The 115343-nt window shown below is 34.5% G+C and carries 94 protein-coding genes, 11 pseudogenes and 1 other annotated feature (2 of these 106 only partly in view); of the genes and pseudogenes, 41 read left to right on the top strand and 64 right to left on the bottom strand.

Annotated elements, in window-relative coordinates; translation table 11 throughout:
* A protein-coding gene (locus ACX5JI_RS07735) for a hypothetical protein (protein ID WP_459500517.1) crosses the window boundary here: on the top strand, window positions 1-536 show its final stretch. The gene continues 757 nt to the left of window position 1, outside the view; 536 of the gene's 1293 nt are visible here — the last part of the coding sequence; the start codon falls outside the window, past its left edge; it ends in the stop codon at window positions 534-536.
* An 86-nt stretch (window positions 537-622) separates the two neighbouring features.
* On the opposite strand, the pseudogene ACX5JI_RS07730 reads toward ACX5JI_RS07735, so the two are convergent.
* From ACX5JI_RS07730 to ACX5JI_RS07720, 3 genes and pseudogenes are all read right to left on the bottom strand, one after another.
* Window positions 623-934: pseudogene (locus ACX5JI_RS07730) on the bottom strand (transposase); the annotation flags it as partial.
* A 97-nt stretch (window positions 935-1031) separates the two neighbouring features.
* Complete coding sequence (locus ACX5JI_RS07725; RefSeq protein WP_459501052.1) at window positions 1032-2132, bottom strand: ISL3 family transposase; 1101 nt, start codon at window positions 2130-2132, stop codon at window positions 1032-1034.
* Window positions 2119-2589 (bottom strand): transposase family protein, encoded by a 471-nt coding sequence (locus ACX5JI_RS07720; RefSeq protein ID WP_459500516.1) that lies wholly within the window; start codon window positions 2587-2589, stop codon window positions 2119-2121. Before ACX5JI_RS07720 ends, ACX5JI_RS07725 begins: the two co-directional genes overlap by 14 nt.
* A gap of 229 nt (window positions 2590-2818) precedes the next feature.
* Between ACX5JI_RS07720 and ACX5JI_RS07715 the strand changes: the two genes are divergently transcribed.
* Window positions 2819-4090: a protein NO VEIN domain-containing protein gene (locus ACX5JI_RS07715; RefSeq protein ID WP_459500515.1), complete on the top strand. Its 1272-nt coding sequence runs from the start codon at window positions 2819-2821 to the stop codon at window positions 4088-4090.
* 137 nt (window positions 4091-4227) lie between these two features.
* Here the strand turns inward: ACX5JI_RS07715 and ACX5JI_RS07710 are convergent, their stop codons facing one another.
* Both ACX5JI_RS07710 and dcm read right to left on the bottom strand, forming a co-directional pair.
* Window positions 4228-5010, bottom strand: coding sequence for a BglII/BstYI family type II restriction endonuclease (locus tag ACX5JI_RS07710; protein WP_459500514.1), 783 nt, complete (start codon window positions 5008-5010; stop codon window positions 4228-4230).
* A 695-nt stretch (window positions 5011-5705) separates the two neighbouring features.
* Window positions 5706-6989: a DNA (cytosine-5-)-methyltransferase gene (dcm, locus tag ACX5JI_RS07705; RefSeq protein WP_459500513.1), complete on the bottom strand. Its 1284-nt coding sequence runs from the start codon at window positions 6987-6989 to the stop codon at window positions 5706-5708.
* 353 nt (window positions 6990-7342) lie between these two features.
* Here dcm and ACX5JI_RS07700 point away from each other — a divergent pair, with 353 nt between their 5' ends.
* Window positions 7343-8734, top strand: coding sequence for a Sau3AI family type II restriction endonuclease (locus ACX5JI_RS07700; protein WP_459500512.1), 1392 nt, complete (start codon window positions 7343-7345; stop codon window positions 8732-8734).
* A 101-nt stretch (window positions 8735-8835) separates the two neighbouring features.
* Here the strand turns inward: ACX5JI_RS07700 and ACX5JI_RS07695 are convergent, their stop codons facing one another.
* From ACX5JI_RS07695 to ACX5JI_RS07685, 3 genes are all read right to left on the bottom strand, one after another.
* Window positions 8836-9012, bottom strand: a complete 177-nt coding sequence (locus ACX5JI_RS07695) for a hypothetical protein (RefSeq protein WP_459500511.1) — start codon at window positions 9010-9012, stop codon at window positions 8836-8838.
* A gap of 101 nt (window positions 9013-9113) precedes the next feature.
* Window positions 9114-10394, bottom strand: a complete 1281-nt coding sequence (locus ACX5JI_RS07690; RefSeq protein WP_459500510.1) for an McrC family protein — start codon at window positions 10392-10394, stop codon at window positions 9114-9116.
* The gene (locus ACX5JI_RS07685; RefSeq protein WP_459500509.1) at window positions 10394-12643 is read right to left on the bottom strand and encodes an McrB family protein; all 2250 of its coding nucleotides are present in this window, start codon (window positions 12641-12643) and stop codon (window positions 10394-10396) included. The genes ACX5JI_RS07690 and ACX5JI_RS07685 overlap by 1 nt, the downstream gene beginning before the upstream one ends.
* Window positions 12644-12944: 301 nt before the next feature.
* Here ACX5JI_RS07685 and ACX5JI_RS07680 point away from each other — a divergent pair, with 301 nt between their 5' ends.
* Window positions 12945-13427, top strand: coding sequence for a DUF2975 domain-containing protein (locus ACX5JI_RS07680; protein ID WP_459500508.1), 483 nt, complete (start codon window positions 12945-12947; stop codon window positions 13425-13427).
* Between the two features lie 10 nt (window positions 13428-13437).
* Complete coding sequence (locus ACX5JI_RS07675; protein ID WP_459500507.1) at window positions 13438-13653, top strand: helix-turn-helix domain-containing protein; 216 nt, start codon at window positions 13438-13440, stop codon at window positions 13651-13653.
* A gap of 303 nt (window positions 13654-13956) precedes the next feature.
* On the opposite strand, the gene ACX5JI_RS07670 is transcribed toward ACX5JI_RS07675, so the two are convergent.
* Window positions 13957-14742, bottom strand: a complete 786-nt coding sequence (locus tag ACX5JI_RS07670; RefSeq protein ID WP_459500506.1) for a GNAT family N-acetyltransferase — start codon at window positions 14740-14742, stop codon at window positions 13957-13959.
* 251 nt (window positions 14743-14993) lie between these two features.
* On the opposite strand from ACX5JI_RS07670, the gene ACX5JI_RS07665 reads away from it, so the two are divergent.
* The gene (locus tag ACX5JI_RS07665) at window positions 14994-15218 is read left to right on the top strand and encodes a hypothetical protein (RefSeq protein ID WP_459500505.1); all 225 of its coding nucleotides are present in this window, start codon (window positions 14994-14996) and stop codon (window positions 15216-15218) included.
* 260 nt (window positions 15219-15478) lie between these two features.
* Here the strand turns inward: ACX5JI_RS07665 and ACX5JI_RS07660 are convergent, their stop codons facing one another.
* The gene (locus ACX5JI_RS07660; RefSeq protein WP_459500504.1) at window positions 15479-15703 is read right to left on the bottom strand and encodes a hypothetical protein; all 225 of its coding nucleotides are present in this window, start codon (window positions 15701-15703) and stop codon (window positions 15479-15481) included.
* Between the two features lie 48 nt (window positions 15704-15751).
* On the opposite strand from ACX5JI_RS07660, the pseudogene ACX5JI_RS07655 reads away from it, so the two are divergent.
* Window positions 15752-16222 (top strand): annotated as a pseudogene (locus ACX5JI_RS07655) (GrpB family protein); the annotation flags it as partial.
* A gap of 608 nt (window positions 16223-16830) precedes the next feature.
* On the opposite strand, the gene ACX5JI_RS07650 reads toward ACX5JI_RS07655, so the two are convergent.
* Both ACX5JI_RS07650 and ACX5JI_RS07645 read right to left on the bottom strand, forming a co-directional pair.
* The gene (locus tag ACX5JI_RS07650) at window positions 16831-17187 is read right to left on the bottom strand and encodes a DUF2085 domain-containing protein (protein ID WP_459500503.1); all 357 of its coding nucleotides are present in this window, start codon (window positions 17185-17187) and stop codon (window positions 16831-16833) included.
* Window positions 17177-17464 carry a zinc ribbon domain-containing protein gene (locus ACX5JI_RS07645; RefSeq protein WP_459500502.1) on the bottom strand — a complete coding sequence of 96 codons (288 nt, stop codon included), beginning with the start codon at window positions 17462-17464 and terminating at the stop codon, window positions 17177-17179. The genes ACX5JI_RS07650 and ACX5JI_RS07645 overlap by 11 nt, the downstream gene beginning before the upstream one ends.
* 1140 nt (window positions 17465-18604) lie before the next feature.
* Here ACX5JI_RS07645 and ACX5JI_RS07640 point away from each other — a divergent pair.
* Window positions 18605-20042, top strand: a pseudogene (locus ACX5JI_RS07640) (IS4 family transposase).
* A gap of 132 nt (window positions 20043-20174) precedes the next feature.
* Here the strand turns inward: ACX5JI_RS07640 and ACX5JI_RS07635 are convergent.
* Window positions 20175-21158, bottom strand: coding sequence for an alpha-helical endospore appendage domain-containing protein (locus ACX5JI_RS07635; protein ID WP_459500501.1), 984 nt, complete (start codon window positions 21156-21158; stop codon window positions 20175-20177).
* A gap of 607 nt (window positions 21159-21765) precedes the next feature.
* On the opposite strand from ACX5JI_RS07635, the gene ACX5JI_RS07630 reads away from it, so the two are divergent.
* Window positions 21766-22506, top strand: a complete 741-nt coding sequence (locus ACX5JI_RS07630) for an alpha/beta fold hydrolase (RefSeq protein WP_459500500.1) — start codon at window positions 21766-21768, stop codon at window positions 22504-22506.
* A 474-nt stretch (window positions 22507-22980) separates the two neighbouring features.
* On the opposite strand, the pseudogene ACX5JI_RS07625 reads toward ACX5JI_RS07630, so the two are convergent.
* A pseudogene (locus ACX5JI_RS07625) lies at window positions 22981-24171 on the bottom strand (IS4 family transposase); the annotation flags it as partial.
* Between the two features lie 204 nt (window positions 24172-24375).
* Between ACX5JI_RS07625 and ACX5JI_RS07620 the strand changes: the two are divergent.
* The 4 genes from ACX5JI_RS07620 (at window position 24376) to ACX5JI_RS07605 (ending at window position 28139) form a co-directional block, all read left to right on the top strand.
* Window positions 24376-25545 (top strand): MFS transporter, encoded by a 1170-nt coding sequence (locus ACX5JI_RS07620; protein WP_459500499.1) that lies wholly within the window; start codon window positions 24376-24378, stop codon window positions 25543-25545.
* Between the two features lie 78 nt (window positions 25546-25623).
* Window positions 25624-26538: a phosphotransferase family protein gene (locus ACX5JI_RS07615; RefSeq protein ID WP_098486857.1), complete on the top strand. Its 915-nt coding sequence runs from the start codon at window positions 25624-25626 to the stop codon at window positions 26536-26538.
* Between the two features lie 297 nt (window positions 26539-26835).
* Entirely contained in the window at window positions 26836-27309 is a 474-nt protein-coding gene (locus ACX5JI_RS07610; protein ID WP_459500498.1) for a GbsR/MarR family transcriptional regulator, read from the top strand.
* Window positions 27310-27320: 11 nt separating this feature from the next.
* Window positions 27321-28139, top strand: a complete 819-nt coding sequence (locus tag ACX5JI_RS07605) for an alpha/beta fold hydrolase (RefSeq protein WP_459500497.1) — start codon at window positions 27321-27323, stop codon at window positions 28137-28139.
* Window positions 28140-28555: 416 nt separating this feature from the next.
* Here the strand turns inward: ACX5JI_RS07605 and ACX5JI_RS07600 are convergent, their stop codons facing one another.
* Entirely contained in the window at window positions 28556-29863 is a 1308-nt protein-coding gene (locus ACX5JI_RS07600; protein ID WP_459500496.1) for a condensation domain-containing protein, read from the bottom strand.
* A gap of 506 nt (window positions 29864-30369) precedes the next feature.
* Here ACX5JI_RS07600 and ACX5JI_RS07595 point away from each other — a divergent pair.
* Window positions 30370-30729, top strand: a pseudogene (locus tag ACX5JI_RS07595) (IS4 family transposase); the annotation flags it as partial.
* A gap of 270 nt (window positions 30730-30999) precedes the next feature.
* On the opposite strand, the gene ACX5JI_RS07590 reads toward ACX5JI_RS07595, so the two are convergent.
* Window positions 31000-31344: a hypothetical protein gene (locus tag ACX5JI_RS07590; RefSeq protein WP_459500495.1), complete on the bottom strand. Its 345-nt coding sequence runs from the start codon at window positions 31342-31344 to the stop codon at window positions 31000-31002.
* Between the two features lie 189 nt (window positions 31345-31533).
* Between ACX5JI_RS07590 and ACX5JI_RS07585 the strand changes: the two are divergent.
* Window positions 31534-31722, top strand: a pseudogene (locus tag ACX5JI_RS07585) (Tn3 family transposase); the annotation flags it as partial.
* Between the two features lie 400 nt (window positions 31723-32122).
* Window positions 32123-32379 (top strand) — a binding site (T-box leader).
* 80 nt (window positions 32380-32459) lie between these two features.
* Complete coding sequence (locus ACX5JI_RS07580; protein WP_429671440.1) at window positions 32460-33719, top strand: MFS transporter; 1260 nt, start codon at window positions 32460-32462, stop codon at window positions 33717-33719.
* Window positions 33720-34017: 298 nt separating this feature from the next.
* Here ACX5JI_RS07580 and ACX5JI_RS07575 read toward each other — a convergent pair whose 3' ends face one another.
* A complete protein-coding gene (locus ACX5JI_RS07575) occupies window positions 34018-34557 on the bottom strand; it encodes a hypothetical protein (RefSeq protein WP_342719930.1) in 540 nt (179 codons plus the stop codon).
* Window positions 34558-34898: 341 nt separating this feature from the next.
* Between ACX5JI_RS07575 and ACX5JI_RS07570 the strand changes: the two genes are divergently transcribed.
* Window positions 34899-36329 carry an IS4 family transposase gene (locus tag ACX5JI_RS07570; protein ID WP_459500494.1) on the top strand — a complete coding sequence of 477 codons (1431 nt, stop codon included), beginning with the start codon at window positions 34899-34901 and terminating at the stop codon, window positions 36327-36329.
* A 301-nt stretch (window positions 36330-36630) separates the two neighbouring features.
* Here the strand turns inward: ACX5JI_RS07570 and ACX5JI_RS07565 are convergent, their stop codons facing one another.
* Window positions 36631-38109 (bottom strand): FAD-dependent oxidoreductase, encoded by a 1479-nt coding sequence (locus tag ACX5JI_RS07565; RefSeq protein WP_459500493.1) that lies wholly within the window; start codon window positions 38107-38109, stop codon window positions 36631-36633.
* Window positions 38110-38438: 329 nt separating this feature from the next.
* On the opposite strand from ACX5JI_RS07565, the gene ACX5JI_RS07560 reads away from it, so the two are divergent.
* Both ACX5JI_RS07560 and ACX5JI_RS07555 read left to right on the top strand, forming a co-directional pair.
* Window positions 38439-38894: a DUF5677 domain-containing protein gene (locus ACX5JI_RS07560; RefSeq protein ID WP_459500492.1), complete on the top strand. Its 456-nt coding sequence runs from the start codon at window positions 38439-38441 to the stop codon at window positions 38892-38894.
* Window positions 38836-38970 (top strand): annotated as a pseudogene (locus ACX5JI_RS07555) (IS3 family transposase); the annotation flags it as partial. The gene ACX5JI_RS07560 and the pseudogene ACX5JI_RS07555, both read left to right, overlap by 59 nt.
* Here ACX5JI_RS07555 and ACX5JI_RS07550 read toward each other — a convergent pair.
* Window positions 38963-39121, bottom strand: coding sequence for a hypothetical protein (locus ACX5JI_RS07550; protein WP_459500491.1), 159 nt, complete (start codon window positions 39119-39121; stop codon window positions 38963-38965). The pseudogene ACX5JI_RS07555 and the gene ACX5JI_RS07550 overlap by 8 nt on opposite strands.
* Window positions 39122-39486: 365 nt before the next feature.
* Between ACX5JI_RS07550 and ACX5JI_RS07545 the strand changes: the two genes are divergently transcribed.
* Entirely contained in the window at window positions 39487-39792 is a 306-nt protein-coding gene (locus ACX5JI_RS07545; protein WP_459500490.1) for a MerR family transcriptional regulator, read from the top strand.
* Here the strand turns inward: ACX5JI_RS07545 and ACX5JI_RS07540 are convergent.
* On the bottom strand, window positions 39721-40227 hold the full coding sequence (locus tag ACX5JI_RS07540) for a DUF6241 domain-containing protein (protein ID WP_459500489.1): 507 nt from the start codon (window positions 40225-40227) through the stop codon (window positions 39721-39723). The genes ACX5JI_RS07545 and ACX5JI_RS07540 overlap by 72 nt on opposite strands.
* A gap of 401 nt (window positions 40228-40628) precedes the next feature.
* On the opposite strand from ACX5JI_RS07540, the gene ACX5JI_RS07535 reads away from it, so the two are divergent.
* The 5 genes from ACX5JI_RS07535 (at window position 40629) to ACX5JI_RS07515 (ending at window position 45433) form a co-directional block, all read left to right on the top strand.
* Window positions 40629-41507 carry a DMT family transporter gene (locus tag ACX5JI_RS07535; RefSeq protein ID WP_459500488.1) on the top strand — a complete coding sequence of 293 codons (879 nt, stop codon included), beginning with the start codon at window positions 40629-40631 and terminating at the stop codon, window positions 41505-41507.
* A 62-nt stretch (window positions 41508-41569) separates the two neighbouring features.
* On the top strand, window positions 41570-41899 hold the full coding sequence (locus ACX5JI_RS07530) for a tRNA-binding protein (protein ID WP_459500487.1): 330 nt from the start codon (window positions 41570-41572) through the stop codon (window positions 41897-41899).
* 622 nt (window positions 41900-42521) lie between these two features.
* On the top strand, window positions 42522-43121 hold the full coding sequence (locus tag ACX5JI_RS07525; protein WP_459500486.1) for a DJ-1/PfpI family protein: 600 nt from the start codon (window positions 42522-42524) through the stop codon (window positions 43119-43121).
* 666 nt (window positions 43122-43787) lie between these two features.
* Window positions 43788-44315: a GNAT family N-acetyltransferase gene (locus tag ACX5JI_RS07520; RefSeq protein ID WP_459501051.1), complete on the top strand. Its 528-nt coding sequence runs from the start codon at window positions 43788-43790 to the stop codon at window positions 44313-44315.
* Window positions 44316-44872: 557 nt separating this feature from the next.
* Window positions 44873-45433: an NAD(P)H-dependent oxidoreductase gene (locus ACX5JI_RS07515; RefSeq protein WP_459500485.1), complete on the top strand. Its 561-nt coding sequence runs from the start codon at window positions 44873-44875 to the stop codon at window positions 45431-45433.
* 81 nt (window positions 45434-45514) lie between these two features.
* Here ACX5JI_RS07515 and ACX5JI_RS07510 read toward each other — a convergent pair whose 3' ends face one another.
* From ACX5JI_RS07510 to ACX5JI_RS07490, 5 genes are all read right to left on the bottom strand, one after another.
* The gene (locus ACX5JI_RS07510) at window positions 45515-45898 is read right to left on the bottom strand and encodes a winged helix-turn-helix transcriptional regulator (protein ID WP_459500484.1); all 384 of its coding nucleotides are present in this window, start codon (window positions 45896-45898) and stop codon (window positions 45515-45517) included.
* Window positions 45899-46136: 238 nt separating this feature from the next.
* Window positions 46137-47588 carry an aromatic-L-amino-acid decarboxylase gene (locus tag ACX5JI_RS07505; protein WP_459500483.1) on the bottom strand — a complete coding sequence of 484 codons (1452 nt, stop codon included), beginning with the start codon at window positions 47586-47588 and terminating at the stop codon, window positions 46137-46139.
* 55 nt (window positions 47589-47643) lie between these two features.
* Window positions 47644-54630 carry a non-ribosomal peptide synthetase gene (locus tag ACX5JI_RS07500; protein ID WP_459500482.1) on the bottom strand — a complete coding sequence of 2329 codons (6987 nt, stop codon included), beginning with the start codon at window positions 54628-54630 and terminating at the stop codon, window positions 47644-47646.
* A gap of 32 nt (window positions 54631-54662) precedes the next feature.
* Complete coding sequence (locus ACX5JI_RS07495) at window positions 54663-55640, bottom strand: SagB/ThcOx family dehydrogenase (RefSeq protein ID WP_459500481.1); 978 nt, start codon at window positions 55638-55640, stop codon at window positions 54663-54665.
* Window positions 55641-55683: 43 nt separating this feature from the next.
* The gene (locus tag ACX5JI_RS07490; protein WP_459500480.1) at window positions 55684-56211 is read right to left on the bottom strand and encodes a M23 family metallopeptidase; all 528 of its coding nucleotides are present in this window, start codon (window positions 56209-56211) and stop codon (window positions 55684-55686) included.
* A gap of 689 nt (window positions 56212-56900) precedes the next feature.
* Here ACX5JI_RS07490 and ACX5JI_RS07485 point away from each other — a divergent pair.
* Window positions 56901-57857 carry an alpha/beta hydrolase gene (locus ACX5JI_RS07485; RefSeq protein WP_459500479.1) on the top strand — a complete coding sequence of 319 codons (957 nt, stop codon included), beginning with the start codon at window positions 56901-56903 and terminating at the stop codon, window positions 57855-57857.
* Window positions 57858-58654: 797 nt separating this feature from the next.
* Here the strand turns inward: ACX5JI_RS07485 and ACX5JI_RS07480 are convergent.
* Window positions 58655-58960, bottom strand: coding sequence for a hypothetical protein (locus tag ACX5JI_RS07480; protein WP_459500478.1), 306 nt, complete (start codon window positions 58958-58960; stop codon window positions 58655-58657).
* 89 nt (window positions 58961-59049) lie between these two features.
* A complete protein-coding gene (locus ACX5JI_RS07475) occupies window positions 59050-59322 on the bottom strand; it encodes a hypothetical protein (RefSeq protein ID WP_459500477.1) in 273 nt (90 codons plus the stop codon).
* 328 nt (window positions 59323-59650) lie between these two features.
* Here ACX5JI_RS07475 and ACX5JI_RS07470 point away from each other — a divergent pair, with 328 nt between their 5' ends.
* A complete protein-coding gene (locus ACX5JI_RS07470) occupies window positions 59651-60307 on the top strand; it encodes a DJ-1/PfpI family protein (protein WP_459500476.1) in 657 nt (218 codons plus the stop codon).
* A gap of 473 nt (window positions 60308-60780) precedes the next feature.
* Here ACX5JI_RS07470 and ACX5JI_RS07465 read toward each other — a convergent pair whose 3' ends face one another.
* A complete protein-coding gene (locus ACX5JI_RS07465; RefSeq protein ID WP_459500475.1) occupies window positions 60781-62865 on the bottom strand; it encodes a serine hydrolase domain-containing protein in 2085 nt (694 codons plus the stop codon).
* 93 nt (window positions 62866-62958) lie between these two features.
* Complete coding sequence (locus ACX5JI_RS07460) at window positions 62959-64125, bottom strand: serine hydrolase domain-containing protein (protein WP_459500474.1); 1167 nt, start codon at window positions 64123-64125, stop codon at window positions 62959-62961.
* Between the two features lie 540 nt (window positions 64126-64665).
* On the opposite strand from ACX5JI_RS07460, the gene ACX5JI_RS07455 reads away from it, so the two are divergent.
* Window positions 64666-65085 carry a DUF5065 family protein gene (locus ACX5JI_RS07455; RefSeq protein ID WP_459501050.1) on the top strand — a complete coding sequence of 140 codons (420 nt, stop codon included), beginning with the start codon at window positions 64666-64668 and terminating at the stop codon, window positions 65083-65085.
* A 60-nt stretch (window positions 65086-65145) separates the two neighbouring features.
* On the opposite strand, the gene ACX5JI_RS07450 is transcribed toward ACX5JI_RS07455, so the two are convergent.
* The 4 genes from ACX5JI_RS07450 to ACX5JI_RS07435 all read right to left on the bottom strand — a co-directional run bounded on the left by ACX5JI_RS07450 (window position 65146) and on the right by ACX5JI_RS07435 (window position 67480).
* Complete coding sequence (locus tag ACX5JI_RS07450) at window positions 65146-65475, bottom strand: 6-aminohexanoate hydrolase (RefSeq protein ID WP_459500473.1); 330 nt, start codon at window positions 65473-65475, stop codon at window positions 65146-65148.
* Complete coding sequence (locus tag ACX5JI_RS07445; RefSeq protein ID WP_459500472.1) at window positions 65468-65704, bottom strand: helix-turn-helix transcriptional regulator; 237 nt, start codon at window positions 65702-65704, stop codon at window positions 65468-65470. The genes ACX5JI_RS07450 and ACX5JI_RS07445 overlap by 8 nt, the downstream gene beginning before the upstream one ends.
* Window positions 65705-66257: 553 nt before the next feature.
* Window positions 66258-66626, bottom strand: coding sequence for a DUF4180 domain-containing protein (locus tag ACX5JI_RS07440; protein ID WP_459500471.1), 369 nt, complete (start codon window positions 66624-66626; stop codon window positions 66258-66260).
* A gap of 302 nt (window positions 66627-66928) precedes the next feature.
* Entirely contained in the window at window positions 66929-67480 is a 552-nt protein-coding gene (locus tag ACX5JI_RS07435) for a cysteine hydrolase family protein (RefSeq protein WP_459500470.1), read from the bottom strand.
* Between the two features lie 627 nt (window positions 67481-68107).
* Here ACX5JI_RS07435 and ACX5JI_RS07430 point away from each other — a divergent pair.
* Window positions 68108-68683 (top strand): TetR/AcrR family transcriptional regulator, encoded by a 576-nt coding sequence (locus ACX5JI_RS07430; protein ID WP_459500469.1) that lies wholly within the window; start codon window positions 68108-68110, stop codon window positions 68681-68683.
* A 60-nt stretch (window positions 68684-68743) separates the two neighbouring features.
* Window positions 68744-69964, top strand: coding sequence for an MFS transporter (locus ACX5JI_RS07425; RefSeq protein WP_459500468.1), 1221 nt, complete (start codon window positions 68744-68746; stop codon window positions 69962-69964).
* A gap of 409 nt (window positions 69965-70373) precedes the next feature.
* Here ACX5JI_RS07425 and ACX5JI_RS07420 read toward each other — a convergent pair whose 3' ends face one another.
* From ACX5JI_RS07420 to ACX5JI_RS07355, 14 genes and pseudogenes are all read right to left on the bottom strand, one after another.
* Window positions 70374-70934: a class I SAM-dependent methyltransferase gene (locus ACX5JI_RS07420; RefSeq protein WP_459500467.1), complete on the bottom strand. Its 561-nt coding sequence runs from the start codon at window positions 70932-70934 to the stop codon at window positions 70374-70376.
* A 178-nt stretch (window positions 70935-71112) separates the two neighbouring features.
* On the bottom strand, window positions 71113-71655 hold the full coding sequence (locus tag ACX5JI_RS07415; protein WP_459500466.1) for a hypothetical protein: 543 nt from the start codon (window positions 71653-71655) through the stop codon (window positions 71113-71115).
* 815 nt (window positions 71656-72470) lie between these two features.
* Complete coding sequence (locus ACX5JI_RS07410) at window positions 72471-73424, bottom strand: TRM11 family SAM-dependent methyltransferase (protein ID WP_459500465.1); 954 nt, start codon at window positions 73422-73424, stop codon at window positions 72471-72473.
* Between the two features lie 748 nt (window positions 73425-74172).
* Window positions 74173-74548, bottom strand: a pseudogene (locus ACX5JI_RS07405) (MBL fold metallo-hydrolase); the annotation flags it as partial.
* Window positions 74549-74639: 91 nt separating this feature from the next.
* Complete coding sequence (locus ACX5JI_RS07400; protein ID WP_459500464.1) at window positions 74640-75374, bottom strand: Bax inhibitor-1/YccA family protein; 735 nt, start codon at window positions 75372-75374, stop codon at window positions 74640-74642.
* 39 nt (window positions 75375-75413) lie between these two features.
* On the bottom strand, window positions 75414-76208 hold the full coding sequence (locus tag ACX5JI_RS07395) for an ABC transporter permease (protein WP_459500463.1): 795 nt from the start codon (window positions 76206-76208) through the stop codon (window positions 75414-75416).
* Window positions 76205-76903 carry an ABC transporter ATP-binding protein gene (locus tag ACX5JI_RS07390; protein ID WP_459500462.1) on the bottom strand — a complete coding sequence of 233 codons (699 nt, stop codon included), beginning with the start codon at window positions 76901-76903 and terminating at the stop codon, window positions 76205-76207. Before ACX5JI_RS07390 ends, ACX5JI_RS07395 begins: the two co-directional genes overlap by 4 nt.
* Window positions 76900-77280 carry a GntR family transcriptional regulator gene (locus ACX5JI_RS07385; RefSeq protein ID WP_459500461.1) on the bottom strand — a complete coding sequence of 127 codons (381 nt, stop codon included), beginning with the start codon at window positions 77278-77280 and terminating at the stop codon, window positions 76900-76902. Before ACX5JI_RS07385 ends, ACX5JI_RS07390 begins: the two co-directional genes overlap by 4 nt.
* Window positions 77281-77606: 326 nt before the next feature.
* Window positions 77607-79514 carry a M56 family metallopeptidase gene (locus ACX5JI_RS07380; RefSeq protein ID WP_459500460.1) on the bottom strand — a complete coding sequence of 636 codons (1908 nt, stop codon included), beginning with the start codon at window positions 79512-79514 and terminating at the stop codon, window positions 77607-77609.
* Between the two features lie 2 nt (window positions 79515-79516).
* The gene (locus tag ACX5JI_RS07375) at window positions 79517-79918 is read right to left on the bottom strand and encodes a BlaI/MecI/CopY family transcriptional regulator (RefSeq protein ID WP_459501049.1); all 402 of its coding nucleotides are present in this window, start codon (window positions 79916-79918) and stop codon (window positions 79517-79519) included.
* A gap of 205 nt (window positions 79919-80123) precedes the next feature.
* Window positions 80124-80750: an ABC-2 transporter permease gene (locus ACX5JI_RS07370; RefSeq protein ID WP_459500459.1), complete on the bottom strand. Its 627-nt coding sequence runs from the start codon at window positions 80748-80750 to the stop codon at window positions 80124-80126.
* The gene (locus ACX5JI_RS07365) at window positions 80743-81612 is read right to left on the bottom strand and encodes an ABC transporter ATP-binding protein (RefSeq protein WP_459500458.1); all 870 of its coding nucleotides are present in this window, start codon (window positions 81610-81612) and stop codon (window positions 80743-80745) included. Before ACX5JI_RS07365 ends, ACX5JI_RS07370 begins: the two co-directional genes overlap by 8 nt.
* A gap of 2 nt (window positions 81613-81614) precedes the next feature.
* Window positions 81615-81989 carry a GntR family transcriptional regulator gene (locus ACX5JI_RS07360; RefSeq protein ID WP_459500457.1) on the bottom strand — a complete coding sequence of 125 codons (375 nt, stop codon included), beginning with the start codon at window positions 81987-81989 and terminating at the stop codon, window positions 81615-81617.
* A 492-nt stretch (window positions 81990-82481) separates the two neighbouring features.
* Window positions 82482-82721, bottom strand: coding sequence for a hypothetical protein (locus tag ACX5JI_RS07355; protein ID WP_459500456.1), 240 nt, complete (start codon window positions 82719-82721; stop codon window positions 82482-82484).
* Window positions 82722-83210: 489 nt separating this feature from the next.
* Here ACX5JI_RS07355 and ACX5JI_RS07350 point away from each other — a divergent pair, with 489 nt between their 5' ends.
* Entirely contained in the window at window positions 83211-83804 is a 594-nt protein-coding gene (locus ACX5JI_RS07350) for a TasA family protein (protein WP_459500455.1), read from the top strand.
* A gap of 535 nt (window positions 83805-84339) precedes the next feature.
* Here ACX5JI_RS07350 and ACX5JI_RS07345 read toward each other — a convergent pair.
* Window positions 84340-86043: a M4 family metallopeptidase gene (locus ACX5JI_RS07345; protein WP_459500454.1), complete on the bottom strand. Its 1704-nt coding sequence runs from the start codon at window positions 86041-86043 to the stop codon at window positions 84340-84342.
* A gap of 516 nt (window positions 86044-86559) precedes the next feature.
* On the opposite strand from ACX5JI_RS07345, the gene ACX5JI_RS07340 reads away from it, so the two are divergent.
* The 3 genes from ACX5JI_RS07340 (at window position 86560) to ACX5JI_RS07330 (ending at window position 89858) form a co-directional block, all read left to right on the top strand.
* A complete protein-coding gene (locus ACX5JI_RS07340) occupies window positions 86560-87144 on the top strand; it encodes a CGNR zinc finger domain-containing protein (protein ID WP_459500453.1) in 585 nt (194 codons plus the stop codon).
* A gap of 117 nt (window positions 87145-87261) precedes the next feature.
* A complete protein-coding gene (locus tag ACX5JI_RS07335) occupies window positions 87262-87816 on the top strand; it encodes an HPP family protein (protein ID WP_459500452.1) in 555 nt (184 codons plus the stop codon).
* Between the two features lie 590 nt (window positions 87817-88406).
* Window positions 88407-89858, top strand: a complete 1452-nt coding sequence (locus tag ACX5JI_RS07330; RefSeq protein ID WP_459500451.1) for an MFS transporter — start codon at window positions 88407-88409, stop codon at window positions 89856-89858.
* A 139-nt stretch (window positions 89859-89997) separates the two neighbouring features.
* Here the strand turns inward: ACX5JI_RS07330 and ACX5JI_RS07325 are convergent, their stop codons facing one another.
* The 3 genes from ACX5JI_RS07325 to ACX5JI_RS07315 are packed head-to-tail and all read right to left on the bottom strand — an operon-like array spanning window position 89998 to window position 92570.
* Window positions 89998-90768: an ATP-binding cassette domain-containing protein gene (locus tag ACX5JI_RS07325; RefSeq protein WP_459500450.1), complete on the bottom strand. Its 771-nt coding sequence runs from the start codon at window positions 90766-90768 to the stop codon at window positions 89998-90000.
* A gap of 11 nt (window positions 90769-90779) precedes the next feature.
* The gene (locus ACX5JI_RS07320; protein WP_459500449.1) at window positions 90780-91550 is read right to left on the bottom strand and encodes an ABC transporter permease subunit; all 771 of its coding nucleotides are present in this window, start codon (window positions 91548-91550) and stop codon (window positions 90780-90782) included.
* A 12-nt stretch (window positions 91551-91562) separates the two neighbouring features.
* Window positions 91563-92570, bottom strand: a complete 1008-nt coding sequence (locus ACX5JI_RS07315) for an aliphatic sulfonate ABC transporter substrate-binding protein (protein WP_459500448.1) — start codon at window positions 92568-92570, stop codon at window positions 91563-91565.
* A 263-nt stretch (window positions 92571-92833) separates the two neighbouring features.
* Here ACX5JI_RS07315 and ACX5JI_RS07310 point away from each other — a divergent pair, with 263 nt between their 5' ends.
* The gene (locus ACX5JI_RS07310) at window positions 92834-93031 is read left to right on the top strand and encodes a YflJ family protein (protein WP_459501048.1); all 198 of its coding nucleotides are present in this window, start codon (window positions 92834-92836) and stop codon (window positions 93029-93031) included.
* 609 nt (window positions 93032-93640) lie between these two features.
* On the opposite strand, the gene ACX5JI_RS07305 is transcribed toward ACX5JI_RS07310, so the two are convergent.
* Window positions 93641-94987, bottom strand: a complete 1347-nt coding sequence (locus ACX5JI_RS07305) for a SpaA isopeptide-forming pilin-related protein (protein WP_459500447.1) — start codon at window positions 94985-94987, stop codon at window positions 93641-93643.
* A gap of 773 nt (window positions 94988-95760) precedes the next feature.
* Between ACX5JI_RS07305 and ACX5JI_RS07300 the strand changes: the two genes are divergently transcribed.
* Window positions 95761-96318 (top strand): fascin domain-containing protein, encoded by a 558-nt coding sequence (locus ACX5JI_RS07300; RefSeq protein ID WP_459500446.1) that lies wholly within the window; start codon window positions 95761-95763, stop codon window positions 96316-96318.
* 639 nt (window positions 96319-96957) lie between these two features.
* On the opposite strand, the pseudogene ACX5JI_RS07295 reads toward ACX5JI_RS07300, so the two are convergent.
* The 5 genes and pseudogenes from ACX5JI_RS07295 to ACX5JI_RS07275 all read right to left on the bottom strand — a co-directional run.
* Window positions 96958-97455, bottom strand: a pseudogene (locus tag ACX5JI_RS07295) (family 1 glycosylhydrolase); the annotation flags it as partial.
* 1398 nt (window positions 97456-98853) lie between these two features.
* Window positions 98854-99789, bottom strand: coding sequence for a class A beta-lactamase (gene bla / locus ACX5JI_RS07290; protein ID WP_459500445.1), 936 nt, complete (start codon window positions 99787-99789; stop codon window positions 98854-98856).
* A gap of 222 nt (window positions 99790-100011) precedes the next feature.
* Complete coding sequence (locus tag ACX5JI_RS07285; protein WP_459500444.1) at window positions 100012-101325, bottom strand: D-alanyl-D-alanine carboxypeptidase family protein; 1314 nt, start codon at window positions 101323-101325, stop codon at window positions 100012-100014.
* A 1069-nt stretch (window positions 101326-102394) separates the two neighbouring features.
* Complete coding sequence (locus ACX5JI_RS07280) at window positions 102395-102619, bottom strand: hypothetical protein (protein ID WP_459500443.1); 225 nt, start codon at window positions 102617-102619, stop codon at window positions 102395-102397.
* A 294-nt stretch (window positions 102620-102913) separates the two neighbouring features.
* The gene (locus tag ACX5JI_RS07275; protein WP_459500442.1) at window positions 102914-103165 is read right to left on the bottom strand and encodes a hypothetical protein; all 252 of its coding nucleotides are present in this window, start codon (window positions 103163-103165) and stop codon (window positions 102914-102916) included.
* A 392-nt stretch (window positions 103166-103557) separates the two neighbouring features.
* On the opposite strand from ACX5JI_RS07275, the pseudogene ACX5JI_RS07270 reads away from it, so the two are divergent.
* Window positions 103558-103665: pseudogene (locus ACX5JI_RS07270) on the top strand (small, acid-soluble spore protein, alpha/beta type); the annotation flags it as partial.
* A gap of 491 nt (window positions 103666-104156) precedes the next feature.
* Here the strand turns inward: ACX5JI_RS07270 and ACX5JI_RS07265 are convergent.
* Window positions 104157-105695, bottom strand: a complete 1539-nt coding sequence (locus tag ACX5JI_RS07265; RefSeq protein WP_459500441.1) for a thiol-activated cytolysin family protein — start codon at window positions 105693-105695, stop codon at window positions 104157-104159.
* Between the two features lie 718 nt (window positions 105696-106413).
* On the opposite strand from ACX5JI_RS07265, the gene ACX5JI_RS07260 reads away from it, so the two are divergent.
* Window positions 106414-107277, top strand: coding sequence for a 3-hydroxyacyl-CoA dehydrogenase (locus ACX5JI_RS07260; protein ID WP_459500440.1), 864 nt, complete (start codon window positions 106414-106416; stop codon window positions 107275-107277).
* Between the two features lie 287 nt (window positions 107278-107564).
* Window positions 107565-108869, top strand: a complete 1305-nt coding sequence (locus ACX5JI_RS07255) for a DUF5068 domain-containing protein (RefSeq protein WP_459500439.1) — start codon at window positions 107565-107567, stop codon at window positions 108867-108869.
* 137 nt (window positions 108870-109006) lie between these two features.
* On the opposite strand, the gene ACX5JI_RS07250 is transcribed toward ACX5JI_RS07255, so the two are convergent.
* The gene (locus tag ACX5JI_RS07250; RefSeq protein WP_459500438.1) at window positions 109007-110056 is read right to left on the bottom strand and encodes a M42 family metallopeptidase; all 1050 of its coding nucleotides are present in this window, start codon (window positions 110054-110056) and stop codon (window positions 109007-109009) included.
* A gap of 380 nt (window positions 110057-110436) precedes the next feature.
* Window positions 110437-111204, bottom strand: a complete 768-nt coding sequence (locus ACX5JI_RS07245) for a TSUP family transporter (protein ID WP_459500437.1) — start codon at window positions 111202-111204, stop codon at window positions 110437-110439.
* Between the two features lie 113 nt (window positions 111205-111317).
* On the opposite strand from ACX5JI_RS07245, the gene ACX5JI_RS07240 reads away from it, so the two are divergent.
* Complete coding sequence (locus tag ACX5JI_RS07240; RefSeq protein ID WP_459500436.1) at window positions 111318-112103, top strand: TrmB family transcriptional regulator; 786 nt, start codon at window positions 111318-111320, stop codon at window positions 112101-112103.
* A 266-nt stretch (window positions 112104-112369) separates the two neighbouring features.
* Complete coding sequence (locus ACX5JI_RS07235; RefSeq protein WP_459500435.1) at window positions 112370-112552, top strand: hypothetical protein; 183 nt, start codon at window positions 112370-112372, stop codon at window positions 112550-112552.
* A 48-nt stretch (window positions 112553-112600) separates the two neighbouring features.
* On the opposite strand, the gene ACX5JI_RS07230 is transcribed toward ACX5JI_RS07235, so the two are convergent.
* From ACX5JI_RS07230 to ACX5JI_RS07215, 4 genes and pseudogenes are all read right to left on the bottom strand, one after another.
* Window positions 112601-112927 (bottom strand): nucleoside triphosphate pyrophosphohydrolase, encoded by a 327-nt coding sequence (locus ACX5JI_RS07230; RefSeq protein WP_459500434.1) that lies wholly within the window; start codon window positions 112925-112927, stop codon window positions 112601-112603.
* Between the two features lie 71 nt (window positions 112928-112998).
* A pseudogene (locus ACX5JI_RS07225) lies at window positions 112999-113136 on the bottom strand (IS6 family transposase); the annotation flags it as partial.
* A 60-nt stretch (window positions 113137-113196) separates the two neighbouring features.
* On the bottom strand, window positions 113197-114276 hold the full coding sequence (locus ACX5JI_RS07220; protein WP_459500433.1) for an acyltransferase family protein: 1080 nt from the start codon (window positions 114274-114276) through the stop codon (window positions 113197-113199).
* A 550-nt stretch (window positions 114277-114826) separates the two neighbouring features.
* Window positions 114827-115343 carry the 3' portion of an enoyl-CoA hydratase gene (locus ACX5JI_RS07215; RefSeq protein ID WP_459500432.1) on the bottom strand. Its footprint extends 272 nt past the window's final position, so only the last 517 of its 789 coding nucleotides appear in the window; the start codon falls outside the window, past its right edge; the stop codon is at window positions 114827-114829.

Here is a 115343-nt window from a genome sequence, read left to right as displayed (position 1 = left end):
ATATGGATAGAAAAATAGAAGAAATTAAATACCAAGAGGGTCTGACTACTGTTTCTCTTGAAAAACTAGACCGATTATATCAAAATACATACGAGACATTGCTAGAAAACTCAACGTTAACTATGATGCTCGATAATTTGATTGTTCGTGGTTCAATTAATAGTATGAATCCTTCTATCACAGTTAGAAAAAAGCCCGTTAGAAATATACATGACTTTCAATCCCTTACAAAAGGACAAAAATTAGCTTATTTATCAGACAAGAACAATGTGTTTTCTCAAATCTTTCAGGAATCTCTTGATACAAAATTAAGAAATCCTATTGGTCACAATAACTATTCGTATGACCCCAACTCTCAGTTAATTAAATTTCATTCTAATTATGCAAATCAAGCACCTAAACAGCTATATCTCATTGAGTTTGCTAATAAGTGCTTTCAATCTATCAAGATTAACCTCTTGATTTGGGATATGACCGTACTGATAAGCAAACTCATTAAAGAACGAAATAGAGAGGTTGTCCCAAAAGGTCGCTAAAAATGACCTTTTGTAGACAACCTCTTCCTTTTTCCTTTATATGGATAAGAAAATGATTCATAGGAAAGCAAAACTACTGATTTCTCCTATGACTTTGGATTTTTTCCTTTTAGTTGAGCTGTTGTTACCCATTTCCGTAAATTATGGGCAACACAAATAAGACCCCATCCCAATCTGTTTTTGGAAAGGCCTCGCAAGGAGAAGCGTTGGAAGAAACGATTGTATTTAATATGACCAAATACGAGTTCTACCTCTATTTTTCGTTGACCGTATAATTCTTTCCCCTCTTTTGTACGTAAACGTTCTCGCACTTCTTTTCGCTGTTTTTGATTTTTTACAGAGACGCTGATAGATTTTGTTTCTTTTCCTTTGGCACATGTTTCTTGAAATGGACAGCCCTGTTTTCAGCAGGAAAAAAATGGTTCTTACGTATTTTTGGTAAAATCTCATATAACGTTGTTACCTTATAAACTATTGTTCTTTCAAAATAATAAATCAGAGCTTATATAACATGCGCTTTTGCAATACCGTTAAACTAGCTCGCCCATATAACATTCGTTTAATTGATTTCAAGCGATTTACCTGTCCTTCTAGAACTCCATTACTATATGGAAGAATAAATGCATGTTTAACCGCTTGTAAATCGCTACGTAAATGACGGGCATATTGATAAAAAGGTTGTTCTTTATGTGAAAGTTGTCTTCTTAACCATTGTGAAAATCGTTCATAATCAGATTGTTTTACAATCTCACGATAATCTTGTATGACCTCATAAACTTTTCGGATATTGGGATATTTCTTGAAGCATCGCTCTAAATCCGTTTTTTCTGAAGTATTCAGTTGATCGGGATGAATCCAAAACCATCTAGTAAGTTGTTTTCTAGCTATTTGATATGTAGGGGATTGGTGATTAGAACGTTTCCGTGTGCGTCTTATATCTTCAACAAGTGTACGTATAGCCGAAAAGGTACCGTTATATCCGTCCTTACGGATAAGTTGATCAATCATTTTAAGTGTTTTTCCCTCTTTCTCAAGATGAATAATAGATTCAAGATAACCTTGAGCTGGACTGATACGACAACGATTGGTAGTAGATACGTTATTCATTTTAATGTATTTTTTAATCGTTCTCCAATTTAAATGGTACTCTTTAGTCAGAGAATTTATAGATTTCCCTGAGCGGTGGGATTCCTGGATTTCCTGAATAAGATCCCATTTTCTTTTTTGACGTATAAGTTTTATTTTTTCTGCCTTTGTTAACGCTGTTTCAATCGAAATAGATGGGGTTTCATTCCAAGTAATAGTAGAAGGAACGGCTGACAAAAGGAACGTATCTAAATGTTTCCTAGCATTTTTAATAAAATGCCAGCGATCATATACTTGAAGAATAGAAGAATTAGCATCAGAAATTCCTTGCCGAAAACTTGTAAAACCATCGCGACTTACTACTTGAATATGAGGATGTTGTTTCAACCATTCCGTTAGTATTTCAGGTGAACGATTCGGTAATAGAACTAATGGTCTATGACTACGCAAATCACAAACAAGTGTCCCATACGTATGTCCTTTACGGAAAGCAAAATCATCTACGCCAATGAAAGGGAGACACCTTTGTGTCTATGCTGGTTTTACGAACAATGGATAGTAACACATCATGACTGATTGGAAGGTGTATGGTACGAGCAACTTTCTCTCCAGCTAAGCAACTTGTAGAAAATGCAATTTTCCGTAAAACTTTTTCTGCACGAAGTGTGCGACGTCCGTTGGGAGTTAACCAGTCATAACGTTCTGTAAAAACCTTAATGGAACAACAAGGATTATCACAAAACCACTTGTGTGAAACGAGGAGAAGGATAACAGGTTGGTCTGTAATAGGAAGATCTTGTATAAGACGAGTATAACGACTATGGAGATGAGAAGAAATAGAATGACAAGCTGGACAGTTTGCGGAAGTACGATTATTTTTTACGGTTAAACGAAGGTGCTGGTCCTGTGGAGATACATCTATAAGTTCGAGAAAAGGGTCTGGACTTGACCAAGAGATGTTGTACATCATGGTTCACTCCTTTTCTTTTATTATATCAATGTAGTGCACAAAAGGACAGGTCACCAAAAATACGTAAGAACCACTTTCATTTTGCACTAAACATCCCTATATATTTGATTTCTATCTTACCACCATATCAATTAGTCGTAATTTATACTTGCATTTAAACGTTCAGAATATATTTTTATTTTAAGGTAAATATATTTTTATAGAAAAGATACAGGGGGTATATTGTATGGATTCAGTAAATGAAACCGCTCAAGAAATGACTAACCAACAAATTATGGATATTTTATCTAAATTAACCCAAGGCGATAGACGAGATTCGGAACACATTCGAAATAGTCTTCAAACTCATATTGATGTCATGAATGCTCATTTAATAGGAGGGTTAGAACATAGAGAAATAGATGAAATCACTTTAAATTATCCAGTAGACTCTGATGGGAATGTAATGACAAATGGTTCTATTTCTTCTAGAATTTTATATTGGTTAGGTATCAAAGGTAAGGAAAGTAGAAAATCCATCTTCTTAGGCATCTTTGCAAATAAAAGTTTAGAAGAAATAATCGAAATGTTCAAAAATGCAAGAACAATGTATGGAGAAAAACGGAAAATTAATATGATTATCAATCTATTCCAATTCAGCAAGTTGGCTAATAATCATATAGAATTTAGAGAATTGTTAAGCACGTATGATCAACTTTATATGACGAAGGTTAACAATGTCTTGAAAATAACAGCAAAGGCACGTACTCAAGATCCTTTGCTAAGAGTGTTACTCGAAAACCGTACATTTTTAGAGGAAACAATAGAACTAGAAAATATACCTAATATTTTAAAAGAAATGGCAATGCAAGCTTTACAAATTATTGAAAGCAAACAGATCTCAACCTTTGAAGATGAGGTGCAAGAACTTAATAGAATTTTAGGTAACGCTAAAGTAAACACACCTTTAAATCAATTGGGTACAGTTAATTACAATATATCAATAGAAGATAAAGTTTTGATAGAGATTGAACCACCTTTTTCAAAAAAACAAGAAGGTAATTCACAACAAATAAATAACCAAAGAAGAAATCGCCGTGCGACAAATCGAAACTACGAGAGAGAACAAAAGAGAAATAAAATTGTTGGTGATGCAGCTGAAATAATGGTTTTTAATATTGAAAAAGAAAAACTAGTAGCAGCGAATCGTGTAGACTTGGCTGAACAGGTAGAACATGTTTCAAAAACACAGGGCGATGGTCTTGGATATGACATCAAATCTTTCGAAATAGATGGAACTGAGATTTATATAGAAGTGAAGGGATCTAGTGAAACAGTAAATAAAGGATTTCTTATTTCAGACTCTGAAGTAAGATTTTCAAGAGAATCTACAGAACAATTCTATCTTTATCGTGTATACGATTTAAATAGTAATAAACCTAAATTTTTCAAACTAAAGGGTCCTATAGAAGAACATTTCGATTTAGTACAGACAGAATATTTCGCGAAAATTAAGTAAAATCTCAGAGTCCCTATTTTAAAAATATTACTAAAAATAGGGACTCTCCATAATACAAGTATAATTTTATAATGATTGTGTTATGCATTATTACAAAATTATACTTACCTTATAATAATTCTCACAACAGCTCCTCTTTACTTTATGTCTATACCAATTAACCAAATAGGCATACTTAAAACGCTTTTAAACTCTTCAAATATATTTTTAGTTTTTTCGAAATTTACTGTCCCATTACTTATCGCATTAGCAAGGAGTCCTGTTGCAGTTATATAAATAAACAAATCTACATCTTCATCTCGTTCAATTTGAATTACTTTTAATATATCTCGATAAACTAGACCCCAGTTACCAAATTGAATTTCTCCAAGAATAGTTGGAATTTGTTTTTTTAAATCTATATCAGTACCGATAGGTGTATCGAGTTTCATCTTTTTTGATAATTCATACCAAATCAATCGTTTATCTAGTTCTTTTTCCCATAACTCTTGTCCATCAAAAACAGCTCTTCTACCATAACATAAATTTCTAAAATTAATTAAATTGTATTGATCATCAATGTGAGCAAAATCAAATCCACCCGTTTGTAAAGAATCAAAAAATACACCTTCTTTAAAGGTAACTTCATATTTAAATTTCAACCTGGATGCTTTAAATCTATTTCTAATTCCTTTATTTAGAGGAGTAGTTTCAATTCTTCCCTTATAATAGGAGTTTCTTTTAGTTTCTTTGAACTCATAATAGAACTTTTGTTCAATTACCTTTCCGTTAAGAGCTGACATAATAGCCTCTTTTACATCCGTATAATTCTCTAGAAATAAGTCGCTGTGTCGAAAATGTTCTTCATCAGCTATGTATAATTCACCCGAGGTTCTTTGTTTCCACTGCTCAGCACATTGTTTATCCATTTTCATTTGCATTAGGCAACCTCCGTTCTTTAATTAATTTTGATGAATGTGGTTTGTATTTCTTTAAATATTAGAACAGATATTCTTTCTCTCCATCCCCTTTATACAAGCTTTATACTTAGTTATAAGCCTTGTTTTAATAGTATTAGATGAATTTGTATAGTTTTCTAGGGGAATCCTTTATTTCCACAACTACATTTTGACTCTTTTTATAGCAGGATTGATTATACTAAATGCCAGCTAGTTCAAGAGCTTTGCATATTATATGAACAAAGTTTCTTCTTGAAAATCAATAAATTGATGTAATTCGGCATCTTTTATTAACTTCTTCTAACAAGTAATGAGCAGTACTCTACATGGCTCAACTGTGAAAACATCCTATCTTATATCATCGCTTTCAACATTTTTATATTTGTTGGGTGTCATAAGAATTTTTCTCATTTCACTATTACTCCTTTAGAAAAATAATCCTCTTGGTCGCTAAACCCAAAAGATACGATTATCAATAGCTTTTATTACTGTATAGTATATCATTATATTTAAACACTAAAAATCACATCTGTTCCTCATAACTTCCTCCACTCTTGCATCCAATTTTCAGAAACAAAAATATCCTGATTCTGTATTAATACAGAATCAGGATATTTTTTTAAAAATTCTATCTTGTAAAAAGTACAACTCTCTTTATAAGAAACCATTCTGTATTTTTAAAGTAAACTAAGTTGTACCCAACCATCCTTTTCTTCCTCTTCTTTATTAATTTCTAAAATCCTTTTCCCCATTCGTTCCACCAAATCAACAACAAGAGCATTCCCCATACAAAAATATCGATTTCTTTGTGGCATCCCTGTATTTGTCCAATCCATCGGGAACCCATTTAATAATTCACATTCCACAGGTGTCAAATATCTTAACCTTTTTGTATAAGGATCTTCAATTACATGAGAGCTTCTATTACATGTCCCCTCACTTGTTAGCATTGTACGTCCAGGCTTATCTAAATGATCAGGGAAGGCCATTCCTCCCTCAGAATAGAAATATTTATGTCCTGTCGCTTTCGATACTCGTTCTTCTTTCTTAGGACCTTTTAAGTACTTAAGCTCTTCAAATTCCGTTCGTCCCTTTTTATTAACCTTATCTGTCTTCAAATAATAAGATTCGTCCGCTGGTCCAAATTTATCATATGCTTTCTGAACAACCTGACCTAAAGTCTCAGGATTTTCAGTTACCGGAACTACTTCTTCAGTATATACTTGTCCATCTATCATTACACCAGAATTATAGTATTCAGCTTTAAATGTATCAGAAACCTCTATAATATCGCTTGGCAATTTAAATTTCCCTCTTTTTTTGTTTTCCTCAGGTGCTTCATACACTTTAAAGACTGGAGCAAAAAATCCCTTTTCACACAATATCTCTAACGATTTCATTTCATTTTGGATAGATGCGAAATAAGACTCTTTTAAGTACGCAAAAATAAATACTCTTCGCCTTCTTTGCGAATATCCGTAATCTGCAGCATTAATAACTCTCCATTCAACTGCATATCCAGCATCTTTAAAGCTTGCCAACATAATAGAAAAATCACGACCTCTTTGCTTGGCTGGTGATTTCAATAATCTGTCTACATTCTCTAATAAAACAAACCTCGGTTTTCGAGAATTAACTATTTTCATTATCTCCCAAAAAAGAACACCTTTCTTTCCTTGTATTCCCTTTCCGCTCGACAAAGTGCGTGCTACAGAATAATCCTGACAAGGAAAACCTCCAACTAACAAGTCATGCTCAGGTACCTCTGGCCAAGCTTCAGCTATATCTCTATTTACATGTATTCCTTTATTTTCAAAGCGGGTTGCATAACAGTTAAATGCATGCTGTGCTTTAGTTGAGGGCTCCCACTGGTTCCCCAAAAGAACTTCAAAATTTTCATTTGCTTCAAGTCCTAACCTAAAACCTCCTACTCCCGCAAAAAGTTCTACTACTTTCATCATAAATACACGAACATCCTTTCGGTATTTTATTTACCTATGCTTCATTATAATAAAAAGTAAGGAAAAGATCAACTCCAACATTATATGAATAAAAAATTTTTATAAGTTCCTACTTACTGTTGCATCTATAAACAAACTATACGCCTTGTTTAAAACAGTATAAATGAAACAAAATCTTCTAATCAAATTCATAATACAAGTTATTACTAGAGGAATTCCGTCTTTTTTACCTACTTATATTTTACTTATGCTAATTTACAAACAGTTTTTTATTATATCATATTTTTATATGTAATGTTTTCAGTTCTAAATACAGCTTACGACACAACATTAAACGCGGAAAGGGGTTCATTATGGAATATACTACGACAGAGGAATTAATGTTAAAAGCAAAAGAAGCTGAAGGAAAAACATTCGGGGAGATTGATACAACTGATAGACTTGCAAATAGGAAATCAAAAGGCGGCCTAGGCCAAGTAATTGAAGAAAGTTTTTTTGGATATGAAGTAAATTCAAAAGCCGAGGCGGACTTTGCAAATCTAGGAATTGAACTGAAAGTTACACCATTTAAGCGCAATAAAAACGGAACTTTATCTGCTAAAGAACGTTTAGTGTTAAATATTATCAACTATATAGAAGAAGTTCATACGCATTTTGAAACATCTAGCTTTTGGAAAAAGAACGAAAAATTATTGCTTATGTTTTATGAATGGGTACCAGATATAGATCGTAAAGATTACTATATTACAAAAAGTCTGCTTTTCACATATCCTGAAGCTGATTTAGAAATAATTAAACAAGATTGGGAAACAATCGTAACTAAGATTCGCTCTGGAAAGGCACATGAATTATCAGAAGGTGATACAAACTACTTAGGGGCTTGTACAAAAGGTTCAAATAAGAACTCCCTTCGCCAACAACCTTTTTCCGAAACACCTGCAATGCAACGTGCATTCTCATTAAAACCATCTTACATGACAGCCTTGGTACGTAGATATATTCAAAATGAAGAGCTTATAAGCTTTACAAATGCAAATGAACTAAAAAACAAATCCCTAGAAGAAATTTTAACTTCTAAATTTGCACCATATATAGGATTAACAGATAAAGAAATTGCAGAAAAATTATCCGTAGATTATAAACCTAGTTCAAAAAGCTTTGTCCCATGGTTAGTAAGTTCCCTATTAGGTATTAAAGGAACACGCCTTGATAATATTGAAGAATTTGCAAAAGCAAATATACAATTTAAAACCATCCGTTTAGAGCCAACTGGAAAACCAGAACAAAGCATGTCATTTGAAAATATTGACTTTAACCAGTGGACAAATGAAGCATGGGAAGAAAGTGAGATTCGCGATAGATTTTATCAAACAAAGTTTTTATTTGTCATCTTTGAATTTAAGCAAACAAAAAAAGAAAATCCAAACCGTGAACTTTATTTAAAAGGAATCAAGCTTTGGAACATGCCTACTCCTACAATAGAAAATGAAATAAGACAGTTATGGGAAGAAGTTAACAAAGTAATAAAGGAAGGTATTCAAATTCAATACAAGAAGCGCGGTAATAAAATGGTGGAAACAAATAATTTACCAAAGAGCAAATTTAATGGAGTTGCACACATACGTCCAAAGGGTAAAGATGGATCAGATAAAGTAACATTACCTGACGGGCAGCAAATTACGAAACAATGCTATTGGTTGAATAATACGTATATAGCTGATATTGTTGCTGACACAAGCAAATAAACTACTCATTTGAATCCCCCAGATAATAAACAGGCTCTTATTATCTGGGGGCATTTTTTATTTAATAGAGAACTACCTAAATAAGAGAAATCCACTACCTCTTATTTAAGTATTGGAATATCCGAAACTTCCCTCTTTATAATCTTAGTTAATTCCTTCGCAGCGTGCTCTTTATTATATAGTTCATCTACAAGTAAAGAATGAGTAATCATGCATAAATTAGTTATTAATTCTGTTTTCTCACCAATGATTAATAAACAATCTTCTCGCGTTAACATATAATCACATCCTTTTATGGGATTATCAGAAACACACTACTCTTTTTGATTATAACCAATACCTTAAAATCTAATTCCCAACAAAATCAATTTAAATATCATTAAATCTCAGGAACAACCACCCCACCAAAAATCCCCTCAACATCCTCCAAAGTATGCCCCACCGCATCCAAACGAACCGTCCTAACTTCTATATACTTCTCCGGCGAAGAATTTGGCACCAACCACTTCGGCAATAGCCCTTCTTCTGTATGCGGATATAAAATAATACACCGCTCTGCCGATTCGTAAGATGTGATGTAGGCGTACATTTGATAAATATCGCTTTGTTGGTAGAGTACTCTTCCGTTCATGAGAATGGTTTTCCATTTTGTGTCGATGATGATTTTTGGGATGAAATTTCCTTGTTCGTTTACGGATATGACAAAGTCTGGTTTTAGGAGGATGTTTTCCCTGCCGGAGTTGACGTTCCGTAGTAGACGTTTTTCTGTGTGTTGTGCATCTACTTTGCTTTTGGTAGGGATCATTCGTTTCTTTAATACTTCTCCTATGTATCCTTCGAACAGGTCATTCATTTTGAACAAAAATGAGAATGCAATTTGGTTATGTTGCTTCGTGTTCATGGATAGTGATTTTAAAATAGCAACCGCCAATTGCAAGGCTGTCTCAAAATGCTTATTTTGACGATTGCAGGTGATCGTTTCTAATACGTGATGGGATATATGTTTTTCCTCAACATCTTTCAGTAGTTCAAAGATCGTTAACATTTGTACTTTTATATTTGCTTGTTGTACATACGGATAAATGAGTTTGACGGCAGCTTTTAGTGTTTGATTGAACGGGATATTCGCTGATAGTTCATCAAATTCACAAAAGGCGTTCACTGGTATAAAGGCATTTTTTTGTATGTGTTTCGAAACTAGCAATCTTCCTTTTAAGCGATTCATGTTTTCGGCGTTGGCGTAATATTCTCGATACAAGCCGCGCTTTAATGCTTTATGTAATTCTGTCACAAATATATGTGCGAGCACGTGTAATATATTCACTTTTTTGTACGCACTTAATGTTTTTTCGCCTATATGAATCGGTAGCTTTTTCGTCACTGCAAGCATGTTTAATAAGACAAGTCTGTCCATTTCAACATCTTCCCTGCTTACACTTATTTTCGGAAGGATTTCAATACGGACCTTCTTTAGTTGCAGTACGCCAACCAAGTTGATAAACCGGATTTTTTTGTTAGCGTATTCTACTACATTCTCATTCTCATATTTTTGGCGCAAATAACTGAGCAGTTCCTCCCATTCTCCCTTTGTAAGTCCTTGGGAATGATTCGGATCATCATAAATCCAATCGTACGCTTCTCTTATTGTAATGTGCCTCATTACTCATAAATCCCTTTCATATCGTCTACTGTTATATGAGATTTCACTTTATACTTTACAGGGAAATCCATATCCGTATACGAGGATGCACGGTTAAATAACGCAGCAACTTCCACTTCTTCTTGATAGATGATGAACGAATCTTGTTCGCTTTTACCGATACCGCCAAGGATGAGACCGATTTTTTCCCAGTCGTGGTAAAAATATTCTTTCAGTAACGGAATGATTTTATTTTGGATAACAGAGATGATATCGTCTACCGTTTCTGCATGAATAAAATAAGCATGTCCAATCGTATAGTCTCTACTATATAAAACTTCAATACGTTGATTCATTCGGTGCAGCAATGTCGGTAAATCAATGTCATCAACGAAAGGAAGTAACGACGGCTGCGGCATCACTTCTTCAAACATGAAACGTCTTCGTAGTGCGGTATCTAAAAGAGCGATAGAACGGTCTGCCGTATTCATCGTACCAATGATCCATAAGTTCGGCGGCAAGACAAACGTATCTCCTGAATATGGCAATGTGACACGCGTTTCATTTTCCATATTCACTCGTTTATCTTCCTCTAAAAGGGTAATTAATTCACCGAACACTTTCGAGATATTCGCACGGTTAATTTCGTCAATAATCATTACGAATCGGTCACTACTTGTAAAATCAAACGTTTCGCTCCCGGCTAGTGCTTGCATGACACGTACTTTTCTTGCTTCATAATTTTCAGCGTCGTCTTGTTTGCGTAACCCCGCATATAAGGCGTCCACTACAATTTTTTTGAATATGCCATCCGCAGGTATGAAAGAGCCTTTCCCATCAGAACGTAATCCTTCAATGAAGTCTTCATACGCATACGATTGATGAAATGTTGAAAATCTAATTTGGCCTGTTTGTTGATACTTGGCAAATTGCTCTTTGACATGTATGTTCTCGATCAATTCATCGGCTGATACATTATATATAATTTCTAACGACTTCGTAGATACTTGATACGTTTTCCCTGTTCCCGGTGGTCCGTATAAAATGACATTCCGATCCGGATATATGTTCTCATCATGATTTGGCATCATCTCTTCACCTTTCTCCATTCCCTCATTTGTAGTAGTCTGTATTTTTTCCACATTTGGCTGAAACACTGCATGTATGCCTTGTGGTGATAGTTTCTCCGCGCTTTTCCCATGAACGGGTATCATTTGATCTAGCATCAATCTTGGCGAAAGCTTCGATACATTTGTAATCTTAAGCCAAATTTTTTCTCCTTTTGGCACTACATTTGTTAATTCCATCTTAGCGATTGATTGCGGCATCTGTTCATCCGTTACTAGTACTTCTTCCGCCTGAGCGATCCATTCAATTTCTTTTGTACTTTGATTGCAAATAAATATTTTTGTTTGACCTAAGTTTTCTAAAATTTTCACATTCATACTTTCTGTCCATGCCGCTCCCATTACGAACGAGCTACGTTGCAATTCTCTCTCTATTTCTGCGATGGAATCGGCTGTTTGAAAGGAAAGTAACATACAATCTAACCTTACACTGTCGCTTCGGTCGATAAATTGAAAAACGAGTTTCCGTAACCGCTTTAATTCCTTTTGTTGCAGAGCAGGGTTCAGCCGGTTACATTCATTTGCGATTAATTGCAAGATAGATCGCGTAAAGACGTAAAAATCTAAGTCCTTTCGTTCCGTCACCTTCGGAAATTGTCTATATGTATGTAGCAAATCCGTATAACCTTCACCTTTGTTAAAAATGAGTTTGTTAATACTGCGCTCAAATTTATAAGCCACAACGAACTCGTCCGGATTTTGGATGTTTTTCACGATCGAAAACAAGTGTACAAAATGACCTTTTAACGTAGCTGGCATTTCAAAGGTGTTTACAATGACTTGATCATCTTCCTCTTGTTTCATCTCATTAAACAACGCTACTAAGTCAAGTCTGTTTTGTTTGAAGTTATTAATATAATTATTCGTAAAGACAATCGTATTGATAACTCCCGTAAATATATCTAAATCAGCAGAATCCGCTTCTGTAAACAAATCCCCTTCATTTTGAATCTTATGAATAACACGAATCACCGTCTGTTTCTTCTCTTCATCCCAATTGGTGTCATGCACTCGCTCAAAAATATCTTTATGATGCTCAGCGATTGTTTCATATTGCTTTTCATATATATCTTTATGGTTTGTAATCAGTTCATCGAAAAAGATATTTTTATACTTTTCAATGATCGCTTCTACTCTATTCATTGTTACACTACCTTTCGTCATATATCCGTCAATTCGTTATCATAAACAATTACATCTGTAATCATAATAACTTACAGTTGTAATTATATATGTTATCACTTTTTTTGTCTACACACCTTTACATGTTTATGAATACTTTTCTGTAGTCCTTTATCATTACATTTCATTATAATGAGGAATGCTTTTTTTAAAATGAAAAGGATATTTCTACACCAACACAACAAAAACAATAATGTTTTATTGTAAAGCGATAAATCATATGGTAGAGTCAATTTGATAATAAATAAGTGAGGTGCTTTTTATGAAACAGGTGTCAACGATCTTTTTAAAGGTAGCTGTTATTCTTATTGGAATTCCTGTTCTTGCTTTGTGTATCTTTTTGGTACCTGAGATAGCGAAGTTTGCAGCGGAGTTATTTCCACATATTCCTTATATAAAATATTTCGTTTTAATCTATTTTTATGTAACGGCAATCCCTTTTTACTTTGCTCTCTATCAAGCGTTTAAGCTTTTAAGCTATATTGACAAGAACAAAGCTTTCTCGAAGTTATCTGTAAGAGCTTTAAAAAAGATAAAGTACTGTGCAATTACACTCAGTAGCTTGTATGTGATCGGCATGCCACTCTTTTATTTCATCGCAGAGGTAGACGATGCTCCAGGTATTATATTAATCGGATTGGTTGTTATTTTTGCTTCACTGGTGATTGCAGTCTTTGCGGCTGTTCTTCAAAGGCTTTTACGAGAAGCCATTGATATAAAATCAGAAAATGACTTAACGGTCTGAGGTGAATAACATGGCTATTATAATCAATATTGATGTGATGCTGGCGAAAAGAAAAATGAGTGTAACAGAGCTTTCGGAGAGAGTTGGAATCACAATGGCTAACCTTTCTATATTGAAAAATGGAAAAGCAAAAGCCGTTAGATTTTCCACTTTAGAGGCAATTTGCAAAGCATTAGAATGCCAACCTGGTGATATTTTAGAGTACAGACCTGAAGAAGATGCTTAACTTTCTTCCAATATAAAAGAAGCTGAACGTTATTATAAAGAGAATCCTGAAATAGGAGAGAAATTTGGGATAGACAAACAGCTTTCTGACTACATCAAGAAAGCTATGTCACACAGTTAAATTCATCTTTATTATGAGAGAAAAAGTCGTGAGCATTTGTATAGCCACGCCTTTTTCTTTTTATAGAGTTGGGCTTGGTTGTTGAAAATTATACATAGGTAACCTTAACGTGATGGCTATGGGGGCGCCCCCATGCCCATCAAGCTAAAAATAAAAAGTACCCCCAAAATAAATTGATTTTTTCTATCCCTCGTGAATTTCTTTAATACTTTTTCCTTCTAAAAACGCATGTCCCGTTTTAATTTTTTCTACTGTTTCAAATCCATACTTTTCATACACTTTTTCTACTGTTTCGTTAATTGGGATCACCCAAAGATTATCTAGTCCTCTATTCATTACTTCACTTTGAATAAAGTGAATAAGTTCACCTATTAACCCTCTACCTCTAAACTTTTCAATTGTAGCTACACTTTCCATTCGGGCTTGCTTTTCATGTTCAAAAATACAAGCGATGGAACATGCTACTCCATTGTATCTAAGTAGATAGTGAGTGAATGCTGGATGTTGGAATTCATCTTGAAAAGCTTTTTTTCTAACTTCGCCTCCTAACTCTTTTATGCTACATTCAATATCTAAAGCTTCTTCAAAATTTAATTCAGATACCTTTTCAATAGTAACTTTTTCATTTTTATCTTTTTTAGTTAATTTCTTATTCCATAATTGGACTGGACTTATTAATTCTTCAAATCCAAAATTCTTTATTTGTAATTCAGAAATCAGTTTTTCTTGCATATCTAAGTTGTATATATAAAATCTAGGTACTATATTTTTAGTCTTATAGAAATGGACTACTTCATCTACTATCATTTGTGGATTTAAACTTACTACACTTACATGTGCATGATTTGCATCATAATAATCTGGGTTACTTTCATTACAAAATATAGAACCCCATGATTTCTCTATTCGGCTAGTAAAGGTTTCAAGATATGCAAAATCAAGCTCAAGAACATTTTTCAAACTAGTCATACAATATTCCCTCTTCTCTATTTATTTCTTCAATATCTTCTGTACTTTATTATACATTTAAATATTTAAATTTTCAGTTTTTAATTTAAAATATATCTCATATCCTTCAAAAAAATATTTTCAAGAAAAAATGAAAGTAAACTTTTACATATTTGTTTACTTTCACTTAAAGGGGGAACACCCATATTCATCAAATTAATCTCCTTTTTATAAATCATGTATATATGTATTATTAATAAAGAGGTGAAAAAATGAGGAAGAAGAGAATAATATTTTTATTTTTAGGTTTTTTGATTCTTTTTGTTGTATTTTTGTATTCAAAAGGATACAGCGACAAATACATACAATGGGGTGATACAGTAGAATCTGTTGATACAAATATACTTGAAAGAAATGATATTCCATATAAAGTTAAAAACAACAAAGTATATATCCCTGAAGATGCCTTTAATAAGGCGATAATGTGTTGTTCTTAGTCCCTTCACATTGTGTGATAAAAACTAAGATAAAATAGAGTTGTATATTAGAGATAGCACCACATGCCCATCAACTTAAGAATTCAGAATTACCCCAAAACGAAAAAAGAAAAAGCTAGATCCAAACTAGCTTTTTACATAATCAGTGTTATCAAAAGTTATCTTCTCTCTAAATATCAAGAATTTTAACAGTTGTAGCTACTCTTAAATTCCTTAACGTATAATTTTCGCGTTTTGTCAGCAAGACCTCTATACCAACACTATAAATTAGCATTTTTTTGTTTATTATTTATTACAACTAAGATGAGAAAACCAATAATAAATACTATAAGCGGGATTCCTTGAATAAAGAGAAATCCTTTCCAAAAATCAAGTTCAGTACTGTCTGGAGGGTCTGTTGCAAAACCACCTATAAAAAAAGAAAGAGGTAATAAACAAATATTTAACCAGAAACAACCGTGAAGAAACGATAGGAATTTTTTCATAAATAGAAACCACCTCCATTATTAAATTCTAATTTATTTACCAAATTAAGAAGTGTTTTAGGAGACGTTGCCATAAGAATTGATCATATCGGCTCTACATCAATACCTGGTTTAACTGCAAAACCAATTATTGATATACAAATTCCCGTAAATTCTCTAGAGTTATTGGATTCTTTCAAGAAACCCTTAGAAAGTTTTGGATTTATTTATAGAGCAGATAATTCAGAGCGTTCTAAACGTTATTTTCGCGAAACTCCTGGTAACAAGAGAACTCATATACATGTGAGACGTGAAGGGAGTTGGCCTGAACAACTTGCTCTCTTATTTAGAGATTATATGCGTACTCATCCAGAAGACTGTAAGCAATATGGAGAATTAAAATATAGGTTAGCTGAAAAATACACAAATAATCGACACATGTATACCGAATCAAAAGATCCTCTGATATGGGAGATTCTACGAAAAGCTGATAAATGGAGCCAAAATATTGGTTGGATTCCTCAAAGAACAGATGCTTAATTTCCAATAACGATAATTATGTAAAGAAAAAAGCCGTCCTAATGGACAGATTTTTTGTACTTTTTGCTTAGCGTGTTTATTTTCAATCTATTAGCATCTCTTAGAATCATAAAACGATTTTCAAAGGTTTTCTTGTTTTTTAAGCAAATCCTTTTATCTTCGCAACGGCGCGGCAATAGCCGCGCTTTCTATCCTAGTACCAGCATTCTTATAACCAAAAGCAAATAAAAGAGAAAAAGGACAAGCCATGCCCTGCATGGCAAAAAAAAGACCTCGGACTTTGTCCGAACCTACATGGAATAGTCGTTCTCCGATGAACGCTATTTATTCCACGTTTTCTTGACCACGAGTTTCTAAACACTCATCATCAAGAAAATTTCGCGGCATAATCGCTTTATTTCTCTACACAAAAAAGGGCATATCCCTTTCGGAATCGCCCTTGCACCTTGAGAATATGTGCCAGTTTATTGTTTTAGCCCTGTGTACTCTGGAAAACAGCCCCTGTCAACTGATATCGGTTGTTTATTTTGCCGAGCGATACCGAAAAACTGCTCTATTCAAGTTATCAAAAATTATATCCCAATATAGTAAAGGATTACAAAATTCCCTTACACCTTAAAAAAAGAACTGTTTTTTCCTAATAAATAGATAAAAATACATGATTTTATGAATAACGTAATTAAAGATATTCCAAAAACGCTCCCCGTAATAACTCTTTTACTATTATTACTTTGATAAGACGTTAAAAGTTGAAGTCCTCCATCTATTACTAAAGGGATCATCCCTAATATATAAATAAAATAAGGAAATTGAAAATAAAAATACAAAGCTATCCCTAAAAATAGTCCTATTAATTCTCCCGTACATCTGGCACATAAAGGGAAATAATGATTATGATAGTGAAAAGACCTATTTTTATTTTGATGACACCCAAATACTATGGGCAACCATTTATTAATTAACATTTAAATACGAGAAGAATCCTATTAAAAATAAAATGCCATAAAATGCAACAAAAATTCCTACAGGAATTAACGCGCCTATACCAGCAGCCTTTGCTGATTTGGGTTTTTCATCTCTCCACACCAAAAATAAAATTAACCCTACAATAGGAACACAACAACCTAAAACTCCCCAACCAAAGCCGCCCCTATCTTTAAGTGTAAATTTTTGTTTCACACCACAATGAGAGCAAATTGAAGCCTCTTTATCAATATTTTCTCCACAATTAGAACAATACATAAAGTATAATACCTCCAAAATAATTTACATTTATAAAAACACCTATATAAAAATACCAAATTTTAACTTACATTTCTATAATTTAAATATATTTCTATAATTTAAATTATATTTTTTTGAATAGTTTTCCCCTTATTTTTGGGTGTGAGTGCTGGCTGGGGGTTTTGGGGGCTAGCCCCACATCCATCAACCTAAGAAATTCATTGTTCCCCAAAACGAAAAAAATGACCTGAATTCTCATAAATAATGGTTGTAGTTATATAAAATTTTTGTTTTAGGGATACCTCAAAGTGTTAGCTTAATAAGAATAATCCTTAGCCTCCTTTAGATAAAAAAGGGGCTTTTTTACATATAAAATCACATGGGTCTTGGTTGAAACTGAACTACCAATAACATTTGAAATAAAATCCCTTTTAATAACTAATGTAGATATATTAGCGAAATATATGAGAGCAACCGCTCAAAAGTAAAATGGTGATTTAAGTTAGCAAAAAGTACTCATCTGAGTACTTTTTCGCTCCATTTACGATGATATAAAGGGGGTTGTAATATACGTATTAATATTTCTTGTTGCTGAATATGTTTAAAAGAGATCGTTCTGCAATTCACAGAATGGTTAAATGAAAATACTTTTATATAAGATTAATTTTAGTAATCATTCAACTTGGAAGATGTTAAAATATACCTATATATCTTAGGATATGAAAAAAGGCGGTAATTTATAGATAGTGGGATATACCATTCGAAATTAAGTATATGTATGGAGGGATAGTTTGAAAATATTAAAAGTACTTTACCGTATTTTACTGATAGTATTTCCGGTATTTCTATTAATTTTTTCTATATTGAATCTCAGTGCAAGAGCCTTTGGTCAACCGGCTAACTTTGATTACTATTTAATATGGGTATTAATTTTTTTACTTTTAATAGGGTATATTGTTCAGTTCTTTTCAAAATATAGAATAGTTGGTTTTATAATTATTTTGGTTTCACCCATAATAATTATAAGTTGCTCGGTCTTTTTTCATCAATATTAGGGGTCCCGCCCTATCGCTATCAAGCTAACAAAACTAAACTTCCTCAAAATGCAAAGATACGCTATTCTTTTTGTAGAAACATACAGAAAGGATGGCGTTTTTGATGAACCCTATCATTTCAAATGAACTGAATCTTTTTGCACAAGAGCTACAATACTTTTTATCTCCAGTAGTCCTACAAGATATCGCCAAACAAGTTGGCTTTGTACAGCGATCTAGTAAGTATCAAGCAAACGAACTCATTACCCTTTGCGTATGGCTCAGTCAAGAAATCGCTAGCACATCACTTACACAATTGTGCGGTCAGTTAGAAGCCTCAACTGGGATATTGATGAGCTCAGAAGGATTGAATCAACGCTTTAATCCAGCAGCTGTCGCATTTCTTCGAGAAGTCTTTACTTCTCTTCTCACACAAAAACTCTGTTCAAATCACTCGCTTTCTGCACATATGATCTCTACTTTCAATCGTATTCGTATTTTAGATGCAACAGTGTTTCAACTGCCTGACCATTTCGCCACTGACTATCAGGGTTCAGGTGGGAGTAGTAATACGGCAGGCATGAAAATCCAATTGGAATATGATTTACTTAGTGGTCAATTCCTTAACGTGCAGCTTGGACCAGGAAAAAATAATGATAAAACATACGGTACCATCTGCCTTGAAACCGTAGAGGCGGACGATTTGTGTTTACGTGATCTTGGTTACTTCGATTTAGGAGACTTACAAACCATTCATGATAAAGAGGCTTACTATATCTCGCGGTTGAAGTTGAATACACGCATTTATATCAAGAACCCTGAACCATAATACTTCAACAATGGTACGTTAAAAAAGCAAACAGAATACATCCAACTTGATATGACACAAATGATGTCTGGTCTAATCCCTGGCGAAACGATAGAAATCCTCGAGGCATACATTGGCCAAAATCAGAAGCTTCCAGCACGTGTCATTATCCATCGTTTAACCGATGATCAAACGCAAACACGCCTGAAAAACCAAGCGATACGTGAAAAGAAAAAAGGCATTGGCATGAAAGATAAAGGTAAACGTTTAATGGGTATGAATGTATATATCACGAACACATCTCTAGACGGAGTACCAACGAACTACGTGCACTCATTGTATTCACTTCGTTGGCAGATTGAAATTTTGTTTAAAACGTGGAAGTCATTTTTTAAAATTGATGAATGTAAAAATATTAAAAGAGAACGCCTAGAGTGCCATTTATATGGACAACTAATCGGCATTCTCCTCTGTTCTTCTACGATGTTTCAAATGTCAAATGCGACAGTTTCTGCTTGAAAAGACAAAGCAGGAGCTGAGTGAATACAAAGCGATTTATATGATTAAAGATTACTTTCCGTTACTGTTTCAAGCGATAGCCGTTGGCACAGAAGAACTTTTAAAAATTTTGCATCGTCTTTATCTGCTGCTCAAAAAGAACGGTCGTAAATGTCATCGGTATAAGAAGATGACCGTCTTTGATATTCTAGGGATTGTGTATAAAATGACGGTGAAGCATAGACAAACTGCCTAGCGAAAAAATCACATTTTAATAGGCTTCTTTAGTATGCCTACTTTTCTATAAATTACTAGATATGAAACAAGGATCGTTTCATATCTAGTAATTTACTTGGTTAGGTTGATGGGCATGTGGTGGGACCCCTTACTAAACTGATGGTCCATCTGCGAATTTAATAATAGTAATATTAGCTGCAGAAGCTCCGTTTGTTTGTGTTATTGTTCTAGCTCCTCCAGAACGATTAGCTAAAGATACAGTAAATGGTGTTGTTGTAACTTGAATAAGAGCAGAAGCAGCTAAATTGCCACCTCCGGTGGCATCATTACCAGCAGAAGAAAAAGGAGCACCATTTTGTACTAATCCAAATGCACTAGCTGCACTACCTGCTTCTAAATTTACAGCCCAATCAACAAGATAAAGACCTGGTTCATTAATTGTAATGGTATTACCTGGAGCATTAAAACTAAACGCTGTTCCTGCAAGATCTGGAGGCGTAGTAAATGTTACAAGTCCATTATTTGCTATTACTTGAGTTGAATTAGCTAAAGTTTCTATTCCACTAGAAAGATTAGGCCCTGTAGCTCCAGTAGGTCCAGTTACTCCAGTTACCCCCGTAGCCCCTGTAGGTCCAGTTACTCCGGTTATCCCCGTAGCCCCTGTAGGTCCAGTTACTCCGGTTATCCCCGTAGCCCCTGTAGGTCCAGTTACTCCGGTTATCCCCGTAGCCCCTGTAGGTCCAGTTACTCCGGTTATCCCCGTAGCCCCTGTAGGTCCAGTTGGTCCCCCCGCAGGTCCTGTAGGTCCTGTAGGTCCCAATGGACCAGTAGGACCTGTCAAAGATGGAGCTTGCAATACACTTTTTAACTTTCTTTGTAAATACAGTTGTTTTTGCGTTGCAGTTTCTAACATGCAATTTACACTTTCATTAATTGCTAATAGATTGCTAAGTGTTGCTGCTGGTGACAACCCTGGAAGTGTCCCTACAGCATATTGAATTTTCTCTGCTTCCGCATTAATAATATGAGCAAGTGCTAATTCTTCTAATGCAATCGATGCGATAATTAAATCTAGTGATTCCGTTCTAGAAAGTGTAACATTTGGAGTTATATTTGGTATATTTGCTTGAGACATATTTACGTCCTCCTTATTTATCAAATTTTATAAAAAATAAGTCTCGCTATAAAATATGACAAATATGGACAAGTTGACACAGCTCCTATACCAATAATATCTATTACATTTATAAATTTTAAAAATAATAGATACACCCATACACTTTTTCAGTGGACAAGCATAAATATAGTATGAGACAAATTTACCCTTCTTTTATGTATACCGCTCTCTATACTCTCTATTTTGTTCGTTTTCTCTTCAATCTCCCCTTTTTCTTTCTCATTCTTCAAAAACTCACAAAAGCTAAAATGATCATTCTAAAGACCTATTCTACCCAAAGGTATATGCAAGATTTTATACAAATTAAAAGAAACGAATCCTTTTAGAAACCCCGCTATATCAATGATCTATAAAATCTTGCATAGACGATCAAACGAAGAAAAAGCGAAATCCTTGTTCTCGCAAGGAATCCGCTTTTGATTTGCTATCGATAATGAGACGTTATGTTAACCTAGCGTGTATATGGTATTCAAAATAGATTTCTAATTTTCCTTTTCCATCCATGATACAATTTATTAAATAATTTACTTGTTATACCTTGGAATATGGAAGGAGTTAAATCTGAATGAAAAAGGTTTTAGAACGTGAGGAATTTGTTGATATAGGTGGTTTTCAATTATATACAAAAATATTTGGAAGTGATAAAAGAACTCCAACCGTAGTAATGGACGCAGGTTATGGTGATTACTCTAAAGCTTGGAATGAAATAGTATCACAAATTGCAGAATTCACAAAAGTTCTGGTCTATGATAGAGCTGGTTTAGGAAAGAGTGATTCTAGTCCGAACAATAGAGTTAGTTCTGAGATGGTAAAAGAGCTAAGAACATTACTAAAAAAATTACAATTAACGCCTCCTTATATTTTTGTGGGGCATTCCTTTGGTGGATTAAATGTTCGTTTATACGCATCTTTATATCCAAGCGAGGTAGCAGGGCTAATACTTGTGGATTCAACCCCAGAGGACTACAGAGAACGATTTCTTCCCATCATGCCTTCAGATTTCCAAGAAGCTTATAATAAACAATTTATTTATGAAGGTACATACGATCAATTTATGAAGAGTCTAGAAGAAGTACGATTACACAGAAAAACACTTATAGATACAAACGTTATTATTCTTTCTGCAGGAAAAAAGGCTTTTTATTCCACTGATGCACAAAACTTATGGTTGCATATGCAAAAGGAATTATTGGATTTATCAACTAATAGTTCCTTAGATATAGCACCTAACAGTGGACACTATATCCAAAAGGATGAGCCACAATATGTAATAAATGCGGTCAAAAAGGTTCTTCAGATCTTATAATTAACTTCCGAGTTCGACAATTATGTAAATGAGCTGTCCATATGGGCAGCTCATTGTATTTTTTGCTTAACGTGGGGTTTTTCCAAAATGTTGGCAATACCCCATCGCTATCAAGCTAAGAAATGCAAATACCCCCAAAAACGAAAAAAGTGAACCTAATTATCAAAAATAAAATTGCTCATTTCACGTAAAGCAGCAGCTAGTTTATTTTACCTTGTTTAGGATTCTAAATTCCCTACGATAAGCGACCCAGACACTTTTTCTTCTCGATGGAATGGGGTAAACGGAGTACATCATCAAACTTTATTTTAAATCAACAGTTGCTTAAGATTTTAATACAAATCAAGTGATTTAAGGTTGATGTAAGGTTCTCTTTAGACTGGAGAAAGGTGGACGCATTACAGTTGAAAGAGAAGAAAAATATCTAAAAAACTTGAATGGAGCTGACTTTTCATATGAGTGTTTCGGCTATTGTACAAACTCAAAACCTGTCCAAAACGTATGGGGACAGAGGAGAATACCGATGAGTTGTCCATATAAATGGCACTCTAGGCGTTCTCTTTTAATATTTTTACATTCATCAATTTCAAAAAATGACTTCCACGTTTTAAACAAAATTTCAATCTGCCAACGAAGTGAATACAGTGAGTGCACGTAGTTCGTTGGTACTCCTTCTAAAGACGTGTTCGTAATATATACATTCATACCCATTAAACGTTTACTTTTATCCTTCATGACAATGCCTTTTTTCTTTTCACGTATCGCTTGGTTTTTTAGGCGTGTTCGCGTTTGATCATCGGTTAAACGATGGATAATGACACGTGCTGGAAGTTTCTGATTTTGGCCAATGTATGCCTCGGGAATTTCTATCGTTTCACCAGGGATTAGATCCGACATCATTTGTGTCATATCAAGCTGGATGTATTCTGTTTGCTTTTTTAACGTACCGTTGTTGAAGTGTTCTGGCTCAGGGTTCTTGATATAAATCCGTGTATTTAGCTTCAACCGCGAGATGTAGTAAGCCCCTTTATCATGAATAGTTTGTAAGTCTCCTAAATCGAAGTAACCAAGATCACGTAAACACAAATCGCCGGTCTCTACGGTTTCAAGGCAGATGGTACCGTATGTTTTATCATTATTCTTTCCTGGACCAAGCTGCACGTTAAGAAATTGACCACTAAGTAAATCATATTCCAATTGGATTTTCACGCCTGCCGTATTACTACTTCCACCTGAACCTTGATAGTCAGTGGCGAAATGATCAGGCAGTTGAAACACTGTTGCATCTAAAATACGAATACGATTGAAAGTAGAGATCATGTGTGCAGAAAGTGAGTGATTTGAACAGAGTTTTTGTTTGAGAAGAGAAGTAAAGACTTCTCGAAGAAATGCGACAGCTGCTGGATTAAAGCGTTGATTCAATCCTTCTGAGCTCATCAGTACTCCAGTTGAAGCTTCTAACTGACTGCACAAATGTGTAAGTGATGCGCTGGCTACTTCTTGACTGATCCATACGCAAAGGGCAATGAGTTCGTTCGCTTGATACTTACTAGATCGCTGTACAAAGCCAACTTGTTTGGCGATATCTTGTAGGACTACTGGAGATAAAAAGTATTGTAGCTCTTGTGCGAAAAGATTCAGCTCATTTGAAATAATAGGATTCATTAAAAACACCATCCTTTCTCATAAACTTCTTACGATAAGCATAGCGTTTTTTTATTTTGAGGATATGATTTTAACTTCGCTTGACGGGCAAGTGGCGAGATACCTTATAAGAATAAATTATAAATATAGATAAATAAATTGTAATTTACTCTGTTGAAGTGATGCACCTAAAATGAAGATAACAATTATATAAGGGGTAATTTTATGAGTAATAAATTGAAATATTTATTAGGGGTTAGCATTACCGGATTTGGGGATGGAATTCAACAAATTGCCTTGCTATGGTATATTTTTCATTTAACAGGACAAGCAACTTCTATCGGATTAATGATTGCAATTTATTATATACCAAGTATCATTTTAACACCTTTTGTGTCTGTTTATGTAGATCATCATGATTCTAAAAATATTGTTGTTCTAACAGATAGTATTCGATTTGTACTTGTTTTAATCATGGCAATACTTATTTTCATAAAATTCGAATCAGAATTTATTTTTTACATTATGCAATTCTTATTAGCGGTTTGCTACACCGTTTACAAACCTACATCTTCTGCATTTATTAAGGAAGCATTCTGTAATCATGATATACCATTTGTTATATCAAAAGCATCTTCATTAAATGAAGCAGCATTACTAGTGGGAACTGGTATATCTGGGTTATTTCTAGTTAAATTTTCTTTAGCCACTAGTTTCTTTATTAATTCTGTAACATTTTTAGTTGCGGCCATTTTCTTTTCTTCTATAAAAAGAATAAACCCTAAAAAAATAGAAAATGCAAGAATATCCTACCTTGCAGAATTAATATCGGGATGGCGTTTCATTAATCAAACAGAAGGAATGAAGTACTTACTGTTTTTATCCATTTTGAATAGCATTAGCATACAAATGACAACAACTTTATTATTACCTCTTGCAGAACAGTTTGAAGGAGGTAGCGGACTTTACTCAATATTTGAGATAGCATTTTCAGTAGGAGGAATTATAGCAGGCTTGATTGCTATCTATTTTTTAAAAAAGTTTAAACATAAAGTTATTTTTATTACGATGATGGGTATGGCAACCTCTTCTTTTTTATTATATTTGAATGACTATAAAACAACGGCCGTTATTTGTATATTTATAATGGGGCTATTTACCATGTCACATTTGATTATCGTGCAAACGTTAATACAGTTGAATACTACAACAGAATATATTGGCAGGGTAATAGGCTTAAGAACAATTCTGGCATCATTTGTTAAGATATCGTCTGCTCTGTCGACTGGTATTTTATTAACTCATATGGGAGTGAATAATATTTTGCTTTTATTTTCTATCTTAATATTGGCTAGCTTTATTACGATTGGAAATATAAAAAAACACATGTATTAAAATGAAGGGAAGTACATCTGGAAGATTATTCAGAGATGCTATTACGGGTTGTAAATAACTTGCGAATCGAGGGATAAAATGGTTAATATTCGTTCGAAAACAGAAGAATTAAGGGCGAAATTAAAAACTATATTGAATCGAGAATATAAAGAATTGGCCGTTCAGGAGTTAAAAGTAATAGGAAATGGAGTACAAAATATTGTGTTCCGAGGGGATTCGGAAAAAGGACCTTTAGCATTTCGAGTACCTTGGGAACGTGAAGTGAAAAATATAAATGAAGAGTTGTTTAATAGTCGAATCTCATTGCAAAAGGAAGCGGAGCTTTCTAAGTTTTGTAATTCTAAAGACATTCCAGTGCCAAAGGTTCACGGACTGCACCTTTCTACGGAACTTGATTTTTTAATTTCAGATTACCTGGCTACTGATCATATTCCAATTTCTGCTTACAAAATAGGAGAAGTAGTTAATAAACTCCATAATATGCCAATTGAAGATTTAAATTACCAACATAGGACTAGGAAACCATCTAGCAAGTATATAGCTGAACGTCTCGTAAAAAGAGTAGAAGGATTTAATAAAATTACACATTGCGATATTGAATTTCCTGATATATCGATAATTGAAGAGATTCTTAAACAAGCAGATCATGTAAAAAAATTATTACATATGGACATTCGACCAGCAAATCTAATTGGATATAACGGAGAAGTTAAGGCGTTGGTTGATTGGGATAATGCTCTAATTGGTCACCCGCTGTTAGAACTTATGAGGATAGCTGAAACTAATGAAATTGATTGGTATGAATTTAAAGATGGATATAAGAATAAAGATATCTTTGAATCTATTCCTCGTATTGTCAGCTTATTTTATCAGCTTGATACAGCGGTAATGCTTGCAAATCTGTTTATAGCGCAACTGAAAATAGAGGAAAAAGGCATATTCTATAAAGAGCGTGTGAAAACACTTCATAATGAAATACATAGATATTTATAAAAATAAATAAAAGATGCTTTGACATAGGAGGCCCACTACATCGTCATCAAGCTAAAAATATGAATTTCCCCAAAACAATAAATACGAGCAAAATGCACAAAATTTTCGTTCTGGGGGTAATATGAGATTTTAACTTGATGGGCATGTGGCGGGACCCCTTTAATCAAAGAATTCTAAGTAAGTTTTGTTCAAACTTTATTTCAAACCAACATTAACACTTTTTGTCATTTCCCTTGCAAATATACGTTTACTGTGTTTAATATATATTAAACACAGTAAACGATAGGGGTGTGTGAAATGAAACAGGGAATATTGAACGATGATCAGAAGGAATTGATAGAAGATTTTGGGACTTATATAGAATCTTCAGGCGGTGCAAGATCGCTTGGCAAGATATGGGGATACTTATTGATATCAGGTACTCCAAAATCACTCGATGACATGGTAAGCGATTTGCAAATTAGCAAAGGAACGGCGTCATTGTCCGTTCGACAAGGTGTTCAAATTTCTTTATTTCGTAAGGTTGGGGTTCCTGGTAGCAAGAGGGATTTCTATCAACTACATTCAGATGCATGGGCATTGACTTTGCATACGAGCATTGCACAGGGAAACATGATGGCACAATATTTGTGTAGAGCAAAGGAGCTAGTTCTTAAAGAGGAAGCCGCGCCTATAATCGATGAGAGTATCGAGTTTTTCGAATTCGTTATCCAGCAATCGAAGCAAATTTTAGTTCAGTGGGAAGAGCGAAAAGGGAGTAGTACAAAATAGGAGGATATATTATGCCAAAAGTTACTGCAAACGGAATCACTATTCATTACGAAATTAAAGGCCAGGGATCTCCCATACTATTTCTGCACGGAAGTGGATCATCATGGAAAATGTGGGAGCCTCAATTCGAGGCTTTCTCTGCACACTATCAGATGATTATGCCTGATTATCGAGGACATGGAGATTCGACAAAGGAATTTCCGAATAATAAATATGATCATCATGTTATCGTGGAGGATATCAAATGCTTTCTAGATGTACTTGGAATCAGCAAGATTCATGTTGTAGGAGTTTCGCAAGGCGGTCAATTGGCTACATTGCTGGCGATAAAATATCCAGCATACGTAGATAAACTTGTCATATCTAATAGCTATAGTGAGATGCCTACATTGGCAGCCAATTGGGTGCTGTCGATATCGAATTTTATATTCAGTCTGCTTCCATACAATATGATTATAAATCTCATGATGAAATATTATAAAGATGATCCTTATACACAGCGTATTTTAAGAAATTCTTTTTCAATTGATAAGAACATGCTACTTGCAATGAAAAAAGCACCATTTCCAACACATACTGATCAACTGCATCGAATTCAGTCACCTACGCTTGTAATGGGTGGTGAGGGAAAATTAATGCCCGGCGTTGATGAAGGGAAAGGATCCCGCATTATTTTCAACCATGTTCAAAATGCTAAGCTCGTACTATTCAAACATGCATTCGATCCATTAAACACGATGCGCCGGGATATCTTTAATGAGATGATAATTGAATTTTTAGAAGACAAGCCTTTGAAACAATATAAGGATGTAACAGCATTCAGTAAATAAAAACAATAGAATTTACAAGGTTTACTTTCATCGAAAAGGATATCTTTTCTTATTAGTGTACCGCCCATGCCCATCAACTTAAGAAAAATAAACACCCCCAAAAGGAAAAAAATGAGCTGACTTCTCAAAGTGAGTACCTGTAGAGAAAGAAATTTTTTGTTTAGGGGGTACTTCAAAACCTTAGCTTGATGGGCATGTGGCGGGACCCCATATCGATATAACTCTTCGGCAAATAAAGACAACTCTTGTCTTTGATGCATATTCATAAAAAGCACGTCACCCTTTCTCATTAATATAAGAGAATGGTAACGTGCTTTTAACTTCAAGAATAGTCCAAATCCTTAAGTTGATGGATGTGGGGACGAGCCCCTAAAATACAATTCCGCTAGAAATTTTTGCGCTATATTCTCTTTTATTTATGATAGTTGATTAACAACACTTTCTAAAAATTTGTCTACCTTTTCTTTTGATGTATCCGGTGTATGATAACCAATCGTAAATGTAAGTCTTCCATTATAAAAGCTTGCACCCATTGAAAAGAATGGCGCATACATAATGGGTGATGTCATATACCCGTCCTCAGCTTGAACTTCACCAAACTGAATAGGTTCATCAGCGATCACCCCTAAATTTGTCAGTAATGGCAACGCCATCCCCATCTGTAAAGCCTGTTCGTATTGCTGATTATACATTTCCTTCACCACAGATAGCTTCATACCTGCCAGTAGCTCCATTCCTGCTGCTGAAGAAAGACCTGGATTTTGAGACTTTATTTTATCCATTGATTGTTTAATTCGAACGAGAGTCTGATTAAATGATTCATCATCCTCCATTTTAATCACTGGCATTTCCATGCCGGATAAATTGCAAATAGCACCAGTTGTATAATTAGGCAGATATCGACGTAAATCAATTGTTAAACCGATCATTTTTTCTGCGGTGCGAGGTTCTGCATACACAGTGAAATGTGATAAAGCTCGGAAGTATGCAGTCATGATTACATCATTCAATGTAGCCTGTTGTGCTTTTGTCCATTGGATTAGCCGTAGAGTTTGCTCATGGCTCAACCGCCGTACGGACATTTGGGGGGATTTATTTTTGTTGGGTTGAGATGGAAAAGACCATAACGATGCCTGTTGTTCTTGGTTAGGACGATACGCGCTTTTTATGTCCGATATTCCAGTATATTTGAATACATGTGATTGATCTCGAAAACTCTCATTTCCCTCACCAAATTCCTTTATAATTTGATCCTTAGATCGTCCCAAGGAAAGTTGAGTATAAATTGCTCCAAGCAAATTAATATATTCCTTGACTCCTGCACCATCTGAACATAGATGAGATAATTTCACAACTAACATATCTGTTGTAGTGCCTCGTAATAATTTTGTTTGAACCATAGGCCCCTGAATACGATCACCAGGTTCCTTAATAAAATCTATTGCCATTATTTCAATTTCTTGATTATTTCCTTCTGCAAAAAGGCAAATGGGTGAGTTAGTGTCAGATGAATATTCCTCCCAGTAAGGAATATCATTTTCTACAAACCGGCTGTTCAAAACCGGCTGCAATTGTAACGTTATCCTTACTGATTGTTCAAGTATTTTCTTTGATATACCTACAGGAAAATAAAGAACTGCATTAATTTGTTGATCTGCAGAATAAAGACCTAATAAATAATTCATTCGATCTTGAGGTGTTACTGAAAACTTTCTTTGTTCCATAATTTTGTCCCCCTTTTAAGACTGTTTTTGGTATAACCTTATTCTCCATATGGTTGTAACTTTTCTAGTCAATTTTCTTCAAGAACAAATAATCCTTATTTTTTGAATTTTTTCACGAAAGTATCTTTTCCGTACTGGTTCCATTCTTTTTGCGGCTCTTTGTAGGTGATATACCCATTATTTCATTGTTATTAACACTTCCTATCTCCTTCAATAAAATCAAACGTAAATTAATTTAGTTTATATATATACAAACATTTTACAATGATGTTTATAAATTATCAATAAAACAAATAAATCATTTTTATGTCTGTTAATAAAAAACAATAATATAATACGTTCAGGTGTTACTTCATAATAAAAGGTTGATGGGCACGAAGGACCACCAACCTTTTATCATATTGCTTTAGATGTTTATATTCATTATTACATTGTTTACAAATAACTCCTGTTTGCACTTGTATCACCTCATCATTTTCAAACTTCCAAACTAACTAGGTCTTCATTTTTTTCGTATTCATCAATGTAATTCTGTAAAATTAGAACGACTAGAATGTCACTTATACGGACAATTAATAAGTATCCTTCTTTGTTCCTCCACCATGTTTCAAATGCGTCAACTACTCCTCATCAAGAAGAAACGAGAATTAAGCAAATATAAAGCAACTTATATCATAAAAAATTATTTTTCACTTATTTATCAATCTTTGCAAAAAGACACCCAAGAATTAACAAAGATATTGTTTCGTCTGTTCAATCTTTTACAGAAAAACGGACGAAAATCCCATAGGTATGAGAAGAAAACAGTCTTTGATATCTTAGGCGTCGTATACAACTTTTCTATGTCTCACAATCATGTAGCGTAATCCAAAAAATTGAAACCCATTAGGGTTTATTTGGTATGCAAACCTTTAAAGAACTTACACTGGATCTTTAGAAAAAAGAAAAAATCTCACGTGAAATTAAACTTATATAAGCTTAGCTTGATGGCTATGGGGCGCCCACTATACATAAAATCAACTTATGAATATATATAATTTAAATTATTAAAATTAATTAATATAAAAACCTCTGATTTTAAAAAGATCAGAGGTTTTTTAAATAATATGGTGATCCCTTATATAATAATAAAAAAATTATGATAATTGCGCACTAACATTAATAACAAGTACAACACCTAAAACTAGAATAATCCAAGTCCAATACTTATTTCGAATGAAAAATAATGCAGAGTTATCCTTTATTTGAACTCTTTCTCCGGTTTTTTCATCGACGAGTGTTCGTACATCATCAGATATAAACTTTTTAGTGAAAAAATAATTAATCATCGCTATACATATAGTCGAAAATATTCCATTCAAAATAAATCCAGGATTATGTTCCGTGTTCACTTGCAAAATACTAAAAAGGATTCCACTTATCATAATCCCCAAAATAAATGCTAAGACTACTAACATTCCTTTACCTCTCCAAATAATCATTACAATGACTCCTTTCAATTTTTAAATAATGGGACAGAAATATTAAACTGTTAATCTATACAATCAGATAATCGGATGTAAAATCCTCCCTATAAGCCCTACGTTTTATTATAGTGAAAAAATTCCCAGTTCACTACCTTTTTCCGGTATTTTACAGTATCCAAACCCCTTATGATTCTGTATAAAAAGAATGTATGGAATACAGTTTATTTAAGTGAAGCAATAAAAGTCTTGAAGAAAAAAGAAAAATTTGATGAAGAGCTATTAAAGCATATTTCTCCATTAGGATGGGAACATATTAACTTCCTGGGAGAATACCAATTTAATAAGAAAGAAATTGCACATTTAGAATCTCTTCGACCACTACAAACAAATTAACAGTAAAAAGCCGATTATCCCTTTAGCGTACGAAATTTAGAATTATCTTAACTCGTAAATAGAAAACCTTTTCCTATCAATGGTTTATTCATTGTTTCCATGTAAACAATGTAACATTTATGACGGTTTTCTTTACTTTGTATACTATGAATAGTACGTTTGTAACTAGTTAAGATAATCGCATTTTGTTGGTGCTACCCCATCGCTATCAAGCTAATATTTTATAGTACCCCTAAAACGAAAAAAAACGACTTTGTATTAAAGTTGCAAATAATTTTTGCCCTGAAGTATTTTTCTTTTTTTAGTTGTTAGATGAGAATCATATATCTTAATAGGTTTTTTGTATTATAAAAAAATTCAGACATTTACACAGATACCAATAGGTGATATTATATAAAAAATAAATGCGATGAAGAGAAGAGTAAATAAAGTGAATTCTATACAGAGAACCCTGGTAGCTGAAAAAGGGTTAGAATTTCTTTATTGAAGCAAGCCTCAGAGCAGCACGTCGGAACCTTTTAGGAGGGGGTGATGTGACGGGAGCTCCCGTTATAGAGCTAAGGTATAAGCATTTTTAAATGCCGTACCTGATAAGGTTAATATGGCGACATATTAATAAACTAGGGTGGCACCGCGATGATAAATCTCGTCCCTAAGACTTCAAGTCTTGGGGGTGGGATTTTTTATTTTGTTTTAAGTGTTGCATTCTATCTGATTATATTTTAGGAGGAATTCAATTGAGTTTTAAAAAAACATTGGAAACTTGGCGGTATCCATCTATCTTATTGTTTAGTATTGGTGTTTCAAGTGTTGGAAGTTGGGTTTACTTTATTGCTCTAAACCTAATCGTTCTTAACATAACAGAATCGGCAATTGCTGTCTCTGGTTTATATATTATTAGGGCTTTATCAACATTGTTTACTAATATTTGGTCAGGAAGTCTTGTAGATCGTTCAAATAAAAAATATCTCATGATAGCACTAGGTGTCTTTCAGACTGTGCTAATTGCATTATTACCTTTCTTCTCTTCTTTAGGGCTTATATATGCTATGGTCTTTCTTATTACAATAGCGAGCTCTATGTACCACTCAACATCGGTAACTTATATTACAAAGTTAATACCAATAGGACAAAGAAAACGTTTCAACTCTTTACGTAGCCTACTTGATTCCGGAGCATTTTTGACTGGACCAGCAATAGCGGGAATGATGTTTACAATTGGTACACCTAATATGGCAATTTATATCAATGCTGGAGCTTTATTTTTATCTGCATTAATTACAGTAGGAATGCCTAATGTTGAATCCTCTGCACAGTTAGAAAAAACATCAGATACAACAAAATTATCTCTTAGGTTATTAATAGATGATTGGAAGCTTGTTATTGGATTTAGCCGTAAGTTTCTATATGTCATGATAATATATCTTTTATTTAGTGCGATGGTAGTCATGATGACAGCTACAGATTCGTTGGAAGCTGCTTTTGCAACTAGGATACTTTCTTTATCTGAAGGTGAATATGGAATTTTAGTCAGCATTGCTGGAGCAGGAGTATTGGTAGGTTCTTTATCTAATGCAATAATTAATGAAAAAATACCTACCTCATGGCTTATGGGTATGGGTTCCTTAATAACTGCAGTAGGTTATATGATTTTTACATCTTCTAATACCTTTTTTATAGCATCTGTAGGGGTTTTTGTTTTATCATTTGCTACTGCTTTTTCTAATACCGGTTTTTACACATTTTATCAAAACAATATACCTGTTGATGTGATGGGCAGAGTTGTCAGTATTTACGGGTTTATTGAGGCTTTTTTAATTATTACAGTTACTGTAATCTTTGGTGTTTTTTCAGAGCTTATATCTATACGATTTGTTGTAGTTTCAGGAGCATTTGTAATGTTTTTGATATCTATCATACTATTTATTTGCAGTGTTCAACCATCAAAAGCGAAATTCTATTCTAATTCAACTGAGCTTAAAGATTCGTTTCAATAAATTCTTTTTTTAATAAATAAAATTAAATAATAGTGATGAAATAAAAAGGATCTTTACTGAAAGATTCTTTTTATTACCGATAACGAAGGTCATGTAAATGTTGGTTTGGAATAAAGTTTGATCAGAAATATCCCCCAAACCCGTATTTTAAGTTAAACGATAAGAACCCGTTTTGAAAAAAAGATTGATCAAAACGGGTTAAGCTTTTGTGAAATACTATGCAATTTTTATAATAAAGTTTGATCATTTTCTACCGATGATCGTAAACAATCGCGCCCGTTTGCGGTATTTTAAATTGTTACCCCTTTGCCCTTTTTGGCCAAATAAAATTGCTTATGGCAATCAGAAAATCAATACCTAACACAAGTGTCCATACTTTTAGAAATCCAGCCAACACTTCTGTTCGAGAAGAATCGTTAATTAAATAGATTAAGATGGATAAAATTCCGGCACCTATTAGAAAAGCAAGCACATGTTGTCCCCAGCTTTTAAAGTAGTATTTCGCGTAATCGATGCCAAATCTTTTAACTGGTTTTGATCCTTGTTTCATCACATAATATTGAAAGCGTATATCAGCCCATTCAATCATACTCCTACCGAATGCGATTGAGATTCCAATATAAACAGCAGCAATTGCATGCACTTGGGTAGCAATTGCACCACGATACAAGTCGACACCCGTAGCAACTAATAAAATTAAATCAATAACAGGTGTTAAAGCTAGGAAAAACAATCCTAATTTATTTTTTTTAAGGATATATCGTGTGAATAGACCTAAAGTGATAACAACCCAAAACCCTATTTCACATGCAACGATTAACCACGCAATTACATTCACCCCAGCACCCCTTTTTACGACGCACGCAATTACTTGTTTCCCCTTAATAGTACAACAAAATGGCCCGTTCGTATAACCTTATATTACTTTTACCATAGGAAACCCCTTCAGATAAAGCATATCCAAAGGGGCAAAACGGTGCAATTTTTTTATAAACGGTTCATCTTTTTTCAAAACGGTACGACTTTATTTCAAACCCACAGTAAACATAGGTAAATAACAGAATTAATTATTAAACGGCTATATAAAGTATTGCTATAAAGCTAAAGTTTTGCACTATCCATAAAACTAAAAAGACGTTATCCTTTCTGTAGAATCATAGGAAAGGATGGCGTTTTTGTATGTCTATTTCTGTATCCGATGAATTACAACTATTTGCTCAAGAAATTCAAAGTTTTTTATCCCAAAATACCTTACGAAATCTTGCTAGAGATGTTGGTTTTGTGCAACGAACTAGTAAGTACCAAGCAAAAGATTTAGTCGCTTTATGTATATGGATGAGTCAAAATGTAGCAATGACTTCTTTAGCCCAGTTAACTAGCTGTTTAGAAGCATCAACAGCAGTACTCATCAGTCCTGAGGGACTGAATCAACGATTTAATAAGGCGGCCGTCCAACTTTTACAACATCTACTAGCCGGAATACTAAGCAAAAAATTGACCTCGTCTATGTCAATTTCTTCTCCATACACTTCTGTTTTTAAGCGTATTCGTATTTTAGATTCAACTGCATTTCAACTCCCGGATGTCTTTTCATCGGTTTATCCAGGTGCAGGAGGATGCAGCCATACAGCAGGGATGAAAATTCAGCTTGAGTATGATCTATTAAGTGGACAGTTCCTACATATTCATACAGGTCCAGGTAAACAACATGATCGAACCTATGGCTCTCTGTGTGTCCCAACTGTGACAGCAAATGATTTATGTATCCGAGATTTAGGTTATTTTCATTTAAAAGACCTTCAATATATACAAGATAAAGAGGCATACTATATCTCTCGTATCAAGTCTAATACACGTATTTATCAAAAAAATCCTAACCCGGATTATTTTCAAGACGGAAGAATTAAGAAAGGTACAGAGTATATACAGATAGATATGGAGACGTTAATGAACTCCCTTCAACCAGGACAAACATATGAAATAGATAATGCTTATGTAGGAATGATTGATAAAGTGCCAGCTCGTGTAATTGTTCATCGATTAACAAAACAACAGCAACAAAAACGATTACAAGATCAATCTGTAAGAGAAAAAAAGAAAGGAATGAAGTATTCTCCTCGTAGTAAACGACTCAGCGGTATCAATGTATATATGACAAACACCCCTACAGATATTGTCCCGATGGGACAGGTACATGACTGGTATTCTTTGCGTTGGCAAATCGAAATTTCATTTAAAACGTGGAAGTCATTCTTTCAAATTCATCATTGTAAAAAGATAAAACCAGAACGATTGGAGTGCCATTTATATGGTCAATTGATCGCTATTCTACTCTGTTCTTCTATCATGTTTCAAATGCGCCAATTGCTCCTTATGAAGAAAAAACGAGAGCTTAGTGAGTATAAAGCCATATATATGATTAAAGACTATTTTCTTCTTCTATTCCAAACTATACAAAAAAACACCCAAGAGCTATCAAAGGTGTTACTTCGCCTGTTCAATCTCCTACAGCAAAACGGGCGAAAATCTCATCGGTATGAGAAGAAAACAGTCTTTGATATATTAGGTGTCGTTTATAATTGTACCATGTCTGATAATCAAGCGGCTTAATTCAAAAAAGGAAACCCGTTAGGGTTTATTTCGTATGCAAATCTTTAAATTCCCTACGCATAGTCATTAGAAAAAAGAAACAGCCTCTACTATAATTGACGTTGTATGAGCTTAGCTTGATAGCGATGGGCTGAACCCCTATCTCGTTTTCTTTGGCTTGATGGTGTTGGGTAAAGTACCCAATTTATAAAAACGTTATTCTTTCTTAGAAAGCAGTAAAGAAAGAATAACGTTTTTTATTTTTTTGAAATTGTGTGATTCCTTACTACAAAAGAATCTGATTAGTTAATAACATATTGAATTACATGTTATTTTGCATTTTTTCAATACCCAATGATACGTCATTCTTGGTATGCGCAATCCAAGCTATATGACCATCCGGTCGAATCCAAACTGCACTTATTTTTTCTAACTCAGAATGTTGTATTTGTCCTACAATCACTCTTATATGTGAATCAATGTTTATTTTATCTACCATATCTACATCAGAAGGATGTATCAATAAAATGAATTTCCCATCATGCATCACTTCATAGAGTGTGTGATTGTTCTGATCTTGTGCATAAATAGAAAAATTGGGACATCTTTTTCCTAGCCATGGATATTTTTCGGTATTATGCATAGGTGGATACATAATTCCTAGACCACTTACTTTTTCAGCTAAATCTTGATTCACTTCTGGGTATGTGAGCAAGTGAGAAAATAGCTCTCTTAGTTCCACTCCAGCATTTGAAAAGTTCATCATTAATTGTTCTTGCGCTTGTGTCTCTTTTAAAAATTTTTTTCCTACAGCATGTCGTTCAATATGGTAACTTTCTAATAGGTTTTCATATTTTTTCTGTTTTATAGCTAATCCCAATTTCCATCCTAAATTAAAAGCATCTTGTAAACCTACATTCAACCCTTGTCCGCCTGCAGGTAAATGAATATGTGCCGCATCACCTGCTAAGAATACACGCAAATGTCGATAAGTATCTGCTAATTTGGTTGCATTTCCAAAACGAGAAAGCCAAAGCGTTTCCTTAATTTGAATACGTTTACCTGTAATACGATAAACGCTATCCATAAGCTCTTCTTCTGTGACAGCAATTTGTACAGGTGTATGTTGATTTACAGGATCTACAATGGCAAAACGAAATACTCCAGGAGCAATCGGTACCATCATTACTATCCCATTTATATTTGATGTAGAGAAAAATGGATTATCTGGAATATCTTCTAAAATCACATCACCCAATATAGCAGTGGCTGTAGTATCCGTTCCACTAAATGGTATATGCGATAATTCGCGTACGATGCTTCTTGCACCGTCAGCGCCTACCACATATGGAACTTCTAGTTTATATATATTTTCTCTTTGCTCTATTTCTAGCTGTACGAATGTTTCATACTGGTTTAAGTTCTTCACAGTATGCCCTCGTTTAATGTCCACATCTAATTCTAATGCACGTTCTTCTAATATTTCTTCTGTAATAGATTGAGGAATAAAAAGTGTGTAAGGAAAATCAGTAGCTAAATCTTTGAAGTTTAATCTTGTTTCTAGGGCAGCAAAATGACCCGTATCTAATTGTTTTCCTCGAGATAAAAATCTATTTTCAATGCCTCTCATAGCCATCAATTCTAAGGAGCGAGGGTGTAGTGTCATTGCTCTAGAATTTCGTATACGATCCACTCTTCTTTCCAACACAACAACTTTTATACCTTGAATAGCTAATTCGCATGCGGTCATTAATCCTACTGGACCACCACCAACAACTGCTACATCATAATGATTTCCCATGTCATACCCTCCATTTTTTTGATTGATTAGGACTAATCGTACAAAAACATGTTCACATAATAGATTCCCAGTTAATAAATATTATGTGTTACGTATGCAAGTATACCGCATTTTAGTTTCCAAGGAAACTAAAATGCACCTAGAATATGAGGTCCCGCTCACATTTTAACGAAAACATACGCTATGCAAATTTCATTTCTAACATGGAATCTATTATTATTGAATGAAAGAAGTCTATGGAGGAAGGGTGTGACAGTGTGACAGTGTGGGAAAATCGAGAAAAAGCAATTTAGGCCTTAGATAAGGAGCTTTATAGGGAAAATCAAATCATGCATTTTCTATTCGAATTATTTGATAATGTCATTGAAAATTATATGATGAATACACCTTTTCTTAGGGTTACAGGAATTATTAGTATAAAAATCCGTTCTTTGTGTCACGGAATGTTCAGTTTAGCATTAGATGGTCATGCACAGGAATCTGGTGCATTGTTTAGAACTGCCATTGAAGCCTACGAATCATTGGTTTATTTAAGAAAGGACCCTACTAGAGTAAATGAATTTCTAAAAGACAAAAAGCCTCAAGCAGGGAAAATTGCAAAAATAATCCAAGGGCAATTTAAAGAAGTACGTTCCTATTTAAGTAATCACTCTTCTCATTTTGGATTTAAACCTGATTCACTTATGCATTTCTTGCAGTTTACAGATGACGAGGATATTACATGGATTAACACCATCATCATTGGATCGATGGATGAATCAAAATCATACGTCTGGCTCGTTTAAAGAGAAAGATAATAAGACCGCTGAACAACTAGAGTTGGAAGCATTGAGAAAACAAAATAAACAACTTCTTATGGAACTTCTCTATTTATGATCTTAATCAACTCTTCTACAGCATCCTCTTTAGTGTATAACTCATCTTTCATTAAAGAATGTGTAATTAAAGCTAGCTGACTAATTAATTCTGTCTTCCCAGCAACTATTAGTAACCTTTCTTCTTGTGATAACATATAGATACACTCCTTCTATAATAGAGAATATTTTTTACTCCTATAAGTATCACCAGTACTTTAAAACCCACTCATTTTCCCAAGTAACACTAAGCAACGCTATTCAAAATTATCATCAATAGATACTAAAAAGATAGATTCATTTTAATAACTGTTTACAAGTACATTTCAGTAATACCCAGCCAACATCCTCCAAAAGTTCTTCTATAATCAAATGCCATTCATAAACAAGAAGGCATCTTTCTTATTGAATTTTGTTATTACTATAAACAACAAAAAAATTTAAAAAGGGGTACTTGAACCTAACACTATGTCAGGTTGTATAGTAATGTTGCCGGCAAAAATAATTCGTACGAAATGAGGGGTTGATTCTGAATAAAAAAACTTGGAAAGTTGGGGAATTAGCTAAGCAAACCAGACTTACGGTACGGATGCTCCATCATTATGACAAAATAGGATTGTTTTCTCCTTCGCAGTCATCTGATAAGGGACATAGGATCTATACTGAAACTGATATTGCTAAGCTACAACAAATTATGTCACTTAAGCAGTTGGGCTTGGTTGTTAAAAATTATACATACGTAACCTTAACGTACTGGCTACGCCCCTTTATTTCGTTCTTTTTTTGCTTGTTCTTTGAGGAAATTATATTCTTCTTCTGGAGTTGCTAATCTTTCCGCTTTCTCGTCATCACTACCACCTATTTGCGCTCTCATATAGTCTCGCATGTAGTTATGTTCTTCGACCGCTTGAGAAAAATCTCCATGTTCCCAACGATCTAAAATCATTATATATTTCCCCTTGTTTTTCATCCCCCCTGGAGTGCTGTCCTCGATCACTTTTTGTAATTTTTTAATATTATCGGGAGTCATTTTTATAAAACCTTGTTTGTTGTTTGACATTACTTTTTGATGAGTCATTTGGTGCATTACATCAGCTATATGTTTATCGGAATCTACTGCCACATTGACTTCTTTCCCTTTAACCGTATTTATAATATTTTCATCGCTATTATCCCCTAAATATGTGCCAATTGTAACCCCTGTTAAAATGCCAACTGTTACAGAAACTCCTACGATCACTATTGCTTTTGTCCACTTTTTCAATGATTTCTCCTCCTTGCTATCCAATCGAGCCATTTGCGGATATAGCTTTTATAAGGCAGATCAATATGTGCACTTTGTATCACTTTCAAGCACATTGTAATAATTCCTCATTACCTGTTTTTATTCCTTTAAAGGCTTGAATCTGTTTACTTCTACACAGATTCATAACTTGAAGTTTTTTAATAATTCTTTTAATCTTGATAAATCTGGATATTCCATGTAGGATAAAAAACTATAGAATATTTTACTTTTAAAAAATCGAGGTGAATCCGTATGTATTTGGCTCCATTATTTGAAAACGATGTACCAGTAGCACTTTTCCGCTCTTAATAGAGAGAAAGTGACTACATCTCTCCGTTAGGGGCTGTATAGACCTAAACAAAAAGCGGAGGGTACAAAAAATGAAAAATACCTTATTAGGTTCTTTATATTTAATTCTTGCTTCCAGCATTTGGGGCGGTATGTATGTTGTTGTGAAAGTTTTAGTATCGGTCATCCCCCCATTGGAACTTGTATGGTTGCGTTATGTAGTAGCGATTGTTGCACTTCTTATTATCGGATTTGTAACAAAACAAAAATGGCGCATTGAAAAGCAGCATTTTTTCATAATTATAGCAATTGGCGTTATTGGCTATGCGATTTCGATTGTTACGCAAGAAACGGGTACAATGCTCTCTTCAGCACAGATGGGTGCTGTTATAACTTCTTCAACACCAGCATTTATGGTGTTGTTTGCTTGGTTAATCCTTAAAGAACGGTTAACTTTAAAAAAGGGAATATCTGTTTGTTTAGCGACAATTGGCGTCATTACGATTGTCGGAATTGGTGACTTGAATATGTCAAGTGTGCTTGGTGGTATTTCTCTTCTTATTGCGGCTTTAACATGGGCGCTTATGTCTGTTCTTGTAAAACGTTTGCCGAGTGATTATTCACAAATTGTGGTAACCACTTATTCCACCTTGGTAGCTCTTATTGTGTTAACTCCTTTTGTTTTGCCAAAGTTACATGCAATTGATGTCTCTCAACTAACTCGCCCAACTATTTTGGGAGGACTCTTATATTTAGGTATTATCTCAACAGCTGTCGCATTTCTACTTTGGAATCGTGGGTTACAAATGCTTAACGCCTCAAGTGGAGGATTATTTTTCTTCTTTCAACCCGTTGTTGGAACATTACTTGGATGGCTTATTCTCGGTGAAAAGATAGGTATAACATTTTGGATCGGTTCTATCTTAATTCTCACAGGGGTTCTATTAGTTATTAAAGAGAAACAAGATTAATGAAAAACTTCTTCGTTAATAAATGATTGTGTGTAAAATGATAATTTTTAGGAGGAATAAATATGGCGACTTTTGATGATTTTCAAAAATTAGATATGCGTGTAGGCGAGATTATCCGTGCAGAAGAATTCCCTAAAGCAAGAAAACCAGCGTATAAGCTTTGGGTTGACTTTGGTGATGAAATAGGAGTTAAACAAAGTAGTGCGCAAATCACCGATTGCTATGAGTTAGCTGATCTTATTGGTAAACAAGTATTAGGTGTTGTGAACTTCCCTCCAATGAAAGTTGCTGATTTTAGTTCAGAAGTATTAGTGATGGGTGTTTATGCAGATCAAGGTGTTGTGCTTATAGAACCTCAACAAAAAGTAAAAAAAGGCGACCGATTAGGATAACGTTAACGATACAGTCACATTCATATGTGGTTAACATGGCGTCTCTTGGTAAATAACAAACAAAATGGACAAACTCATACAAGGAGCTATCCCCATCGCCATCAAGCTAAGAAAATGATATAAAAAGCCAAAAAGATTCAAGAAAAGTAGTCCATTTGATATCATAAAAGCCTTGTAATTTTAATTACTTACAGGTTCATATCGGATTTTAAAAATGAAAATTAAGGGGATTTATTTGGCATGGAAAAAATAATGATTTGATATATATAATTGATAAAAGGTTCAAAAGCTGAAAGCTTTTGAACCTTAACTTGATGGCTATGGGTTCTGTTGTATTGAAAATAAAAAAGAGTCTGGATGCGAGACTCTTTTTCTTAACATAGTTTATTAATAGATCGCTTCCGTATCAAAACTTCTATTACTCCCCCACATATACATACTCCATAGATAAGTGTAAAAACAGGTCATAAGCTTACTTTTATTTACAGCTATGACCTATTGTGCTTATAGCGGTATTGTTTCTTCTATTGGATGGGGGGTTTTTTGTAAATCAATTACATGATCGCCGAATCGTTTTATATGTCTATGATTCACAAAAGAAAGCATATGAGGTGTAATAAAAATGAAAATACAAATTGTATTGTTTGACGGCTTCGGAGAGCTTGTCTCTTTCGCACCTTTTGAGGTACTCAAAAGAGCGATAGAAGAAGGGGCTCCATTTACGGTTGAACTAATATCAAGTGAACCAAAACAAGAAATTACTACTTCGTTTGGAGTTACCGTTAAACTAAATGATTTTTTACGAATGGATAATCGTCCAGATCTGTTGATTGTACCTGGTGGTGGCTGGAATCATAAAGCTGAACATGGGGCACGAAAGCAAGCAGAGCTTGGAACCCTGACCGAAATGATTAGAGAGATGCACAACGAAGGAACGATCGTTGCTGGAGTTTGTACAGGAGGTATGCTACTAGCTGCTTCCGGTATATTGAATGGTCGAAAAGCGACGATGCACTATTTGGCGCAGAATGAAATCATTGGATACGGGGCAGAGCTTCTTTGTTACAGAATTGTTGATCAAGGAAATATTATCACTGCAAGAGGAGTCACTTCAGGACTTGATTTGGGGCTTTGGATTACGGAAAGGTTCGCAAGCCCCAAAATTGCAGCTGCCGTTGAATATAGAATGGAATACGAGAGGCGAGGTGTTGTTTGGAGTTAATTTGAACTCTTTTTTATTGGCTTAATCACAGGGTTCTTGCTGTAGATCGCAAAGGAGCTATTCGTATATATAAAATTGAAGACAATCTTGGTTTTTTTATTGTTTGTTTTTCCCTAAACGAAAAGTGTAGATAGCTATTTTATACAGAGGGAGAGACAAGTATGAAGAGTAATTGGAAATAAAAGTAATTATATGACCTACTTTTACACTTATCTCGGCTGTACCCGAAGGAACGGATAACTAAAAAAAGTGGGATTAGGATGCCTGGGCAATTTATTAGGGTAGACCCGTTTAGGGACAGCGCTAATATATAGAAGTGAATAATGTACAAACAAGGCTGAATAAGTTTTTAGTAATAAGGGGCACCATACATGCCCATCAACTTAAGAGAACAGATTAACCCCCAAAAAAAAATAAGTTTTTTTATTATAAGTTAACACAAAATTTCGTTCTGGGGGCGTTATAAAACTTTAACCTGATAGCGATGGATGACCCCTAAAAGATGAATTATTGAAATTACATAGTATGATCTATGATAAATTTTGAGAATAAAAACCCTTTACTATTTTTCAGTTTTACTTATTGTCTAACGGTGCAGGTTAATTGAACAAATACAGGAGTTTTGCTTACAGTAAAGAAAGAATAAATAAAGAAAAATGTAAGGGGATGAATAAAATTTCAGAACGTAGCAATCATGTTATTCAAATTAAACCTTGGGAAGATAAGGACCTTGATTTACTTTTTCGTATTAACACCCCAGTGATGATGCAGCATCTTGGAGGTCCAGAAAATGAAGAGCAGATTTTGAAGCGACACAAACGGTACCTTGAACTAGTTAGTAGAGGATGTATGTTTAGCATTTTATTGTTACCAGAGCAAGAATCAGTGGGTGCTGTTGGCTATTGGCAAACTACTTGGAATAATGAAAGTGTGTACGAAACTGGCTGGAGCGTCCTTCCCGCATTTCAGGGGAAAGGAATAGCGACAACTGCAGTAAAGTTGGCAATAGATGAAGCATCCGCTGAGAATAAGTATAGGTACATTCATGCTTTTCCTTCAGTTGACAATCCAGCTTCAAATGCAATTTGTCGGAAGCTTGGATTCAAATTAATATCCGAATCCGAATTCGAATACCCTCCTGGTAGCTTTATGCGATGTAATAATTGGCGTTTAAACTTAATTGCCAGTAAATAGCCTTTTTAAACTAACGGAGGCGTTAATTTAATAGGTGTCACCACATATGCCCATCAAGTCAAGATAAATCTGTATGTGACTTTACCCATAAAGTTGCCGCTAAAGAAAGCATAACCTTGCCGTGAATGCTGTTGGTTTGTAATAATTTTTGATCAAAAGCATGCTATAAAAATTGATTTTTCAACAGAAGAAACCCAAACATTTTGAAAAAAGTTTGATCAAAATGCTTGGGTTATTTGTTGCTAGTGAATAATTCTTTATAAAAAAGCTCAATCATTTTTCTACCTGTGTTTGCTCAACAATCGCGCCCTATTCTTGAATAATGAAAAAATGACTTAGTACTCGATCTTTTCGTACATCGTACGGTGTCCCCATGAACGTAATTATTCTACTTTGCGGGTAATAGGTTCTCTGGTCCCCTCATATAGAATAAATATTTTTATAATTGATTTAACACTCACCTTTATGTAAGTACCTGTACTAAAAGTGCATACTTACATATTTACAGTGTTCACTTTATTATCAAGATATAAATAATACTTAAGGAGGACAAATCTTTGAAAACTCTTGTCATTGTAACACATCCCAGCATAGAAACTTCCGTCATTAATAAGCGATGGGTAGAAGAACTGAAAAAATATCCGGAAAAGTATACTGTTCACGAATTGTCTAAGGTTTACCCTGATGGAAACATAGATGTGCAAAAAGAACAAAAAATGGTTGAATCACATGGTAATCTGATTTTGCAGTTCCCTATACATTGGTTTAATTGTCCGCCTCTCCTTAAAAAATGGCTTGACGATGTTTTAGCTTATGGATGGGCTTATGGTTCAAATGGAGGGGATAAATTAAAGAATCGTAAAGTTGCTTTAGGTGTAACTGCAGGAATCAAAAAAGAAGATTATAGTGAAAATGGAAGATATCAGTATACACTTGAACAAATATTAGTTCCATTTAAAACGACATTCCTGTATTGCAATGCAGATTATCGTTCGTACTTTGCGTTTTATGGTAAAGAAAATAAGCCGGGTGGAAACGAAGAAGAAGAAAATGAGCCTGGTACAAGCGAATTGGAAAAAAGCGCTCACGATTATTTGAATTTTGTTGAAAATCTGTAATAGGTAGCTTTATAAAAGCTATAAAAAAGAAGTATCTCCTTCTTGAGGAGATACTTCTTTTGATTTAAACAAAATAGCTAGCTACCACTGTACATCCTCCATAGCTGGAAAACGATTGTTCTCTCCCCACTCACACATCATATTCAATAATGGAACGAGGGAAAGACCACGGTCAGATAATGAATATTCAACTTTTGGAGGTATCTGGGGGAATTCCTTGCGTATGATAATACCTTCTGCCTCTAGCTCTTTTAACATGATGCTTAGCGTTTTAAAGGAAATGGCACCGATACTTCGCTTTAGCTCATTGTATCGCATAACCTTATTTTCAGACAGCCAATATATAATGATCATTTTATATTTACCGGCTATTAAGGACAACGTATATCCAAATCCGGTGTCTTTTAGTTCAACGCCAGTCGGAACACAGGTTTTATACACAATATCATTTTCTAATTCACTCATGATATTTCTCCCTTCACACCCCGATTCGTCTCTGTTTATATTACCATTTGAAAATATCCCTTGTTCAACAATTTGACCCTTTAGTGGAGTAACTTTATTGCTACTCAACAGTTCTTTACTCCGTCTTTCAGTTCAGATTTTCTTTTCACTATAAGAGGTAGCACCACACATCCATCAACTTAAAAATCTTCACTACCCCCACGTTATTCTTTCTAAAAAAGCTAGACTAGAAAGCATATCAAAGTTGCGGAACGGAAATAAGATGATTGTACGATGTGCGTACTTCCTCTGCCAATGCTTTGATTTTCATCATGATTTGGAGTATTTCTTCTGTTGTTGTCCTTGGGTTGATGGAACAAAGTCGAATCACCACTTTTCCTTTCAATTCGGTCGTACTTAACATGGCAAATCCTCTTTGATTAATTTCTTCCACCAGTTTTTTGTTTATTTCATTGATTGTGTCTGTTGTTGTTACTTCACAAGGGGTATAACGAAACGTAACAATTCCTAATTGAGCAGGTGTTACTACCTCCCACTCTTTCGTTTCCCCTAAGAACGCTTCAACTTGTTCAGCCAACATGATGCCATGTTCAATGGCCTGGCGAAAAGCTGCGACGCCAAATACTTTAAAAGATAGCCATACCTTTAACGCTCTAAATCTGCGTGAAAGTTCAATTCCCCGTTCCCCAAAATTGATTTCTTCTATAGTAGTTTGTGTATCCTTGATATACTCCGGGATCATACGAAACGTTTTGCTTAAGTATTGGCTGTTTTTAATGAGTACACAGCCCACATCATAAGGCTGAAAAAGCCATTTATGAGGATCCAATGTCAAGGAGTCGACACGATGAATCCCTTGAAGCAAGGCACTTCCTTTTTCACTAAGAATTGCCGAGGCACCATAAGCTCCATCCGCATGTAGCCATACATTTTCGTCATTACAAAGATCAGCCAATTCATTGAGAGGATCAACGGCTCCGCAATTCGTTGTTCCAGCATTAGCAATGACACAGAATGGTATTTTCCCTTTTGTTCGATCTTCTTTTATTTGCTTTCTCAAAGCATTGATCGAAATTCGCAAATGTTCATCCGTTTCAATTCGGCAAATTTGATGGTGTTTGAAACCTAATACTTTTAGTGCCCGGTCCACAGAAAAATGAGTCTGGTCGGAATAATACACAACCGCATTTTCTATGTCATTATTAAGCTTGACCTGTCTAGCTACAGTAAGCGCGGTTAAATTAGCCATGGAACCTCCACTTACAAATAGCCCTTCAGCCGAATCAGGGAATCCTAACATCGATTTTAACCAATTGATTGTCGTTAATTCGATTTGTTCAGCACCTGCGCCTACTATCCAAGCCGTTGGAAATATATTAAATCCACTTGCTAGAAAATCTGCTAGTACTCCAACATAATTATTGGGACCTGGCACAAAAGCCATAAAATGAGGATGGTCCACATGAGTAATCTGATTAAACACATTCCTATTCAGAAAATGAAGGAGCTCTTTCGGATCAGATCCATTTTCTGGGATTGATTCAGTCAACTTGTTTCTAAGAATATTACTATCAATCGTTTCAGATACTGGTTTGCTTTTTAAATCATTCATATGATCAATAACCATATCAATTGCTTGGTACCCTAATTGACGCATCTCTTCGGTTGATAACTGCAGGTTTTCCTTCACTTATTTCACTCCTACTCTATTTGAAAAGGCGAGTTACTTCTCGCCTTTTCATTTTTTATAATTGGTAATCGCCGATTGTCTGCGCTGGATTATGAACAATCGTTTTGATTAACGTATGGATGTGATGCAATATTTCCTGTACTTGCTCCGCTTCATAGATATCTTGATCATATCCAAACTTTATTGTCAGTTTCTCTTCAGGGAAGCACATAATTCCGTACTTCACATGCGGCTCATCAACAACTTGGTAATCTGTGATGGCAAAATTTCTGTTCTCATTTGAAGAGAAAATGGATGGATTGGTCGGATAGTTTTCAAACACCCAAAGATGGTCAGTCAACTGATTGTTCAACTCACTTTGTTTTTGAATCTCAACATATGAATGGTAAGCATACTCATTACACTTCAATGTTTCTTGTTGAACTTTTTGCAGGAGATCCACAAAAGATTGCGTTTCTGCCCAAGCTACTCGGATAGGCAAAACATTTGTGAATAGACCAAACATATTGTCAATCCCTTCCACTTCAGGCGGTCTGACTGATACCAGATTAGGTAATACTACTTCTTTCGTCCCATTGTATTTGCCAAGCAATATGCCCCATACAGCTAGTAAAGCCGAATTCATGGTTACATGGTGTTCGTTTACAAACGTCCGTAACTGATTGGTCAAATCCTCATCTAACGTTAAATCCATAAATGTAAAGCTTATCCCTTTACTTTGAGTTGGTACTTTCTTTTTCGGAATGCTGACTTTCCGCTTATATCCCGCTAAATAATCGCGCCAAAAATGGCGTGCTTTCTCATGGTCTTGCGCTAAAGTCCAATCAATGAATGTTTGAAAAGGTTTTGCTTGAGATAACTCCAATGTAGTTCCAGCATTTTTTGCTTCATAGAGTTGGCATAATTCGTCTAACAAAATACTAACGCTCCAACCATCACACAATAGATGATGTGAACTCCAAATTACCTTATACTCGTCATTCCCTAGTTGAAATATACAGAGACGGGTCATGAGTTCATCATTATGAAATCCCCGATCTACGTTTTCACCCATCCACTTGTCCAAGTATTCCTGTTGCTCTTGTCTCGTCATCTCAATCAAGCTTTGCACCTCTGAAATCATTTGAGCATCATGTAACACAGCTTGCCAAAGTTGTTCTTGTTCATCTTGTACAATAATCGTTCTTAGAGCATCATAACGATCAACTAATTGTTGAAAACACTGCATAAAGAGATCTACATCTAGTTTCCCCTCAAGTGTCCAAATCGTTTGTTCGAAATACGCCTTAGTATCTGGTTCAGCTACAGCATGTTCATAAATAACTTGCTGGAAAGGTGCCAATGGATAGATTCGTTCTATTTTTATATGTGGCATTTTTTCTTGTATTCTAGTAAGCTCTTTATCTCTAGCATTCAGTAATGTAACTTTATTTTCGTTTCTATCATCTGTTTGTACGTGTAAAGGATCGTCTAGCCTCTTAACAAAATGAACCATGTCACCTAATAGAGGGAAGCTAAATAGATTTTTCGGCTCTAACTGAAATCCTTGTCTATACAGTCTTACAGAAACTTGGATGGCCTTAATCGAGTCGCCACCTAAGGCAAAGAAATGATCATTTACTCCAATTTGGTCTACTTTGAGTACTTCTTGCCATACACTGGTCAATATTTTTTCCATTTCAGTTTTGGGAGCAATGAATACATCATTTTTTTGTTTCTCCGGAGCAGGAAGTGCCTTTCGATCTAACTTCCCATTAGGCGTCAAGGGTAGTCGTTCCAAATACACAAAATAAGAAGGGATCATATACTCTGGCAAGTGTTCGCGCAAATATTTTCGTAGTTCTGTTGTACTCATATCTTGCTCAGTTACCACATATGCGACTAGAAACTTTATTCCATTCTCATCTGTTTGGTCAATCACTACGGCTTGTTCTACTTGTTTGTAAGTGAGAAGGCAATGGGCGATTTCTTCTAACTCCACTCGATACCCTTGAATTTTGACTTGGTAATCTTGGCGTCCTAAAAATTCAATATACCCCTCAGGATGCATCCTGCCACAATCTCCTGTCTTGTAAATAAGACCAAATTCTGGATGTGACATAAACACTTCGTTCGTTTTCTGCTCATCATTCAAATATCCTTTTGCAAGACCCACTCCTCCAATATATAAATCACCAATCACGCCAACAGGGCACATTTTCTTGTCGTAGTTCAACACATAATATGTTTGATTTGCCAAGGGCATCCCATATGGAATACTGTTCCAATGTGCTTCCACCTGTTTGACCGGATAATAAATCGACCAAATTGATGCTTCTGTTGCCCCTCCCAGTGAAATTACTTCCGCAATTGGGAAATGTCGTTTTATTTTTTCTGGTAAAGAGAGCGGAATCCAATCCCCGCTGTGTAAGACTAAACGCAAAGAAGAATTTTCAAAATGAGAACCTACTTGATCCAATGTCAAATCCATGATTGCAGGTACTGTATTCCAGATCGTAATTCCTCTGCGTTCGACCGTTCGAATTAGTTCTTGCATGTCTCTCGGGTCACGAATCATTACAAGCATTGCACCTGTACTTAACGTTCCAAAAATATCGTACACAGACAGATCAAAACACATGGAAGAGATACCAATAATGCGATCGTCTTCATTCACCTCATATTTTTGATTGATATCTTGAATGGTATTTGCAACTGCTTGGTGAGTAATGATTACTCCTTTTGGTTTTCCGGTACTTCCTGAAGTATAGATAATATAAGCAAGATCTTCCGGACCAGCAATGGTAGGCAAATCTTCGGTTGCATATGATGACAAATGTTTCTCTCCATATAGACCAGGCTCCAACAAAAGTTTGCATGAACTATTTTCTAAAATATATGTTTGTCGATCCAGCGGATGATCAGGATCGATCGGTACATAAGCAGCACCCGCTTTTAATATCCCTATCATATTAACAATCGTCTCAACTCGTCTCTGTGCCAAAAGACCAACCTTGTCACCTCGACCAATCCCTTGTTCTTGTAAATAATGAGCAACTTGATTGGATTGTTGATGAAGATCCAAGTAAGTTAACCATTCTTGTTCAAAGACCACTGCGACTTGATCTGGTGTACGTTGTACTTGGTCTGCAAACAATTGGTACAGAGTAGTTGAAGGTATCTTTTCTGTTGTCTGATTGTAGTGCTCAATTACAATTTGATCCGATTTTTTCACTTGCAAAGAAGTTACGTCTCTTTGTTTCACCAATTGTTCTAACAGATCGACAAATTGAGAAAACATCGCTTCCATCACATCAACATCAAACAGTTCTTCTACATAGTTCCAACTAATCAATAACTCTCCATTTTTTTCAATTACTACATTATCCAAATACACTTGTGGAGTCCGAGCATGAATATGGCGGAGAGAGCCAAGCTGCTCCCAAGCAAAAGCACCCGCACCTGCTAACATCGAGGTGAAAACAATTGGCATAACTGCTTTTGGCGTCATTTGGTGATATCGAGTGAAATCTCGAATAAAGCTAACGCCATCATAATGACGATGTTCCAGTCCATCTAACAAAGTCGATTGAACTTGCTTCACTCTAGTAAAGAAAGATTCCTCTGGATTCACATCCACATCCAACAAGATGAGTGACGTGAAATCTCCTACAATCTGCTCTACTTCTTCATGAACAGGATAACGGTTAAATACAGTCAGATTAATTGCCAACCGACGTTGATTACTCCAATATGACAACACTTCTCCATATATCGAACAAAGAAGGGCGGAAGGAGTAACTTCTTTCTCTTGTGCTAACTTCCGTAACTTCGTCCATTTTTCTTTGTCCAAAATCTTAGTAAGTGATTGAAATTTAGGGATAGCAATCTCTGCTGGATCCTTTTTTAATAACAAAGAAGGAGCAAATGGAAAGTCAGGTAGTTTGCTTGTCCAATAATCTTTTGCTTTTTTATATTCTTTGCTTTGTTCCATTTCATCATAGATAAACATGTAATCTTGAAAATCAAAAGAAAGCGATTTCAATCTTTGATCTGATTTGTGATAATAGTGCATCAAATCATGGCCAACGATGTTCATGCTTGCCCCGTCCATCAATAAAGCATCATATCGAAAGCATAGTAAATACGTGTCTTCTTTTAAAAGAAACGCTTTCAATTCAAACAAAGGCCATTGCCCCAAAGGAAATACATGGTTAGTCATTCGTGAACGCTCCTCTTGCAAGCGAACATTTTGTTTTCCATCATCTAAACCAATGAGACTTTCTATTTGAATCTGATATTCAGGAACGTCTTGTAAGATTTGCTGTTTTCCTTCTGGCAAAATTACAGCTCGTAACATAGGATGGCGCTGAATTACCTGTTGGAAACTTTGCGAAAGCCGATTGATATCCAATTTTGTTTCATATTCAAAATACGTTTGGGGTGAAATACCGCTTAATTCAAACTGCGGATTACGCCCTAACATGTAAGCTGTCTGAACTTCTGTTAAGGGAAATGGCTTGGACAGATCTTTAACACGAGTTGGTATATGATTTAGGATTTCTTCTTTCTGTTCCACTTCTACACAAGAACTAAGTTGAGCGATCGTCGGATGTTTAAAAATATCCCTTGTCCTTATTTTCAGATGATCTTTTCTTAATAGATTGATAATCTGCAGTGTCTTAATCGATTCTCCTCCTAAGGCAAAAAAGTTATCATGAATACCGACCCGCTCAATCTCCATCACTTCTTCCCACGCTTGCACCAATTTCTCTTCAATTTGGTTTCGCGGGGCGACATATGGGATAGATACTTGCTCTGTTTGAGTGAATTCCAACAACCTTTTTCGATCTACTTTCCCATTTGGATTCAGTGGAATCTCTTTTACCTGAATCATTTTTTCGGGAATCATAAACTCAGGCAATGTATCGCTTAAATATTTTCTGAGCTCTTCAAAAGAGATCTTCTTATCCGCGATATAGTAAGCGGCTAATATTTTTCTGTTTCCATATACTTGATCAACAACAATAACTCGGCTTATCTTTGAATGTTTCCTTAGCTGCGCCTCTATTTCCCTTAATTCAATCCGATATCCCCGTATTTTCACTTGGTGATCCATTCGACCAAGATATTCAAGTTCTCCATTAGATAACCATCGGACGAGGTCACCGGTATGATACATCATTTCTCCTGTTACAAAAGGATTCGGGACAAATTTTTCATCTGTCAATGTAGGTTTCCCAAGATACCCCCGAGCCACCGCCACTCCAGCAATACAGAGCTCACCCGGCATCCCAAAAGGTTTCAATTGACCATACTTATTCAATATATAAGAACGATAATTGGGATTAGGTTTTCCAATCGTAACTTCTTTGGCACTACTCAAATCTTTTACCGCTGCACAAATGGTTGTTTCTGTGGGACCATAGATATTTAAAATTTGCGCTTCGCTGATGCTTCGAATTTTTTCAATCAAATCAATGGAAAAGGCTTCTCCTGCTAACAAAATGGTCTTTAAATCTTTTAGAAACCCTGCCCCTTCTGGATCACTCAAAATCAATTCCATTCGTGATGGGGTAGATTCCCATAAATCCACCTTATGTTCTTTGATCAAATGAGCCAATTCTTTTGTTGCAAACTGCTCCTCTGTAGCAATGACTACTTTCGAACCTTGCGTTAAAGGAATACATATTTCTAACAGAGAAATATCAAAAGAAACACTAGCAAGAAACAAGAACGACTGATTTTCTCTTACTTTTTCTCTCATAACACTTAAAAAATGGACAAGAGATCTCTGTTCTACCATTACGCCTTTTGGATTTCCTGTTGACCCTGATGTGTAAATCACATAAGCCAAATCATTCAGTCCACTTTCTCGAACTACATTGCTTTCTTCGCCTTGGAAGAGATGTTCGTCATCAAGATACAACACTTCACCGACAAATTGCGGCAATTCTTTCTCTACTCGCTTACTCAGTAAACATTTTGCTTGACTATCTTGTAACATATATTCAATTCGTTCACTTGGATAGTGAGGATCGATTGGTAGATACGCTCCTCCTGCTTTTAAAATCCCCATCATACCAATGATCATCTCCAATGATCGATCTACCATAACCCCAATAATACTTTCTTTAGATACGCCCTTACTTTGAAGAATAGAAGCCAATTGATTTGCTTTCTGATTCAATTCTCTATATGTCAAAGATTGATCATTACAAATAACAGCAATTTGATCTGGGGTTTTCAACACTTGCTCCTCAAACAAATCCTGAAATGTTGGAGACAAGTCTATCCCCATCTGAACTTGATTCAATCCTTCTAGCAACTCTTTTTCCTCTTCCGAAACGATACAGATATCTTTCACAGCCAGATTAGGATTTCTCAACACTTGCTTTAAAACAAAAAGATAAGATTTAGCAAACTGTTGCAAAGGAAAAAGAGACTGAGACTTGCAGGAAATTTGAAATTCAAATTCATTATGTTTTTCATTCCATTCTCTTTGTATCCAGATAGCTAATTCATTCTCTGAGCATTCTTCTATTAAACTCTTATTATGTAATCCTTCCATCCCACAAACAATTTGAAATGGAGTTGAATAGAGTTTCGCTAATAATTCAGAGAGTGGATAATGTTGATTTTCATAGCCAAGTAAAGTCGTTTGTTGGACCTGCTCCACTACTTGCTTAAAGGATTGATGCGGATGAATTTCACTTCCTATAGGAAGCAAATCATTCAGATTCTCCCTTTGTTCGTGATTTTTTTCAATTACAGGAACCCCGATTGTGATTCTTTCTTGATCTGTATAATGTACCAAGCAAACCCTTAAAGCAGACTGTAACCAGCTAAATAAAAATAAATCCTGTGAATGACTTACTTTTTGTAAACTTTGACTAAGCTCTACATCCATTATGACTTGAATATGATCGCGTGGATTGTCTTTATTTATTTGATAACCACTATTAAATAACGCAGAATCGGGTACAGCGGAAGATAATTGCTCCTTCCAAAACGATTCTGCCACTTTATCCTCATGAATTGAACTCAAATATTTAGTTTTCATGTTTATCACTAGCCCCCTCATATTCATTTCATCTATTCGCTAATTTTCAAGCCAACTTCAAGCCCATGGAGAAATACTTGATGGTTATCCAAACTTAAAAAACGATGAATATCATCAAACTTCATATATCCAACGGAACAACATCCCAAATTTAATGTCTCAGCCACCATATTTAGCGTAGCAGTGATAATGCCTGACTCAATACAAGCAAATAAATAGCCATCTGAACCATACTTAGGAATGGAAGCGTTCGCATTATAGACTAGATAAATCGAAAAGGCAGACTGGGTAAATAGCTCCTGGTTCATCACTTCATGATCACTCTTGATTACTTGGTCAATGTTGTTTACAATCAAGAGTCTATTCTCTGATGGACTATAATAATAAAAACCAGCCTTCATACCTTCTACACGTTTCGGTTTTATATAGACAAAAATATCAATTGGATAAACGCCACCTGCGCTAGCGTAATTGTAGTATATTTTTTCTTCTTTACTCTGTTTAAGAGTGGAAAACAATTGTGAAAATTCCGAAAAATTAACAGGATTTTTCATATCAAATTGACGGCAAGATCTACGCTGACTAATCATAGTGGGAAGCTCATTGTTTGTTTCAAGTTGAATTCCGGTTGGCCGCGCAGCAGCATGCGTTCGATTTAATTGTTCATTGATATACTTATCTAGATCATCTTTAGAGAAGCGAATCTGATCACTATATGGATTCGGAAAAATTTTTTCTTGTGTGGAGAATACTTCTCTTGGATGTAATATGTTACTTACTAACACCCGATTCTTTATCATACGTTCTACTATTTCTTTTGCCTCTTCTTCATTCCCTAACGAAAAGCGCTCTAATAGCTGACTGATCGTCACCCCTTTTTGGGCAAGAAAATAAAAATCAGGAAACCACTCAATCATAACTCCTCTATATCTCGTTTCCCCAATCAAAACTTCATTATGCAACTTTTCCCAATGCTTAATAGGAGACCAATAATAAATTTTCTCGCTCATATTCCCCTCCATGAAAGGTTAATTTATTTTAAAATACAATCTTTTATTTTCCGCAACTATTCTTACTTGTATAGGATTTTGTACCCCAATAATGAATTTGAGAACCATTAAATGAAATTTTTTTACCTTGCCCCTGATAACGTTGTTCCAAATGAAGGTGAGCACCTGTTGATCCCCCTGTATTTCCCACACTTCCAATTTTCTGTCCTATCTTAACTTTTTGTCCTTTTTTCACGTTTTGTGTGCTTAAGTGTGCATAGCGAGTCGTCCAACCGTTTCCATGGTTGATCTCAATCCATTTTCCATAACTTCTATTCCCCTCATTTTCTACTCTTGATACTGTGCCAGCAGCAGATGCTACAACAGTATCCCCTTCATCGTTTGCTCGGTTAAAATCAACAGAATTTGCTGGGCTATGATTAGAACGCGTTTGTCCTTCCCACTTCTGTCCACAAGGAAAAGGCATTTGAAACTTTGGTGTTTCCGCTGCCTCGGTAGTATTAACCTCCCCTATACAAAGGGTAAGCAGTAAAGTTGATGCAGTGATCGATAACAAATTCCTTTTCTTCATAAGAGCTCCTCCAAATATACTAAAAATGTTTAGGGAGTATGTATTCTTTTTACTTTCACGAGTTCCCTTTTTACTCTTTTTTTCTCAACAATAGACAGAATATTGTAGAAAAAAACATTTTTCTACAACACGGCATGATACTTGTCACCAAATAAAATTTTTTCATCATTGTTACTGAGCATGATCTATTTTAGTATCTAAAGGTTTTTGAGAGTCGTTTCATTTAATAGATCTTAGTATCAAATGAACAAAAGAAAAGAACGTGTTTTGAAAAAAGATTGCTCAAAACACGTTCTTAATATATCCCGGTAAATCACTCTTTTATAAAAAAGATTGATCATTTCTGTTATCCTTATTCAATTAAAGCGCCCTTTTGTAGAATAACGAATATAGCTAGCTTAATAGTATCTTTTTAGGTTTTCTCCCAATCGTTCAGCTATATACTCTCTGAGGAAGGAAGTAAGTAAGACGAGAGTTCTTAATACGACATGAAATCACTTTGGTCCTAAATCACCTGCTTGTATCATTAGTTGCATGAATCTTCCTCCTAAAAGAAGAGTTGTTTCCTGAATATTCTGTTGACTATTATAACATATCCACTTTACAATTTAATGGTGATGATTTTATCACAATTAAACTACTTAGAATACACTTCATATTTGAAAACGATTATAAATAGGGGTGTTAAAATGAAGAACCGAGTAAATCCAGAATTATTACCAGGATTAGAAATGTTTCAAGACCTCGATCTACGCCCAGAGAACTTGCAAGCAACCAGAGAAGGAATATCGCAAATGAGACCACCTACCGTTGTTGATGAATCCCTTTCATTAACAGATGAAGTCATTGTAGGACCTGATGGCAATCCATTACCATTAAGAATGTATCGTCCAAAATCAAATAATGAATCCTTACCTGTCCTGTTATGGATACATGGTGGCGGTTATGTCTTAGGGTCTATAGATGATAATGATGATACTTGTATGAGAATTACAAAAGAAGCTGGCTGTGTGGTCATTTCTGTAGACTACCGCTTAGCTCCTGAACATCCTTATCCAGCACCAATTGAGGATTGTTATGCAGCATTAAAATGGATTGCCGATCATGCAGAGTCATTAAATATTGATTCGAATCGAATTGGTGTTGCAGGAGCGAGCGCTGGTGGTGGACTAACAGCAGCATTGACATTATTAGCCCGTGATCGACAATACCCTTCTATTTGTTTCCAAATGCCACTCTATCCAATGATTGATGACCGAAATAATACACCTTCTACGAATGAAATTAAAGAAGGATTTGTTTGGAATCAAAAAACAAATGAAGCTGGCTGGAAAATGTATTTAGGAGAACTATATGGAACAGATAATATTCCTGCCTATGCAGCCCCTGCTCGAGCAGAGGATTATAGTAATTTGCCATACACCTACACATTTGTTGGTCAATTAGATCCATTCCGCAGTGAAACATTAACCTATGTAAGCAAACTTGCGCAAGCTGGTGTTGATGTCGAATTTCATTTATATCCTGAAGCCTATCACTGGTTCGAAGGATTAAATCCAGATGCCGACATATCTATTTACGCTGTGAATGAAATGATACAAGCAGTAAAGACTGCTTTCAAAAGAGTCGCTAAGGTAGAGGCTTAATCTCTTTACAAAAGAAACACTTACAAATCGTACACATTTGTAAGTGTTTTTCTCTTTCAAACATGTATCAATTTGTTTTTAAGATACTTCTAGAATTACTGATGCTATCATTTTCACCTCCTACCTACTATAATAATTCTCATCTATATAATTAAATTTTGCTTTACCACTCAAAAGGATATTTCTTCACAATCTTATTTATTAAAATAAATATCCAATTCAATTAAACGGCCCGATTACGGAACAACTCTATTGTTACTCAAAATTCCCCTAGTCCACTTTTAAATTCAGACGTAACTTTTCCTCAATACAATCAAAATGAATTGTTGCCTCAATCGCGGGAAGAAAATAACCTTGAGGAACTAACTCTTCAACAGAAACCGATACGCACTCATCATAATAAAATCTCTCCTTTTCCTCTTAGATTAGAAGAGGAAAAGACAAAAAAAAGACCGTGGAGAAGACTTTCTCCACAACCTGAGAAAGAGCCTATAAACATTTGTTTATAGGCTCTTTCTGGAGAGACACATTTAATATACGACTAGAAAATATTTAATACTGTAAATTTCATTCTGTTTTTTTATTCATTTAAGAAATATCTCTATTTTATTAGGTTAGATTGGTATTATATTTATTTTTTACTAACGCGTGTTTATAAAGCTAACGTATATTCTCCGGACACACTTCCCTCCCTCTTATGAATTCTATTCCGTCTCTATCTATTGTTCTGTATCACTTTCGTTCATATAAGGGTTAATGATAAATGAGAGGAACTAGAATACGATATGAATCGTATTCTAGAGCCCAACAATTCCTAACTTTCTACACTCACAACAACTTACTATTATATACTCCTTAGCTTCGATGGTTAGCGCTAGACTCACGTCGTCATCCAGTATGTGCAGCGTTCCGGTCTCTCCATCAGAACTCTTCTCTAAACGACTTCCTACCATCATCGAATCTAATCCATATCGATTTAATCGATTGAAAGCATCTAATAGTGCAAGCTTTGCTTGCTTCGAAAGATTCGCGTTTGACAATGCGCTCATAACGCTCTCATCAAACATTAAATTAGGATATTGTGTAACAGCAACATAATTCATTACAGATTCCCCCTATATGTACTTTTCAAAGATCAACAGAAACAATTCATTTTGTCTTACGTTTTAATATTGCTAGAAATTCATGTACATTACTTACTTTTTGCTTTAATCTCAATTTCTAACTCTAATGCATGTAATACTTTCAGCAATGTATCAATATTATAGTTTTCTCCCGAAGTAATACGAGCAATTTGCGGAAAACTCATTCCCTCAATCTTATCTGCGGTTTTTCGCAGCGATAGACGTTTACTATACATCCCTTCTCGTACTGCTTCTGAAATCACTTGCTTCGGCACTGTTATATAATGATACTCATCTGGAATATCGATTATTTCTGATACGTCACGTTTCTTATCAGTCAATGGTTTATTCACCTCCAAGAGCAGTTATCATATAAATTAACATTTTATGATAGTTTTAGTCAATAACCTGCTTTACTTCCATTCAGCTTTTGTGTACTCACTAGCATTTGATTCGTTATTATTAAAATATAAGACACTTTCCTATAGTTAATGAATTTCAATCATTTAACCAACCTTTCTTTTCACAAAACCGACATAGGAAAAAGAATATACAAGGTAGGAATATGATATATTACAAAAGAACAAGTGACTGAATAGTATTACTTTTTAAACCTCAATTAATAAAATGATTCACAAATCAACTATTCTACTTTAAGGAGAGATGATCGTGGAAATCGTTATCATGCTTTACGATGGAGTCACAGCGTTAGATGCAATTGGTCCATATGAAGTATTTGCTGCGGAAAGAAGTAGCAAAGTGAAGTTTGTTGCTAAGAATAAAGGTTTAATCAAACTAGATTCAGCAATGGGCTATTTACATGCTGATTACAGTTTCTCCGAAGTTACTTCAGCTGATATTCTTGTTATCCCTGGGTGTCGGCCGCCTAACTATAAAACTCCTATGACTGACAAAGAAACTTTGAATTGGATTCAGCAAATACATAAAACCACTAAATGGACCACGACGGTATGTAATGGTTCTCTCATATTGAGTGCCACAAGCTTGCTTAATGGAGTCGAAGCAACTAGCCACTGGGGATCTTTTAACTTACTCCGTTCACTCGGAGCTATCCCAACTGAAGAAAGAGTCGTTCGCCACGAAAAAATCATAACCGCAGCTGGTGTCTCAGCCGGTATTGATATGGCCCTCAAGTTAGTTGCATGGGAATTTGGAGAGGATGCCAGCAAAGCAATTCAGCTGGTTTTGGAGTATGATCCACAGCCTCCTTTTGATACGGGTTCACCCAAGAAAGCGCCAGCTCCATTGGTAGAGAAATTAAGCGGGATGCTTGAAGAGCTTGCAAGGCAGGATATAAATCATTAGGAGTAGTACTACATGCCCGCCCAGCTAAGAACAGATGTGACCTTGAAATAGAGTCACGATGTTTATAAAAAAAGGCGATACTTTATCTCTTCAATTAAAGACTTCTAAGCTACCTTTTAAATATTGATTAGTTTCCCGATTATATCCTTCTCTGCTAGTTGGATTTTCATGAAGATAATTTTTTATATTCACTTCGAATACAATAATATTCTTTTCGGCAGCAAACTTATATATACGCCCCTTTTTTATAGTGCCATTACGGTAAGGAATATCATTATTTTCTACTTCCTAATCGAGCCATTATACAATTAGAATGCTCTGTTAATTTCATAGTGCTATCATGTAGTTAGAGAGGGTTTGATGCTTACAGTAGAGAAAATGTTAGAAAATTATGGCTTATATTTATCTAAAAATACAAACAAAACCAGAAAAACACCTTTTCTGGTTTTGTTGAAGTCCATCTTGAATTGTAGCTAGTTCAACGTGATTGCAAATTCCGAGTTCGGCGCACCAGCAAATACAACCGTTCCGTTCTTCGGCAATTTCACTTTGTTATTGCCGCTCACAACGGTAAAATTGACACATACTCCCTTCTCATCATACACCGCGAACGAACTCTTCGATGGCAACGCCACGGTCATCGTTTTCCCTGCTCCCGCTTGCGGGATCGTAAACCATTTCGCATGCCCATTTGCTGGCAGCGTAACTTTGGATGATTGGCCTGCATCAAGCGGTTTTACGTTGGATCCACTTACGTATAACAATCCGGTCATCTCCATATATTCATTGCCGCCTTCTGTATAGAAATGAGTTTCCGTCGTATCACGGCCTTTCATCACGGGGATCTGGAGCTGATGCGCCGCCGTGTTCGGGCCTGTAATTTTTCTGCCGTCCCAATAGCCCGCTAGACCTTCCTTGCGAGTAATTTGTGTGGTAAGAAGTTTCGGTTGTACGAGATATTCAACAGAATTAAATTTCTCATTCACGAGATAGAACTTGACGCCTTCCCGCTTCGCCCATGCAGCAGCGGTTTTCTTCGATAGCACGTTATCTTCTAGTTTCTCGGCTAAATAATGAGTCATCGTATCTTGCCCTAAGCCTGGCGTCGATTTATATGTGCTCTCCCTCAAATAAGTTCTTCCATTCTTCTCAGTGACGAAATTAAGCTTGGAAGTACCCTTCTCATTAATAAAGCTTCCATTCGCAGTATATACATATTTTTCTTCTCGATTAGATTGTAAGAACAGTTCTCCATTCTTCGTAATTTCTATTTTGAAATGACTGTCACTATTGCCGTAAAAGCCCGCTTTCTTCGCCACGTCTTGAGGCATCTTGGCCTTGACCGGCTTTCCAAAGGATTTGTTCGGCTTGATGTCCTTAATTGTGCCCTTCTCTTTAAGCGCGGCGAGCAACAATTCAGTTGCCATCAGTTGATTTGTAGAGCTTTGGCCGCCAGATGACAACACAGCCGCTGCCATCTTCTGTTCCGGAAGCACGACCAGTATAGCATGTTGCAGTGCCGTGTCGCCGCCCTTAGCCAAGCCTTTTATTCCATATTCACTGAATGGATATAGTTTCACACTATCCCAGCCAAGACCATAGTTGAAACTATTATCTCCATCCCCCGGCCACATTCCTTTTTTATATTCCTCTTGCTCCATCGCCTTGACTGCCTTATCAGAGAGGACCCCTTTTCCCTGTCCCATAAATAATTGTGAGAATCGTACCATATCTTCTGCCGTGGAAGAGATCCCTCCCGAACCAATCACATTCACCGATTCAACGGGAAGCTGCCCTTGGTACGCCGGAAAATAAAGTCCAGCCCGCTTTTCGTCTTCCCATTTGTCCTGTGGCGTTTTCGTATGATTCATCTTTAAGGGTTCTGTAAACCGTTGATGTAGAAATTCGGTAAAGCTCATACCACTGACTCTTTCCACCAAAATCTCGGCCAGCGTAAAGCCGTCATTGCAGTATACCGAGAACGCGCCAGGGTCCGCCTTCAAGCTCTGGTTGGATAATTGCCGCAACAAGACATCATGGGCATAGGTATCATTATCGTTAAATAAAAATGCACTACTTAACGTGGAACCTTGCAAGCCGGAGGAGTGGTTCAACAGCATACGCGGCGTAATGCGTTTGTACCGCTCATCTTTCATCTTGAAATCAGGAACATAGTGGACGACAGGAGCATCCAAATCGACTTTTCCTTCGTCGACCAATTTCATTACAGCCGTTGCTGCATACATTTTACTAACTGAACCAACCCCGTATATAGTATCTTTGGTCAGCCGCTGTTTCCCTTCCATATCGTTCTTTCCTGTCTGACCCGACAAAATAAGTTTGCCATTATCAATTAGCGCATACTGCACGCTAGTCGTCCCATGGGACTTTGTGAGTAGTGCAGCCTTCTCTGCCGCAATCTTCTCCAGTTCTTGGCTAGCAACTTCTTGGTTAGCTACAACCGGAGTCTTACTGCTAGAAGACGCTATCGCTCCTGTTGGTAGGGTCATCGTTAGTGCCAATGTAGCGGCTAATACCCCAGATAGTTTATTTTTCATGAGAGAATTGCCTCCTTAGATAAGTAATCGATTTCATCACTTATTTGTTTAGCTATAAAAATATGACAAAATTTATCCGGTTTTCCTCTTTGCCTACTTGCTAAATTCAGCAAGTAAAATATTTTTATAAGGATCCGGACCGTCCGCTTTACCCAAGCTGTTCAAATTGACAGCCAACGTATGCTTGCCTCCAAGTGTACCTCCAGCAAAAGTAGAAAACCCTGGAATGCTACCTCCGTGTCCCCATATCGAGACACCGTTTGGAAGCTTAGTTTCAAAGATTCCAAGACCATATCCGCCGAATTCAGCTATTCCTGTAGGAACTGTAGTAAGCATTTGTTTTAGTTGCTGTTCCTTCAATAATTTACCACTGAGTAAGTAAGAGAAGAATTTGTTTAAGTCGTCAGCAGTAGAAATCATTTCTCCAGCCGATTTCCCCATACTTGGGTTATAATAAGTAACATCTTTTAGCTCACTTGCTCCGTTTGGGTAGAAATATCCACGGGCATGGTTGGTGCCTGGAATAACGCTTGAATTGCCAGGTAGGAATGTATTCGACAATTCAAGTGGTTCAACAATCCGATTTTCAATCTCTTCCGCATAACTGTTTCCAGTTACTTTTTCAATAAGGATACCCAGTAAGACGTATCCTGTGTTTGAATAAGACCAGCCCTTTCCTGGGACAAAATCTGGGGGCAGAGAAATCCCCATCTTTACTAATTCTTCATCCGTATACGATTTTTTTGTATTCGTAACATCAAAATCTTTTGAAATTGAGTATTCAGCGATACCACTTGTATGGTTCAATATCTGCCGGATCGTAATCTGGTTACCATCATATCCGTTTCCTTGAATGATACCAGGCAACCATTTTTCGATGGAGTCGTCTAGATTCAAGCGGTTCTCTCCAGCTAATTGAAGTACAACCGTTGCGGTGAACGTCTTCGTCACGCTGCCAACGCGAAAACGAAAATCTGTTTTCATTGGTTTCTTAGTTCTCAGATCCGCTATCCCAGCAGCATAACTCCACGTTTTTCCACCCTCAGAAGCTTTAGCAAGTATCCCTGGGTATCCAAGATGTAATGTATCCCGCATTGCTTGCTTAACGGAATCGCGATCGCGTTGAGTGCTTGTGTGTGACGAGCTAGATACATTTTGAGTGGACTCTGCTTTTACAATTGAAGTTGGCGTTGTGTACAGGGAACTTCCAGCTATTAAAAGGGCCAAACTTACAAATGTAATTTGACTACGTGTTTTCATAAGGCATTCCTCTCCTTTATCCATATTGCATAGGTGGCTGCATGTTGTTTCATACTAACCTCATAGCTTTTATCTTCACCAATGACAAACGAACAACATTGAATTTGTAATCATCTTTATACGTATTATTTTTACAAACAGCATTCTGTCCTAATAAATGATAATCCCCTCGTTTTTCAGACGTATGTTAACCCTAGAAATTTCTTCTCTTCCTTGAAACACTCTTATTAACTGGTTTATTTTTCATATATAAGTCATATCTGTTCCGCCTTTCATTCCTCTTTATATTTTGATCATACACAATGAAAATTTCTTTTTTCTTACCCATTCCTTACAAATCCCTTACGTTCAAAATAGCTTCTATAATAGGGGGGAGAAGGAGCATCTGTACCCGAAAGTTCAAAGTATTTTCCAATAAATATATTTATCAAAAAGTAACACAGAGGTTTTTCACTTCTATGTTTCTTTTTTCGTCCTTTAAATAGTAAAGAGTCATTTTACTCTTAACAGGGCGAATCCTAGTTCTTTCCAAATACGCTTATCGGAGCACTCACGTTGGGGAGTTTCACAGTTGTAGACATGATTATGCCAAATAAACAAGTTGCAGCAGCTTATTCAGATTCATTTCATGATGATTGGGGATTTAAAACTATTATGGATTTAGAAGGTTCAAAGGATAGTACATATCAACCTGATTGGAAGATTGGGAATTTAGTAACTGGTGATGTTTTTTACTTAACACAGCATTTTGGTAGAGAACATTTCGGTGCACAGATGAAAATTTTTAAAATCCACACAGACGGTTCCCTACAACGATTTAAAACAATAGAACCAGAATTTATTCCTGGGACAGAAATTTGGCAAACACCTATCACAGATGCATACACAAGTGGTACTTATGTAGCTGCGATTAAATATCGTGGCGAATTTACATATTCAAACCTATTTAAAATCAATTAAATCTACAATAAAAACCACCCGCGATAACGGGTGGTTTTCCTCCTACTTCTTGCAAGTAAATTATTTAAATTCCTTTCTATATAATCTAAAGGAATAAACAGCTCCAACGAAGAATACAACGGCTTCAAATAATATAAAGAATTGACGGAAATGCTCAATATCTTTATCCACTAAAGAAATAAATATGCCATTCATTATAAGTTGAGTAGTAAACATAACAGAAGTAATTTTAAAATAAATACCATTTGTTCTTTCATCTGGTTGACCAAATTTTTTTCCGATAATAAAAAGTACAATTACTGAACCCAAAAATAGAATTGTTGTAAGTCCTACAACGATATTGAAATTATCTGTGCTCTCTAACATCCAGTTGTTTAATAGATCAATCATTATTATCTTCCTTTCCTACATAAGAGAATATTTCGTTTATATCAACCTCAAAATAATTTGCTATTCGATATGCTAACACCAGTGAAGGAGAATAATTATTCTTTTCCATAACAAATATCGTTTGCTTAGAAACTCCAACAGCATCAGCTAAATCTTTTTGCGACATTCTTTTTAACACTCTATATTCATACACTTTATTCATTATAGAATCTCCATGTTTTTCCTTCATAGTTAACACCTTCCTTTCTTAACACTTATATTAAACCTATTTTATATAAAAGTAAAGTTTAATTATACAAAAGATAATATTTTTTATATAAAATACAAGTATATTGAGTAATTTTGATGAAATAAAAATAAGGAGATTGAATGTTTTTTGTTTGAACAGGCTTCACAGCTTAATATGTGCCCTATAGAATGGACACTTTTAAAATAAAAATAGAGTCTCAAGATTCTTTTCTTGAGACTCTCAAAGTGTTGGGGAGCATACTAATCTTAGTATGCTCCCCTTTATTTTCACATTAAATCCAAAAAGTATAACAACCGAGAACAAACCTAATACTCAGATTTATTCGTGTAGATTTTTAAACCTACGAACGATATTCATGAATAATCGTATATTTTTCTTCACTCAATATTCATTTCCTTCAAAATAAACAACGATAAAGTCATTTAAAAATAATAATCTTCCACAATTATGATTAGTTGTGGAAGATTATTATTTTTATTAACTGGTTAGCCTAGAATAATACTTACTTTACTCTGCACCTACAGGGGATCCTCTACTTCAACGTGCTTAACTTTTCAATCGCTTGTTGCTCGGTTGGTAAGAAAAAGAAACTAGTTCCAATGTTACATTCATAGATGAAATCTTTTAAGCTTTGACTTGAATACGCAGAAAAATCTCCAATAATTGCAACCTTCACTCGATAATTGATGAACTTCTGAAGGATTTCGCCCGCAAGACGTGTTTTCAAATCGAAAAAGCTTTCGCATAGTAGAGATTTGTTTATAATGATGCGATTGCAGCCTACTTCATATTGTACGGTTGCCATAAAATCCAATGCTGACTGAACATCGCATATTAATACCTTACTGCTTCTCACTACGGCAATACTTCCACTATCTACTTCTACCTTCTCTATATTCATAATCACCCTCCTAGTTTGCTTATACGTATTCATCGATAAACCTTCTCATGTAATTTTCACAAATGTATCTTCTATATAATTATTATGGATACTATAAAAAAACAATAGTACATCTTTTGGTATCGATTTTACTTTGAAATAACTTGATTATCACTTAACATTAGTGATTTTTTGTTCTTGTTAATGTGCCTTAAAAACGAAAAAATAAGCTGAATTCTCATAAATAACTGTAGAGATACAAAGTTTTCATTTTGGGAGTACTTCAAAATATTAACTTGTTGGATATGCGGTAGCCACTCTCATTAGCCTAACTGATCAATCAACTCTTTCGCTGTTAACACATTACCGAAATAAGGCATGATTGTCTTTTCTACATATGTTTGATCTTCATTACTATGAGCGGCCGTACAATTAGAGAATAAAGTGCAATGATACCCTCGATCATAGGCATCGCGGATGGTTAACTCTACACATACTTCAGTTACAAAACCGGCTACAGCAACATGTCGTATTCCTCTGGCACGAAGCAAATGATCCAGATTGCTTCCCGCAAAACCGCTGATCTCTTTTCGTCCTTCCGCGACTAAATCCGATGATGTAGGAGCAAACACAGGATAGATTTCAGCTCCATAAGTATTTTGCTGGAATCTTTTATTTTCCTTAATGATCGAAGCAAGTGCTGTAGCATCTTCTGAAATTTCTCGGTAATCCGGAGTGAAGGAAAGCGGTATATGTACAACCGTAACTCCCTTTCTTCTAGCTTCTTGAAGTAAATATTCTGTATTTGCTACCCCCCTTTCTTCTCTAATTACTCTTGAATAATGAAATGTAAAGAACCTTTTGGAGAAAGCCATTCATTTTGGAATTCAATCAGTAAGATCGCTGTTTCCTTTGCATTCATGGGTCAACACTCCTTTGAGATAGTTAAACCACCTACATATTTTTGTAATCTAATATAATGTTAAGAAACGGTCGAATCATTCTCTTTTGTATGATGTAGTACTGGCCTTGTAAACAAGTTGCTATTTAACATGAAGCATTATAAAAATTGTAAATTTATCTATAACAAAAATCTGTCCAAATATCGGTACTCCGCTCTTTAAAAATACAGTGATTTGCTCTTTTAATAATTTATATGTTTCTACTTGTAAATCCTTCATGAGAGCGTAATTGGTGATTCAGAAGGAAATCAAATGGAGATAACTATCTAGTATAACTTTTTAATATATAAGTTAAAAAATAAAATACCCATCAAAAACCGTTCAATAATTTCGAACGGTTTTACTATCTAATTTCTGCCGCTTTAAAGAATTTGATTATTACAGAAATATTGGTTCTATCTTGTTCCTTCATGACAATACTGGTCTACTAATGTCTTTAATTGTTCTATGTTTATGGAAGACTTGATCTCAAGATGAATTTTCTGGACTTATCGTTCCGAAAACTTTATACTAAATTATATAATTGGGAGGTGTTGTAAATTGGGTAGAAGTATTAGTTTTAACAAAGAACATGCTTTGAATAAAGCTATGTATTTATTCTGGGAGAAAGGTTATGACGCTACATATATCTCAGATCTTATTGAAACGATGGGAATAAGTCGCTCTACTCTCTACGATAGTTTTGGAGATAAGGATGAACTATTTAAACTGGTTTTAGAACATTATAAACACTATGGCTGTCGAAAGAGGAATTTACTTTTTGATGGTATAAACACGAAAGCATCACTTACATCTTTTTTTTATCAACATATTGAAAAATGCTATTCAGATGACATTCCTAAAAGTTGTATTATAACTAATTCTTCACTGCTTATTGGACATATTGATCCTTCCATAGAAGAAATACTTATAAATGATTTTAATGAACTTGAAAAAGTATTTAAGCAAGTCATTGAAGAAGGAAAAAAGAAAGGCGAAATTTCACAAGAGGCTAACTCTGAATTAGTTGCATATTCTTTATTAAGTTTAAATCACGGCATTAATTTAATGTCCAAATATAAAAAAGAGAAAAATCTAGCCTATAATCTAGTGGATAAGACTATTGCAGACCTATAGTCTTCCTTTTTTAAGAATTCTGGAACGAACGTACCAAAAAAATAAAAATAAGCAAAAGGAATGATGAAGTTGACTAAAAAGACAAATTTCCTCATATTTATTTTGGCAATTAGTTGTGGTTCACTTGCTGCAAATATTTATTATGCACAACCAATTGTACAATTCATTGCAAAAGATCTGAACATCTCTTCTGATTTATCTGGATTGCTCACTACCTTGACACAAATTGGGTATGGATTAGGATTATTTTTTATCGTACCAATGGCTGACTTATGTAAAAGTAAGAAAATAATAGGAATTCTTATCGGGCTAACTATTATTTCATTAATTGGTACGCTACTTTCGACAAACGGAATTGTTTTTTTAATATTAACAACTATAATTGGCATTGGAGCCTGTGCGGCTCAAATGTTAGTTCCACTAACAATGAGGATTGTGCCCATTGAAGAGACCGGTAAATATGTGGGTAAAGTAATGAGTGGTTTATTGATTGGGATTATGATTGCTCGCCCATTATCTATCGGAATAGCTGACTGGTTCGGCTGGAGAATGGTATTTCTTTTTTCATTAATAACCCTAGTTGCCGTATTACTGTTAGTTATAAAATTTTTGCCCAACTATGAAGTAGTATCGACTAGTAACATGTTATATCCAAATTTAATAGCTTCTATGGTAAAACTACTAATAAATACTTCTCCTTTACAACAAAGAGCTTTTTATCACGCATGTATATTTGCAACATTTAGTCTTTATTGGACAGTTATTCCAATTTTATTAAGGTCTGAGCCATTACATTTTTCAAATAATGAAATTGCATTATTTGGCTTTGTTGCAATAGCTGGAGCTTTATTAACTCCTACTATTGGTAAAATAGCTGATAAAGGTTATATTTTTACAATGACTAATGTATCAATGGCGCTCGTATTATTATCTATCGTACTATTATTTTTTGTTCAAGATCATTCACTATTGAGTGTAATTTTAATACTTATCTCAGGCATTGGCATTGATATTGGTGTAGCAGGAAATTTATTATTGGGTCAAAAAGTTATCTTTGGTTTGAATCCCGAGATAAGAAACAGGCTTAATGGATTATATATGACTATTTTCTTTTTGGGAGGAGCCTTTGGTTCATGGATTGGAAGTTATACTTACTATAAATTTAATAGTGAAGTAACTTTACTCATTGGAGCAGCTTTTCCTTTAATCGCCTTATTCGTTCATTTAATAAAAAATAATACAATACATTTATCAAAAACCAAAAATAAATATATGCCCTAACGATCAATGTCCCCTAAAAGTTAAAGTCAAAATCTACTTTTCGGGGTAATATTAGTATTCTCTTCTAAGTTCTGTTGCAAGTAAGTGAATAATAAACAACTATTTTAACACCGTTTGTATTTTTCAGACGGTGTTATTTGTATTTATGGACTCAGAATGAAACGACTATTTTATCATTTATCACAAATTTCGATATAAAATCTTTTGGACTTTGTCCTGTTAAGAACATTTTGACACAATATCATTTGCGTTGCATTACAAGAAGAAAAACTATTAAAATCGGTCGCAAATGCAACATAATTTACAATCCATTTACATGTCGGTCTTAAATAAAGATGCACTGTTTATAAAAAAGCCGCATTTGTGACTCATGAACTTATAGAACTAACGCATACGTTAGTTGAATTACTTACCGTTTAATCGCATCAACAATTAGCGATGGAAAACCAAGTTTATCTCCTTGATTTCTAGAATCATACCTTTTGGAACGGAAAATAACACCATCGTTCGCATCCCATTCGTTGTAATAAAATTGCCCATTCTCATCACAATATTCAAGTAGAACTACTTCAAATCCAGCAGTTTCAAACATTTTAGTTAATGTTTTATAATTATGAACTATTTTATGGCTTGCAGCTGGATGGTCTTTAGGTCCAGGTCCGCCTACTTTAACTATATTTTGATAGGTTTCATCTGGGAAAAATGCATCAGGGACGCCACAACGAATATGACCTGATGGTTTTAAAAATTCATAACAAATTTCAGCTGCTTTTACACCCTCTTCAAAAGTAAGATGTTCCCATACATGCTCAGCTAAAATAGCTGAAATGGAATTATATTCAAATCGTTCTTCCCAGGTCTTTTTAGCTAATAAGTTCAGTTCATCTTCTTGCGTTTGAATCCAACCTGGATTATTGTTAAATACTCCGGCTCCAACTACTACTTTAATTTCGTTTTGTTTTATTACCATCACTTTCACCTCATAAGAACTTTCATACATTAACTATTTCCTATGTTTACTATAGCTTTCCTTCTTCAACTAAACTCTTTAACAGAGTCTTCTCAAAAAATCTCCCCCAAATTGTAGACTGTGTCTAATAATTTGGGGGCCGTACAATATATGTTGCTGTCTTTTGTGGATCTACAATTTACCAAGTTTCAGCATGGCTATATTGAACAATTACAGAGCTTGCTTGAGATAAATCTGCATGTGTTTCTAGTTTCGGGGCTGGTACATCCCCATGATTATAAGCAGGGGCTCCTCCTCCATCTCCTTTGTTGTAAGATGGCGCTCCCCCATGATTTCCATGGGCTTCAAATTTCGGGGCTGGTACGTCCCCATGTTCATAAACAGGGGCTCCTCCTGTGTTTCCATCCGCGTATTTTGGAGCTGGAGTATCCCCTTTGTTATATGCAGGGGCTCCTCCATGATCTCCGTGGGCTTCTCCTGTGTTTCCATCTGAGTAACTCGAAGACCAAGTATCTCCTTTGTTATTAGCAGGTGCTCCTCCATGGTCTCCATCTGCATAACTTGGAGAAAAATGATCCGCATGACTATATGCCGGCGCTCCTCCTCCATCTCCTACCGAAGCCGCCTGAACAACACCTCCACCATCTCCATCTGCAACACCAAAGATTCCAAAACCTAAAACAGATAAACCAACGACTGCTGTACCGATTTTTCTTTTCAAATTTTCCTCTCCTTTATACACAAATTGAAATGAATGTATTATAGCTGTCATCCATAATACAAATTCGACCCGCCTCAATTTTACACATATATACTTCTGTGTATTTTATTGTAAAACCTTCTTATATTTAAAAGAAAGGTGTTGTTTTTTGTAAAATAAAAAAGCAGCGGATTCGCTACTGTCATTCTTGGATATATCTCATAACCGTATCCCTATTAGGGGGCACCTTACATGCTCCTCAAATACAAAAAACACTATCCTTTCTATATTTCTACAAAAAGAATAGTGCTTATTTCGCTTTAGGTACATTTCAAACTCTTAGACATGTAATAACTATCAACTAAATCCCCAGCAACAATATAAACACTATTTCTAATCCTTTTAGGATTACCACCAATTTCCATCAAGCTAATATTTTACAATAGAAGCTTAAACAATCCTTTTGAACGATACAGAAAAAAGTGATTGGCATCTATACCAATCACTTTCCTAGTTTGTTGGAAAACAGGTGCTAGGGGTACCTGTTTTTTGTCGTTTTTTGTTGGTTGGTCGATATCCTTTGTCGAATCGCTGATAAAGTGAAACTTTAATCAGTGGGGGGCTTCATCCCCCACTGATTATTAGTTGAACCAATCGGGCATTAACGGGCAGCCCGACTCCCACCTATCTTCCTTGCATTTCTCTGAATCTTGAGGTGGGAATCTTACTGCCCGTTAATGCGGGGTAAAATTTCATTCACCACTTTATACGAACCAACTTCGTCAGATCACCTTTGTAGCATTTCCCTTTCTCCACAGCCTGATAAAAGACTTCCCCTATTCACAAACAAGAATTTCCCTAGAAAATGTCCCTTTTTTAGCTATACAGCGGTCTGTAATTTCAAATCCAGCTTCTTTAATCATGTGATCCATTGTCTCAATGGTTACAACAATTACTTTTTTCGCAAAACGACGCGCATGTGTAAGAATGGAGAATTGATCTTCTGGTGTCGCATGTGTAAATAAGTTGTACGGCATATCGATAATTGCTACATCGTAATGAGTTGTGACATCCGCAATCGGTCCTACCGTTACGTCTCCTTCAAATCCAAAATGCGCAATATTCTCTCTAGATCCAATTACAACAAGAGGATTTATATCCCGGCCCACGATGTCAATTCCCATGGACAGTGCCTCTACCAGTACCGTTCCTATACCACAGCACGGGTCAATCGCTTTGACTCCATCAGGATTTGGCACAGCGATATTCGCAACAGCTCTCGCAACACGTGTGCTAAGTGACGTAGAATAGCTGCGTGGTTTTTTCACGTGATGATACCAAACAGCTTCACTTTCCATATATTCTCCAAAATACCAACGACCACCAAGAGGAACAATTCCAAATACACGCTCTGGATGATGCACGTCTGCTTCCCCTTCAATCTGCATGCCAAGTTCTCTCTCAATTACACGCCTTTGTCCGTATTCTATTTTGTTCGCTTCATTAAGATCGTTAATTTTAACAAAAATAACTTTAAATGTAGCTCCTGCTAAATCAATTTGTTCTACTTGTTCTAAAATATTTGCCAAGTCGTCTCCTTCATACATCACTTCGATTCGTTCTTTTATAAACGGACTTCGGCTCGGCTCAATTTTGACGTTACTCTTCAAAATGTTAACATGAGACTCAACTCCAAAAAGAGAGCGCATCTCCATATAACATAAAGATCGTTCATCCTCGCGGAATGCATATGTATATATAAATGCCGGTGTTGTGCTGTGATTATTCAATCTGTTCGCATCCTTTATCATTTTAAATTGTTCTTCCCTATCATTCTCAGTAGTACCATATAACATGAAATGTATGAAAAAAAGGACGAATAAGCCGAGGCAAGTTTGTCTCTTTTTATTAGTCCTTTCCATCGAATTCTTTACTAATATAAAGAACATTTTATTTCTAGGAATTAGCTCGTATTCCTAAATCCGTACAATCACTCACATACTCTTTTAATAAAGTTAAATGATATCATATGATGCGAACAAAGTGAAACTTTATCCACACTCACCTATCTTCGAAGCGGAATAAAAAAAGTGATTGGTATACAACTACCAATCACTCCTTCAGAAAAGCATTCCTCTTCTATTTTTCTATTAAATCCGATAACACGTAAGCAAATACAAGCGCCTCTGTATGCGCAATTGAACTTTCGTGCGTGCTGTTGATCTGGAATAAAATTTAAACAAAAAGCATTGGTAAACTCTCATATTACACCAAGACATAATAAGCTATTTTGAAAAAAGATTAATCAAAATGGTTTATTTGTTTATTAATTAGTGTAACAATTTTATAAAAAATTTTAATCGAAACCACTTATAGTTTTTGGATTAAAAGAATGAAGCATCTCATATTCTTTTAACGTCGCAACTTTCTTCAAAACTTCATGTCTTTCTTACAAACATATTATCTTTATTTCAAACCAACACTTCACACTGTTTCATAACAACGTAACAATAAATGTTAATTTACTATTAATATCCTTTATATTTTTTGGATCTGCTCATTAATATTTTACCTTACTTAATCCTCCGCGGTAACAAACCACGGATTCAATATCTAGGTCTAAATATTTCTTCAAAGACTGTCGAGCAGCCTTTATATCCAAAGTGGTTAGAACATGAATCCCCTCCAGTGTTCCGTTTACACTATACATTAAATCCCCAGTCTTACTTTGCTTCAAATATAAACTGATATGTCCTGGAGTATGGATAATAAGAAACCCGCCACAATACGGCAATTCTTGACCGTCAATCAAGGTATTATCCACTTTTCCCTTCGGTGGATTCTCTATGTGTCCACCTTTCATAAGAGGGAGAGCTGAAAGTTTATAAGTATAGGTTGGCATTTTCGTACAGCAACATTATACATTTGTTACTGCCTATATTGATCTAATTGATAATACGAGATACCAAAAACATCCTGCATGTTTGAAGCATGCAGGATGTTTTCTATTCTTTGTTTTTCATAATGTAAGAAACCAGACGAAGAATCTCCAGGTATAACCATACTAATGTCATCATAAGCCCTACTGCGCTATACCACTCCATATACTTCGGTGCTCCACTATGAGTACCATTTTCAATTGAATCAAAATCTAGTAATAAATCTAATGCAGCAACAACAATTACAATTGCACTTACGATGATACTAATTGTTCCACCTTGGTGAATATATGGAACAGTCACCCCTAAGATGCCCAGTAAGAAAACGATAAAATACATAATAAAAATTCCAAGTGTTGCAACCGTTACAACCGCACGAAACTTTTTAGTTACTTTTACTATTCGAGTTGCGTATAATACTAACATGGCAAATAAAATCGAAATTGTTAGTAATACGGCAGTTAAAGCGATAGAATCACCAAAACGCATTGTATAATATGCTGAAATACTTCCTAATAAAATCCCTTGTAATACTGCGTAAATCGGTGCGCAAATTGGGGATATACGCGGAATGAATATAACTACAAATGCGACAATTAGAGTAACTATTATAATCCCAACTAACACGGGTATTTTCATTGTCCCTTGTGTCATCTGTACGTATGAATAGACAGACGCTGCAAGAAGTAAGATAAGCAAAACGAATGTTTTTCCTATCGTTCCGCCAATAGTCATCGTAGAAGCATTTGTCTTCTCTTTATGAAATTTGTCTTTTTTTAATATTGGATTAGTTGTTCTCATTTTTTCCTCCTAAATACATTCTACCTTTAAAGTGGAGCTTTATATTTCTAATTTTTCATCAATGATACGACCTGTAATAGCTGTTAGGACAATTATGAATAAGCAAGTAAAACATACATCTAAAATAGTGAATCCTTCACTAGGATACAGTGATGTGTCAATAAAACCATTTTTATCTATGAATCCCGTACTCTTTATAGTGATTACATATTTCTCTAATTTACTTAAAACATCCAGTACTAATGTTTGGATTGTTAAAAATAAAGCAAAGAAAATAATCGATAAAATCATCTTACTCATTGATGACTTTATAGGAATCAGCTTTGTAATTACCATGATGAAATAACAGGAGATTAATATACTCATGAAATCGATTCCCCATAAAAAAACAGAAAGTATGTGATGAAGAATTCCATATGCATATAACTTATGAAATTCTTGTTGGTAGCCCCCGACTACTTTTCCTCCATAGGTACTTTTGGAAAAATAGTATAGAAAAATTAAGCCTATTACTAATAAAAGAATAAACATTAATGTGAAAAAGAATAAATTTGCATATATATATTTTTTTCCTGAGATGGATGTATAACGTATCATAGTATTTTTTAGCATTTTATTGAAAGAAGGCAAAGCCATTAAAAGCAGTAAAAATGCAGTGCTACCTATTATTAATATAAATATACCTAATGTTATATCCTTTGTAAGCTGATTTGTTAGCTTCGATTGTCCCATCATATTAAATAAAAGAAGTAACGAAATAGTAATAAATCCAAAATAAAAGACGGCTATCTTTTTTCTATTACAATTAAATAAATAGCGAAAAAGTGGATTCATTTCTCAAAAACCTCCTTAAATAACTCATGTACTGCTTTTCCATGGTGAAAACGAATTTCTTCTACATTTTCATGCAATACAATACCCCCGTCTTTCAAAAAGATTACCTCATCAAATATATTTTCAATTTCCTCTATTAAATGAGTCGAAATAAGAATGGTACTATCTTCACGATAAAAGTTAAGAACCAAATCTAATACATGCTTTCTAGAAATAAGATCAATTCCACCTAATGGTTCGTCTAATACATATAACTTTGCTTTCCTTGAAAAAGTTAATATAAGCTGTAATATTCCTGTTGCCCCTTTTGATAAGATGCTTATATTCTCCTCTAACGGGATTTTAAAGTTAGCTATTAAATCTATTGCTTGTTGTAGATCAAAATCAGCATATACATCTCGATAGAACAACACAGCATCTTTTACAGTCATCCATTTTTCAAAAACAGGACTATCGGGCATAAATGAAACGATTTCTTTCGTTTCTAACCCTACCTTTTTATCTTCAATTGTAATACTTCCTTTAGAAGGAAACCGTAAACCAGAAATCATTTTTAATAATGTCGTTTTTCCACTACCATTTGCACCAACAAGACCGATAATCTTTCCTTCTGATATTGTTAAGCTTACATCTTGAATCACTGTTTTTAAATCATATCTTTTCCATAGATTCTCAATTTTTAATACTTCTTTCATTCGTTTCCCTCCTTTTTCTTTTCCAAAGAAGAATGGAGTATTGAGAGAATTTCTTCTTCCATAAATCCTAAGTTATGCATTCCATTTATAAAATTATCAAGCAACTCTCTTGCCATTTCTTTACGTAGCTCTGTAATTTTTTCTTCATTAATTGTTACAAATCTTCCTGTTCCTCTACGTGTCTCAGCAATACCTTCCCGTTCTAGCTCTTGAAATGTACGTTGAATTGTATTTGGATTCACTTGTAATTCACTCGCTAATTCACGTACAGCAGGAATTTTGTCACCTGGCGCCAAACGTCCTGTTACAATTTCCTTTTTGATGTATTCCATTACCTGAACATAAATGGGGATATTAGGAGAAAACTCAGTTTTCATTTTTTTCCTCCTCTGTATTAGTGTACTAGATAGATAGTACACTAATGCAAATTACATGTAAATAGTTATTTTGAAAACTATAATGAATAGAAGGTGATATATTTAGTGAATTAGTGTAATCAACCAAGTCCCATAAACGACTGTTTATGAGACTTTACTTATTTCTAACCAAATAGAGAAAAATACTATTCAAATTCAGTTTCAAACCTCATTACCAAAAATAAAATCTCCTAACATATTAGTCATATATAATATGTTAGGAGATTGATATTTTAAGTGTTTTTTGGATTTAGGTCTTGATAAGTTGTATCTTGAGACTCTATTTTTTATTTCAAAAAGGAAATCATAATTTTCTCTAATTCAGCCTTATTTAGAACATCATCAATGATTACAATTTGATAGGAACTGTCCTTTCCTTTTGCTGGAACAATCATCTTCATGCCCTTTACATTACTTCCGGTCATCTTAGCGAAGGTGAATTGTGCACCTTCCAATTCATAATTTTCTATCTTGTCATTGTCATCAATCCACTGATAAAATGGATCTTTTCCTTTTTCTAAAACGGTGGATTGATAAATCGTATAACCAAACTCTCTACCTCTATATTCTGAATTAATAATAGGGTTCGGTTTCCCGATTGTAGCCTCGGTATCAACTCTTTCTTTTTTTAACTGGTAACCTTCCGCTGTATATGTCGGCTTTTTAATTGGAAAACCCACAATTTTTTGAGCTTCTTCTTTTGTAAATATGAAATGTTTCCTTACCTTTTCCCAAAGTGGCCCTATTGCCTCTCCCGTTTTTTCTAGTTTCGTTTGCTCCTCTGCACTTAGCAGTTCAGGATTCTCTCCTAAAGCAATTGCTTTTTTTTGAAGAGTATACCCCTCTCCTTGCAATTGGATATATGTATCAAATTCATCTTTTGTCAAAAACTTTTTAGCTGCTGCTGTTTCATCCATCATTTTTTTATATTGTTTTTCTGGAATTTTCAATTCTGCAAATGCCTGTTCTTTCGTACCGATCATTTTTTCCACACTTTGCTCAATGGAAACATCAGGTTGCTTTTTCGTTTCTTTTCTTTCATCTTTTACTACAGGCTGTTCTTTCTGCTGTTTAGCTGGCACATCCGCACGTGCATTCAATAAAGATACCGATGATACAACAATAACCGCCACAATTCCGAGTGCAGACCAACGATACGATTTCTTTTGGAACTTTTTAATCATAACAATTCTCCTTTTCAACGTTCTTTTATTTCTACTTAAATTCGCTAGGCTTGGTACTTGATAATAATTTGAGTAGTGTTCTAAAAGAGTAATAATTGTATGACCATATGCAATTTGTTCCTCTGAATCTATAAATGTAAGCGCAAATGCATCACATGCAAGTTCCTGATCTTCCCGCATGCATGAGTAGGCATACCAAAGAATTGGGTTAAACCAATTTAGGATAAGTAAGCCATGCATAAGCCAATTCACACCGACATCTTTTCGTTTGATGTGAGCCAATTCATGATAAAAAATATATCGTAGTTGTTGATCATCTAATACTTTCATATGTGCACTTGATAATAACACTCTTGACCCAATGAATCCGAAAACAGTTGGACTTGCGATTTTCCCGGCTAAGAGAAGTGGGATATCCCGCTGAACAGACATAGATTTCTTACAGTCTTCAAAGATTTTGACAATCCTTTCATCTGTAATAACAGGTTGTTTTTTTATGTACAGAAGTAAACGCCTATTCATAATGATGGTGACAAAACCTAGAATGATCCCCCCAGCAAACCAAACATATATAAAGACTGTATAAAATGAAAACGTCTCATCGTTTTGCTTCTCATTATTATATGTTTGTTTCTTGCTTTCCTCAGTTGTTTCTGTTGAACCAGATGCATAGGTATCTTCTTTTGCGACTGTATTTTTATTATCTATATCTATAGATTTTTGAATATATTTTTTTGAAGGAGAAACAGGATCTTGTTGAAAGATAACTGAAGCCCCATGATTGTATGAAAGAATAGAATAAATACTGTAGGAACTATCCGGCGACCATGGTAATAGAAGTCTTACAATTAATATCATCCATAATAGATACTGCCATCGCGGTGTTAACTTATTTCTAAGCAAGATTTTGACACATAAGATGAGGCCAACTACTATACTTGCCATAATAGAGGTTTCTATCACCCAATCAAAAAAGCGAGGTAGATAGACGTTTACAAACATATCTATCATTCTTATCTATCCCTCCCCTTGTTTTCCTCAGCCTTCTCATCGAGAATACGTTTGAGTTCGTCAATGTCTTCTGAAGACAGTTTTTCCTCTTTTAAGAAATTCACAAGTAAAGGTTTAAATGCTGCACCATAAAACCGTTTGAGGAGGGATTTCGTCTCTACTTGTAGATAACTATTCTGTGACACCAACGGATAATAGGCATACATACGTCCTTTTTCTTGGTGGTAAGAAACAGCTTCTTTTTGAACTAATCGATTAATAAGCGTTCGAATCGTTTTCGGTTTCCAGTCCATCGTTTCCTCTAGTGCTTCAATCACTTCATTCGCTGTTTGAGGAGATTTTGACCAAAGAATTTTCATGATTTCCAATTCAGCTTCCGATATTTTAGGTAATTCTTTCATTATTTAAAGTTCCACCCCTTATATTACAAATGTAATCTACAACTCGATATTACATTCGTAATCCATAGTTGTCAACCATATTTTGGATTCATCAATACACTTCTTTAAACAATATGAGAACCATAGAAAAACATATAATAAAAAACGTTTCTAATTTCAGAAACGTTTTTTATTATTAGTTATTTTATATTCACATTGAAAACCATTTTTAAAAATCAGTACGTTTATAAATTCTCACCGTTAAAAAGTAAGAGCCTATAAATATAAGTATGGTAACGATTGAAGCAAGTATAATTAGCTGATTCGTAGTAAACTGTGTCGTAATGCTATGAATAGGGTTAGTAATATTTAAATATTCTCCAATTACTTTCGATAACATAACAACGATAGGAAAAATAAAGCTAATTGCAGCTAACAAATATTTATTGCTAAAACGATAGCAAAATGGTAAGTAGATAGATGTAAACAACATGACAGTAAGAACACTAACCAAAATTGCATGTGGAGTTGCAATTTCAACTCCATAAGTCGGGGATGCAACTTGAATTACGATTTGAATCAATAATGAGAATAAAACTACCATAAGCGTAAATAACATTGTACCGATATATTTTGACATAATAATTTTATTTCTACTATAAGGCAGGCTAAGGAGAAACTTGTGGCTATTATTCTTTTCGTCGTAATAATGTAGATTTATCATATAAGAACAAGCCACCAAAACGATTGCTACGCCAACTTTTCCTAACGTTCCAATTAAAAGGCATATGGTAAATAGATAGAGTAGCATAACTAATTTTTGCAACCGAAAGTCTTTTAATATTAAATTATACATATTGAACATTCCCCTTTTTTGTATAGTACATGATATCCTCTAAAGTCGCTTCTTCAACTAATACATCGTTACCTAATTGCATCCTTATATGGATTGCGTTACTTGTAAGTGCTTCAAATCCCACATTTGTTTCACGAATTCCAATTAATTGTTTCCTGATTTCTGGTGTAAGTAAGGCTGTATCCCCTTTTACAATTGCATATTCTTCAGAAATACTATGTATATCTTTTTCGAACACAACCTCCCCATTATGAATAAACACAATATAATCAGCAATACGATCTAAATCAGTTGTAATATGTGTGGAGAAAAAGATTGTTTTATCTTGATCGACCATTAAATCATAAAGGATATCTAAAATTTCTCTTCGAAATACAGGATCAAGTCCAGAAGTTGGTTCATCCATAATAATAAATTCAGCATGGTGTGAAAGTGCAAATGCTAGGGAAGTCTTCATTTTCATCCCTTTAGACATCTTTTTCATTTTTATGTTAGTTGGTAGCTCAAAGTTCTGTATGTAATATTGGAAGCGATTTTCATCCCATTTTTTATAAGCTGGGGCAATAAATTTTTTCAGTTGATGAATTGTCATATCCTGATAAAGGACATTGTCATCGTATACGAATCCAATACGCTCTTTAATAGAAACTTGATCCTTTTGATGATCTTTATCAAAAATTTTAATATCCCCACTATCCTTGTTAATAAGGTCCATAATTAGTTTAATTGTCGTACTTTTCCCTGCACCATTTGTTCCAATAAACCCCGTTACAAACCCCTTTTTAATATTAAACGATACATTTTTCAAAGAAAATCCTTTGTATGTTTTTGAAATGTTTTTCAGTTCTGCGATATTTTCCATTTCTACTCCTCCTCATAAATACAATTAATAATTTGTATTAACTCATCCCTTAATAAATGATTCGCCTTACTTTCCCGAACAACTACACTAAACTTTTCACGTATTGGATCACTTGATTCATCTACTCGTTGTTTTTTGTTTTGTTTTGCAACAAACGAACCCTTCCCTACTATGGAGTAGATGTAACCTGCTTTTTCAAGTTCTTCGTACGCCCTTTTTGAAGTAATAACGCTTATCTTCAAGTCTTTTGCTAATGAACGCATAGAAGGTAATGCATCATCTTCTTTCAATGTCCCATTTGATACTTGTAATATAATTTGATCAATGATTTGCTGATAAATGGGTGACTTAGAACTATTAGATAGTAAGATTTTCATGTTTTAACTCCTTATTAACTTCTATACACATTATATACAATACGCACAATATATACAATATATACATTTAAAAAATTTAGATTTTTATATTAGGGCGTCATGCTACTCTTATGACCTTTCTGATTCATATTTATGATTTTTTAACAGATTAAGGAATAGAGATGCTTGAAAAACTAATGGGTAGAATGTTTAATCATGGAGAAAAGATACACAAGGGGACGGACTGTCTAAGCGTAAATTAATCTGGGCTGAACCGTATATAAAAGGTATAGGTAAATTAGAGGAAACAGAATATATTGTTAAATAGAATTATATTTTTTATTTATATTCAAAAATCACAATAACCTCAGGCACATTGTGAGACAATTAATTTCTCTTCTATATAAAGGTCTTTGAAAATCGCAAACTCAGCTCATAAAAAAACTGCCTCCTATTGTATCTAACAATAGGGGGCAGTAAAATGTATGTTGCTGTCTTTTGTGGACTTATCATTTACCAAGTTTCAGCATGGCTATATTGAACAATTACAGAGCTTGCTTTAGATAAATCTGCATGGGTTTCTAGTTTCGGGGCTGGGACATCCCCGTGATTATAAACAGGGGATCCTCCACCATTTCCATCTGCAACACCAAAGATTCCAAAACCTAAAACAGATAAACCAACGACTGCTGTACCGATTTTTCTCTCCTTTATACACAAAGTTAATTGAAATGACTGTATTATGGTTCTCAACCATAATACAAATTCGACTCACCTCAACATTACAGACATATACTTCTATGTATTTTATTGTAAAACCTTCTTGCATCCAGAAGAAAAAAGTTATTTTTTGTAAAATAAAAACTCAGCGGATTCGCTACTGTCATTCTTGAATATATGTCATAACTGTATCTCTATTAGGCTTTCCATACATGCTCCCCAATTTAAGAGACTTTAATATCCCCAAGGCGTTGCCCTTTCTATATTTCACCAAAAAGAATAGCGCTTTTTCGCTTTAGGTACATTTCAAAATCTTAGTTTGATAGATGTGGGGCCCTTCCCTCTTGCTATCAAGGCAAGAAATTGGGATCTTTCATAAAAATAGAATCGTTTTTGATTTTCTCAATAAGGAAAATTCTTATTTTAATACAAAAATTTTACAATTCGTGCTATACCCTTATTAAGGGGATTTTTGATTCATCAAGAAAAATATATAAAAAATTAAATAGGGAGGAACAAGAAATGTCATTGAAAAGAAAATTAGGTGTAGGAATTATGTCAGCTGCTCTAGGTTTATCTTTAATAGGTGGGGGAACGTATGCTTATTTTAGTGATCAAGTTGTCTCAAAGAATACCTTTGCTGCGGGTACATTAGATTTAGCTATGCAACCAACTACTTCACTTGATTTAGAAAATTTGAAACCTGGAGACAAGATATTAAAGAAATTCAATTTAACAAATAGTGGTACATTAAATATTAAAGATGTCATGATGAAAATAGACTATACTGTAAACGATTTAAAACAAAATAATCGTACAGATGATTTTGGTAAACATATTAAAGTACAATTTCTTTTGGATTGGGACCCAGCAAAGGCCCCTGTATACGAAACAACCCTTGCAGAACTAAAATCACAAAGTCCAGAAATCGCCTCTAAGGAAGTATTTCATTCTAAGTGGGCTGAGACAAATGGATTAAAACCAGGAAAAATGGACTGGTTCTGGATGAAGTTTATATTTGAAGACAACGGAATGGATCAAAATGTATTCCAAGGAGATAGTATTGCTTTGAAAATGGAGTTCCAAGCCAATCAAACAGAGGGACAAGAAAGATAATATATAAATCCAAATTAAAAAACTAATATCAAACCATGCTTTTCAGATGGATGAGAGCATCCGGTCATGGATAGAAGCGGTCAGTCAATACCTTTTTTAGCCTCATTTCATGTGAAAACAGAAGGAGAAAATGAGTGAAGGTCTCTGTCTGTTTTTCATAACCATAATGTATCTGTTAGAAAATCAAATTAGATTTATATATTTTAACAATTCTATATAGCACATAAACAATTGAAAATACTAACATACCTTTACAAACGTATTATTAATAAAAGGTACAACGAAGTTTATGATTTTATAAAATTAGTTGCTACATATCTATACAAAAAGCCATTGATATCAGCATTTGTGCATGATATTAATGGCTTTTACTTGTTTCATATTTTGTATTTTTTGTAAAACTTATTCGTTTAAAAAAAGAGGGCTGTTGTAAACAACTTTAAGATTCTTATAAACAATTTCCCGTATTTTTTCCATACTGATACTAGTACTCTAAAAAGAACGTGTTCAGTATGGAAAAGACCTATATTCTCACTTACTTAATTTTTGCTGCATCAAAGGCCTTTTGGACTGCTTGAACCTCAGTTGAGTTCGCTCCATATTTATTCGTTGCAACTCGAAGGCAACCCGCTCTCAATTCAGAGAAATCAGAAGTCATGTTTAATTCATCAGTGTTTGCATAATGGAAAATATCAAACATTTTATCCTCGCCAATACCTTTTACAGTCACACCGTTATGAGTGCCACCTTTTGCAATTAAATACGCAACTTTATTAATAATACTTGAATTGAAATGAACACCTCCATTATCCCATCCTTTAAAATCATTATATTTAGTATAATCATCTGGATACGGTACTCCAGCTGATGAAGGAACTGAAGATGGATTTTTCATATCACGGAAAACTGATCCAGTTTGTTCTCCCATTGTCCAATTAAATGTCCCATTGTTTATATATTTCTCAATAGCTGTTCCCATAATATCGGATAATGCCTCGTTAATCGCACCAGATTCCCCGGAATATTCAAGATTGGATTCGCTAGATGTAACCGCATGTGTAAATTCATGTCCTGCTACATCAAATGCCTTTACAATAGGATCTCCATATACAAGCATACTACCATTATTAGCACTTAACGCATTCTGCCAGTTTTTCGGATCATTTGTATCTTCAGAATCCCATGCATGTACAACTGAAATTACTTTTTGTCCCTTATTATCAAAACTATTACGCTTGTATTTATCTTTATAAAAATCATATACCTTAGTTGCTAAGAAATGAGCACTTACCGCTTTTGGATCATTAAATGTTGTTGAAGTACTAGTTGCTAATGTACCAGGATAATAACTTTCCTCTTTAGTAATATCTCTGTAATTTACATCATACGTTTCAATTCCTTGCCCTCTTGTGTAATCAGCAAGTGCATACTTCCCATTGCTTTGTTTAGAAATACCGAATGTACGAGCTACACCTAAATCATCTTTTCCTGTTCCAGTTAATGATGTAAGATTGCTTTTTCTATTTTCTTTTAGGGCTCTAACAAGCTTTTCACTTGCTTTTAAATCTGATTCTTGCACCATATTTTTTAGCATATCACCACTATGAGCATTTACTAAATAAGTTCCAGATACATAGTTTGGTGTTGCAGCAGCAAATGTAACCTGGTATGCATTGCTGGCTTGTCCATTATTTTCATCCACAAAAATAACTTCTTTTACTTCTGGCTCAGAAATAAACTTGATATCATTCCCATACTTCGTATAAATATATTGTTTTGCTTCTTCTTGTGATAGAGTAATAGGTTTCTTTAAATCTTCTTGTTTTAAATTTTGTGCACTATCTCCTGAAACACTTTTAATAACTCCCTTTTTATCTACGTGTGCAGTCAATTGATGTCCATAAACTTCTTTTCCTTCATATGTTTGTTGCATACGCACAAGTGTAGTTCCATCATAAGACCCACGCTTTTGAAGTACCTTATAATCTACTCCCGTTTCTCCATTCACTTGTTTTGGAGACAAAGCTTGCTCTGCCTGCTCCTTAAGAGCATCTTTTACTACATTCTCTGGTGCCTTTTGTGATGGTTGTGTCAGCTCACCTGTGCGGAACGAATCTTCCTGAATTTGAACTTGTAGTTGATCTGTTTCCTCTGCATGACCTATTCCATATGGTGTTACAGCTGTTAAAACTAATCCTGTTGTTAATGCCACTGTCGCTATTGTTTTTTTATTTCCCATGATATTCACCTCGTGTAATTGTCTGAAATATTTAACTTGTAAAAAAGTATAATGTCTAACCTTGTCAAAAAAAAGAGAAAATACTGAATTTATATAGTATTATGCACAATTGCATAATTTCAGGTCGATGATTTGTTAGTTACATTCAACTATTCTAGAAAAAAATGAATGCTTATAATGGGGTGAACCCTTTACAACTACCTTAATTATCGAGGAATTCAAGGAGAGGAACCTTCTCGGTTAGTAATGATAAAAATAATAAATAAACGGGATGGATAAAGAATACAAATTCTCCTTTGTCCATCCCGTTTTTACTACCCTTTTCTCACCCAAACAAATGACAAGCAACTTAATGCCCTTTTTCAATTTCTACCATCTTCGGTACTTCTTGTGCACCTTTTTCTATTACAAAATTGAAATAAAGACGCGACATTTATAAAAAGTTATACCGTTACAAAAAAGTTGCCCGTTATATCGCTTTAGAATATGATTGTCTAAAGAGTAGGTGATGAATACATGCAAGAAACAAAAAAATTTCCGCTTATATCTGGAAATCTTTCATTAGATTTAGTAAATACAGCACTCGTTAGACGTGGACAACGTCAGGATTTATTAATAACACATGAAGATCTATTAGAATGGCTACATGTAATAAAGGAGAATCTGTCTTTTTGGAATGAAACAACGCTTAAAGAGATTCAAGAGCGTATTACTCTAGTTGTGTCTAGAATATTAGATGTGCGAAAGGTGTTGAGAACACAGTTTGAACTCATTGCTGATCAGCATGAAATTTCGGAGGATTTTATTACCTATTTAGAAAAACAAGTTGAAAAGTCGCCATTTATATATAGATTGACCAAACATCGTTTACTCCCCATTCCAGTTGGAAAAATTGAAGATATGCTCATTTCATTAATTGCTTTTGATGCATTAACTTTAATAGCAGAAAACAAGCTGATTTCTCTTAAAAGATGTTCAAACCCCGACTGTGTTTTATTATTTATAGATAAAAGTGGAAAACGAAAATGGTGTTCTATGAAAATATGTGGAAATCGGAAAAAAGTAGCAAAATTTCAACATCGAAAATCTGACGAGGTGTAAAGAATCGACTTTTAAGAGTTGGTTCTTTTTTTTACGCTTTTAAACTAACCTCTTAAATTTAATTTGACCAGTTAGTTCATCTGAATTATAATGATTGGTAAATAAAGGAGGAGAACAATGAATAATATATCAACATCTAAACAGAAAGGTACTCATTTCATTAGTTCACAATATTTTTCGAAAATGAAAGGGAAAGGAAAAAGCACATTACAAGTGAATATAAAAGATTCTTTAACAGGATTACTGGGAGGATTTCTAACAATTATCACCTTACTGTATTTAACAAACATAACTTCTACAGAGTGGTTAATGGCCCCATTTGGGGCGAGTTGCGTATTAGCATTTGGCGTTTGGAACGCCCCGTTATCTCAGCCACGTAATATTATTGGTGGTCATTTTATTTCTACTTTTATTGGTCTATCCATATATCATTTATTTGGGAATGAATATTGGACGATTGCCTTAGCAGTGGGGATGGCGATTGCCATTATGATGCTAACGAAAACAACGCATCCTCCGGCAGGGGCAGATCCAATTATCGTGATCTTAGGGGCGAACAGTTGGAGTTATTTAATAACACCGGTTTTAATTGGATCCGTTGTTATTGTAGTTATTGCCTTATTAATGAATAACATATGTAATAAAAGAAGCTATCCAACTTTTTGGATATGATTTTTAAACTGAGAAACTGGAGAAAATAATTTAAAGTATTTGATTTAATTAAACTTTATTCCAAACCAAAAGCAGGGCTATCCTAAAATCAGTTTCACCGACTTTTGGATAGCCCCGTTGTTGCCTGTTCCACAGTATTCCAATTGTATGAAATCCATCGTATTCAGAAAACATGATAAAACAATATCACACGTTCCTTCAAATATATCAGCGATTTTCCAAATATATCAACCGTTTCTCACCATATATCGTCGATTCGACACAACATATCGACCAATCGACAAAATTCGCGATTTCAAACCTGCTCATCTTATCTTACTTCCGAGCATCATATCTTTCTAAAATCCCATTAACAGTATGTTTTTCTACGCTCTAGTTTAAGCCCAAGAAAACCACTTATATAGTGTCTTTCTCGCCACTCGAATTCCTTATTTTCCCAACAAAACCCTTATTACGAGACTTTGAATGGTTATTATGGTAAACTAATGAAAGAAGGGATTTCATTTCTTTGAGTACCTCATATTGAATTTAGTCTATAGGGGAAGGTGTGCTTAATGATTTTAAATTAAATAAGGAGCTGTTTTTATTATATGCAACAAAAAAATGATTTAGATTTTAGACCTCAAGATGTTAATATTGTTAACCCTAAACAAGCAAGGAAAGCTGTTGTTGCTACCGGCATTGGGAATGCAATGGAGTGGTTCGACTTTGGCTTATATGCGTATTTAGCGGTTATTTTAAGTCAATTATTCTTCTCAGGTGTTCACAATAGTGGTCTCCAACTTGTACTTACATTTGGTACATTTGCTGCTGCCTTTCTAGTTCGACCAATTGGAGGTATTTTCTTTGGTAGAATTGGTGATAAACATGGTCGGAAGATTGTTTTAAGTACGACTATTATTTTAATGGCACTTTCTACATTATTCATCGCCCTACTGCCAACTTATGAACAAATTGGTATTTGGGCACCGATACTATTATTAGTTGCTCGAATGATTCAAGGCTTTTCTACAGGCGGCGAATATTCAGGTGCAATGGTTTATATCGCAGAATCTTCTCCAGATAAAAAGCGTGGTATACTCGGTAGTGGTCTTGAAATTGGAACACTCTCAGGTTATATTGCCGCTTCCGTAATTGTTACCATTTTGACGTTATTGTTAACAGATGAACAAATGCTTAGTTGGGGATGGCGTATTCCTTTCTTAATTGCTGCACCAATTGGTTTGGTCGGTTTATATTTACGCCGTCATTTAGATGAATCTCCAATCTTTCAAGAGATGGAAAAAGCACAAGAGGAATCTGAAGACAATGAACAAATTCCATTTATCGATATTTTAAAATATCATAAAAAAGACTTCCTGCTAAGCACAGTAATTGTTGCCTTCTTTAATATTACTAACTATATGATCCTTTCTTTTATTCCTTCTTATCTAACGCAAATATTAAAAATCAAAGAAACAACTGGTTTAATTATCATTTCAATTACAATGGCACTTATGATTCCACTGGCGCTTTACTTTGGAAAATTAAGTGATAAAGTTGGCAATAAACGTGTCGTACAATTTGGTTTACTTGGTTTAACATTATGTGCAATTCCAGCATTTTTACTAATAGGTAATGGACATATTGCAGCCGTTTTTGTGGGTATTCTTGTTTTAGGTTTCTTCCTTAGTATTTATGAAGGAACACTGCCTTCGTTATTACCAGCTCTCTTTTTCACAGATGTACGTTATCGTGCACTTTCTATATCTTTTAATATTTCTGTATCCATATTCGGTGGTACAACACCACTTGTATGTTCATACTTAGTTCACGCTACTGGTAATGCTCTAGCACCAGCATTTTATTTAACAGGTATAAGCTTAATTGGATTAGTTGTATTTAGTTTACTATTTGTTACAACGTCAGGGCGGGCATTAAAAGGTTCTTATCCTACCGTAGAAACGAAAAAAGAGGCACACCAAATAGCTAACCAAGACCCTGAGGAAACGCTTTGGTGGCATGAAGAATCTTTAGAAATTGAAGCAGAGAAAAGATCTTAACTTATGAAAAGTAACGTGGTTTTTTTAAACTTTTAAAATAAACAGACTCCTATTTAAACGCAGGAGTCTGTTTATTTGTTTGCTTTTTCCTTTTAACATATGATTGAAGAGATAAACACACTTTCATATCACACTAACCTCATAGAACATGCACATCCCCAACAATTTTCTCAAGCACTTTATTTTCTAATGCACCGAGCGAAGTATCGGATAGTTTTCTAGGACGAGGAGCACGATTAACAATATTCATAGAGATATAGCCCTCTTCAATTAGTATGATCCGGTCCGCTAATCGTACTGCTTCTCTTACATCGTGTGTTACTAAAATTGTAGTAAACTTGTTTTCTAACCATATTTTTTCGATTAAATTTTGCATCTCAAGTCTCGTCAGTGCATCTAAAGCACTAAGAGGTTCATCTAATAATAGTAAAGTTGGTTCGTGAACGAGTGCTCTCGCTAATGCGACACGTTGTTTTTGACCACCAGATAATGTGTCGGGCCATTCTTTTTTTAAGGAAAGTAAGCCTACAGCTTCTAACGCTTCCTCAGCCTTTCGTTCCCACTCATCTTTTATGCCTAACGCAACGTTATTGATTACCTTCTCCCAAGGTAACAACCTAGAATCTTGGTACATCATTGTTACTTTTACTTTTGAATCTTTTATGGAAACATTATTAAACAATACCTCTCCTGAAGTTTCTGTTTCTACGCCTGCAATTAATCGTAATAATGTACTTTTTCCGCTTCCACTTTTTCCAACTACTGCAACGAATTCTCCCGGACGAATGTCTAGATTAATTCCTTTTAACACTTCTTTTTCTTCAAATCTTTTCTCTACATGTTTCAACTGAATGTGAACACCATTTTCTATTCCTTCTGAGATTTCAAGTTCAGTCGCTACTTTTGACATATAGCCCCCTCCTATTGTTTCCTATAATTCGAATGCCATCTAAGCACTTTTCTTTCTCCCAAGTGTGCGAATAAGTCTGCTGCTTTTCCAAATAACGCATATAGTACAATACTAATAATGATAATATCTGCTTGCATGAACTCCCTTGCATTTGTCGCTAAATAGCCGATTCCTCTTTGCGTCGCAAGTGTTTCTGCCACGATAAGCGTTAACCACATCACGCCAAGTGCGTAGCGTACACCTAAGAAAATAGATGGCAATGCTCCTGGCAATAATATTCTTGTGAACTGCTGCCATTTATTTAAGCCATACATTTTTCCCATCTCAATGAACCCTGGGTCAACTGTCCGAATGCCGTGATACGTATTAATGTAAACAGGAAACATAACACCAAGTGCAACTAAAAAGATTTTCGCGCCTTCATCTACTCCCATCCATATAATTACTAACGGTACTAACGCTAGATGCGGCACATTGCGAATCATTTGAATGGTAGTATCTGAAACGCGGTGCGAAAATTTAGACACTCCATTAGATACACCAAGCAAAAATCCGATCGTCCCGCCAATTAGCGTCCCAATTAATGCCCGGCCTAAGCTTGCTTCCAAATGGTACAATAATTGTCCACTCGTTATTAATGTCCAAGCAGACTGGAGTACCGTGAGCGGTGATGGAAATAAATTTGTTGAGACAACTTCAAATGTAGAGATCACCTGCCAAAGAATAAGCAACATAACTGGGAGAATCCACGGTAATACGTTATAAGTAACTTTATTTTTCATTACAATCTCCCCCTATTTATTAAGTAAATTTGGTGTCCAATCATTTTGAATTGGCATCGCATCTTTCACTTGAATTTTGTTAGAAATTAATCCAATGCGTTTAAAAACATCTGCCTGCTTTTGCTGTGGCTCAATAATATCTTCTGAAATGTTATCTACACCATACTGTCTTCTATCAATTGCTCGTTTCAAAATGTCCTCTTTTAAACCAAGCGCCTTCGCAAGAAGCTTGACGACCTCTTGTTTATGTTCGTTCGCCCATAAATCCGATTTGTTCGTTTCTTCTAAAATAATCTTAATTAACTCCGGGTGCTTCTTAGAAAAATCATGATTAGAAAAATAAAAAGTCCGATTTGGATAATCATTGCCACCATCTGTAAGCGTGATTGGTTTTAAATCATTTTCAAGTCCTGCAAAAAACGGATCCCATGAAGCAATCGCATCAACTTGTTTCGTTTCAAATAACGCTCTTCCTTCAGAGGCATCTTTCGTGTAAACAAATTGAATGTCTTCTAGTTTTACCCCCTCTTTTTCTAATGCTAACACCGTTAAATAGTGATGATTCCCACCTTTTACTACGGCAATCTTTTTCCCCTTCAGTTCTCCTATTTTTGTAATACCAGAATCTTTCGCTACCATTAATCCCACACCTTCAGGATTTGGTTTATCAGCTCCAACATAGACAATTGGTTTATTTGTAGCTTGGGCAACAATACCAGGACCATCCGCCCCGTGCCCGTAATCAATGTTTCCAGTAGCCAAAGCTTCCATCAGCAAGCCACCTGTCGTGAAAAGCTTCCATTCTACTTTATATCCTTCTTTCTTCAATCGATCTTCTAAATACCCACTTTCTTTTAAAATGTTAAGTGTATTCCCTTTTTGATAGCCGATCCGAATTGTTTTATCCCCTTTTTCTTTTCCGGCCGTTTCCTTATTCCCTAAACTACATCCGGCTAAAATGGTTAATACACTTAATAGTGCTATGACATACGTGTAAAAAATACTTTTCCTTTTTCTCATTTCTCCCACCTCGCTCATATTTTCATCTTAAACGGACTACGGCTCTGACCACTTCTATGCCTTCAACTGTTGTATATCATGCAAATCCCCCTCTAAATGCAAAAAGAGACTTATTCCAAAAAGCGAAATAAAGTCTCTAGTGGTCTAGTCAACTCTCAAATTTAATTAACAATAATTGTAAGCTTATTAATCCGATTAGTCAAGTTGGTTTTTTTCACTGTTGACTGCAACTACTATTCACCTAAAAATACAAGAACCGCCATATCCTTAAACCCAACAACATATACTGTCTAAAAGCAAAAGGAGTGATTTCCATGTACTACGGAACAAAAGGATGGTACGTAGCAGAACTTAAAAAATTAGGTATTCGTTATTATGAAGGACGGAAATTAGAAAGTTATCGCGCACATATTTTGAGGAGTTTACTATGGGAGGCGCAGAAAAAAACGGCGGCGAAATAATAGATTAAAAACAGTTTACAGGTTATATAGATACGAAATAAGTTTCCCTGTTGATTGTGTAAAACAAACATTATATGAAGAAACTGAATTTCTATTGATATGATAGCGTTATAACTTAAAATACTAAATTTTTATCGCGCTCTTTATTACATGTTGTAATTACATTTTTGTAAGAACTATATAGAATATCTAAACAAAGAGCAACAACAACCAAAAATTGAATATAAATTTATTGAGGAAATCGAAGGGACTATCACATTGTTTTTTAATTATAGACTTATGCTGGTTGCGCTAATACTTACTTAGAAGGCAGGACCCCCTTTTTAAAAAGGGAGTCCTGCTTTCTAGATAGGATGAATGCTGATAAGTGAATGTATGGTAACTAGCTTGTTTTTATCATACTAGAACCCTTTGTCTTATTATTCAAATAAGAATTCAGACTATTTTTTGTATGGGACAAAACGTTTACGTATAACATATAATTTTTTCATAATTTCACTTTTTGTAAACGCTTTCAATATAGGGGATATGATATAATCTATCTTTTTCACAAACATTTCTTAATATTTTTTTAAAACATCGGTAACCGCCCTTTGTTGTTTATCATTTCTAACTATGTTTCTTTCTTATTTTTAGTATATATATCCCTAAAATAACACATCCTAATCCTATAAATGGGATAGTTGGAAACTTCGCTCCTGTTGATGGTAAGTGATGCTTTTCTTTACTTGCAAGATTGTTTTCTTTTGTGTGCTCCATACTTTGTATATCAGAAGATTGTTTAGTATTTTCATATGTATCATACACTTTTTTAATTTCCAGGCCACTTGTTATTTTTTGATTCTTTATTTCTATTTCTGCTATCTCCCCAGTTTTCACTTCGATTTTTTTTATTGTAGGGTCAAGTATATAGCCCTCTGGAGCCTGAATTTCTTTTACACTATACGTACCAGTAGGAAGTTGTTTTAATGTAGCATTCCCATTCTCAGTTGTAGTAATTTCTTTTCTAAAATTCCCATTTTCACTTACAACTTCAAACACCGCTCCTTTTAAAGCTTCTCTATTTTCCCCTACTTTCATAATTTTCAACGAACCTAATAATTCCCATCTTACTACTATATCTGTACTACTTTTTTCGCTCATTCTTGGTAATAAGGCAGTTGTATTTTGAACCTTTTGTTTGCCATCAAAGATAACTGCTTGTAAACTCTGCAATTTAGCATTTACCCTTAGCTTGAAATCTCCACTCGTCACGTTTTTGGGAATCATAACTTTAAATTTCTCTTCGATAGAGAATTCATTTTTTTGTTCACCTTGTTCATTTATAATTTTAACTCCTTCTGGTGCACCCTCCATTTGAACTGAGTATACTCCAGATACTGAATTTGATTGAACTGTATATAAATTCGTTTCAAAATATTCCCCATTTTTCTCTACAGTTTGTTTTCCAGCAGGTATTACGTTCAAATATGTTTCCTGAACTTCAGTACCTTTAGAAGCTGCTTCTACCAAATTTTTCACAATGTTATCTACCTGTTGGTTTTCTGGTTTTGAATCAGCAATTTCAATTTTTTTAGATGCAATCCAGATAGCTAATTGAGTTGCATAGTAGGCTTCCTCTTTTGTAGAAACTCCTAATTCAGCCGGTGTTTTTTGAGGATATCCATAAAGTAAGACACGATATATAAAATCATTCTCTTTTCCAATTTCAGAAAGGTCATCTCCATTAGGTGAATCCAGATCAGGTGATAAACAATATGCAACATCTTTTGATGACGTGCTTAGTAAGTCTGACTTTATCTTTACTTCATTACCTTTAAATTTAATATAATTCCAATTCATTTGAAACTTTTCTTGATGTATTATCTCGGCTGCTGCTTGTGGAATAGAAACCCCTAGCAACATAATGATTAAACTTATAATTCCAAACCATTTTGTTAAAATTCTGCGGTTCATCTCATTCCCACCATTCATCAAATTTTTAGAATATATTTCACCTATTCATTGTACTGGATGTAAAAATACATTAATTTAATTATTCAGAAAAATTAGCGCAAAAATAAAGGTTATGTATGATTTCATATTTTCTTATGGCCTTTATCATTTAATCGAATTCATGATATTTGTTAAAGAGACTAATTACTTAACTACATGTACTGGCGTAAATATTATTAAAAACGCATTCAAAAAATCACTTTTTAGAATTTAAATTTACCTATAAAAAATACATACACTGAGCAATCCATCTATTAAACAAACGCCTTTTTGATCCCATCTGTCCTCACAAAACAACTATCTTTATTTTCAGAATTTTATCTATATTTTATATTTATTATATTCAGAAAGTATATATATTGCAATCCAAATTTTTATGCAATATTTCATAAAAAAACATTGTTTTTTTATGTTATAATATAAATTTTATTATTTATGGTATAAATATACGAAGAAGAAAACGGATACTAGTACATCCCTATTGAAATCGTATTTTATGCTATCAAGAATGTCACCACACAACTAGCTAATATACGTTTAGCTGTTCTAAAAGATTTCAAACCTAACATAGAAATAAAATTTGAGCTAAAAGAAGTAAATAGGGTTTTCCTCAAAAGACAATAAATAAACAGAATAATAAGTAATTTATTGATAAATTATAGATAATAATTACAATAATAGTAGAAAATTGTATAATTGGAACGATATTACAATTATGCGGAGGGGGAATTAAAATGAATCATCATCTAGTACAAGAAAAAAGTAGTACGTTTCGTAACAAGTTATCTTTAATTATATTGTCATTTGTTGTAGCAATACTGGCATTTGTACCAGTGAGTAGTGAAGCGTCAGCGGCTAGTGAACCAACTAGTAAATCATTAAAACCAGTTAATTTAGTAAATACAAGTTGGACTGTTGCTCTACAAGCAGCTAATTTACAATACGTATCAGCAGAGCCGAATGGTGCTGTAATAGCTAATCGGAGTACCGTTAACGATTGGGAAAAATTCGAACTAGTTTCAACAGGCGAATTATACACGTATGCTTTAAAAGCTAAAAGTAATGGGAAATATGTATCTTTTGAACCAAATGGTAGAGTAGTAGCAGATCGTACTTCCATTGGCACGTGGGAAAAATTTATATTATTTAATGGTGGAGATAACAGAATATATGTGTTACAAGCTTTAAGTAATGGGAAATTTATTTCAGCTAATGGCGGAGGAGGTAAAGAATTACTTGCAAATAGCTATATCGCTGGAAGCTGGGAAAGATTTGTTCTGGTATATTTCTAGAATAAAAAGCAAAGATTTTAAGGAAGTGAAGTAGTACTATTTTCAAATAATTTATATACGATCTTGAATAGAAAAGGTCCGATTGATTCTGTTAAGAATAAATCAGGCCTTTCTTTCTGCTACAATCTTACGTCTTCCTGGGAGACCATTATCCGCAAATAAAAAAATTCCAGATTTTATTGTACATACGATTGCTAAACAATTAGGAAATTGAATTAGTGTTTCTCTTCCTTGTTTGAACGATAAAACACTTCTACCAATTGATTATACTCGCTTCTTGAAATTTCTTTGTTATATAGTTGAATTAATAACTTTTTATGCGCTTGTGAAAATGCTATTTTATCAATAAATTTTGGGTACATATAAATTGTTTTCGCTCCTCTTCGTATATCATTACATCGTATTTTATTCGTTACTTTTAAATATTATAATAAATAAATTCATTTGGGTATAGCAACTAAAAGTGTTTTGTGGGGCATATACAAATATATCTCAACTATTTTCAATAAAACAATGCAATTATGCATCTAAAACAGTAACATAATAAAAACGACCACTTTTCTTTAATACACGCTTGTATCCTTGATCTAGGTACCTATTTTTATAGCTATTTAACCAGCTCCAACAATCAACAAAACATCACATATGATACCCAAAACAACTACTTCCTTCTTCAATACCACGATGCAACATCGTTAAATGATCGATTAGAAATGCAATTCGATAATCATCTTGAATTTCACCATTTTCATCACAAAATCGCTCTTCTCCTTCCACACCCATTCCATTTTCTGAAACGAACCAAGGAATATTAAAATAATTTTCTTTTATATCCATTGCAATGTCATACATTCCGCGCGGATAAATTTCCCACCCTCTATGCGGATTGATTACTTTATCCGGCCAATCATACACTTCAAAAAAGTACTCTGGCATCAACGGTTCATTCGTTAACATTGGCGCTTCCCGTTTTTTTATTCTTCTTGGCTGGTAATAATTCACTCCTAAAAAATCAATCGTATTGGCTCTAATCTTTTGTAGATCCGATTCTTCATATCGCGGCATCAGCCCTTGCTCTTGAATAAAGTGAACTAACTCTTTTGGATACCTTCCCTTTACGGCCGGATCAAGAAAGCTTCTATTTGTTTTTCTTCTAAAGGACTTATGATTTCATCATTTAGTGCTAAAAATCCAACAGCGGCACATTCATTTAGCATCAATTGTTCGTCATGAACGACTTCCGTTAAACCCGGATTATACACTCTTAAGACGAAACTTTGTAAATCTTCTGTTTCTTTTAAACTACTGAAAACTAATTTTTTACTATCTACATGCCAAGGAGCCGGCTGCTTTAATCGTTACTAATCCATAATTTGATGAGTGAAATGTAAGCAAAATTCCTTTAGCGAGAGTAATTTTGTCAAGTTTTGAATGATGACTGTCAATAAAACTTGTGTTCTTTACTTTGTGCGAAACTTAGTTCCACAGATAAATATGCATCTGGATCAGTTAGGCTTTGAATGGTTTGTTTTTCAATCACTTTCTTTTTTCCCTTCTCTCTTCTTCTTAGATTTACCTTTTCTAAAATATTTGTATCCTCTTCTACTTCAATTTCTCTTATCCAAACCTCTCTTTTTCAATTCGAACAATATGGTGTTTTTTATTGTATGTCATATTATAAAATTTACGATTATTTGTAATTTCTAGATTTTGTTGATAAAAATATATATAAAAAATCATCCTTTATTTTTATTTTCTAATAAAGGATGATCTGTTTCAATTCTCTTGCGATTGACAAGTTTATTTTTCAACAATCTGAAAGAAATGAGATTGTTAAAGATATTAAGTAGGAGCATCTTTACTTGGTTCTCAAGTTACTGTAAAAGTATGCTCTTTTTCATGATGTACTTGATATCGGTCCAGTTTAATATAGCCCTCACTACACCGTTTGAATATTCGGAATCATTAGTTTTAATTCTATCAATTTACTATATATTACATTTATGTAAGTATTATTATAAGAGTACTGTTTAAAACTTTCCCCTAATAAAGTTTTAAAAGATCTGTCTCAGTATTCTCCATGTTGTAAATATGCCAAGAAAAGAGAATCCATTTGGGTTCTCTTTTCTTTTAAATTCAAATTTTTAATCTTAAAATTTGAATTTATAGTAATAATTATTATCAACAATATACAAACATCTCCAAATACATTTTGGTAATACTTGTATCGAAACGATTGTTTTTAAGAAACGAACTTACATGTAATGAACAAAAAAGGAAGCTTTGATAGATTCCTTTTTTGTCCTACACTCTTTTTCAAATCGTGCATCTTTGCACTACATTTAGTATAACCTATAATTCCGATATAGTAAATAAGAATAAGTGAAATTATTAAAGAACGTTTATGTTTCTACTTTCCAATACTTTATATACGATCTTGAATAGGAAAAGTCCGGTTGATTCTGTTAAGAATCAACCGGACTTTTCTTTTTGTGCTACACTCTCAATAAAAGGGAATACTATTTCAACAGAACCTTATTTATTGGTAGTTTTTAAAGCATCTAACACTATTTTAGTGGCTTCTGCAATAAGTTTATCATCGTATTTAGCATCCTCTTTATCATGATTAGAAAGTATCGCAAGAACAATTGGCTTTTTATTTGGTGGCCAAATAATTGCAATATCATTCCTTGTTCCATAAGATCCTGCACCTGTTTTATCAGCTACTTCCCATCCCTTTGGTACGCCCGCACGAATCAATTTATCTCCAGTTGTATTTCTCTTCATCCAATCTACTAATAGTTCACGTTTCTCAGGTGGGAGTACAGTTTCTAATGCGAAAGATTGAAGTGTCTTAGCTATCGCTTTTGGTGTACTGGTATCATGTGTTTCTCCTGGGTTCACTTCATTTAATTCAGGTTCAAATCGTTCTGACGTAGTAACAGTATCACCAATTTCTCGCAATATTTTTTCAAACTCAGAAGGACCACCTAATTGCTTAAGAATCAAATTATGTGCCGTATTATCACTATATCGAACAGAAGCATCAGCAAGTTCTTTTAACGTCATTCCTCTATCAACATGCTTTTCTGTAATTGGATTATAACTAGAAAGATCTTCACGAGTATATGTGATCCTTTGATTAAGATCTTCTATTGAGTTCTGACGTAAAAGAGCCCCCACAGCTAATGCTTTAGATGTAGATGCATATGCAAAACGATCATCTGGTCGATAAGTAACAGTTTGATTCGTACCAGTGTCCAATGCATAAATACCGAGCTTAGCATCAAATTCTTTTTCAAGTTTGGAAAAAGAATGATTAACTGTATTTTCTTGTTTGGTTTGTTTAGATGGCTCAGATTGAGTATTATTATTATTGGAACAGCCTATAAGCGTTACACATAAAAGCAATAATACAGGTACAATCTTTTTATAATGTGACATGTTAAAAAACTTATTTAAGACTATCATAAAGTTTCAACCTCTTTCAAGAATATATAGATTTTGTCTAAGTATTTTAAATACCGATGCAATTAAAGAGTGTATCGGATAACACTCCTCTCGTACTTCTCTTATCATAAAATAAACAAACTATCGTGAATACGTGGAAAACACATCGTTTTATATATCTTACATCATTTCCTATATTGTATTTACCACTTGCAAAAATTGAAATATATTTACTTGAGCGCATTAATTGTAAATCCCGCAGCCCACCCTATTCCACATGCCGCTAAAGAAAGATCCGATTTCGCGCATAAAACGTGTTAACCAATTCGCTTGTTCTACTTCAGATTTTGTTACAAGGTCTACTTGTAATGATTTACCTGATAAGAACCCAGGATCGTTACTATCTTTAGGCGATATAATCATTTGACTAATTGTTACACCTTTTTTAATAGGCGCTTCTTGTTCTTTATTCGATACTTTAAATTCTTTTTTATAAATGTCTTTGCTGTCCTTTGGCATCGGAAGTGAAACAGCTTGCTTCGTTTGAACTACTACATCTTTGCCTTGTGCATTTGCTACTCGCACTGTTTCATGCCCTTTTACTACTGAATCTTTTGCATAGGCCTTCTTCACTTCAAAATTCGCAAATCCATAATCATATAATTTCTTAGTTTCATCAAAACGTGCTGTATGAGACTTTGTTTTTATCACTACAGAGATTAGACGCATTCCGTTTCTTTCTACTGTACCAGTGAAACAATCTCCGGCTTCTGGAGTAGTTCCTGTTTTCAAGCCATCTACACCTTCGTATTCCTTAATTAAACCTTTTAACATCCAGTTAAAGTTCGCCATATCAATTGGATACTTGCCACCCTTTTGGAATGTTTTTTTTGATATTTTTGCTGTATCTAATATTTTCGGGAAATCTTGAATGAGACGTTGTGCTAAAATCGCACAATCTCTTGCAGACATTTTATTTTTTTCGTCTGGAGCTGTCCCTTCGGGATGATATCCTTTTAAATCTTGGTTTGTTAAGCCTGTAGAGTTTACAAATTTATAATTTTTCATTCCAAACTCTTTCGACTTATCGTTCATCATTTTTACAAAGTCGATTTCTTTTCCAGCAATTGCTTCAACTAAAGCAATTGTTGCACCGTTCGCAGAATAAATCGCCATTGCTTCATATAACTCTTTCACTGTATAAGAGCCACCATTTTCTAACGGAACGTTAGATAATGAGCGATCTTGTGAAATCTTATATGCATATTCGGAAACTTTTATCTTTTGATCCCACTTAAGTTTCCCTTTATCCACTGCTTCATGAACTAAGTATTCACTCATCATTTTTGTCATACTAGCAATTGCTAATAATTCATCTGCATTTTTTTGATATAAAATTTTCCCGGAATTTGCTTCTACTAAAATTGCTGATCCTGCTTCTACGTCTAAAGCAGGAACTGTTTCCGCTGATGCACTGCCAGATGTAACAAACATGCTGCAAAATAGTGTAAGCACTGTTACCATTGCAATGAATCTCTTGCAAAACATACCTCTCACTTCTGTTACCCCCAATATCTTTGTACTCACATAACCGTTATTCTAAAACATAATCAAAAAAAATAGACAGTGTTATCAATGTAACTAATAGCGGTCCCAGCAAATTCTCCAAGAGTCATACCGATATCACGTGTTTCTTTATAATTGGGGAATACTCGACTAAGCCATCTTTTGCAAAGGTGATAAATTCATCAAGTTTGTCAATTAAATTTCACTGTAGTACTGCTCCTGCAGCCAAAGCCTTATAGATGAAAACGCTCATTAAATCGGACAGTCACTTACCGATTTATACCGGTATCGATAGCATAGACACCCCGTCTAGCGTCAAACTTTTTCTTGAGTTGCGCGAATTCTCGATGAATCGCATGATTTGCAGGTTCATTTTTCTCAGTCTTTTTTTGCGTTCACCTGCGATGATTCACCTGTAAAAAGTTTTACACTTGCAAGACTGACACTTCGTATTCCAACACACATCCCTATTTTTAATATCCTTGTATTTTTCAAAATGATCAGTCCTTTCATATTTTTTAAGATTACACTTAATAGACAATCTAAGTAATAAATTTGTTCCACATTTACAAAAAAAAATTAGATTTAAAATAAAGTAGGATCTGGGGTTTATATAATAGGGGCACCCACGGACATCAAGCTAAGGTTTTGAAGTATCCCCTAAACAAAAATTTCACTTCTCTACATTTGGTTATTTATGAGCATTAAGCTCGTTTTTTCGTTTTGGGAAACAACTAAGTTATTAAGTTGATGGCAATGTATGATACCCCCAAAACGAAAATTCTAACATGGAAAAAAACGATTTTGGCGTACGCTATGGATTGTTTTTGATAAATGATTATTATTCGTAAATGTATGGAAAATTGGCGAACATTCGTGAATTTATAATTAAAGATTTAAGAACACTCTTCTGTTCACGTTCAATCAGAAAAACAGACATTTGTTAACTATCTCTATTTTCGTTCGTTATGTTCATTTGTTTTGTTACCCTTTATCATCCCTTAACAACAAATAAGACGCTAAACCGATTACGGTAGCGCCAAACGAAGTAACTATAGAATTAATCATTAATAAGTATATCTGGTCCCTGCCTCAACATATATGTAATACTAGAAATAAACACTATGCAAAATATAATAATAGAAGGCCACATATTAAAATAAAATCCTTTACCTGCAATTAATCCGTATATGTTTTGGAACAAGAAATTAGCACCTATGATAATTCCCCCTAATATCGAACTGACCACAATGCTGATTAAATAAAATTTAAATTTCTGAAACATTTCCCATCTCCCCCTTTTCTAAAATCAACTTTATTTATTCCGCTTTAGAAAATTATACCATTCTCATTTTTTATATCCTTAAATCTAGATACATTTAAGGATATTTTAAGAAAAGGAAATGGAAGTACTATCTCTTCAAATGTCCATTTGGTTCAATAAAAAAAAGAGCACTACAACGTGCTCATCCAATACGATTATAAAGGAAGTTGTGCCGTGCTTGTCTCATTCAATATTTTACTAGTTTAATGTGTAATTTCTATGCAACAAAGGAAAAAACACCCATTTCGGATACTTTTAAATCTTTTCTATAACATAAACCATTGTCTTTTTTGATGGCGCGTGATAAGAGTAACCGTGATTTTTATGAACATATATTTCATATTTACCTATCACTTGAAATCTTTCTGTTTCAGATTTACCGAACTTTGTTACAGAATCGCATAAAATGGTTAATTCTTTTCTATTATTGCATAACAAATCAGAAATTTGTTTTTCGATATATATTCCCCCTACCGCTAATTCTTTTAACACTTCTCCATATTGCATAATTTCTCCACCTTTCCCAATCTATTCATTCAACAAAAACCATAAATATCCTTTTATTCAAATGAACAAAAAGCCATCACCAAAGTGACAGCTCTAAAGAGAATGGGAGAAGACAGGGAATCTTCCTAGTTTCCATGAACCAGCTGTAATACCGTCTTTACGCATTAAAATAAACTCAATGTTCAGCCCATGATAAAAGCACCCTATTTGGATGCTTATCATGTAAGTATCTAAAGTTATTCATAAATACAGGTAAAAAACATATATGTTACGATACTTATTTTTTTCGTTTGGGGTAATTCTGAATTCTTAAGTTGATGGGTATGTAGTTTTAAACTAAGGTATACACTCTTCACGAAATAAATTCGTATCATATTTATGTTCTATATAAACTTGGTGCAGACGCAACAGCTCGTGCAAATGAATCTGTTGGTGGAGAAATTACAAAACGTTTAGTATCATTAGCTGAACAACAACTTGGCGGTGGAGTTACTCGCTAACTTGGTATAGTAAATGGATATTCTGGATCATAAGCCAAATGACGAACATGAGAAGGTTTTCCCTTCACGATAAGTTGAATCATCGTTTCTCTTCCTTGTTTGAACAATAAAACACTTCTACCAATTGATTATACTCGCTTCTTGAAATTTCTTTGTTATATAGTTGAATTAATAACTTTTTATGCGCTTGTGAAAATGCTATTTTATCAATAAATTTTGGGTACATATAAATTATTTTCGCTCCTCTTTGTATATCATTATATCGCATTTCATTTGTTGCTTTTAAATATCATAATAAATAAATACTTTAGGTATAGCAACTAAAAGTGTTTTGTGGGATCATATACAAATATATCTCAACTATTTTCGATAAAACAATGCAATTATGCATCTAAAACAGTAACGTAATAAAAACGACAAAAACAGGAGCCCCCTAGCTCCAGTTTCCCAACAAGCGGTAAAAAGCGCCCTATTTGTAGGGCGCTTTTTACCTAATGACTAATATTAGCAGTTGGGTATAATGTTGTTCCTCCAATTGAAACCTTTATTTCCTTTGTTAATGGAACATTTTGTTCATTAATAATTGTTCTCCACCATTCCCATGCAAGACCTGTACATTCTCTCGCTACGACTTTTACATTTTTTGAATTCGGTGGAAGTGGTATGACTGTAGAGAAATGAGCAGTTTTGTCTCTGCCGCTTCCTTCCCAAGTTTTATGTGTTAGTACTTCTTTTCCATTTTGATCATATGAGAATTCATCCCAAGATACATCAAATTGAGCAACATATGCCCCATAATGATCAAGCGTCATTTTAGCACTTGAATATTCTGTAGTTGTAGTCTCAATATAATCTGTATTGTTATGAACAGCAGCAGTTGCGTTATCTTTTAAGAAAGTGCTTGTATATGAAATTGGGTATGCTGGATTTTTAGGACTTAATTCTGCATTATCTTTAATGATATTTCGTATTTCGTTAAAATCTTTTGTCACAACCTTGTTATGCTCTTTTGAATCTCCGCCTAATACTACAGCAGTAAAAGTACTGTCTTCAAAAATATCTTTGTACTGTCCACTCGTTTCGACGCTGTTATTCTTGATTAAGGCTTTAAAGGCAGCTTGTACATCTTTGCTCTTAGAAGTTGTTTCTAATTTTACATAAATTGTTCTGCCATAAGCTACATTTGACACCATAACAGGCGGAGCCGCATTACTTACCCCTTTACGAGTTAACTCACCAAAAGTAACACTATTATCAAAAAGGTCTGATGGATTGTTAGGTAGTTCTGCACTTACGGTATAAAATATTTGCTTATATGCCGCAACCATTACTTTTTTCTCTCCATTTGCAATCGCATTAAAGTCAATGTTCAGCCCATTATCAAGATATTTAGCGTTAACATTAAGAGCACTTGCTATTTGAGATTTACTATAAACCATAGATTCTGTATACTGCATTCTTGCAGGTAACGTATGTGTTTTTGAATACTTTTCATTCCAAGTAGATACTAAATCATCTACTGCTCCAGACACATTACTATATGTTGGATTTTGGACAGTTATTGTATTTTCTTTTCTCATGCCAGGTAAGTCTATACTAATATTCAAAGGTTTTCTCTTAGCCACTAATAAACTAGGTTGATTATCTGCAAAAGCTTTATTTGCAAGTTGTACTGCTCCTGGATAAGTACGATTAACCACAGAATCAATAATCGAAATATCGACTGGTGAAGTTGTAAGTGATTTTTTCTCACGTTCAACTACTACAAATTTACCATTTGAGTTTATACTTTCTTTCGGAACAAAACTCTCTACTTGATCACCATTTACTGCTAAAACCTTTTGATTATTATACTTTAGATTTGCTATGCCAGTATCAATGCCAATTGCATTTTTTGTTGCATCAGCTGAATTACCTGTTTTTGTTTCCGCGAAGGAAATAGATGAATAATTAATAGTGCATAAACTAACTAATAAACATGTTAGGAATTTTATTCCTTTGTTACTTTTTGTAATTTTCAAAAAAACCAACCCCTACCTTCTTTTTTTCGTATTAAGGTATGATAATTATTTATAAATAATTGCTAAATAGTGAACTTACATAAATGCTTTTAAAAGTTCTTGAACTAACGGAAGTGCCCCACCAACAAATTTTAAAATTGCCATTGCGATTGCCATATTATTTCCTCCTCTTTTGTTGCTAAGATGTGATTTATCTTTATGTCTCTATTATAGTAAGCGCTTACATTTTTATCAATACATTCTTATATGCAATATTACATATGAGAATGTATCAAGTTCCCTTTACATTGTTAATAAGAGTAGCATGAATCATATAAATGGTTTCTGTATACCTATTGAAATACGCGGTACTTTTACGTGGGCTAAAGAATGTACATTCAAGTAGAGATATAGCACTTTAAAGGATGGAGGCATGTATGATGAAGAAAAGTAAAAATCAGGGAGCATATTTCATCAGAGTATATACTTTAAGAAATCATAGTGCAAAGACCATCAAATTTGAATCTTATTGAACATTATTTTTTAGATTGGAAATTAACCCTAGAACGGTTCCTTATACCTCCTATTTCATTTAAGAATGAAAAATAGCATTATACGCACGTAAACCTTCTACATATCCCATCCTCTATCCAAAACAAATAACTTTCTTCTCATTTAATGTTATGATAATATAACCTTTATATTAAGTGTATTATTAATAATATTAATTATTAAAGGAGACATCATTATGAACTATAAAAATATTACTGTTGCCGGTAGTGGCGTTTTAGGTAGTCAAATTGCATTTCAAACAGCTTTCAAAGGCTTTCAAGTATTCATATATGACATTAACGATGAAGTATTAGAACGTGCGAAAGAACATTTCAATCGATTGATGCTGAATTACCAAGAGGATCTAGGAGCTACAGAAGAAGAGGTTCATACTGCTTATAACCGTATTTCTTTCAGCTCTGATTTAGCAACAGCAGTTGCGGATGCTGATCTTGTAATTGAAGCGATACCAGAAGTTGTTCAAATTAAAATTGATTTTTACAATACGTTAGGAAAATTAGCTCCTGAGAAAGCAATTTTTGCAACGAACACTTCTACATTGTTACCAAGCCAATTTGCAGCGGCGACAGGACGACCAGAGAAGTTTTTAGCTTTACACTTCGCTAATGAAATTTGGAAAAACAACACAGCTGAAATTATGAAACATACTGGAACAGATATGAAAGTGTTTGATGACATGATTGAATTTGCAAAAGCAATTGGAATGGTTGCGTTACCTTTATATAAAGAGCAACCAGGCTATATTTTAAACTCTTTATTAGTTCCACTTTTAGACGCAGCTCAAACGCTTTTAGTAAATGAGGTTGCTGATCCAGAAACAATTGATAAAACATGGATGGTCGCAACAAAAGCACCAATGGGTCCTTTTGCCATTTTAGATATCGTCGGAATTAATACTGCTTATAATATTGCAAATGCAAAAGGACAAGCAGGAAACAAAAATTCTGAAAAACTAGCACATTTATTGAAAACTGAGTATATCGATAAAGGAAAACTCGGCGTTTCAACTGGAGAAGGCTTCTATAAATATTCAAATTAATAGGAATCCAATCTCTACACAAATTAGTAAAAAACAGAAAGAGTCTCTATCATTCAAAAGAGTGGTAACGATTCTTTCTGTTTTTTATTCCCTCGCTTTGAATTCTCATAAAGTTACTCAGATAGAGCATACAATTTCACCCACTTAAACCATATAAATCATTAGAAAAAGCTGGTAAACAATAACATTTTTTTCTATAATAAAGCGTGGAGACAAGCAAGGGGGATAATCAGTTATTTGGTTATACAGATTGTGAGTTTAACAGAGAGAAAACAGGGGGAAAAGAAATGTCAAAAAAAATTATTACTTTACTTTCTACCATGACAGTTGCTGCTTTAATGGTGACTGGTTGCGGTCAAAGTGATCAAGCAAGTAAAGAACAAAAAGAGAATGTATCAGCAGAAAAAAAATCTGAAAAAACGGATACAGCAAAGGAAAATAAGACAGAGAAAACAGATACAGTTAAAGAAAAAAAATCTGACGACAAAAGTACGAAAGATACAGCAGTGAGTTCCGGCGATTATTCAAAGCTGATCTCATATATGGAGAAAGAAACACAAGGTAAAGCGAAAGTCCTTTATGAAAATAAAAAACCGCAAGCACATAAATTAGACGATGTTTCCGTATCGCTTAATAACTATACATTAGTTGAATTAAATGATTTCCATACCGATTTTAGTATTCCGTTCCATGACCAAACAAATGGTGGGGTTATTCTTGCAAACTATAGTGTAAAGAATACTTCAAATAAAGATGTATATTATATGCCATCTTTAGACATGACATTTACAGGTGCTCGGACGGCTTACACGAACTATAAAGAGTTACTTCCAAAAGAAGAGCAATTACTCGGAAAATTGTCTCCTGACAATGGCTATATCGTAAAAGCAGGTGAAACCGTTTCTGGTTATGTCGCTTATCCATTCGGTAAAGATGATTTAACAAAAATTTTAGAAGTATCAACAGTATCAGTCGATGTTCCTGCAGCGCAAGCGAATAAAGGAAAATTTGATGCTCCAATTGGAAGTCCGGGAAAATTTGCGTTAGGCTTAAATAAACAAGGTGCTGAAAAAGTTACAGGAGATAAAACTTTCTATCAAGATAAAGCAACTGTTGATAACATGGGCGAGAAGAAAATGTTAAAAGAGAAGTCAAACATTAATGCAAGTCAAGATTTAGCGGGTGTCAATGTTACATTAGATGGATATCAATTCACCCAATTCACGCCAAATTCTGTTGAAGCACCTCGGTTCGGAAGCTTTAAAAATGGCGTCGCTTTATTAACGGCTAAATTTAAAATCGATAACAAAGGATCTGAAGATATTTCGTTATCTGCGTTAACTTCTACACTACACCTTAATGACAATATGCAGTATACGCTTAGCGAAGGCATGTTGCTAAATTACTCCGCTAATGATGTAATCAAAACGGGATCATCTGGAGAATTATTACAAGTTTACACTTTAGATTTAGAACAGTATGAAAAAATTTGGAAAGACAAGAACTTTGAAATCGAAATAGGACCTATGAAAAATAAAGAAGTAAAAGATATTTCAAAAGGGAAAAAAGTGAAATTCACATTACCAAAATAAAAAAGCAAAAAAAGCCGGGTGAGGTTATTTCCTTCCCCGGCCTTTTTAATATATGAACGATTTCCCCCAAAAAATATAACGTTCTTCCATAGTAAACCAAGCTGACATACATATAGATCAGCTCGTTCCTCTCCCGCCTACTCTTCTATCATCTCTGACATCACATATGCAAATATAAGTGCCTCTGTATGTGCAATCGAACTCTCATGCGTACGTTCAAATGCATGTGAAGAATCAATTCCGGCTCCAATAAGGGCGTGTTTCACATCAAACCCTGCGCGGATTGCAGCGGATGCATCTGATCCGTAGTACGGATAAATATCAACTTTATATTCGATGTTGTTTACTTTCGCAAGTTCTACTAAATGTTTACGTAAAGCATAATGGTATGGACCACTAGAGTCTTTCGCACAAATCGATACGGTGTATTCATCTGATGCTTGTCCATCACCAAGCGCTCCCATATCGACCGCTAAATATTCCACTGTTTCTTCTGGGATATTAGAGTTACCACCATAACCAATTTCTTCATTATTGGAAATTAAGAAATGCGTTGTATATGGTAATGTAATCTTTTCACCTTGTAATCTTTTTATAAATTGTAATAAGATTGCCACGCTTACTTTATCGTCTAAATGACGTGACTTTATGTAGCCGCTCTCTGTAATTTGGACGCGTGGATCAAATGAGACGAAATCTCCTACTTCAATTCCTAATTTACGAACTTCATCCGCCGTAGATACGCGTTCATCAATGCGGACTTCAATATTTTTTTCATCGCGCTTTGCTTCCCCCGCATCTTTATATACATGGACAGAAGTTTGATGCATTAAAATCGTGCCAGTATATGTTTTTCCGTTTGCTGTTTCGATTTCGCAATATTCTCCTTCAACAGAATTCCAGCGAAATCCGCCGATCATCGATAAGCGAAGACGACCGTCAGATTTAATCTCTTTTACCATTGCACCTAATGTATCAACGTGAGCCGTTAACAGGCGGTGCTGCTCGTCATTCTTTCCTTTTAACGTTAAAATAAGCGCCCCTTTGTTGTTCCGCTTCGTTTCTACATTCCATTCTTTCACATAGTTTTCAATAAAGTTAATAATTTTCCCTGTATTTCCAGATGGACTTGGAATGGAAACAAGCTGTTTAATCAGCTCCATTGTTTCTTTTGTATCATGTGCCAATGTTGATTCCCCCACTTCATTTTTCTAATATTCAGTATACTGAAATTATCGTAAAACCTCCACTTGTAAAACTGGAGATAAGATGGCCGTTTTGGTCAACTTATGCTTCTAATATGTATACAACAAAAAAACAACTAGTCCCCCTCAAAAGGTACTATATAAATCCATTTTGATTTTTCGACACATAACCCGCTGTTATGAAGAACAAAAATTGAACTACACCTTTGTTTTAACTTGGCATGGGGCAGGAAGATGGGCTGACCGCTTCTATGCATGGCCGGATGCTCTCTCCTACCTAAAAAGAATGGTTTTATGTCACTTTTTCAATTTGTATTTATATAGTTGACGTAAAATTCGATATAGGAAGTTAATTTTAGAAATTATTGAATATAATCATAAATATTTTTCGCTAATAATAAACAAGTTACTGTAATGAAAAGGGCACGAACATAACCACTTCCTTTTTTTATAGCAAATTTGGAGCCAATGATCCCACCAACAATTTGTGCTATTCCCATTATGAAACCATAGGCGTAGTTTACTTGTCCTAAATACATAAACATCAACAATGCACCAATATTGCTTCCCAAATTAAGAAATTTCGCATTACCTGCTGCCTTTAAAAAATCATACCCAATTAACAAAAAGGTAAACATTAAAAATGAACCTGTGCCAGGACCTAGAAATCCATCATAAAAACCAATAACAAAAACAAAAAAAGTAAAAATAATAAAGTGCCGAGCGGATAATTTCTTATGAGTGGAAATACTACCCCAATCCTTTTTAAATATCGTATAAATAGCAACAATACCAAGCATTAGTAACATCAAAGGTTTCAGTATCTCTGGGTTCATTAAATGAACAATCCAAGCACCTACTATGGAACCTATGAAAGTCAGTGGAAATAGTTTAAGCGCTGATTTCAACTCAAGATTACCAGAACGATAAAATACAATATTACTAGTTACACACCCCATTGTCGATGCTAATTTATTCGTAGCTACTGCCCCTGCTGGATTCAATCCTGTAAATAATAAAGCAGGCAAGGCAATCAGTCCACCGCCCCCTACTACTGAATCAATAAATGAAGCTAAAAAACCAAAAACAATTAAAATAATTAATATTGATGGGTCTAATTGGAAATCCATATATAATCAACCTCTCCTTAGTCACTACTTAAATAGTAACTAAGGATTTGCTAAATGTAAATGGTTATTGTAACGTTGAAAATATAGAGAAAGAACAATTGGAGGACGAAAAATTGAATTATATAGTGCAACAGCTCAAAAAATTAGGCTTTAACGAATATGAAGCTAAATCTTATATATCTCTTGTTAAACAAGGTCCTGTTACAGCCTACCAAGTGAGTAAGGACTCAGGTATTCCAAGAGCACGAATTTATGATGTATTAAGTAATCTTGTTGAAAAAGGAATTGTCATGAAGGAAGAGATAGATGACACCACTCGATATTCACCTTTACCTGTTGAAATCTTTTTGCAGAAGGCTCAATCAGAGTGGAAATCCACTTATGAAGTAATAAGTGAATCATTAAAAAGTCTAGAAACTTTCGAGGAAAAAACAGACAATCGAGTGATTACTTTAAAGGACTATAAGACAATAATTAGTTATTGTCAGACATTACTAAAAAAAGCAGAAAAGCGTATTGTCATATCGATGTGGGATGATATGTATGAGCTGTTAAAGGAAGAGCTTGTTGAGGCGGCTAATAAAGTTACAGTACAAGGTATTACGCTACATGTTGAACATCCAATTAAAAATTTAGAAATCCATCGTATAACACCTTATACAGAAACCAGATCTACAGAACATTGGTTTATTCTGTCCATAGATTCTAAAGAGATGATTTATGGACCATCAATTGATGAGCGTAGTATTGCTTTTTATACAGATGACCCTGTTCATATTTATTTATTAGAGGATTATGTGTGGCATGATGTCCTAGTGAATCGACTTGTTAGACGTAGCCAAGACAATTTGGAGAATTGGATTACTACAGAGCGAAAAACATTTTTTATGGAGGAATAAGGAGCATTATCTAAATTAAAGTTCCTTGTTCAACGGTTATGTTAACTGGCCATTATATCAGTGGTTAAAGCACTCATTGTCTTTATTCCCTCTACTCCATATGTATAAAATTCCGCATTAACTCAAGGCCAATTTATGTTTCCAATTCCGTTAGATAATTAGATAATCGCCTATAAAAGTAAGTGTTTTCTGGTCAACTCATGGGTAAAGCGACAATAATTATGGTAAAATATTGTAAATGCATATAATAAAAAGGAGTTACTGAAATGAAACTAACGAGAAAACATGTAGAAATTGCACTCATTTGGTTTTTAGCATCCTTATTCTGTTTACAGGTTGCTTATGTTCTCCATACCTCTACTGCGATTACAATTGGCTGGGCGTTAACGGGCGTATTTCTTGTTATGAGTTTGTTTGTTTTGAAAAAGAATGTTGCAAAAGTAAAATAGTGAAAAAACACAGCTTATCAATACGAGCTGTGTTTTTTTACTATCAAACTATTCCTCTAACACATCGAGCAAATAGATCCCTCTCTGAAACCCGCCGCGCTCTTCTTTTTTCTGCTTACGAATCCGTTCAATATCTTCAAATGTCGCCCCTTCAGCACGCGCAAGTGAAATGATGACCTCTAGTGCATCCGCAAGTGAATCTAGTGCGTGTTCCCGTTCTTTCATTGAGGCAAACTCCCGAATTTCTTCTGTTCCGATTTTCGCCAATGCTTCTATGTATGCTTGACCTGTTAATTTTTTTGAAGTATATGTTTTTCCAGACATTAAAATCTTTTCTGGAACGAAATCTCTAACTAATTTATTATAGTTTGCCATGTTCATCCCCCCGCCAAAATATCATACTTATACTATAGCATATCTTCTCTTTCTTTCGTTTTGCAATTGGTAACACGGGGACTTGAAACATAAAAAGGCCGCAAAGCCCTCTTGAAAAAGCGCTTTACAGCCTTTTGATTTCTTATTTTATTTCAACAATACAAATACAGCCACTGTCCTTTGAATTTCATATATGTTCCAGCGACTCTTCAAGAATTGTTTGTTTTAAACTCTTGTAAATTACTGCAATTTTTATAGCAAATGCCTCTTTAACAACTGCTTCGAGATAAAGTTGCTAACCGCGTTTGCTTGTTCGTAGGATTCAAGAAAACTGATCTCAATTTAGCTAATAACGGTTTTTCGATGAACGAATGGGCTAAACATCCCATAATAATAGCAATCAATATGCATAACAATGTAGAGAATAGATTTCCTATCAAATCATAAATCCCTAATTTCTTTATCATAATCGCTATTAGTCCAATAAATGCAGGATGAGTAAGATAAATAGAAAATGAAGCGTTACCTAAATAATTAAATATTTTAGGAATACTTACCTTTTTATTTATATCAAAAGACACTAAACCTAGAATTAAACATGTCCCAGAAATTGCATACATGAGAACGGTATCGATATGCATGAGGTCATATATAACAGTTATCCAAGTAAATGTGTAACCTAACATCCCTAATGTAAGTAATGATTTCCCATGTTTAATTCGGAAATTCATTGCAATATAAGCACAACAGCAACCTAAAATAAAATTTAAGTTTAGTCTATTAAATATAAAGCTTATTAAGTAATTGTTTATCTCTATATCCTTTATATAAATAATTACAATAAGCGTTATCCATAAACCAATTAAGAATCTCATTATTTTCCCATTTTTGAAAATAAGCATCGAAAATATCATATAAAATAAAATGTTATGTCTTAAAGACCAAGCACTATAAATAATCGGTTCTTCATGCCATGGGAATAAAGAAAGTGATCCTAAAATGGTTTTAAAACTTTTTGAATACCCATAACCGACAGGAATAAAAAAGAAAAACACAATCACTATACAAGTTATAACCCAATAAAAAGGATATATACCAATAAATCTTTTCATGAGAAACGGACGAAATTTATCTCTATTTCCGATATACTTAGAATACACATAAAACATCATAAACCCAGTTACTATAAAAAAGTAATCTGCCCCGCCAACGCGCTCTAACTTTGTTAAATTTAAAAAATTATAGTTGAAATGCTCATCTGCTACAAAGCCCACGTGAAAACTCAAAATAAGTAAAGGAACAATGGCCCTTGAGGCTTGAATAAGATTTAATCTTTGTCTTTGCTGCATAGAATCCTCCTTACAATATAACCTAAACGATTCTCAAAATACCCTACTATTTTGCGAGGTTTCTATTGTTTGATGAGTTCTATACGAAAGCCATCATGAATTCTTTATGTATTATTATAACATTCATTGATTTCTTGATGCATTGAATATGGACATAAGTTTATATTTGAGGGGATTCTTTGTTCAAATGTAATATTTTATAAAATGAAATTTTAATCAACGGGGAGGTTCTCGGCCAAAAAGAAAACACTAGTGTACGATATTTCTCTTTACTATATAAATCCAAAGTAAAAAACTAACATCAACCCATTCTTTTCAGATGGATGAGAGCATCCGGCCATGGATAGAAGCGGTCAGTGCCTTTTTTAGCCCCATGCCATGTGAAAACAGAAGGAGAAAATGAGTGAAGATCTCTGTTTGTTCTTCATAACCATAATGTATCTGTTAGAAAATCAAATTGGATTTATATAAAAAAAGCGCTAACACGTTTTGCGTCAGCACTTTCCTCTTTTGTATCATTTTATCTAAACGAAGTAAGGGCGGGAGTAGTTTACTCTCCTTTAAACATCGGCGGACGCTTTTCTAAAAACGCCGCAATTCCTTCGCGGTGATCAGCCGTTTTTCTCATTGCGTATTGTCCACGTTTTTCAAGCTGCAGCGTTTGTTCTAAGTTTGAGAGATTCACTTCGCTCAAAATTTGTTTCGTTTGAATCATCGCTTGAATTGGTTTTTGCAGCCACTCATCAATTTTCTGTTTTACAGCTGATTGGAAGTTTTCGCCGATTACTTTGTCAATTAATCCAAGCTCTAGCGCTTCTGTTGCAGATAGCTTTTTCCCTTCCCAAATGATTTGTTTTGCCATATTTTCACCGAGGCGCTTTTGTAAGAAGAAGTGCCCCCCACCATCTGGTATTAAAGCGATTCCAATAAAGTTCATCGCAATGATAGATGAACTGTCTGCTACTACATAATCGGCTGTTAAAGCAATGCTTAAGCCAAGTCCCGCAGTAGGCCCATGAATTGCACTAATCACAAGTTTTGGCATTGTATATAACGTTACAACAATT

It is taken from the genome of Bacillus sp. C1 (assembly GCF_054570475.1).
This window is presented reverse-complemented; position numbering and strand designations above follow the sequence as displayed.

What these genes read in the sequence shown, in the direction of transcription:
- ACX5JI_RS07630 (WP_459500500.1), top strand. Translation starts at nt 21,766, where the DNA reads ATGAAAAAGGTTTTAGAACGTGAGGAATTTGTTGATATAGGTGGTTTT.
- ACX5JI_RS07670 (WP_459500506.1), bottom strand. Translation starts at nt 14,742, where the DNA reads ATGACTAGTTTGAAAAATGTTCTTGAGCTTGATTTTGCATATCTTGAA.
- ACX5JI_RS07300 (WP_459500446.1), top strand. Translation starts at nt 95,761, where the DNA reads ATGAATCATCATCTAGTACAAGAAAAAAGTAGTACGTTTCGTAACAAG.
- bla (WP_459500445.1), bottom strand. Translation starts at nt 99,789, where the DNA reads ATGATAGTCTTAAATAAGTTTTTTAACATGTCACATTATAAAAAGATT.
- ACX5JI_RS07345 (WP_459500454.1), bottom strand. Translation starts at nt 86,043, where the DNA reads ATGGGAAATAAAAAAACAATAGCGACAGTGGCATTAACAACAGGATTA.
- ACX5JI_RS07440 (WP_459500471.1), bottom strand. Translation starts at nt 66,626, where the DNA reads ATGAATATAGAGAAGGTAGAAGTAGATAGTGGAAGTATTGCCGTAGTG.
- ACX5JI_RS07315 (WP_459500448.1), bottom strand. Translation starts at nt 92,570, where the DNA reads ATGAGAAAAAGGAAAAGTATTTTTTACACGTATGTCATAGCACTATTA.
- ACX5JI_RS07360 (WP_459500457.1), bottom strand. Translation starts at nt 81,989, where the DNA reads ATGAAAATCTTACTATCTAATAGTTCTAAGTCACCCATTTATCAGCAA.
- ACX5JI_RS07380 (WP_459500460.1), bottom strand. Translation starts at nt 79,514, where the DNA reads ATGATAGATATGTTTGTAAACGTCTATCTACCTCGCTTTTTTGATTGG.
- ACX5JI_RS07445 (WP_459500472.1), bottom strand. Translation starts at nt 65,704, where the DNA reads ATGAAGGAAAAACATGGAGATTCTATAATGAATAAAGTGTATGAATAT.
- ACX5JI_RS07320 (WP_459500449.1), bottom strand. Translation starts at nt 91,550, where the DNA reads ATGAAAAATAAAGTTACTTATAACGTATTACCGTGGATTCTCCCAGTT.
- ACX5JI_RS07665 (WP_459500505.1), top strand. Translation starts at nt 14,994, where the DNA reads ATGAGGAAGAAGAGAATAATATTTTTATTTTTAGGTTTTTTGATTCTT.
- ACX5JI_RS07425 (WP_459500468.1), top strand. Translation starts at nt 68,744, where the DNA reads ATGATGAAGTTGACTAAAAAGACAAATTTCCTCATATTTATTTTGGCA.
- ACX5JI_RS07660 (WP_459500504.1), bottom strand. Translation starts at nt 15,703, where the DNA reads ATGAAAAAATTCCTATCGTTTCTTCACGGTTGTTTCTGGTTAAATATT.
- ACX5JI_RS07420 (WP_459500467.1), bottom strand. Translation starts at nt 70,934, where the DNA reads ATGGTAATAAAACAAAACGAAATTAAAGTAGTAGTTGGAGCCGGAGTA.
- ACX5JI_RS07435 (WP_459500470.1), bottom strand. Translation starts at nt 67,480, where the DNA reads ATGGCTTTCTCCAAAAGGTTCTTTACATTTCATTATTCAAGAGTAATT.
- ACX5JI_RS07325 (WP_459500450.1), bottom strand. Translation starts at nt 90,768, where the DNA reads ATGTCAAAAGTAGCGACTGAACTTGAAATCTCAGAAGGAATAGAAAAT.
- ACX5JI_RS07620 (WP_459500499.1), top strand. Translation starts at nt 24,376, where the DNA reads ATGAGTAATAAATTGAAATATTTATTAGGGGTTAGCATTACCGGATTT.
- ACX5JI_RS07485 (WP_459500479.1), top strand. Translation starts at nt 56,901, where the DNA reads ATGAAGAACCGAGTAAATCCAGAATTATTACCAGGATTAGAAATGTTT.
- ACX5JI_RS07690 (WP_459500510.1), bottom strand. Translation starts at nt 10,394, where the DNA reads ATGAGGCACATTACAATAAGAGAAGCGTACGATTGGATTTATGATGAT.
- ACX5JI_RS07510 (WP_459500484.1), bottom strand. Translation starts at nt 45,898, where the DNA reads ATGAGTGAATTAGAAAATGATATTGTGTATAAAACCTGTGTTCCGACT.
- ACX5JI_RS07365 (WP_459500458.1), bottom strand. Translation starts at nt 81,612, where the DNA reads ATGGAAAATATCGCAGAACTGAAAAACATTTCAAAAACATACAAAGGA.
- ACX5JI_RS07520 (WP_459501051.1), top strand. Translation starts at nt 43,788, where the DNA reads ATGAATAAAATTTCAGAACGTAGCAATCATGTTATTCAAATTAAACCT.
- ACX5JI_RS07385 (WP_459500461.1), bottom strand. Translation starts at nt 77,280, where the DNA reads ATGAAAACTGAGTTTTCTCCTAATATCCCCATTTATGTTCAGGTAATG.
- ACX5JI_RS07230 (WP_459500434.1), bottom strand. Translation starts at nt 112,927, where the DNA reads ATGGCAAACTATAATAAATTAGTTAGAGATTTCGTTCCAGAAAAGATT.
- ACX5JI_RS07245 (WP_459500437.1), bottom strand. Translation starts at nt 111,204, where the DNA reads ATGGATTTCCAATTAGACCCATCAATATTAATTATTTTAATTGTTTTT.
- ACX5JI_RS07335 (WP_459500452.1), top strand. Translation starts at nt 87,262, where the DNA reads ATGAATAATATATCAACATCTAAACAGAAAGGTACTCATTTCATTAGT.
- ACX5JI_RS07700 (WP_459500512.1), top strand. Translation starts at nt 7,343, where the DNA reads ATGGAATATACTACGACAGAGGAATTAATGTTAAAAGCAAAAGAAGCT.
- ACX5JI_RS07635 (WP_459500501.1), bottom strand. Translation starts at nt 21,158, where the DNA reads ATGTCTCAAGCAAATATACCAAATATAACTCCAAATGTTACACTTTCT.
- ACX5JI_RS07675 (WP_459500507.1), top strand. Translation starts at nt 13,438, where the DNA reads ATGGCTATTATAATCAATATTGATGTGATGCTGGCGAAAAGAAAAATG.
- ACX5JI_RS07480 (WP_459500478.1), bottom strand. Translation starts at nt 58,960, where the DNA reads ATGAATTATGTTGCTGTTACACAATATCCTAATTTAATGTTTGATGAG.
- ACX5JI_RS07570 (WP_459500494.1), top strand. Translation starts at nt 34,899, where the DNA reads ATGTCTATTTCTGTATCCGATGAATTACAACTATTTGCTCAAGAAATT.
- ACX5JI_RS07280 (WP_459500443.1), bottom strand. Translation starts at nt 102,619, where the DNA reads ATGTTTCAGAAATTTAAATTTTATTTAATCAGCATTGTGGTCAGTTCG.
- dcm (WP_459500513.1), bottom strand. Translation starts at nt 6,989, where the DNA reads ATGATGAAAGTAGTAGAACTTTTTGCGGGAGTAGGAGGTTTTAGGTTA.
- ACX5JI_RS07680 (WP_459500508.1), top strand. Translation starts at nt 12,945, where the DNA reads ATGAAACAGGTGTCAACGATCTTTTTAAAGGTAGCTGTTATTCTTATT.
- ACX5JI_RS07550 (WP_459500491.1), bottom strand. Translation starts at nt 39,121, where the DNA reads ATGTTATCACAAGAAGAAAGGTTACTAATAGTTGCTGGGAAGACAGAA.
- ACX5JI_RS07525 (WP_459500486.1), top strand. Translation starts at nt 42,522, where the DNA reads ATGAAAATACAAATTGTATTGTTTGACGGCTTCGGAGAGCTTGTCTCT.
- ACX5JI_RS07220 (WP_459500433.1), bottom strand. Translation starts at nt 114,276, where the DNA reads ATGCAGCAAAGACAAAGATTAAATCTTATTCAAGCCTCAAGGGCCATT.
- ACX5JI_RS07650 (WP_459500503.1), bottom strand. Translation starts at nt 17,187, where the DNA reads ATGTTAATTAATAAATGGTTGCCCATAGTATTTGGGTGTCATCAAAAT.
- ACX5JI_RS07600 (WP_459500496.1), bottom strand. Translation starts at nt 29,863, where the DNA reads ATGGAACAAAGAAAGTTTTCAGTAACACCTCAAGATCGAATGAATTAT.
- ACX5JI_RS07260 (WP_459500440.1), top strand. Translation starts at nt 106,414, where the DNA reads ATGAACTATAAAAATATTACTGTTGCCGGTAGTGGCGTTTTAGGTAGT.
- ACX5JI_RS07695 (WP_459500511.1), bottom strand. Translation starts at nt 9,012, where the DNA reads ATGTTAACGCGAGAAGATTGTTTATTAATCATTGGTGAGAAAACAGAA.
- ACX5JI_RS07560 (WP_459500492.1), top strand. Translation starts at nt 38,439, where the DNA reads ATGCATTTTCTATTCGAATTATTTGATAATGTCATTGAAAATTATATG.
- ACX5JI_RS07685 (WP_459500509.1), bottom strand. Translation starts at nt 12,643, where the DNA reads ATGAATAGAGTAGAAGCGATCATTGAAAAGTATAAAAATATCTTTTTC.
- ACX5JI_RS07610 (WP_459500498.1), top strand. Translation starts at nt 26,836, where the DNA reads ATGAAACAGGGAATATTGAACGATGATCAGAAGGAATTGATAGAAGAT.
- ACX5JI_RS07460 (WP_459500474.1), bottom strand. Translation starts at nt 64,125, where the DNA reads ATGAAAACACGTAGTCAAATTACATTTGTAAGTTTGGCCCTTTTAATA.
- ACX5JI_RS07590 (WP_459500495.1), bottom strand. Translation starts at nt 31,344, where the DNA reads ATGATTATTTGGAGAGGTAAAGGAATGTTAGTAGTCTTAGCATTTATT.
- ACX5JI_RS07330 (WP_459500451.1), top strand. Translation starts at nt 88,407, where the DNA reads ATGCAACAAAAAAATGATTTAGATTTTAGACCTCAAGATGTTAATATT.
- ACX5JI_RS07645 (WP_459500502.1), bottom strand. Translation starts at nt 17,464, where the DNA reads ATGTATTGTTCTAATTGTGGAGAAAATATTGATAAAGAGGCTTCAATT.
- ACX5JI_RS07495 (WP_459500481.1), bottom strand. Translation starts at nt 55,640, where the DNA reads ATGAGCGAGAAAATTTATTATTGGTCTCCTATTAAGCATTGGGAAAAG.
- ACX5JI_RS07235 (WP_459500435.1), top strand. Translation starts at nt 112,370, where the DNA reads ATGAAACTAACGAGAAAACATGTAGAAATTGCACTCATTTGGTTTTTA.
- ACX5JI_RS07340 (WP_459500453.1), top strand. Translation starts at nt 86,560, where the DNA reads ATGCAAGAAACAAAAAAATTTCCGCTTATATCTGGAAATCTTTCATTA.
- ACX5JI_RS07465 (WP_459500475.1), bottom strand. Translation starts at nt 62,865, where the DNA reads ATGAAAAATAAACTATCTGGGGTATTAGCCGCTACATTGGCACTAACG.
- ACX5JI_RS07370 (WP_459500459.1), bottom strand. Translation starts at nt 80,750, where the DNA reads ATGTATAATTTAATATTAAAAGACTTTCGGTTGCAAAAATTAGTTATG.
- ACX5JI_RS07565 (WP_459500493.1), bottom strand. Translation starts at nt 38,109, where the DNA reads ATGGGAAATCATTATGATGTAGCAGTTGTTGGTGGTGGTCCAGTAGGA.
- ACX5JI_RS07390 (WP_459500462.1), bottom strand. Translation starts at nt 76,903, where the DNA reads ATGAAAGAAGTATTAAAAATTGAGAATCTATGGAAAAGATATGATTTA.
- ACX5JI_RS07530 (WP_459500487.1), top strand. Translation starts at nt 41,570, where the DNA reads ATGGCGACTTTTGATGATTTTCAAAAATTAGATATGCGTGTAGGCGAG.
- ACX5JI_RS07255 (WP_459500439.1), top strand. Translation starts at nt 107,565, where the DNA reads ATGTCAAAAAAAATTATTACTTTACTTTCTACCATGACAGTTGCTGCT.
- ACX5JI_RS07305 (WP_459500447.1), bottom strand. Translation starts at nt 94,987, where the DNA reads ATGAACCGCAGAATTTTAACAAAATGGTTTGGAATTATAAGTTTAATC.
- ACX5JI_RS07720 (WP_459500516.1), bottom strand. Translation starts at nt 2,589, where the DNA reads ATGTACAACATCTCTTGGTCAAGTCCAGACCCTTTTCTCGAACTTATA.
- ACX5JI_RS07605 (WP_459500497.1), top strand. Translation starts at nt 27,321, where the DNA reads ATGCCAAAAGTTACTGCAAACGGAATCACTATTCATTACGAAATTAAA.
- ACX5JI_RS07395 (WP_459500463.1), bottom strand. Translation starts at nt 76,208, where the DNA reads ATGAATCCACTTTTTCGCTATTTATTTAATTGTAATAGAAAAAAGATA.
- ACX5JI_RS07715 (WP_459500515.1), top strand. Translation starts at nt 2,819, where the DNA reads ATGGATTCAGTAAATGAAACCGCTCAAGAAATGACTAACCAACAAATT.
- ACX5JI_RS07275 (WP_459500442.1), bottom strand. Translation starts at nt 103,165, where the DNA reads ATGCAATATGGAGAAGTGTTAAAAGAATTAGCGGTAGGGGGAATATAT.
- ACX5JI_RS07500 (WP_459500482.1), bottom strand. Translation starts at nt 54,630, where the DNA reads ATGAAAACTAAATATTTGAGTTCAATTCATGAGGATAAAGTGGCAGAA.
- ACX5JI_RS07350 (WP_459500455.1), top strand. Translation starts at nt 83,211, where the DNA reads ATGTCATTGAAAAGAAAATTAGGTGTAGGAATTATGTCAGCTGCTCTA.
- ACX5JI_RS07490 (WP_459500480.1), bottom strand. Translation starts at nt 56,211, where the DNA reads ATGAAGAAAAGGAATTTGTTATCGATCACTGCATCAACTTTACTGCTT.
- ACX5JI_RS07450 (WP_459500473.1), bottom strand. Translation starts at nt 65,475, where the DNA reads ATGATTGATCTATTAAACAACTGGATGTTAGAGAGCACAGATAATTTC.
- ACX5JI_RS07535 (WP_459500488.1), top strand. Translation starts at nt 40,629, where the DNA reads ATGAAAAATACCTTATTAGGTTCTTTATATTTAATTCTTGCTTCCAGC.
- ACX5JI_RS07615 (WP_098486857.1), top strand. Translation starts at nt 25,624, where the DNA reads ATGGTTAATATTCGTTCGAAAACAGAAGAATTAAGGGCGAAATTAAAA.
- ACX5JI_RS07400 (WP_459500464.1), bottom strand. Translation starts at nt 75,374, where the DNA reads ATGAGAACAACTAATCCAATATTAAAAAAAGACAAATTTCATAAAGAG.
- ACX5JI_RS07710 (WP_459500514.1), bottom strand. Translation starts at nt 5,010, where the DNA reads ATGCAAATGAAAATGGATAAACAATGTGCTGAGCAGTGGAAACAAAGA.